Source organism: Pseudomonas sp. Irchel s3f10, from assembly GCF_900187515.1.
GTDB lineage: Bacteria > Pseudomonadota > Gammaproteobacteria > Pseudomonadales > Pseudomonadaceae > Aquipseudomonas > Aquipseudomonas tensinigenes.
This window is the reverse complement of the sequence record NZ_FYDZ01000002.1, coordinates 455,825-569,626: the sequence shown is the minus strand read 5'-3', so window position 1 is coordinate 569,626 and position 113,802 is coordinate 455,825. Positions and strand designations below refer to the sequence as shown.

General features: G+C 59.2%; 106 protein-coding genes (2 of these 106 only partly in view). 57 read left to right on the top strand and 49 right to left on the bottom strand.

All coding sequences use genetic code 11. From position 1 onward, the window contains the following. On the top strand, positions 1-109 hold the 3' end of the coding sequence (locus CKW17_RS07800; RefSeq protein WP_095119409.1) for a TonB-dependent receptor. It extends 2,321 nt beyond the left edge of the window; the window shows 109 of its 2,430 coding nt (coding positions 2,322-2,430); its start codon lies off the left edge, out of view; it ends in the stop codon at positions 107-109. A 331-nt stretch (positions 110-440) separates the two neighbouring features. Here CKW17_RS07800 and CKW17_RS07795 read toward each other — a convergent pair whose 3' ends face one another. Further along, positions 441-1,316 (bottom strand): AraC family transcriptional regulator, encoded by an 876-nt coding sequence (locus CKW17_RS07795; protein WP_095119408.1) that lies wholly within the window; start codon positions 1,314-1,316, stop codon positions 441-443. A gap of 138 nt (positions 1,317-1,454) precedes the next feature. Here CKW17_RS07795 and CKW17_RS07790 point away from each other — a divergent pair, with 138 nt between their 5' ends. Continuing rightward, the gene (locus tag CKW17_RS07790) at positions 1,455-2,357 is read left to right on the top strand and encodes a DMT family transporter (RefSeq protein WP_095119407.1); all 903 of its coding nucleotides are present in this window, start codon (positions 1,455-1,457) and stop codon (positions 2,355-2,357) included. A 19-nt stretch (positions 2,358-2,376) separates the two neighbouring features. Here the strand turns inward: CKW17_RS07790 and CKW17_RS07785 are convergent, their stop codons facing one another. Beyond that, positions 2,377-2,886, bottom strand: coding sequence for a DUF2165 family protein (locus tag CKW17_RS07785; RefSeq protein ID WP_095119406.1), 510 nt, complete (start codon positions 2,884-2,886; stop codon positions 2,377-2,379). A gap of 146 nt (positions 2,887-3,032) precedes the next feature. After that, entirely contained in the window at positions 3,033-4,007 is a 975-nt protein-coding gene (locus tag CKW17_RS07780; protein ID WP_095119405.1) for a D-glycerate dehydrogenase, read from the bottom strand. 345 nt (positions 4,008-4,352) lie between these two features. Here CKW17_RS07780 and CKW17_RS07775 point away from each other — a divergent pair, with 345 nt between their 5' ends. Beyond that, positions 4,353-4,814, top strand: a complete 462-nt coding sequence (locus tag CKW17_RS07775; protein WP_095119404.1) for a hypothetical protein — start codon at positions 4,353-4,355, stop codon at positions 4,812-4,814. A 115-nt stretch (positions 4,815-4,929) separates the two neighbouring features. Here the strand turns inward: CKW17_RS07775 and CKW17_RS07770 are convergent, their stop codons facing one another. The 3 genes from CKW17_RS07770 to CKW17_RS07760 form a co-directional block, all read right to left on the bottom strand. Then, positions 4,930-5,304 (bottom strand): DUF6124 family protein, encoded by a 375-nt coding sequence (locus tag CKW17_RS07770; protein ID WP_095119403.1) that lies wholly within the window; start codon positions 5,302-5,304, stop codon positions 4,930-4,932. A 468-nt stretch (positions 5,305-5,772) separates the two neighbouring features. After that, positions 5,773-6,147, bottom strand: coding sequence for a DUF6124 family protein (locus CKW17_RS07765; protein WP_095119402.1), 375 nt, complete (start codon positions 6,145-6,147; stop codon positions 5,773-5,775). A gap of 401 nt (positions 6,148-6,548) precedes the next feature. Next, positions 6,549-7,517, bottom strand: a complete 969-nt coding sequence (locus CKW17_RS07760; RefSeq protein ID WP_007914118.1) for a LysR family transcriptional regulator — start codon at positions 7,515-7,517, stop codon at positions 6,549-6,551. A 275-nt stretch (positions 7,518-7,792) separates the two neighbouring features. Between CKW17_RS07760 and CKW17_RS07755 the strand changes: the two genes are divergently transcribed. The 5 genes from CKW17_RS07755 to CKW17_RS07735 all read left to right on the top strand — a co-directional run bounded on the left by CKW17_RS07755 (position 7,793) and on the right by CKW17_RS07735 (position 13,659). Further along, positions 7,793-9,292 (top strand): efflux transporter outer membrane subunit, encoded by a 1,500-nt coding sequence (locus tag CKW17_RS07755; RefSeq protein WP_095119401.1) that lies wholly within the window; start codon positions 7,793-7,795, stop codon positions 9,290-9,292. Between the two features lie 141 nt (positions 9,293-9,433). Then, entirely contained in the window at positions 9,434-11,626 is a 2,193-nt protein-coding gene (locus CKW17_RS07750; RefSeq protein ID WP_095119400.1) for an FUSC family protein, read from the top strand. Further along, a complete protein-coding gene (locus tag CKW17_RS07745) occupies positions 11,616-11,816 on the top strand; it encodes a DUF1656 domain-containing protein (RefSeq protein ID WP_007914106.1) in 201 nt (66 codons plus the stop codon). The genes CKW17_RS07750 and CKW17_RS07745 overlap by 11 nt, the downstream gene beginning before the upstream one ends. A 10-nt stretch (positions 11,817-11,826) precedes the next feature. Then, a complete protein-coding gene (locus CKW17_RS07740) occupies positions 11,827-12,684 on the top strand; it encodes an HlyD family secretion protein (protein ID WP_095119399.1) in 858 nt (285 codons plus the stop codon). 237 nt (positions 12,685-12,921) lie between these two features. Then, a complete protein-coding gene (locus CKW17_RS07735) occupies positions 12,922-13,659 on the top strand; it encodes a hypothetical protein (RefSeq protein WP_095119398.1) in 738 nt (245 codons plus the stop codon). A gap of 61 nt (positions 13,660-13,720) precedes the next feature. Here the strand turns inward: CKW17_RS07735 and CKW17_RS07730 are convergent, their stop codons facing one another. From CKW17_RS07730 to yaaA, 15 genes are all read right to left on the bottom strand, one after another. Beyond that, complete coding sequence (locus CKW17_RS07730; RefSeq protein ID WP_095119397.1) at positions 13,721-14,545, bottom strand: SDR family oxidoreductase; 825 nt, start codon at positions 14,543-14,545, stop codon at positions 13,721-13,723. Between the two features lie 36 nt (positions 14,546-14,581). Then, positions 14,582-15,046, bottom strand: coding sequence for a multidrug transporter (locus tag CKW17_RS07725; protein WP_077571208.1), 465 nt, complete (start codon positions 15,044-15,046; stop codon positions 14,582-14,584). Positions 15,047-15,282: 236 nt separating this feature from the next. Next, complete coding sequence (locus CKW17_RS07720) at positions 15,283-16,734, bottom strand: mannose-1-phosphate guanylyltransferase/mannose-6-phosphate isomerase (protein ID WP_007914094.1); 1,452 nt, start codon at positions 16,732-16,734, stop codon at positions 15,283-15,285. Positions 16,735-16,836: 102 nt separating this feature from the next. Further along, a complete protein-coding gene (locus tag CKW17_RS07715; RefSeq protein ID WP_038357614.1) occupies positions 16,837-17,493 on the bottom strand; it encodes an alginate O-acetyltransferase AlgF in 657 nt (218 codons plus the stop codon). 14 nt (positions 17,494-17,507) lie between these two features. Then, entirely contained in the window at positions 17,508-18,683 is a 1,176-nt protein-coding gene (locus CKW17_RS07710) for an alginate O-acetyltransferase (RefSeq protein ID WP_095119396.1), read from the bottom strand. Positions 18,684-18,693: 10 nt separating this feature from the next. Further along, a complete protein-coding gene (locus CKW17_RS07705) occupies positions 18,694-20,259 on the bottom strand; it encodes an MBOAT family protein (RefSeq protein WP_016985188.1) in 1,566 nt (521 codons plus the stop codon). A gap of 381 nt (positions 20,260-20,640) precedes the next feature. Continuing rightward, a complete protein-coding gene (locus CKW17_RS07700; protein WP_095119395.1) occupies positions 20,641-21,765 on the bottom strand; it encodes a mannuronate-specific alginate lyase in 1,125 nt (374 codons plus the stop codon). A gap of 8 nt (positions 21,766-21,773) precedes the next feature. Further along, complete coding sequence (locus CKW17_RS07695) at positions 21,774-23,234, bottom strand: alginate O-acetyltransferase (protein WP_077571213.1); 1,461 nt, start codon at positions 23,232-23,234, stop codon at positions 21,774-21,776. 10 nt (positions 23,235-23,244) lie between these two features. Then, entirely contained in the window at positions 23,245-24,816 is a 1,572-nt protein-coding gene (gene algG / locus CKW17_RS07690; protein WP_095119602.1) for a mannuronan 5-epimerase AlgG, read from the bottom strand. A 26-nt stretch (positions 24,817-24,842) separates the two neighbouring features. Continuing rightward, positions 24,843-26,324: an alginate export family protein gene (locus CKW17_RS07685; RefSeq protein WP_095119394.1), complete on the bottom strand. Its 1,482-nt coding sequence runs from the start codon at positions 26,322-26,324 to the stop codon at positions 24,843-24,845. After that, a complete protein-coding gene (gene algK / locus CKW17_RS07680; RefSeq protein ID WP_371850951.1) occupies positions 26,321-27,829 on the bottom strand; it encodes an alginate biosynthesis TPR repeat lipoprotein AlgK in 1,509 nt (502 codons plus the stop codon). The genes CKW17_RS07685 and algK overlap by 4 nt, the downstream gene beginning before the upstream one ends. 9 nt (positions 27,830-27,838) lie before the next feature. After that, positions 27,839-29,008, bottom strand: a complete 1,170-nt coding sequence (locus tag CKW17_RS07675) for an alginate biosynthesis protein Alg44 (protein WP_095119392.1) — start codon at positions 29,006-29,008, stop codon at positions 27,839-27,841. A 35-nt stretch (positions 29,009-29,043) separates the two neighbouring features. Further along, the gene (gene alg8 / locus CKW17_RS07670; protein WP_163004737.1) at positions 29,044-30,525 is read right to left on the bottom strand and encodes a mannuronan synthase; all 1,482 of its coding nucleotides are present in this window, start codon (positions 30,523-30,525) and stop codon (positions 29,044-29,046) included. Between the two features lie 98 nt (positions 30,526-30,623). After that, entirely contained in the window at positions 30,624-31,940 is a 1,317-nt protein-coding gene (locus tag CKW17_RS07665) for a nucleotide sugar dehydrogenase (RefSeq protein WP_095119390.1), read from the bottom strand. A gap of 810 nt (positions 31,941-32,750) precedes the next feature. Next, a complete protein-coding gene (yaaA, locus tag CKW17_RS07660; RefSeq protein ID WP_064118402.1) occupies positions 32,751-33,530 on the bottom strand; it encodes a peroxide stress protein YaaA in 780 nt (259 codons plus the stop codon). A 259-nt stretch (positions 33,531-33,789) separates the two neighbouring features. Here yaaA and CKW17_RS07655 point away from each other — a divergent pair, with 259 nt between their 5' ends. The 6 genes from CKW17_RS07655 (at position 33,790) to CKW17_RS07630 (ending at position 39,032) form a co-directional block, all read left to right on the top strand. Further along, positions 33,790-34,914, top strand: coding sequence for a polysaccharide deacetylase family protein (locus tag CKW17_RS07655; RefSeq protein ID WP_095119389.1), 1,125 nt, complete (start codon positions 33,790-33,792; stop codon positions 34,912-34,914). 337 nt (positions 34,915-35,251) lie between these two features. Next, positions 35,252-36,646: a PhoH family protein gene (locus CKW17_RS07650; RefSeq protein ID WP_095119388.1), complete on the top strand. Its 1,395-nt coding sequence runs from the start codon at positions 35,252-35,254 to the stop codon at positions 36,644-36,646. 187 nt (positions 36,647-36,833) lie between these two features. Next, positions 36,834-37,307, top strand: coding sequence for a cyclic pyranopterin monophosphate synthase MoaC (gene moaC / locus CKW17_RS07645; protein WP_007914310.1), 474 nt, complete (start codon positions 36,834-36,836; stop codon positions 37,305-37,307). Continuing rightward, positions 37,304-37,558 carry a MoaD/ThiS family protein gene (locus CKW17_RS07640; RefSeq protein ID WP_095119387.1) on the top strand — a complete coding sequence of 85 codons (255 nt, stop codon included), beginning with the start codon at positions 37,304-37,306 and terminating at the stop codon, positions 37,556-37,558. Before moaC ends, CKW17_RS07640 begins: the two co-directional genes overlap by 4 nt. Before the next feature lie 3 nt (positions 37,559-37,561). Next, entirely contained in the window at positions 37,562-38,014 is a 453-nt protein-coding gene (gene moaE / locus CKW17_RS07635) for a molybdopterin synthase catalytic subunit MoaE (protein WP_034154569.1), read from the top strand. A 241-nt stretch (positions 38,015-38,255) separates the two neighbouring features. Next, a complete protein-coding gene (locus CKW17_RS07630; protein ID WP_095119386.1) occupies positions 38,256-39,032 on the top strand; it encodes an ABC transporter substrate-binding protein in 777 nt (258 codons plus the stop codon). Positions 39,033-39,132: 100 nt separating this feature from the next. On the opposite strand, the gene CKW17_RS07625 is transcribed toward CKW17_RS07630, so the two are convergent. The 5 genes from CKW17_RS07625 to CKW17_RS07605 form a co-directional block, all read right to left on the bottom strand. Beyond that, the gene (locus tag CKW17_RS07625; RefSeq protein WP_007914317.1) at positions 39,133-39,759 is read right to left on the bottom strand and encodes a transcriptional regulator; all 627 of its coding nucleotides are present in this window, start codon (positions 39,757-39,759) and stop codon (positions 39,133-39,135) included. Between the two features lie 93 nt (positions 39,760-39,852). Further along, positions 39,853-40,980, bottom strand: coding sequence for an FAD-binding oxidoreductase (locus CKW17_RS07620; protein WP_095119385.1), 1,128 nt, complete (start codon positions 40,978-40,980; stop codon positions 39,853-39,855). A 151-nt stretch (positions 40,981-41,131) separates the two neighbouring features. Then, complete coding sequence (locus CKW17_RS07615) at positions 41,132-42,076, bottom strand: ornithine cyclodeaminase family protein (RefSeq protein ID WP_095119384.1); 945 nt, start codon at positions 42,074-42,076, stop codon at positions 41,132-41,134. A 136-nt stretch (positions 42,077-42,212) separates the two neighbouring features. Continuing rightward, positions 42,213-43,691: an ATP-dependent RNA helicase RhlB gene (gene rhlB, locus CKW17_RS07610; protein ID WP_095119383.1), complete on the bottom strand. Its 1,479-nt coding sequence runs from the start codon at positions 43,689-43,691 to the stop codon at positions 42,213-42,215. Between the two features lie 97 nt (positions 43,692-43,788). After that, positions 43,789-44,445 (bottom strand): alpha/beta hydrolase, encoded by a 657-nt coding sequence (locus tag CKW17_RS07605; protein WP_095119382.1) that lies wholly within the window; start codon positions 44,443-44,445, stop codon positions 43,789-43,791. 468 nt (positions 44,446-44,913) lie between these two features. On the opposite strand from CKW17_RS07605, the gene CKW17_RS07600 reads away from it, so the two are divergent. From CKW17_RS07600 to CKW17_RS07585, 4 genes are all read left to right on the top strand, one after another. Continuing rightward, complete coding sequence (locus CKW17_RS07600; protein WP_007914328.1) at positions 44,914-45,945, top strand: amino acid ABC transporter substrate-binding protein; 1,032 nt, start codon at positions 44,914-44,916, stop codon at positions 45,943-45,945. A 66-nt stretch (positions 45,946-46,011) separates the two neighbouring features. Further along, a complete protein-coding gene (locus CKW17_RS07595) occupies positions 46,012-47,193 on the top strand; it encodes an amino acid ABC transporter permease (RefSeq protein WP_095119381.1) in 1,182 nt (393 codons plus the stop codon). A gap of 10 nt (positions 47,194-47,203) precedes the next feature. Then, positions 47,204-48,298: an amino acid ABC transporter permease gene (locus CKW17_RS07590; RefSeq protein ID WP_007949911.1), complete on the top strand. Its 1,095-nt coding sequence runs from the start codon at positions 47,204-47,206 to the stop codon at positions 48,296-48,298. 13 nt (positions 48,299-48,311) lie between these two features. Beyond that, entirely contained in the window at positions 48,312-49,076 is a 765-nt protein-coding gene (locus CKW17_RS07585; protein ID WP_038357653.1) for an amino acid ABC transporter ATP-binding protein, read from the top strand. Between the two features lie 53 nt (positions 49,077-49,129). Here CKW17_RS07585 and CKW17_RS07580 read toward each other — a convergent pair whose 3' ends face one another. Both CKW17_RS07580 and CKW17_RS07575 read right to left on the bottom strand, forming a co-directional pair. Beyond that, complete coding sequence (locus CKW17_RS07580) at positions 49,130-49,621, bottom strand: type II TA system antitoxin MqsA family protein (protein WP_095119380.1); 492 nt, start codon at positions 49,619-49,621, stop codon at positions 49,130-49,132. Further along, entirely contained in the window at positions 49,618-49,929 is a 312-nt protein-coding gene (locus CKW17_RS07575; protein WP_095119379.1) for a type II toxin-antitoxin system MqsR family toxin, read from the bottom strand. Before CKW17_RS07575 ends, CKW17_RS07580 begins: the two co-directional genes overlap by 4 nt. Before the next feature lie 166 nt (positions 49,930-50,095). On the opposite strand from CKW17_RS07575, the gene CKW17_RS07570 reads away from it, so the two are divergent. The 5 genes from CKW17_RS07570 to CKW17_RS07550 all read left to right on the top strand — a co-directional run bounded on the left by CKW17_RS07570 (position 50,096) and on the right by CKW17_RS07550 (position 54,086). Beyond that, on the top strand, positions 50,096-50,755 hold the full coding sequence (locus CKW17_RS07570; protein WP_095119378.1) for a FadR/GntR family transcriptional regulator: 660 nt from the start codon (positions 50,096-50,098) through the stop codon (positions 50,753-50,755). Further along, entirely contained in the window at positions 50,745-52,049 is a 1,305-nt protein-coding gene (locus CKW17_RS07565; RefSeq protein WP_095119377.1) for a CynX/NimT family MFS transporter, read from the top strand. The genes CKW17_RS07570 and CKW17_RS07565 overlap by 11 nt, the downstream gene beginning before the upstream one ends. Before the next feature lie 204 nt (positions 52,050-52,253). After that, positions 52,254-52,724 (top strand): nuclear transport factor 2 family protein, encoded by a 471-nt coding sequence (locus tag CKW17_RS07560; RefSeq protein ID WP_095119376.1) that lies wholly within the window; start codon positions 52,254-52,256, stop codon positions 52,722-52,724. A 39-nt stretch (positions 52,725-52,763) separates the two neighbouring features. Next, positions 52,764-53,066, top strand: a complete 303-nt coding sequence (locus CKW17_RS07555) for a GIY-YIG nuclease family protein (RefSeq protein ID WP_008083651.1) — start codon at positions 52,764-52,766, stop codon at positions 53,064-53,066. 84 nt (positions 53,067-53,150) lie between these two features. Further along, positions 53,151-54,086: a glutathione S-transferase family protein gene (locus CKW17_RS07550; protein WP_095119375.1), complete on the top strand. Its 936-nt coding sequence runs from the start codon at positions 53,151-53,153 to the stop codon at positions 54,084-54,086. An 83-nt stretch (positions 54,087-54,169) separates the two neighbouring features. Here the strand turns inward: CKW17_RS07550 and CKW17_RS07545 are convergent, their stop codons facing one another. After that, complete coding sequence (locus tag CKW17_RS07545) at positions 54,170-54,520, bottom strand: glutaredoxin family protein (RefSeq protein WP_095119374.1); 351 nt, start codon at positions 54,518-54,520, stop codon at positions 54,170-54,172. Next, a complete protein-coding gene (yejK, locus tag CKW17_RS07540) occupies positions 54,520-55,524 on the bottom strand; it encodes a nucleoid-associated protein YejK (protein ID WP_007909053.1) in 1,005 nt (334 codons plus the stop codon). The genes CKW17_RS07545 and yejK overlap by 1 nt, the downstream gene beginning before the upstream one ends. A 395-nt stretch (positions 55,525-55,919) precedes the next feature. Between yejK and CKW17_RS07535 the strand changes: the two genes are divergently transcribed. Continuing rightward, the gene (locus tag CKW17_RS07535; protein ID WP_003221909.1) at positions 55,920-56,201 is read left to right on the top strand and encodes an HU family DNA-binding protein; all 282 of its coding nucleotides are present in this window, start codon (positions 55,920-55,922) and stop codon (positions 56,199-56,201) included. Positions 56,202-56,394: 193 nt separating this feature from the next. Here CKW17_RS07535 and rlmF read toward each other — a convergent pair whose 3' ends face one another. After that, positions 56,395-57,414 carry a 23S rRNA (adenine(1618)-N(6))-methyltransferase RlmF gene (rlmF, locus tag CKW17_RS07530; RefSeq protein ID WP_095119373.1) on the bottom strand — a complete coding sequence of 340 codons (1,020 nt, stop codon included), beginning with the start codon at positions 57,412-57,414 and terminating at the stop codon, positions 56,395-56,397. A gap of 214 nt (positions 57,415-57,628) precedes the next feature. Between rlmF and CKW17_RS07525 the strand changes: the two genes are divergently transcribed. Next, positions 57,629-58,048 (top strand): hypothetical protein, encoded by a 420-nt coding sequence (locus tag CKW17_RS07525; RefSeq protein WP_141234557.1) that lies wholly within the window; start codon positions 57,629-57,631, stop codon positions 58,046-58,048. 58 nt (positions 58,049-58,106) lie between these two features. Here the strand turns inward: CKW17_RS07525 and CKW17_RS07520 are convergent, their stop codons facing one another. The 4 genes from CKW17_RS07520 to CKW17_RS07505 all read right to left on the bottom strand — a co-directional run bounded on the left by CKW17_RS07520 (position 58,107) and on the right by CKW17_RS07505 (position 63,528). Then, positions 58,107-60,953 (bottom strand): valine--tRNA ligase, encoded by a 2,847-nt coding sequence (locus tag CKW17_RS07520; protein WP_095119371.1) that lies wholly within the window; start codon positions 60,951-60,953, stop codon positions 58,107-58,109. Positions 60,954-61,147: 194 nt separating this feature from the next. Beyond that, the gene (locus CKW17_RS07515; protein WP_095119370.1) at positions 61,148-61,543 is read right to left on the bottom strand and encodes a DNA polymerase III subunit chi; all 396 of its coding nucleotides are present in this window, start codon (positions 61,541-61,543) and stop codon (positions 61,148-61,150) included. Between the two features lie 8 nt (positions 61,544-61,551). Then, on the bottom strand, positions 61,552-61,980 hold the full coding sequence (locus CKW17_RS07510; RefSeq protein WP_007909049.1) for a DNA polymerase III subunit chi: 429 nt from the start codon (positions 61,978-61,980) through the stop codon (positions 61,552-61,554). Between the two features lie 57 nt (positions 61,981-62,037). Continuing rightward, positions 62,038-63,528, bottom strand: coding sequence for a leucyl aminopeptidase (locus CKW17_RS07505; RefSeq protein ID WP_077571238.1), 1,491 nt, complete (start codon positions 63,526-63,528; stop codon positions 62,038-62,040). A 576-nt stretch (positions 63,529-64,104) separates the two neighbouring features. Between CKW17_RS07505 and lptF the strand changes: the two genes are divergently transcribed. The 8 genes from lptF (at position 64,105) to pdxJ (ending at position 72,509) form a co-directional block, all read left to right on the top strand. After that, a complete protein-coding gene (lptF, locus tag CKW17_RS07500; RefSeq protein ID WP_095050952.1) occupies positions 64,105-65,226 on the top strand; it encodes an LPS export ABC transporter permease LptF in 1,122 nt (373 codons plus the stop codon). After that, entirely contained in the window at positions 65,219-66,280 is a 1,062-nt protein-coding gene (gene lptG / locus CKW17_RS07495) for an LPS export ABC transporter permease LptG (RefSeq protein ID WP_095119369.1), read from the top strand. The genes lptF and lptG overlap by 8 nt, the downstream gene beginning before the upstream one ends. 173 nt (positions 66,281-66,453) lie before the next feature. After that, positions 66,454-68,253, top strand: a complete 1,800-nt coding sequence (gene lepA, locus CKW17_RS07490) for a translation elongation factor 4 (protein WP_038357686.1) — start codon at positions 66,454-66,456, stop codon at positions 68,251-68,253. A gap of 5 nt (positions 68,254-68,258) precedes the next feature. Then, positions 68,259-69,113, top strand: coding sequence for a signal peptidase I (lepB, locus tag CKW17_RS07485; protein ID WP_095119368.1), 855 nt, complete (start codon positions 68,259-68,261; stop codon positions 69,111-69,113). 169 nt (positions 69,114-69,282) lie between these two features. Next, complete coding sequence (rnc, locus tag CKW17_RS07480) at positions 69,283-69,972, top strand: ribonuclease III (protein ID WP_016986099.1); 690 nt, start codon at positions 69,283-69,285, stop codon at positions 69,970-69,972. Beyond that, a complete protein-coding gene (gene era, locus CKW17_RS07475; protein ID WP_016771562.1) occupies positions 69,965-70,867 on the top strand; it encodes a GTPase Era in 903 nt (300 codons plus the stop codon). The genes rnc and era overlap by 8 nt, the downstream gene beginning before the upstream one ends. 166 nt (positions 70,868-71,033) lie before the next feature. Continuing rightward, a complete protein-coding gene (gene recO, locus CKW17_RS07470; RefSeq protein ID WP_095119367.1) occupies positions 71,034-71,723 on the top strand; it encodes a DNA repair protein RecO in 690 nt (229 codons plus the stop codon). A gap of 39 nt (positions 71,724-71,762) precedes the next feature. Further along, complete coding sequence (gene pdxJ / locus CKW17_RS07465; RefSeq protein WP_047292711.1) at positions 71,763-72,509, top strand: pyridoxine 5'-phosphate synthase; 747 nt, start codon at positions 71,763-71,765, stop codon at positions 72,507-72,509. Positions 72,510-72,592: 83 nt separating this feature from the next. Here pdxJ and mltF read toward each other — a convergent pair whose 3' ends face one another. Beyond that, on the bottom strand, positions 72,593-74,053 hold the full coding sequence (gene mltF / locus CKW17_RS07460) for a membrane-bound lytic murein transglycosylase MltF (RefSeq protein WP_095119366.1): 1,461 nt from the start codon (positions 74,051-74,053) through the stop codon (positions 72,593-72,595). Positions 74,054-74,338: 285 nt separating this feature from the next. Between mltF and purL the strand changes: the two genes are divergently transcribed. The 4 genes from purL to CKW17_RS07440 all read left to right on the top strand — a co-directional run bounded on the left by purL (position 74,339) and on the right by CKW17_RS07440 (position 80,476). Next, entirely contained in the window at positions 74,339-78,235 is a 3,897-nt protein-coding gene (gene purL, locus CKW17_RS07455) for a phosphoribosylformylglycinamidine synthase (RefSeq protein ID WP_095119365.1), read from the top strand. A gap of 20 nt (positions 78,236-78,255) precedes the next feature. Then, positions 78,256-78,567 (top strand): YqfO family protein, encoded by a 312-nt coding sequence (locus CKW17_RS07450; RefSeq protein WP_095119364.1) that lies wholly within the window; start codon positions 78,256-78,258, stop codon positions 78,565-78,567. Between the two features lie 1,025 nt (positions 78,568-79,592). Beyond that, on the top strand, positions 79,593-79,955 hold the full coding sequence (locus CKW17_RS07445; protein ID WP_095119363.1) for a DUF6124 family protein: 363 nt from the start codon (positions 79,593-79,595) through the stop codon (positions 79,953-79,955). Positions 79,956-80,179: 224 nt separating this feature from the next. Beyond that, the gene (locus tag CKW17_RS07440; protein WP_095119362.1) at positions 80,180-80,476 is read left to right on the top strand and encodes a hypothetical protein; all 297 of its coding nucleotides are present in this window, start codon (positions 80,180-80,182) and stop codon (positions 80,474-80,476) included. Positions 80,477-80,525: 49 nt separating this feature from the next. Here the strand turns inward: CKW17_RS07440 and nagE are convergent, their stop codons facing one another. The 7 genes from nagE to CKW17_RS07405 all read right to left on the bottom strand — a co-directional run bounded on the left by nagE (position 80,526) and on the right by CKW17_RS07405 (position 89,281). Beyond that, entirely contained in the window at positions 80,526-82,271 is a 1,746-nt protein-coding gene (gene nagE / locus CKW17_RS07435; RefSeq protein ID WP_095119361.1) for an N-acetylglucosamine-specific PTS transporter subunit IIBC, read from the bottom strand. A gap of 23 nt (positions 82,272-82,294) precedes the next feature. Continuing rightward, positions 82,295-84,808, bottom strand: coding sequence for a phosphoenolpyruvate--protein phosphotransferase (gene ptsP / locus CKW17_RS07430; protein WP_095119360.1), 2,514 nt, complete (start codon positions 84,806-84,808; stop codon positions 82,295-82,297). A gap of 137 nt (positions 84,809-84,945) precedes the next feature. Further along, the gene (locus tag CKW17_RS07425; RefSeq protein WP_095119359.1) at positions 84,946-85,968 is read right to left on the bottom strand and encodes an SIS domain-containing protein; all 1,023 of its coding nucleotides are present in this window, start codon (positions 85,966-85,968) and stop codon (positions 84,946-84,948) included. Next, positions 85,949-87,055: an N-acetylglucosamine-6-phosphate deacetylase gene (nagA, locus tag CKW17_RS07420; RefSeq protein ID WP_095119358.1), complete on the bottom strand. Its 1,107-nt coding sequence runs from the start codon at positions 87,053-87,055 to the stop codon at positions 85,949-85,951. The genes CKW17_RS07425 and nagA overlap by 20 nt, the downstream gene beginning before the upstream one ends. Positions 87,056-87,111: 56 nt before the next feature. Continuing rightward, complete coding sequence (locus tag CKW17_RS07415) at positions 87,112-87,843, bottom strand: GntR family transcriptional regulator (RefSeq protein ID WP_077571250.1); 732 nt, start codon at positions 87,841-87,843, stop codon at positions 87,112-87,114. Between the two features lie 283 nt (positions 87,844-88,126). Then, positions 88,127-88,642, bottom strand: a complete 516-nt coding sequence (locus CKW17_RS07410) for a murein L,D-transpeptidase family protein (protein ID WP_077571251.1) — start codon at positions 88,640-88,642, stop codon at positions 88,127-88,129. Positions 88,643-88,729: 87 nt separating this feature from the next. Next, complete coding sequence (locus CKW17_RS07405; RefSeq protein ID WP_095119357.1) at positions 88,730-89,281, bottom strand: NUDIX hydrolase; 552 nt, start codon at positions 89,279-89,281, stop codon at positions 88,730-88,732. A gap of 147 nt (positions 89,282-89,428) precedes the next feature. Here CKW17_RS07405 and CKW17_RS07400 point away from each other — a divergent pair, with 147 nt between their 5' ends. The 5 genes from CKW17_RS07400 (at position 89,429) to purT (ending at position 92,904) form a co-directional block, all read left to right on the top strand. Further along, a complete protein-coding gene (locus tag CKW17_RS07400; RefSeq protein WP_095119356.1) occupies positions 89,429-90,028 on the top strand; it encodes a CoA pyrophosphatase in 600 nt (199 codons plus the stop codon). Positions 90,029-90,073: 45 nt separating this feature from the next. After that, positions 90,074-90,598 carry a gamma carbonic anhydrase family protein gene (locus CKW17_RS07395; protein ID WP_046048198.1) on the top strand — a complete coding sequence of 175 codons (525 nt, stop codon included), beginning with the start codon at positions 90,074-90,076 and terminating at the stop codon, positions 90,596-90,598. Continuing rightward, positions 90,595-90,804 (top strand): DUF1289 domain-containing protein, encoded by a 210-nt coding sequence (locus CKW17_RS07390; protein ID WP_095112570.1) that lies wholly within the window; start codon positions 90,595-90,597, stop codon positions 90,802-90,804. The genes CKW17_RS07395 and CKW17_RS07390 overlap by 4 nt, the downstream gene beginning before the upstream one ends. Before the next feature lie 350 nt (positions 90,805-91,154). Beyond that, positions 91,155-91,622 (top strand): VUT family protein, encoded by a 468-nt coding sequence (locus CKW17_RS07380; protein WP_016986366.1) that lies wholly within the window; start codon positions 91,155-91,157, stop codon positions 91,620-91,622. 100 nt (positions 91,623-91,722) lie between these two features. After that, positions 91,723-92,904: a formate-dependent phosphoribosylglycinamide formyltransferase gene (gene purT / locus CKW17_RS07375; protein ID WP_095119354.1), complete on the top strand. Its 1,182-nt coding sequence runs from the start codon at positions 91,723-91,725 to the stop codon at positions 92,902-92,904. Between the two features lie 121 nt (positions 92,905-93,025). Here purT and CKW17_RS07370 read toward each other — a convergent pair whose 3' ends face one another. The 3 genes from CKW17_RS07370 to CKW17_RS07360 all read right to left on the bottom strand — a co-directional run bounded on the left by CKW17_RS07370 (position 93,026) and on the right by CKW17_RS07360 (position 96,713). After that, positions 93,026-94,342: an MFS transporter gene (locus tag CKW17_RS07370; protein WP_095119353.1), complete on the bottom strand. Its 1,317-nt coding sequence runs from the start codon at positions 94,340-94,342 to the stop codon at positions 93,026-93,028. A 304-nt stretch (positions 94,343-94,646) separates the two neighbouring features. Next, a complete protein-coding gene (locus tag CKW17_RS07365) occupies positions 94,647-95,888 on the bottom strand; it encodes a transporter associated domain-containing protein (protein WP_095119352.1) in 1,242 nt (413 codons plus the stop codon). Positions 95,889-95,900: 12 nt separating this feature from the next. Beyond that, on the bottom strand, positions 95,901-96,713 hold the full coding sequence (locus CKW17_RS07360; protein WP_038357737.1) for an inner membrane protein YpjD: 813 nt from the start codon (positions 96,711-96,713) through the stop codon (positions 95,901-95,903). A 210-nt stretch (positions 96,714-96,923) separates the two neighbouring features. Here CKW17_RS07360 and ffh point away from each other — a divergent pair, with 210 nt between their 5' ends. The 6 genes from ffh to CKW17_RS07330 all read left to right on the top strand — a co-directional run bounded on the left by ffh (position 96,924) and on the right by CKW17_RS07330 (position 101,116). Beyond that, positions 96,924-98,300, top strand: coding sequence for a signal recognition particle protein (gene ffh, locus CKW17_RS07355; RefSeq protein ID WP_007908988.1), 1,377 nt, complete (start codon positions 96,924-96,926; stop codon positions 98,298-98,300). A gap of 311 nt (positions 98,301-98,611) precedes the next feature. Continuing rightward, a complete protein-coding gene (gene rpsP, locus CKW17_RS07350; protein WP_016986371.1) occupies positions 98,612-98,863 on the top strand; it encodes a 30S ribosomal protein S16 in 252 nt (83 codons plus the stop codon). A 5-nt stretch (positions 98,864-98,868) separates the two neighbouring features. After that, a complete protein-coding gene (rimM, locus tag CKW17_RS07345) occupies positions 98,869-99,405 on the top strand; it encodes a ribosome maturation factor RimM (protein ID WP_095119351.1) in 537 nt (178 codons plus the stop codon). A gap of 2 nt (positions 99,406-99,407) precedes the next feature. Continuing rightward, on the top strand, positions 99,408-100,160 hold the full coding sequence (trmD, locus tag CKW17_RS07340) for a tRNA (guanosine(37)-N1)-methyltransferase TrmD (RefSeq protein ID WP_095119350.1): 753 nt from the start codon (positions 99,408-99,410) through the stop codon (positions 100,158-100,160). Positions 100,161-100,205: 45 nt separating this feature from the next. Continuing rightward, positions 100,206-100,556 (top strand): 50S ribosomal protein L19, encoded by a 351-nt coding sequence (gene rplS, locus CKW17_RS07335; protein WP_003175895.1) that lies wholly within the window; start codon positions 100,206-100,208, stop codon positions 100,554-100,556. Positions 100,557-100,702: 146 nt separating this feature from the next. Further along, positions 100,703-101,116 (top strand): acyl-CoA thioesterase, encoded by a 414-nt coding sequence (locus tag CKW17_RS07330; protein ID WP_095119349.1) that lies wholly within the window; start codon positions 100,703-100,705, stop codon positions 101,114-101,116. 117 nt (positions 101,117-101,233) lie between these two features. Here the strand turns inward: CKW17_RS07330 and CKW17_RS07325 are convergent, their stop codons facing one another. Continuing rightward, positions 101,234-103,042: a sodium:proton antiporter gene (locus CKW17_RS07325; protein WP_095119348.1), complete on the bottom strand. Its 1,809-nt coding sequence runs from the start codon at positions 103,040-103,042 to the stop codon at positions 101,234-101,236. Positions 103,043-103,150: 108 nt separating this feature from the next. On the opposite strand from CKW17_RS07325, the gene xerD reads away from it, so the two are divergent. The 7 genes from xerD to CKW17_RS07290 all read left to right on the top strand — a co-directional run bounded on the left by xerD (position 103,151) and on the right by CKW17_RS07290 (position 110,450). After that, positions 103,151-104,047 carry a site-specific tyrosine recombinase XerD gene (gene xerD, locus CKW17_RS07320; RefSeq protein ID WP_016986376.1) on the top strand — a complete coding sequence of 299 codons (897 nt, stop codon included), beginning with the start codon at positions 103,151-103,153 and terminating at the stop codon, positions 104,045-104,047. A gap of 241 nt (positions 104,048-104,288) precedes the next feature. Next, on the top strand, positions 104,289-105,020 hold the full coding sequence (gene dsbC / locus CKW17_RS07315; RefSeq protein ID WP_095119347.1) for a bifunctional protein-disulfide isomerase/oxidoreductase DsbC: 732 nt from the start codon (positions 104,289-104,291) through the stop codon (positions 105,018-105,020). Between the two features lie 131 nt (positions 105,021-105,151). Further along, positions 105,152-106,456, top strand: coding sequence for a homoserine dehydrogenase (locus CKW17_RS07310; RefSeq protein ID WP_007908972.1), 1,305 nt, complete (start codon positions 105,152-105,154; stop codon positions 106,454-106,456). A gap of 109 nt (positions 106,457-106,565) precedes the next feature. Then, positions 106,566-107,975, top strand: coding sequence for a threonine synthase (gene thrC, locus CKW17_RS07305; RefSeq protein ID WP_095119346.1), 1,410 nt, complete (start codon positions 106,566-106,568; stop codon positions 107,973-107,975). Positions 107,976-108,095: 120 nt separating this feature from the next. Then, positions 108,096-109,469: a transporter substrate-binding domain-containing protein gene (locus CKW17_RS07300; RefSeq protein ID WP_095119345.1), complete on the top strand. Its 1,374-nt coding sequence runs from the start codon at positions 108,096-108,098 to the stop codon at positions 109,467-109,469. A 117-nt stretch (positions 109,470-109,586) separates the two neighbouring features. After that, positions 109,587-109,994, top strand: a complete 408-nt coding sequence (locus tag CKW17_RS07295; protein WP_095119344.1) for a response regulator — start codon at positions 109,587-109,589, stop codon at positions 109,992-109,994. Positions 109,995-110,168: 174 nt separating this feature from the next. Next, a complete protein-coding gene (locus CKW17_RS07290) occupies positions 110,169-110,450 on the top strand; it encodes a DUF3509 domain-containing protein (protein WP_095119343.1) in 282 nt (93 codons plus the stop codon). A 176-nt stretch (positions 110,451-110,626) separates the two neighbouring features. On the opposite strand, the gene CKW17_RS07285 is transcribed toward CKW17_RS07290, so the two are convergent. Further along, positions 110,627-111,586, bottom strand: coding sequence for a TIGR02285 family protein (locus tag CKW17_RS07285; RefSeq protein ID WP_256586198.1), 960 nt, complete (start codon positions 111,584-111,586; stop codon positions 110,627-110,629). Further along, the gene (locus CKW17_RS07280) at positions 111,534-112,733 is read right to left on the bottom strand and encodes a CaiB/BaiF CoA-transferase family protein (RefSeq protein WP_095119342.1); all 1,200 of its coding nucleotides are present in this window, start codon (positions 112,731-112,733) and stop codon (positions 111,534-111,536) included. Before CKW17_RS07280 ends, CKW17_RS07285 begins: the two co-directional genes overlap by 53 nt. A gap of 146 nt (positions 112,734-112,879) precedes the next feature. Here CKW17_RS07280 and CKW17_RS07275 point away from each other — a divergent pair, with 146 nt between their 5' ends. Then, entirely contained in the window at positions 112,880-113,422 is a 543-nt protein-coding gene (locus tag CKW17_RS07275) for a YaeQ family protein (RefSeq protein ID WP_007908961.1), read from the top strand. A 55-nt stretch (positions 113,423-113,477) separates the two neighbouring features. Continuing rightward, positions 113,478-113,802: the 5' end (the start) of a single-stranded-DNA-specific exonuclease RecJ gene (gene recJ, locus CKW17_RS07270; RefSeq protein ID WP_095119341.1), read on the top strand. 1,385 nt of this gene lie beyond the right edge of the window; the window shows 325 of its 1,710 coding nt (coding positions 1-325); its start codon is at positions 113,478-113,480; the stop codon falls past the right edge of the window.

Genomic DNA, 113,802 nt, shown 5'->3' with positions numbered 1-113,802 from the left:
TGTGAAGAACCTGTTTGACCGCACGTATTACACCTCGGCGGCGAGCCGATTCTTTGTGTCGATGGGGGATTCGCGGCAGGTATCGCTGTCGAGCACTTTGGAGTTTTAAGGCAAGATCAAAAGCCCCTCACCCTAACCCTCTCCCGGGGGGAGAGGGGACTGACCGTGGGATATTCGAGAGATACACCGACCTGAAAGTAATGCTTGGAATCCATAATCGACTCGATCATTCAGGTCGATGTACAACGCCAGACACCTCGGTCGGCCCCCTCTCTTTGGGGGAGAGGGGACTGACCGGGGGATATTCCAGAGGTACACCGACTTGAACGTGATGCTTTGAATCCATAATCGATTCGGTGTTTCAGGTCGACGTACAGCGCCAGACACCTCGGTCAGCCCCCTCTCCCTCTGGGAGAGGGCTGGGGTGAGGGAAAAAGGGCTCAACGCAAAAACGCCTGCCGATACTCCCCCGGCGTCCCGCCCAAAACCTGCTTGAACCGATTGGTGAAATGACTCGCGCTGGCAAACCCGCACGCCAGCGCAATCTCGCCCAACGGCAACGCCGTCCCGCGCAACAACTCTCGTGCCCGGCTCAAGCGCCGCGCCAGCACGTATTGATGCGGCGGCAGGCCGAAACTCGTCCGGAACATCCGCGCAAAGTGGTATTCCGACAGCGCGCACAACCCGGCCAGTTGCCCCAGGCTGATCGGCTCGGCCAACTGAGTGTCGATGAACTCCACCAATTGCCGCCGCTGGTGTGGCGCCAATCCACCCTTCAACCGCAAATCCTGACGCGCATCCACTTGGCTGAGCAAGGTGTGGCTGATCAATTCATGGGCGAGGCTGCTGGTCAGCAAACGTTCGGCGGGTTCGTCCCAATTCAGCGTCAGCAACCGCCGGAAGCGTTGCGCCTGTTGTGGGTCTTCGAGGAAGGTCTGCTCGCGCAATTGCATCTCACGGGGTTCGCGATCAAGCAGCGTGACGCAACCGAGGGCAAATTGTTCGGCGCTGAAATACAGGTGCGCCAGGCGGATATCGCCGTTGATCACCCAGCCTGACTCATGATCGGCCGGCAGGATGCACAGCTTGTCCGGCCCGCCTTTCTGACCGGGTTGATCGCGACGGAATGTGCCGGTACCACCGGCGATGTAGCAGGACAGCGTGTGGTGGCTCGGCGCTTCATAATCCTGCGCATCGTGGTGGTTGGTCCACAAAGCGGCAGACAAGCCGTCGCCGAGCTCGGCGCTGTGCACAAGGCGTGCGTTGGGCGAGCTGTTTAACGCTTGAAAGACTTGCAGGGTATCGATGGCGGCCATGGTCGGTTCTCTTCAACGCCTTGCATCCTACTCCGTAGGGGCCGCGCTGCCAGCCTGCCGCCCGACAAAAGCGCAAGAATCTGCAAGCGCACAAGCCTGACCGGACGGACACTCAAGGCCTTTCGAGGAGTGTGTGCCATGAACCTGTCGTTGTATTTGTTGACCGTGCTGATTTGGGGCACCACCTGGATTGCCTTGAAATGGCAACTGGGCGTGGTGGCTATTCCGGTGTCGATCGTCTATCGCTTCGGCCTCGCCGCGCTGGTTCTGTTTGCGTTGTTGCTGCTCAGCCGACGGCTGCAACCGATGAACCGCCGTGGGCATTTGATCTGCGTGGCTCAAGGGTTGTGTTTATTCTGCGTCAACTTCATGTGCTTCCTGACCGCCAGTCAGTGGATCCCCAGTGGTCTGGTCGCGGTGGTGTTCTCAACTGCGACGCTGTGGAACGCGCTGAATGCGCGAGTGTTCTTCGGTCAACGTATCGCGCGCAATGTGCTGATGGGCGGTGCGCTGGGGCTGTTCGGGTTGGGCATGTTGTTCTGGCCGGAATTGGCCGGACATCAGGCCAGCCCGCAAACCTTGCTCGGTCTCGGCCTGGCGTTGTGCGGCACGTTGTGTTTCTCGGCGGGCAACATGCTCTCGAGTCTGCAGCAGAAGGCCGGTCTCAAGCCGCTGACCACCAACGCCTGGGGCATGGCCTATGGTGCGGCGATGCTGTCGGTGTGGTGCCTGGTCAAGGGCATTGCGTTCGACATGGATTGGAGTCCGCGTTATGTCGGTGCGCTGCTGTATCTGGTCATCCCGGGTTCAGTGATCGGTTTCACCGCGTATCTGACGCTGGTCGGACGCATGGGCCCGGAGCGGGCGGCTTACTGCACCGTCCTGTTCCCGATCGTGGCGCTGAACGTCTCGGCATTTGCTGAAGGTTACCAATGGACAGCGCCGGCGCTGGTCGGTCTGGTGTTAGTGATGCTGGGCAACGTACTGGTGTTTCGTAAACCGAAATCGGTGGTGGCGCCGGTACAGGGAAAGTTGGCTTGAAATAAACGAGCGCTGAACTTCAGCGCTCGACTTTCAATGTGATGTAAATCATTACCGGGAAAATGAAATCAACGATATGTCGCGCCCAGTCCTTGGCATTCCATGATTGCGAAGTGTCCATGTCAAACCATTCCACTCCAACGGTTTGCAGGCAGACGTAATAAATGAAAATGGCCGCCAGTATGCCCATGATCGAAAACTTCTTCGCCTCGTGGAATATTTCTGCAGGGGCGTTGATGTTGCGATACAGCTGATAGGTGCCGATCAGGCACAACACTGTATACGTGACCTCCAGGGTGATGATGAACCAGTAGATCCGATGATGAATCATTGGCGAATCAATAGCTCGATACTTGATTGTTTCACTGGCAGTGGTGGTGTCCATGCTCAGGATGTGCGCCACGTAAGTGTAGTTTGAATCATAGTCGGTGAAGTTGTGGATCATCACCAGCAGGCCAAAGAAGCTGATATAGGCCATTAATATAACTTTGCTGTAGCGAATAAGTTTGTCAGTGGTCAGGGCGTTCAAGGTTTAGCTCTCCATAGCGAGTGTCGATAATTCGGCAGCCGGGCAGAGCTTATAATGCTGATATATATTTGGCTTTGATGTTCAATTTCAAGTTGTGTATGGGGTAACTAACGGGCAAGTGCGGTTTGGCACTTGCCCGTACTTTTTTATCCGCGCCAGACTTGCGGGTTGACCAGATCCTGCGGGCGTTCGCCGAGCAGGGCGCTGCGCAGATTGGCCAGTGCACGATTGGCCATGGCTTCGCGGGTTTCATTTGTCGCCGAGCCGATGTGCGGCAGGGTCACGGCGTTACTCAACTGGAACAGCGGCGATTCGGCCAGCGGTTCTTTTTCGTAAACGTCGAGGCCGGCACCACGAATGCGCTTGGTTTGCAGGGCTTCGATCAGGGCCGGTTCATCGACCACCGGGCCACGCGATATGTTCACCAAAATGGCGTCGGGTTTCATCAGGGCCAGTTCGCGATGGCTGATCAGGTGGCGGGTCTTGTCGCTGAGCGGCACCACCAGGCAGACGAAATCGGCTTCGGCGAGCAGTTGATCGAGGCTGCGAAATTGTGCGCCGAGTTCTTGTTCCAGGTCGGTCTTGCGGCTGTTGCCGCTGTAGATGATCGGCATGTTGAAACCGAAGCGGCCACGGCGGGCGACGGCGGCGCCGATGTTGCCCATGCCGACGATGCCGAGGGTTTTGCCGTGGACGTCGCAGCCGAACAGCGGGGCGCCGACGCTGGCTTGCCATTGGCCGGCCTTGGTCCAGGCGTCGAGTTCGGCGACGCGGCGGGCGCTGCTCATGATCAGGGCGAAGGCGAGGTCGGCGGTGCTTTCGGTGAGCACATCCGGGGTGTTGGTGAGCATGATGCCGCGTTGGTTGAAGTAGTCGAGGTCGTAGTTGTCGTAGCCGACGGAGACGCTGGAGACTACTTCGAGTTTTGTCGCGGTTTCGAGTTGGGCCTGGCCGAGTTTGCGGCCGACGCCGATGAGGCCGTGGGCGTGGGGCAGGGCTTCGTTGAATTGGGCGTTGATGTCGCCGGCTTTTGGGTTGGGGACGATGACGTCGAATTCTTGCTGGAGGCGTTCGATCATGGGCGGGGTGATGCGGCTGAAGGCCAGGACAGTCTTTTTCATCGTTTTTGGCTCTTGTTCGGGCTTGATACCAAGCACGCTAACATTTCTGGCTTGGGGTTGTCTTGGCGGCTTGTGCGCCGATCTGCCTCTCGGGCTTTTGGGCCAATCTACGGTTTTTCGGGGGGCGGCTCCGTGTTCATCCCGAGTCTCTCCTAGTGTTGCTGTTCTAAACGTGCGCTGAACTTTTGATGACTTCGCTTATAACAAAAAAAGATCGTCGATAAAGGCTTTTATTGCGAATAAGTCTCTAAGACTGTCATTTCTGACAGGTGCGGGTAAAACATAATAATGGCAGTCTTTTATTTCGTATTTCCGCGACAGTCAACTTTGATAAAAGGACTTCTCATGAAAAATGAATTTTTTCTGTTTTCAAACCAACAGAAAAATGTGAGCGGTACGGCCAATGTTCTCATTGATAGTCTTGCACCTTTCAACGGCGTGGTTGAAACCTTCGCAACGAATGGTGAGGAAGTTTACGTTAATGCACGTCAGCAATTTGATGCCACGCGATCAGGGTCTCTGACGTTCAGGTTTAAGGCTGATATCACTAATGGTAAGCATGATTATGAGGCTGATTCAGGGCTGTCTATTTTTTATAGTTTGGTCGAAAAGTCCGATGACTGGACAAAAATCACGCCGTATCCGGCTGTTTATGGCAGTGGAGCTGTAACTGTGAGTTTCGACTATGCTAAAGGTACATTGGCAGTGGGGTTTGACTTGGAAGTTCAAAACCATTCAACAGAGCCAAAGTTAAAAGCGATTGGTGCATTCAGAGATGTTTCAGGTCTTGAGCATGTTAAGAAATAACACGACTCTATTTTTATTCAATCAATGTTTTTTTGAGCGATCGCCGTCCATCGGGACGTCCACGTTTATCGATAGATGTGGACGTCCCGCGCTGGACTCAGGCTGCTCCTAAGGATTAGCGATGCGTGGTGGGCAGTGTCACTTCCACATTATCCAGCACGCGATTCACCGCCAGTTCGGCGAGCATGATGATCTGCTGAATCGCCAGAATCGTGCGCCGTTGCGGCAGGTCGATGTAGGCGGCGATGTCGCTGGTCATGAGGCTGGCCTGGGCCAGGGATTCGCAGGCGTGAACCAGCAGGCTTTCGCTGTCCTGTTCCGGGGCGACCTGGAACATGGTGCTGGGTTTGTGAAAGCGCAGGGTGAGGGCGTTGGGTTTGAGGTAGTGGTCGAGGGCGCGTTCGGCGGCTTCGTGGAATTTCTTTGAGCCGGGGAATTCGTAGGGGGTAGTGTCGTCGGTTTCGGGGGGATTTTGAGGGGGATTGAGCACGGTGGAACTCCTTGAAGTGCTCCATTCATAAGCCGAGCGACCAAGCCCGGTTGCTGACTCGTCAGCGACACCCAAATCCTAGCCACCACACTTCCGACGGACAACCGTCAAAACCTGTCGGAAACATCCGCAGATTCCTGGTTTTCGTAGGAGTTGTCGTAGGTGTGGATTGCTTGATTTTTAAACGGGAAGTCCGGCGACCGCAGGCTGTGGCTGATCTGCGCGAAGATGATTTTCCGTTTAAGGTTTGGTCATGGCAGCAGCCGAAGGTGAAAGGGGAAGACACGCGCTCGGCCTTTGTTTCGCGGTGAATTTACCCCTCACCCCAGCCCTCTCCCGAGGGAGAGGGAGCCGATTTTTGGGCATTTCAAAATCTGAGTTCGACTCGGTATCGCACGTCGGTGTAACTCGTCCAAACACCTCGGTCAGTCCCCTCTCCCTTTGGGAGAGGGTTAGGGTGAGGGGCTTTTAGTTGTGTGCCGGGGATTGCGGGATTTCGTGGTTATCCAGCACCCGGTTCACCGCCAGTTCGGCGAGCATGATGATCTGCTGAATCGCCAAGATCGTCCGTCGTTGCGGCAGGTCGATGTAGGCGGCGATGTCGCTGGTCATGAGGCTGGCCTGGGCCAGGGATTCGCAGGCGTGGACCAGCAGGCTTTCGCTGTCCTGTTCCGGGGCGACCTGGAACATGGTGCTGGGTTTGTGGAAGCGCAGGGTGAGTGCGTTGGGTTTGAGGTAGTGGTCGAGGGCGCGCTCGGCGGCTTCGTGGAATTTCTTTGAGCCGGGAAATTCGTAAGGAGTGGTGTTCTCCGCTTCGGGCGGATTGGGCGTTGGTTTGAACATAGGAAACATACTCGTGGCAAGTTGAGTTGAAGCTGCCACTTTTCGTTTTCCAGGCGAAAGGGTGGCAGCTGTACGCAGACTGGAAAAACCGGTCAACTTGCCAAAACCGGCAGGCCCAAGGGCCTCCCGCGTACAGCCGCCATAACATTGCGAGCAGAAAAAGCGCCGCAGTATGCCATGAGCTTTGGTAGTTGAAATCGGGTTTTCCAGACCCGGTCGCTGATGCGTCAGCGACACCCAAATCCTAGCCACCGCACTTCCGACGGACAACCGTCAAAACCTGTCGGAAAGATCCGTGAAATACCCGTTTCTGTAGGCTCGGCCGTAGGCTGCGATTAAACATCAAGATCAAAAGATCGCAGCCTGCGGCAGCTCCTACAGGTTTCGTGGTGTGTTGAAAATCAGTTGGCGACACGCGCGCCGGCGAGGCTGCCACTTAATTCGTAAGCGGCCAGTTCCGCCTGATGCGCCGCGAGAATTTCCGGCAACGACCCACGCAAATACTCAACCCACGTCTTGATCTTCGCATCCAGATATTGCCGTGACGGGTAGATCGCATACAGGTTCAGCTCTTGCGAGCGGTAGTTCGGCATGACCCGCACCAATGTGCCGTTGCGCAAGCCTTCGATCGCCGCATACACCGGCAACACGCCCACCCCCATGCCACTGGTGATCGCAGTTTTCATCGCGTCGGCGGAGTTCACCAAAAATGGCGAGCTGTTGATGGTGACCATTTCCTGGCCTTCCGGGCCGTCGAAGGCCCACTTCTCCAACGGAATCACCGGGCTGACCAGGCGCAGGCAGGCGTGGTTGAGCAGGTCGCTGGGCTTTTGCGCGGCACCGTTGGCTTTCACGTAGGCCGGCGAGGCGCAGACGATGCTGTAAGTGATGCCCAGGCGTTGCGAGACGAAGCCGGAATCCGGCAGTTCGCTGGCGAGCACGATGGACACGTCGTAGCCCTCGTCGAGCAGGTCCGGCACTCGGTTGGCCAGGGTCAGGTCGAAAGTCACGTCGGGGTGGGTCTTGCGGTAGCGGGCGATGGCGTCGATGACGAAGTGCTGGCCGATGCCGGTCATGGTGTGCACTTTCAATTGCCCGGCCGGGCGCGCGTGGGCGTCGCTGGCTTCGGCTTCGGCCTCTTCGACGTAGGCCAGAATCTGCTCACAGCGCAGCAGGTAACGCTTGCCCGCTTCGGTCAGGGCAATGCGCCGCGTGGTGCGGTTGAGCAAGCGGGTTTGCAGGTGGGCTTCCAGGTTGGAGACCGCGCGCGAGACGTTGGCGGTGGTGGTGTCGAGTTGCACGGCGGCGGCGGTGAAGCTGCCGGCTTCGGCGACACAACTGAAGGCGCGCATGTTTTGCAAAGTGTCCATGGGGTGCTCTCAAGGGAGATGGCAAATTGTGACACGAAGTTTCCGGGGCGAGACCCCCGACTTAGGGATTATCTCGTTAACCGTAACAAAGATTCACAGAAATCCCAGCTTATCGCCGTACAGGGCGTTCCATAGAATTGCGCCGATCCCTGTAGGAGCTGCCGCAGGCTGCGATCTTTTGATTTTGTTTTAAGGGAATCAAGATCAAAAGATCGCAGCCTGCGGCAGCTCCTGCATGGGTCCTCGATCTACCCCTTTCTCAGGAATTCGCAGCTGTGCCGCGTCGCATCAACAGAGCGCTTTTGCCGCTCAGTGTTCTGGCTTTTACCCTGGGTCTTGGCGGCTGCATCTCAACGGACGGAATTGCTCCACAGGGCAAGGCGCTGGAGGCCAATTCACTGGCCACCGACGACGCCATCGCGCATGCCGCCCGTGACGCTAACTGGCCCACCGCGCAATGGTGGCAAGCCTACGGCGACCCGCAACTCAATCGCTGGATTGACCTCGCCGTGCAGGGCAGCCCGAGCATGGCCATGGCCGCCGCGCGTGTACGGCAGGCCAAAGCCATGGCCGGCGTCGCCGAGGCGGCCGAGTCGTTGCAGATCAATGGCGAGTCGACGCTCAAGCGGCACAACTGGCCGACCGATCAGTTCTACGGTCCGGGCGAGCTGGCCAACACCACGACCTGGGACAACAACGCCGCGCTCGGTTTCAGCTACGCGCTCGACCTCTGGGGCCGTGAAAGCAATGCCAGCGAACGGGCTGTGGATCTGGCGCACATGAGCGCCGCCGAGGCGCGATTGGCGCAGCTCGAATTGCAGAACAACATCGTCCGCGCCTACATCGAACTGTCGCTGCATTACGCCCAGCGCGACATCGTCGCGGCGACGCTCAAGCAGCAACAGCAGATTCTCGATCTGGCACAGAAGCGTTTGAACGGCGGGATCGGCACCCACTTCGAAGTCAGCCAGGCGGAAACGCCGCTGCCGGAAACCCATCGGCAAATCGATGCGCTGGATGAAGAAATTGCCCTGAGCCGCAATCAGCTTGCCGCTCTGGCGGGTAAAGGGCCAGGCGAGGGCGCACAGTTGCAGCGCCCGACATTGTCCCTCGGTGCTGCGCTGAAACTGCCGTCGGCATTGCCCGCCGAACTGCTCGGCCAGCGTCCGGATGTGGTTGCCAGTCGCTGGCAAGTGGCGGCGCAGGCGCGCGGTATCGATGTCGCGCATGCCGGTTTTTATCCCAACGTAGATTTGGTCGGCAGCCTCGGCTACATGGCCACCGGTGGTGGCGCGCTGGAGTTTTTGACCGGCAAGAAACTCAACTACAACGTCGGCCCGGCGATCTCGTTGCCGATCTTTGACGGAGGGCGTTTGCGCTCCGAATTGGGCGAGGCTTCCGCCGGTTACGACATCGCCGTGGCGCATTACAACCAGACGCTGGTGAATGCGCTGAAGAACATTTCCGACCAGTTGATCCGCCGCGAGTCGATGGACAAGCAGCAAGGCTTTGCCGCCGAGTCGGTGGCCACGGCGCAGAAGACTTACGACATCGCGATGATCGCGTATCAGCGCGGCCTCACCGATTACCTCAACGTGCTCAATGCGCAGACGTTGCTGTTCAAGCAGCAGCAAGTGCAGCAGCAGGTGCAGGCGGCGCGGTTGAGTGCGCATGCGGAACTGGTCACTGCGCTCGGCGGTGGCCTCGGTGCCGGCAACGACGTGCCGACTGCCGAGAAAACCCAAGCGCCGAAAACCCCGACACTGCTGCGTTGAACACACAACCCATTGTAGGAGTGAGCCTGCTCGCGATAGCGGTGCATCAGTCGACAGAAATGTTGAATGTGAAATCGCCATCGCGAGCAGGCTCACTCCTACAGGGACCGCGTTTTACCTGAATATTCTTGAGTACATTGAATGACTCCCTTGCCCGCACCTTTGCGCTGGCTCTACTCCCTGGAATGGCGCCGTGGTTTTTTCGACTGGGCGCGCAGCGATGGCGTGACCTGGGTCTACATCTTCAAGGTGCTGATCGCCGCATTCCTCACGCTGTGGCTGGCCATGCGCCTGGAATTGCCGCAACCACGCACGGCGATGATCACCGTGTTCATCGTCATGCAGCCGCAGAGCGGCCAGGTGTTTGCCAAAAGTTTTTATCGCTTCCTCGGCACGTTGGCCGGGTCGGCGATGATGGTCACGCTGATTGCGTTATTTGCGCAGAACACTGAGCTGTTCCTCGGCTCGCTGGCGATCTGGGTCGGCATCTGCTCGGCCGGTGCCGCGCGTTGCCGTAACTTTCGCGCTTACGGTTTTGTGCTGGCAGGCTACACCGCGGCGATGGTCGGGCTGCCGGCACTGGCGCACCCGGACGGCGCATTTATGGCGGCGGTGTGGCGGGTGCTGGAGATCTCGCTGGGGATTCTCTGCTCGACTCTGATCAGCGCCGCAATCTTGCCGCAAACCGCCAGCGCCGCCATGCGCAATGCCTTGTATCAGCGTTTCGGCGTGTTCGCATTATTCGTCACCGATGGCCTGCGCGGGCGCAGCAAAGCAGAGTCTTTCGAAGCGAGCAACGTGCGCTTCATCGCTGAAGCCGTGGGCCTCGAAGGCTTGCGCAGCGTGACTGTTTTCGAAGACCCGCACATGCGTCGGCGCAACGGTCGACTGAGCCGTTTGAACAGCGAGTTCATGGGCATCACCACCCGGTTCAACGCCCTGCATCAATTACTCGAACGCTTGCGCGGCAATGGCGAAGAACATGTGGTCGCGGCGATCAGACCGGGTCTGCAGGATCTCGCCGAAGTGCTCGACGGCTTCAGTGGCCGCGCCCTGACTAGCCCCGATGCAGCGCGCTTGGCGACAGCGCTCGCGAGCTACAAGGAAGGCCTGTCGGCTCGTGTGCGCAGCCTGCGCGCTATCTTCCAGGAAACCGAGCCGAGCGACGCCGAGCAACTGGATTTCCACACCGCTTACGAACTGCTCTATCGCTTCGTCGATGATTTGCACAGTTATGCACAGACCCACGCATCCTTGGCCGATCACCGCCACGAACGCGAGCGCTGGGACGAGCCGTTCACCCCGCAGACCAATTGGTGGGCAGCCGCTGCGTCGGGCATTCGCGCTTCGTTCATTCTCATCGTGCTGGGCAGTTACTGGGTCGCCACTGCATGGCCAAGCGGCGCGACGATGACCCTGATTGCGGCCGCCACCGTGGGCCTTTCGGCCGCTACGCCGAACCCGAAGCGCATGGCATTCCAAATGGCTTGCGGCACTTTTCTCGGTGCCCTGATCGGCTTCGTCGAGATGTTTTTCATCTTCCCGTGGATCGACGGTTTCCCGCTGCTGTGCGTGATGCTCGCACCGGTGATCGTCCTCGGCTCGTTCCTCACATCACGTCCGCAATTCGCCGGTGTCGGCCTCGGTTTGTTGATCTTCTTCAGTACCGGTTCGGTGCCGGACAACCTGACCATTTACAACCCTTACACCTTCATCAACGACTACATTGCCATGGTCATGGGCATGCTGGTCTGTGCCGCTGCCGGGGCGATTATTTTGCCGCCGAACAGTCGCTGGTTATGGAAGCGTCTGGAGCAGGATCTGCGCGGCCAAGTGGTCTACGCGATCAGCGGTAAACTCAAAGGCCTGGCGTCGAGTTTCGAGAGCCGTACCCGCGATCTGCTGCACCAGGCCTACGGTCTCGCGGCCGGCCAGCCGAAGGTGCAGAAGAACCTGCTGCGCTGGATGTTCGTGGTCCTGGAAGTCGGCCACGCGATCATCGAGTTGCGCAAAGAGCAGGCGATCCTGCCGGTGCACCCGGCCTATGCCGAATCGCAGCCGTGGCGGCAGGCAATCCGCGTGATGGGCCGCGCGCTGGTGCGACTGTTTCTGCAACCGAACTCCAGCAATCTCGAACGCGCACTGGTCGCGGTCGACCATGCGATCAGTCGCGTAGCGGCCACTGACGAACCGTTCGCCCCACACTTCGACACCTCGGCGTTGCGCCGGGTGAAGAGCTATCTGCACTTCATCCGTACCTCGCTGCTCGACCCGCAATCACCGCTCGCTGCCTACGCCATCGCCAAGCCCGAAGGACTTGCCCATGCCTCGTGAAATCGCCTTCCACGGCGTGTACATGCCGACCATGACTTTGATGTTTTTCATCGCTGCGGCGCTGGCCTGGGCGGTGGACCGGTTCTTGTCCGGGTTCGACCTGTACCGCTTTTTCTGGCACCCGGCGCTGCTGCGTCTGAGTCTGTTTACCTGTCTGTTCGGCGCCATGGCGCTGACTGTCTACCGTTGAGACTATCTTGATGAAAAAGTTTTTCAGCCTGCTCGCGACCCTGCTGGTGCTGGCCCTGGCGTTGTGGATCGGCCGCACGTTGTGGGAGCACTACATGAATACGCCGTGGACCCGCGATGGCCGCGTGCGCGCCGACATTATCAACGTTGCCGCCGATGTTACCGGTGAAGTGATCGACGTGCCGGTGCGTGACAACCAACTGGTCAAGAAAGGCGATTTGCTCATGCAGATCGACCCCGAGCACTACCGCATCGCAGTGAAACAGGCGCAGTCGCTGGTTGCCTCGCGCAAGTCGACCTGGGAGATGCGCAAGGTCAACGCCCATCGCCGCGCCGATCTGGACAACCTGGTGATCTCCAAGGAAAACCGCGACGACGCCAGCAACATCGCCGACGCCGCGCTCGCCGATTATCAACACGCGCAAGCGCAACTGGAAGCCGCTGAACTCAATCTCAAACGCACCGAAGTGCGTGCGGCCGTCGACGGCTACGTGACCAACCTCAACGTGCATCGCGGTGATTACGCGCGCATCGGCGAGGCGAAAATGGCCGTGGTCGACATGAATTCGTTCTGGGTTTACGGCTTCTTCGAGGAGACCAAACTGCCTCACGTGAAAGTCGGTGACAAAGCCGACATGCAGTTGATGAGCGGCGAAGTCTTGAAGGGCCATGTGGAAAGCATTTCCCGCGGTATCTATGACCGCGATAACCCGGAAAGTCGCGAGTTGATCGCCGATGTGAACCCGACGTTCAACTGGGTGCGGCTGGCGCAGCGAGTGCCGGTGCGGATTCACATTGATGAAGTGCCGGAAGGCGTGCTGCTGGCGGCGGGGATTACTTGCACGGTAGTTGTTGATGGTTTGAACTAATAGCAAGCATGTCGCGAGAGGTAAGTACTTTCGCGATTTGTGCTTTTAGTTGTGCTTGTTAGTGGCTTGTTTGATGTTTTTTTGAATTGTAAGTATCCGTTGTTTTTTGGTTCCTGACTTTATTCCCGTGTTAGTGTTTTTCCGTCGTCTGGAAAAGGCGCTATCTCGTTAATTTTAATATTGCCGATTGCAATCAGGCATTGGCAGCTATTGCTTTTTAAAAGGAAGTTTTAAGTTATGGAGCTGATTGATATCAGTATGGATGATTTTGTCAGTCATATAGTCAGCGGGGAACCGGTGACATTGGGCTTTACAATGTTGACCGATGGTACGCCACCCCCCGTGGGCTCGCGTATGCAGTTTCGGGCCTACAACGGCGCGGCATTTGTGCACGCTTCGATGCCCGCCAGCGGTGCGCAGATGAGCTATTCCGAAGCGTCAAACTCCGCCACTTTGACCATTACCGAAGATCAACTTGAAGGGTGGAATCCACGGCGCACGCTGACGTTTACAACACCTGCAAACATGAATCCTTCAGAAGTGCGCGAGATGTTAGGTATTGTTTATTATCAGCCCCGATATGAGGCTGGGTACTTTTCCGTACTCGTTCAGTCGGATGGAGAACAGGCCATTTCGTCCCGACAGGTATTAGCTGCAAAATGGCAGGACACTGTGACCGGCGGCTGGATATACAGTTACGACGTTATGGTTAAAGCAAATAATCAATCGTTTGCCCAATGGAAGTTTTCAAGTGCAGGGTTGCCGGTGGGAACGAAAATTCACACCAATCCGTGGCTTGACGTCGTTCATGATGCAAAAGAAGGCATTGTCGAACTGGCTACACCACCGGGAGACAGGTATTTGCTGACCCCGGGCCAGGAAGTCGCCATTTCGATCCAGCTCTTATACCCAGCCGCATCGGGACAATCTCCAGCGTTTGAATCCTTGCCTAATCTGATGGCCTTCCCGCGCTGAAGCTAAGGGCAACCAGGTTGTGATGGTTTGAGCTCGCTGATGGCGAGCTCAAATCTCTGGATCAGAGCTTCCCGCGCAGCCCGAAGCGCTTCATTAACGTCGACTCCAGCAAGCCCTTGGGCAACAACGCCGCCAGCAACGGCAATGCGCGGCTGCCGTTACCAATGCGGATCAACCGCGGCGGTTTGTTCTGCTGCACAGCCTTCAACAGTTCAGCAGCAAACTCCCTGGCCGGCGTCGGCTTGTCCTGCGACGCCTTGGCCCGCGCGCGAATGCCCTCACGCAGCGGAAACCATGGCGATTGTTCATTGATCAATTGCTCGGCTTCATGCCCGGCATTTTTGGCAAAACTCGATTGAATCGCCCCCGGCTGCACTTCCATCACGCGAATACCGAACGGTGCCAGTTCCATACGCAAGGCATCGCTCAACGCATGCACTGCCGCCTTCGATGCGCAATAGGCACCAGCGAACGGCGTGACCAAAACCCCGGACACACTGCCGATATTCACCACCAGTCCCTTGGCCCGGCGCAATACAGGAAACAGTGCGCGCGTAACGCCGACGATCGAAAACACATTGGTTTCGAACTGCCGTTGCATCGCCGCCACACCGCCATCGAGCAGCGGCCCCATGGCGCCATACCCTGCATTGTTGATGAGAACATCGAGGCCGCCGTGTTGCTGGTTGATCCGCTCGCCAAGCTGCTCCAGCGCCACATTGTCATTGACGTCGAGTTGCACGGCGGTGAACCCGGCCGACGCCAGCAGCGCCACGTCTTCAGCCTTGCGCGCACTGGCCCAGACTTCGAAACCGGCGGCTTTGAACGCATCGGCGAGGGCACGGCCGATGCCGCTGGAACAACCGGTAATCAACGCAACGGGCATGGCGCATTCCTTGTGCAAATAGAGTGGGGAAGGGGATCAGTCGGAGAAACTACCCTGCAAGCGCTCGGCGCGAAACTCCAGGGTTTGCGGGCGATAACCGGGGCGCAGCGGCGGCATCGGCAGACAGTCTTCCCATTCGCCGCCGGCTTGCAGTTCGCCGGGGCCGCGATAGCGTGGCGCGGTGTATTGGTTGTCGGCCAGATTGACCGTGTCGCCCGGTGCATAGGCGGCTATGCGCCAGCGCAGTTCGGTCAGGGGCACGTCGTTGGCGTTTTTCATTTTCAGTTGCAGCGGACGATCAGCCGGGCATTGCTCCGGGGCGTAAGCGATACGCATCTCAAGGCGCGCCAATTGCTTGATCTCGCGGTTGTCCAGCCACACCACCCACATGGCGACAAAACCCAGACCAATCGCCGCCGCCACCGAGACCGGCAAGGCCTTGGCCGGGTAGCGCAACAGCAGGATCAACCAGGTGATGACCAGCAGAATGCCGATGAACATGCGCACAACCTCGACGAGAGAGAGGGTCATCCTACCTAAGCGTAGGTGAGGTTGGCGATGGGCAGGGCAAAGTCAAAAGATCGCAGCCTGCGGCAGCTCCTACAGTTGGAACGCGTTTGTCCTGTAGGAGCTGCCGCAGGCTGCGATCTTCTGATTCTAAAAAAAAGCCCCCGCCCAACCCGCTGCGGATAGGGGACGCAGCGGGCTGGACGAGGGCTTCTTGTTTTATCGATCAGTTATTGCGCGATGGTTTTCACCGACACGCCGCGTTCGATCGGGGTGGAGCGACCGTAGATATCTTCGAAGCGCTCGATATCGTCTTCACCCAAGTACGAACCCGACTGAACTTCGATGATTTCCAGCGGGATCTTGCCCGGGTTGCGCAGGCGGTGCACCGAAGCGATCGGGATGTAGGTCGACTGGTTTTCGCAGAGCAGGAACACGTTTTCATCGCAGGTCACTTCGGCAGTGCCACTGACCACGATCCAGTGTTCGGCGCGGTGGTGGTGCATCTGCAGCGAAAGGCACGCGCCCGGTTTCACCGAGATGTGCTTGACCTGGAAACGCCCGCCCATGTCCACCGAGTCATACGAGCCCCACGGACGATAGACCTCGCAGTGGTTCTGGGTTTCGCTGCGACCCTGCTCGTTGAGCGTGTTGACCATCTGCTTGACGCCCTGAACCTTGTCTTTGTGCGCAATCATCATGGCGTCTTTGGTCTCGACCACGACGATGTTTTCCAGGCCGATCACCGACACCAGTTTGCCGTTGCCGTGGATCATGCAGTTCTTGCTGTCCTGAATCACCACGTCGCCTTTGGTGACGTTGCCGTTGGCGTCTTTCTCGTTGACTTCCCACAGCGACGACCAGCAACCGACATCGCTCCAGCCAGCGGTCAGCGGCACGACGCAGGCGCGCTGGGTTTTTTCCATGACGGAGTAGTCGATGGAGTTGTCCGGGCAGCAGGCGAAGGTGGCTTCGTCGAAGGTGATGGTGTCGGCGTCCTGCTGGCTGCGTTCGAGGGTCAGCAGGCAGGTGTCGTAGATGTCCGGATCGTGTTTTTTCAGTTCTTCGAGGAAGCGGCTGGCGCGGAACAGGAACATGCCGCTGTTCCAGTAGTAACCGCCGGATTCGACGTATTCGGTGGCACGTTTGACGTCAGGTTTTTCGACGAAGTGCGAAACGCGGCTGACGCCTTCGGGCAGCAGCGAATCGCCGGTGGATTTGATGTAGCCATAACCGGTTTCCGGTTTGGTTGCCGGCACGCCGAACAGGACCATTTCGCCATTTTCGGCAGCGACGGTGGCCAGGGCGAGGGCGCGTTGCAGGGCTTTCTGGTCTTCCAGTACGTGGTCGGCCGGCAGCACCAGCATCAACTCGTCACGACCTTCATTGACCAGCATCATCGCGGTCAGCGCCACGGCCGGCGCGGTGTTGCGGCCGAACGGTTCCATGAGGATGCGCTGGCATTCCAGCTTACGGTTGGCCAACTGCTCGTTGACGATGAAGCGGTGATCCTTGTTGCAGACCACGATCGGGGTGTCCATGCCTTCGAACACCAGACGCTCGAGGGTCTGCTGGAACAGAGTGTGTTCGCCGGTCAGGGCGAGGAACTGTTTAGGGAACTGCTTACGCGAAAGCGGCCAGAGACGCGAACCGCTACCACCTGACAAGATCACCGGAATCATATTGTTTACTCCATAAAATGCAGTTGAGAGCTGCAAGCTGCAAGTGGCGAGTTAGAAGCACTTCACTTGCAGCTTGAGGCTTGTAGCTGATAGCTCGAGCGATTAGCGAGTCGATACCGGGCGTTTCACCCAGACTGGCGACAGGCTGCTGCCGCTGCCGGTGACGTACAGCACCGCAGCTTCACCGCGCTCAAGGGCGACCGGTTTCACGTCGCCGACTTTCTTGTCACCTTCGTACAGCGCCAGGCTGACTTTCACCGGGTTGATTTCACGCTCGCCACGGCCCTTGGCGGCGACGTTCGGCACCACGTCGGTCTTGCCGTCGGCGGTCTTCAGGGTCAGCGGCTTGTCGCTGAGGTTCTGCACGCGCACCAGGGATTTCTGCTTGTTCTTGAACGGCGGCTCTTCGATCAGTTGCGGCGCGCCGGAAGCGTTGTTGACCAGGGTGTAGTAGTGGTCACCGGCGAGTTTCACCGGCAGGGTCTGGCTGCCGACCTTGGCGCTGTAATCACCGCCCGGCATGAAGCTGAAGTCGCTGCTGGCCAGTGGCGCAACGTCGCTCAGGTTGGTGCTGCCAACGGTGGCGCTGACTTCTGCATTGCTGGCGTTGTAGATACGCACGAAGGTCGAGCCTTTCGGTGCGGTCGGGCCGTACAGTGCGGCGTCGCCACCGGCAAAGGCAGGCACGGAAAGCACGCTGAGGCCAGCAACCAGTGCGAAGCTTTTAGCGAGACGACGAGGAGTAGTAGTGAAAGTCATGGTGTACCTCTCTTTCAGTTTTGCGCCCGATCGGGCGTCTCGGATTTAGTGTTGATTGCTACGTTTTGTTGGCGCGCGCCGGCTTGTTTAAGCTCTGCGACCCACTGCGGGTCGGCGTCGCCGATTTCGTTGTTCACAGGCAGATAACGTTCAGGAAACTCCCAGATCAGCACCTGCGGCGGGCTGTTCTTGAAGTCATCGCTTTTCAGGTAGCTGAGCATCGGCAGGATCGGGCCGTGGCCGTCTTCGGCGTAGCTCACCACGTCGCTGTGCAGCGCTTGTTTCAGTGCCCCGACGAAGTTCCAGTTAGGGTTGGCGCTGTAGCTGGTGCCGACCAGTGCCACCGGCACTTCATTGCTGGCGAACAGCGCGTCGTCACCGGCAGGCTGATCGCCGGCCGCGACGGTGTTGCGCTTTTGCAGCGGCTCTTGCGCCGGCATCAGGTTTTCAAACAGCGGATCGAGCGGCAGGAACAGACGCAGGTCGCCCTTGTGCGTGACCTTCTCTGCTGGTGTGGTAACGAAGCGCTGCGGCTCGCCGCTAAGCGGGAACTTGTCGGCGATGGTTTTCGCCAGGGTGTTCGCGGCAATTTCGGCACCTTCCGGCGTCCAGTGGGTGTCGGTGCGCAGGAACACTTGCTGACCGTTTTGCTTGGCCTGTTGCAATGGCTTGAGCAGGTCAGGGGCGAGGATCTTGTCGGCCGCAACACGGGCGTGGAAATCCTCATAAAGGTTTTCGTGAATGCTCGCCGGTTTCACTTCACCCAGATGTTCCGGGTACAAACGAACCTTGGCCGGCACGATCGCCATCACCAGTTTCACGCCTTTCTCTTTGAGGGTCTGGCGCACGCCTTCGACCAGCGCGTAGTTGCCTTGCAGGTTCAGCTCTTCGTTGACGATCGGGTTGAATTCCTCATCGCTGTACAACCACTGATCGCGACCGAGCACCACGCCCGGACGACCTTCGTTGAACAGTTTGAAATCCAGTGCGGCCCAGAGATTGGTGCCCAGACGCTTGATCGGGAATTCTTCGTCGTAATGAGTTTCCACAGCCTTGGTCCAGCGGCCGTTGAGCACCGTCGCATCGGCGTTGGTGCTGAAGCCGAAGAAGCTGCGAACCGACCACAGACCGAGGACCAACAGGGTCACCAGGAACAGGGCGATGTAGAAGATGCGTAATGAGCGGGTCATGTCAGATCCCTCAGAACTGGAAGTAAAGGAACGGCGAGAAGCTTTGCGCCGAGAGTTTGAGAATCGAGGCGATGAACAGCAGCAGGATCAGACCGCGCATCACGTAGCGCGACCAGTCCGCGCTCCAGTAGGCCGGTTGCACCTGGGCTTCGACGCCGACGGTGTAGCCGGGCTCATGGATGCTTGCCGGGTTTTCGCCTGGAGCGGCTTTGATCATTCCCGGGGTCGCGGTGGCAGGGCCGTTAGCCTCGACGTTGACTTCAGGTTTGCTCTTGGCCGGCGGCTGATTGGTGTACAGATCGCGCAGGCCGAAGAAGGCCAGCGTCACGTACGCCACGACCAGAGTTGCCACTTGCAGACCGGTGAGGCTGGCCTGATTGAGTTCCGACAGCGACCAGTCGCCGAAGCTGAACATTGCGCCGTACATGCGCCCGGCAACGTGCAGGTTCTCCGCGCGGAAGATCACCCAGCCCATGACCACGAGCAGGAAGGTCAGTGCCCAGCGGATCGGGTTGAGGCTGCGCGGCGAAGTGTTCAGGCCCAGCGCTTTTTCAATTGCCAGCCACATGCCGTGCCAGGCGCCCCAGACGATGTAAGTGATGTTCGCGCCGTGCCACAGACCACCGAGGAGCATGGTGAGGAACAGGTTGCGATAGGTCATCAGCGTGCCTTTACGGTTACCGCCGAGGGTGATGTACAGATAGTCGCGCAGCCAGGTCGACAGGCTGATGTGCCAGCGGCGCCAGAACTCGGTGATCGACTGGCTGATGTACGGCTGTTTGAAGTTTTCCATGAAACGGAAACCCATCATCAAGCCCAGACCGATGGCCATGTCGCTGTAACCGGAGAAGTCGAAATACAGCTGCGCGGTGTAGGCCAGCGCGCCGAGCCAGGCATCACCGGTAGTCGGGTTTTGCAGGGCGAAGCAATGGTCAGCGACCACCGCGAGGGTGTCGGCGATAAAGACCTTCTTGATGAAACCCTGCATGAACCGCGTGCAGCCCTCGGAGAACTTGTCGAGGGTATGCGTACGGTTGTTGAACTGGTCGGCGAGGTCGCGGAAACGCAACACCGGGCCGGCAATCAAGTGCGGGAAGATCGCCACGAATGCAGCAAAGTCGATCAGGTTGCGCGTGGCCGGGGTGTCGCCGCGATACACGTCGATGATGTAGCTGATCGACTCGAAGATGTAGAACGAGATACCGATCGGCAGCAGCACGTGGGTGAGGATGAACGGCTCAAGACCGACCGACGTCATCATCGCGTTGATGCTGTCGACGCCGAAGTTGGCGTACTTGAAGTAGCCGAGGATGCACAGGTCGACCGCCACGCCGAGCAACAGCCAGCGCTGCGCCGGTTTGGTCCGCACGCCGGCGGCACCGACTTTGAGGCCGATCCAGTAGTTCCACAGCGTGACGGCGGCGAACAGCGCGAGGAAGTCCACGCGCCACCAGGCATAGAACACGTAGCTGGCGATCAGCAGCAGCAGGTTGCGATAGCGTTGCCCGCTCAAGTAGTACAAGCCGAGAAAGATCGGCAAGAACAGAAACAGGAACACGTTGGATGAAAATACCATCCCGATCTCTCCATGTTTGAACCAACAGTCAAGGGCCAAAGCCCCCCCAAACCCCCCGTGGTAGTGGAGGGGTGAAACGGTGTTTCTGTCAGGGTTGTGCAGGGCCTTGAAATCTTCCCCTCACCCCCCGCCCTCTCCCGGAGGGAGAGGGAGCCTGATCTCCATGGTTTTCAGAAAAGGAGATCGGCCCGGTATTTCCTCGCAGCCTGATCTCAGATGTTTTTCAAAGCCTGAGATCGACCCGGTATTTCTGTGCAGCCTGATCTCGGTTTTTTAAAAGCCTGAGATCAACTCGGTATTTCATTTCGGCGTAACTCGTACAGCCACCTCGGTCAGTCCCCTCTCCCTTTGGGAGAGGGTTAGGGTGAGGGGCTTTTTGCTTTATGAGCCTTTGTTGCCCTTTTCATGGGACGGGTCGTAGACCTTGGTCAGATCCCCACCCAGGCGGAAGGTCTTGAACGGCTGCATGCCGTGCTTCTTCTCGATCACATCAGGCGCACAGGTGTAGAGCGTGCAGAACGGTTCGAGCCAGGCGAATTTCATGTCCTCTTTCAAGTCGGTCATGTCCTGCTCTTTGCCGTTCTTCTTCTCGAACTCATCCGGGTCTTTCACCCCCGCCAACACCCGATCACCCAGACGCTTCAGCGCACCGTTGTTTTCCTGACGCAAATCAACCCCGTTGACCTGGGCAAAACTGGCGATCATCGCCAGCGGCGGCAGGGCGTAGTTGTGATAGGCGAGAGCGCGTTGCTGGCGCTTGAGTTCGTTCGGCAGGAAGCCGTCGGCATCGACTTGATTGACGCCAACCTTGTATTCCTTCACCGCCCAGTCAAACAGGTCGCGGCGGTTGGTCGCGACCGACGTCGCCATCACCGACCAAGCGGCCCAGTACGAGTGGTTGTTGGTTTTTTCCAGCGGCAGGTTGTCCCAGTCGCTGACCACCTGATCGGCCATTTTGCTGAACCACGCCTCGATCAACTGCGCTTCCTGCTGATGCTGCGCCAGCGGATGCGAGTCGGAGAACTTCAGGCGAATGTACGAAGAGGCCATGCTGCCCAGCGCCCATTTGCGCATCGATTTGCCGGTGTGGTTGAAGTCTTTCGACATCAACGCATCGGCCTTGGCCCACGCGGTCAGCCAGTTCAGCGTGCATTCGAGCTGTTCCGGACGACCGTCGCGCATGAACTGCATCACCCGTTTGGCGGTGCCGCGTTCCAGCGTGGTGATGTCTTTGGTGGTGTCGCGAAAGGCTTTTTCCGACTGCACGTTCAGCGTCGCGCGGGCCTTGTCCGAACCTTCGTATTTGCTGCGAAATTGCAGCGGCCCGGTGTACGGCGTCGGCATCGCGTCGCAGCCTTCGCTTTTGTCACCGGTCTTGAATTTATCCACAGGCGCGAAATAGCCCTGAGGTGGACGCAGTGGCGCGGCGGCCTGCGCGGTGCCGGCGAAGATCGCCAGCCCGAGCAGCGTCGGCGCTAAAAGAGTTTTCAGTTTCGAGTTTCGCATAGCAGACCTCATTGCCCGACCTGAGCGGTTTGTTGCCCAGCGCCCGGGAATACGTTGCGTTTGCAGATTTTCGCTTCGACTTTCTGTGGCGCGGTGCCCGCTTCCGGGCCCTGGACTTCGACCGCCAGCAGGTTTTGCGAGGCCCAGTCTTCGTCCGTGCGCAACTCAAAGGCGAAACGACCGTCGGTGTCGGAGGTTTCCGGTTTCTCGATCTTGATGTCCTCGTGGCGACCGTTCATGTACCAGAGGGTGGCTTGCAGGGTTTTCACCGAAGGGTCGGCGAAGCGGATGTCGACCTGATGGCTGCTGTTCTGCAGGTTCAGGTTCTTGCTGTTGACCAGCAGTTCTTGTTTGCTGCCCGGCTTGAGCGTGGTGCTCGCGGACATTTGCGCGTCTTTGCCTTCGCAGCCGTTGTCGAGAAGGGACATCATTTGGCGATAGATGGTCTCCTGGTCGAGGCGATACAGCGGTGAGAATTCCCAGATGAGAATTTTCGGCGGGGTCTTCTGGAATTCGTCGCTGCCCAGGTACTGCAACATCGAACCTTCCAGACCGCCGCCAGGGAAGGCGACGTTGAGAATGTCGGCGCCGATGGCCTCTTCGAGGAAACCGGCGAAGTTGTAGTTCTTGCCGCTGTGCGAAGTACCGACGAGGGTGATTTGCGGATTGCCGGAATCACCGAACAGATCGCCGTCACCGGCCTCGCCTTTCGGCTCGGTGGTGAACTGATCCATGTACTGGATCGCGTAACTGGTACCGCACAGTTGCCCGGCCATGTTGTGCAGGGTACCGGTCTTGCCCATGCGCCCGGAGCGCTTGGTTTCGAATTCACGCTTGGGCACGTCGGCGAAGGCCGGGATCTGCTTGACCTTTTCGGCGACGATTTTTGCCGTGCGCTGTGCACCGTATGGCGTCCAGTGCTGGTCGCCGCGGAAGTAGAAATCGTGGGCGGGCAGGGTGTCCGGCAGCGATTCGTTGGTCAGCGGCGACAGGTCCGGCACCACATAACCCATCTTGGCGAAACGGCCGAGCATGGTCTTGTAGTTGCCCAGCGCTTTCTCGTAATCGAACGCGGCTTTTTCCTGCGGGTTGAGCTTGTTGCGGTTCACCAGGCCACGGGTTGGCTGGTAAACGATCACCAGCTCGACGCCTTTGGCTTTGAACGCATCGTGCAGTTGTTGCAGACGTTTGTAGCCGGCCGGGGTGGTGTTGAACTCGGTACGCAGATCTTCCTGAGTCCGGAACAACCAGTCGCCTTGTGCCTGCACCAGGGTGGTGAAGTTCTGCTGATAACGCGTGGTGTAGTTCTTCGCGTCATGGGCGGCCGGGCACAGGTTGCAGCACGGTTCGGCGCTGAATTTTGGCGGCGTGGCAGCGGCGCCTTCATCGGCGCGGGCGCCGTTGCTGGCCGCGAGAATGCCCACGGTCAGGGCCGACAGGCTGAGTAATCTGATCAAGTGTGGGTGCATAAAATTATCCTCAGTCCCGCATTTCGGTCTGGCGTTCGACAGGGTCGATCAGCACGGCTTTCTGCTGGCGCACCAGCAGGTCGAGAATTTCATCCTGGCGCTCGCCGAGGATGCCGTTGAAGCTGATGCCGCTGGATTTGGTCGGCGCCAGCATCGACACGCGATACAGCTCGACACTCAACGGTGAATCGATCGACAGCGGGCCGCTGCCATTGGCCGCCAGCTCACCGCCGACGACGATCAGCGACACCTGCGCATCGAACGGGTCGAGCTTGATGTCACGGTCGGTGTCGGTGAGGTCTTTGATGTGGCCGTAGACGCCGGTCAAACCGTTGGCCATGGCGACGTTTTCGTAGAGGCGAATGTTCACGCTGTTACGAATGCGGATGCCGTGGCGCTTGTTGCTGATGACCTTGTTGCCCCACAGCAGGTTGTCGGCGGACTCGTAGAGCGTGATGCCGTCGGTGTGGTTCTTGTAGATCTCGTTGTAGGCAATGATGTTGTTGACGCTGTTACGGTCGATCACCAGGCCCGAGAGTTTGTTGTCGTAGCTTTTGTTGTTGAAGATGAAGCTGTCGTTCACTTCACGGGAAATAATGATCCCGTGCTTCTTCTTCGTACCGTAAACGGTGTTCTCGGCAATGATCAGGCCGTGGGAACGGTCGTGTGGGTCGATGCCGTAGACGATGTTGTCTTTGTAGGTGTTGCCCTTGACCACGAAGTCGCGGGTCTCGTAGCAGTAGAAGCCGTACCACATGTCGGAGAACTCGGAGCCGACGATCCAGCCGGTCGGTTCAGGACGCTTGAGGACCTTGGCCATGTTCGGCGTGTACTGGGAAATACTCACCCCGTACGACTTACTGTTGGCATAGCCGAAACTGGCCATTTTGCTGTTGACGATGTAGGTCTCGGTGCCACCCCAGGCGAGCAGGAACGGACGGAATTCCTTCGGCGAACGGAAGGTTGCCGGGCCGTTTTCCTTTTCGCGCCAGCCGGTGACTTTGGTGTCGCGCACGAACAGTTGGCCGTCGTTGACCATGAACGCACCGGCCTCTTGCGACAGGCGCAGTTCCTGGGTCTGGCCATCGATTTCGAGGATGCCTTTACGGCCCACGACGATCGGCAGCTTCGACAGGTACACGCCCGGCGAAGTCTCGCTGAAATACTGCTTGGGCAGTTTCTGCGCCAGATCCTTGAGGTTCATGTAACCGTCGTCGACGAAGATCGCCTGCGGGATGCCGTGCTGACGCACCACCCATTCGGCCATCTTGTTGTCGCCGCCGATGAAGTCCTTCAGCGCGTCTTCCTGCATCATCCGGCGCACGCTGATCTTGCCTGCTTTGCTGCGGTTGACCTTCGCGGCGGCGGCTTCGGCTGTGTAGCCGGAAATGTCCGGCAGTTTCGGCGCCGCCAGATTCAGCGCTTCGGTCGGCGCGCTGCTGACGGTGTAGGTCTTGGCTTGTTGCAGCTCTTTCGCGGTGGTCACCGGCTTAACCGGCTCCACAGTCGCGAAGGCGCTGGCGCTGGCCAGCAGCATCGCGCCGGCCAGCAGGCTGAGTGAGCCTGTCCTGGTGCTGATCATGTCGGGCACTCCCTTGGCGGTTTGCATCAGAAGCGCCAGATCACGTCGATGAACGCGCGGTGCATGTACGAATCAACCTGCTTGCCGTAGGCATCGCCCGGTTTGAACACACCGCCACGGAAGCGCACGAGGGCCGAAGGCTCGTCGATCGACTGGCTCAGCGCCGCCGGCAACAGGCCTTGCTTGAAGTACTTGGTGACGACCAGGTCCATCTCCTGACCGAGGTCCTTGTTGCCGTCTTCAAGCGGCAGCGAGGTGCTGGAAAGGATCGCGCCGGTGGCGTCGTCGGTGTTGTTTTCCACGGCGTTGATACCGTTGCTGCCGACTGGCTTGTTGCCGTCGACACGCCAGAACTTGTGGTAGATCAGGCTGGCGTCGTACTCGTCGTTGACCATCCACGAACCGAACAGGGTCGCGGTCTGCATGTTGTTCATTTCGCCACGGAACGCTTCGCCGAAACGGTGAACACGCGAGCGGGTACCGGTGTAGTTGGAGCGGTTGCTCTCCAGACCGGTCTGCTCGTAATCGGCGCTGGCGCGGGCATAGGCACCGCCGACTTGCCATTGCGGATCGAGGCGCAGACGCACACCGATGTCGGTGGCCCAGCCGTTGACGTCATCGCTGCGCTTGGCTTGTGCCGGGCGCGAACCATCGGCGTTCAGCGCGTTGACCGTGTCGCGGTCGCCGCTCATGCCGGTGATGCTGCCCCAGTAGTTGACGGTGTTGGTGTTGCGCCAGTTGTAGGCGTCGCTGTCAGCGGTCAGGCCGATCCAGCTGATGTCGCCGTTCTCGGTCTTGTCCAGCGAGTCGCGCGGGACGCCCGGTTCGGCGTAATCGAGTTTGCCGTCATCGTGGGTGTGATGACCGCGAATGCCGACCCAGTTGCCCGGCGTCCACTGATAGGCCGCATCGGCGTAGGCGTGCAGGCGATCCTTGTCTTTCGGCGCCAGCTCTTTGAGGTCGGTGCGGTATTCGCTGAAGCGTTCGGCGACACCGGCGTTGGCGCGCAACAGAGTGGTGTCGAAGGTCCAGTTCAGCGCTTCGATGTTGGTGTCGCGCCACTGGCCGTCGTCATTGCGCAGGCGCTGGCGACCGAACTTGAGCATCTCGCCCGGGTACGGGGTGAGGCCGCTGTAGCCGACCCAGAACTCGCGCATCGCCAAGTAGTTTTTCTTGGTTTTACGATCACTGTTGTCGGTGGCTTGTTCACCGTCGGATTGTTGCAGGGTGTCGGTTTCGATGATGTCGGTCGAGGTCACGGCCTGGCCCATGGCGTAGGCGCTCCACGCGCCGCTTTCGCCGTAGATCCACGGACGCAGGTCGAGGCCGACGCCGTTGACGTCGCCGCCGCTGGCGGTGCCGAGGTCACGGTCGTCTTCGGACTGGCCGGTGACTTTCACTTCCAGGCCGAAGTTCTTGGTTTCAGTCATCGCGGCCAGTGTCGGGCAAGACCAGATCAGCGCGAACGAAAGGCCAATGCCGGCCTTCACGAATGGATTGAGCTTCATAGTTTTTCCTCGCCGTCTTCTTCTTGCAGGGCGTGCAGTTGCAGCGTGTTCGGGTTCAGAGCGCCACGGCTGGCTTGCTCTTGTTGCAGCAGACGTTGCGCTTCGGCGAGACGCTCGGGCGGCAGTTGCGCGGCGAGGGTGGTCGCCAGCTCATCGGCTTGCGGAGTGTTTTGCGCCTTGGCCAGTTGGCTGAACACGTAGGCGTTGACCGGGTCGGGTTTGGTGCCCTTGCCTTGGGAGAACAGTTGGGCGATGGCGAAGTCGGCGCTGTTCTGGCCGTTGCGCGCAGCGGTCAGCAAGTGGTCGAGGGCTTTCTGCGGATAGACCTTGCCGAGGTAGCCACGGCGATAAATCTGGCCGAGGTAGTAGTCGGCGGCGACTTCGCGGCCAACGGCTTTCTGGAAATGTTCTTCGGCGACTTTGGCGTCGGCCGGGACCATTTTGCCTTCGTAGTAGAGCTTGCCCAGCAACAGTTCGGCGCGCGGCTGGTCGGCGGCGCGGCCGTTGTCGAGGTACTTCATCATCTGATCGACGTCGCCCAGTTCCGGGTAGTCGTAGAGCAATTGCGCGAGGGTCACCCACGACGCCGGGTAGCCCGGAGCGATCGGCTCGAGCAGCGACTGCGCGGTTTTTTCGTCGGGCTTGCCCAGGGTCGAATCGGCCAGGACACGGGCGACGGAATCGACTCGCTGTGCGGTGACAGTGCCACGGCTGTAACCGGCCTGCATCTGCTTGATCAACTCGGCTTGCTGTTCTGGCTGGGCACGTTTCTGATAGACCGTGGCCAGTTCGACGTAGCAGATGTCGGTGGTGTTGAGCGCGGCTTTGCAGATCTTTTCCACGTCATCCAGGTGCTGGTCGTAAGTGCCCTGAGTGCGATACAGCAGCACCTGCGCCAGACCCGCTTCCGGGTAGCCGGATTTGCGCCACTGATCGATCTGCTGCTGCGCGTTGATGTTCGGGAAACTGTGCGGGTATTGCAGGTACAGCATCGCCAGCGGGATCAACGTATTGCCTTCGCCATTGGCGGCGGCTTTTTTCAGCAGGCTTTCGGCTTCGTGGTGTTCGGCTTCGGTAGAACCCGGTTTGGCCACCAGCAGGCGACCAAGACGCGCCTGAGCACGCGGCGAAACACTGGCGGCGGCGCGGTAAGTCGCTTCGGCCTGTTTCATTTGCGCAGGGTCGCGGCTGTCGACCTGGATATCGGCGAGGCCGACTTGCGCTTCGCTGTAACCCAGATCGGCCAGTTGCTGATAATTCTGCGCGGCGGTGGCGGTGTCGCCACGCTTGAGCGCTTCGTTGGCGAGGCGCTGATCGGGCAGGCCGGCACAACCGGCCAGACTCACCGCCAATGCCAAGGCACACACCGTCCCCATGTAGGAGTGAGCCTGCTCGCGATGCAGGCGATGCGGTACATCAGACACACCGCGCTGATCCAATCGCTGGCAGGCCAGCTCCCACAGGGATCGCGGTGTTTTCAGGATGGGTGGAGTAGTCACAGGCATGTCCTCGACTTAAAGACCGGCAGCCATGGCTTTGTCGATCAGCCAGTTCAGGTTCGGGCCACGGTCACTGTTCACTTCCACCGGGCGGCCGGCGAGGCTGCTGTCGAGCGGCTCGTCAGGCTGGATCTGTACGCGGATATCGGAGGACAGGTCGGCGCTTTTCAGGCTGGTGCTGCTGACGATCTTGCCGGTGCGGGTCTTGTCTTCGCCGGCGATCTGGAAGCTCACCGGAGTACCCGGACGCACGTCGCCGAACTGGCGATAGGAGAAGCGTGCATCGACGGTGGCCTGGGTGTTGCGCGGCACCAGTTGGAAGATCACATCGCCTTTGCTTGCGTACTGACCGTCCGCCACCAGTTGCTGGGCCACGGTGCAATCGCACGGCGAAGTCAGGGTGCCGGTCATTTGCTTGCCGAACAGTTCTTCAACCTTGGCCGGCGACAGTTGATCTTCTTCCAGATGGCCCTTGAGCACGTCGAGCATGCTGGTGCTGAAGGTCGCCAGTGGCGCGCCTTTCGCCGCAACGCCGTCGGACTTGACCAGGCTCTGCACGGTGCCGTCGCGCGGCATGGTGATGTTCATCCCCGGCACGCTGACCAGACCGGCCTGCGCGTGACTGACGAAGTACATGCCATACACCGATTTGAAAATGAAACCCGCCGCGACCAGACCGACCGCGAAGATACCGGCGCTGAAGGTCACTGCTTTCAGTCGGCCGAACGGGGTCATGCCGGAGCCGCCGTCCTTGACCTTGCGTGCCTTGGTGAAGTTGTCGCGCTGCAGGGTTGCCAGCACTTCGCCGATGCTGACGATGTCGCCAGCCAGGTGCGAAGTGATCAGGTGGCGCAGGGTGGAAATGTCCTGCTGCTCAAGGTTCTGGAACTGGCAACCGACGCGACCGGTCGGGCGGTCGTAGGAACGCACTTGCAGTTCAACGTCCATCGCCAGGCCAAGGTTGTCGATGACAAATTGCAGACGCGCCTTGTACACCTCGCCGATGGTCAGCGGCATCTGCCCGGCGTTGAACGCCAGACCACCGGCGGACAGGTCAAGCACCCGCGCTTCTACCGGGGTCCGGTCGGGACCGAAGAAGCGCAGTTTGGCCGGGATTTTCACACGGGCGTGTTGGCGCTGGGCTTCGGATTCATGCACTACGTTGGCGTTGACGGCGGTATTCATAGGGGCGATTTCCTTGTTAATTCAATAGGGGCGGGTCAGACCATCATCAGCAGCACGGCGACGAAAATGCTGCCGGCGGAGAAGGTCATGGTCCGAGACGACCAGGTGTTGAACCAACGTTGAAAGCTGGCGAGATCACGGGTCAGGGATGTGGGTTGGCGAGTCCAGGATTGTTGGTCGAGGCGGAAGAACACGTAGATCTTCACCAGCGCGCCGACGATCTGGTTGTAATAAAGAATTGCCGGGTAAGCCGGGCCGATGCGGTGACCGGAGCACGACAACAGCAGGGTCAGGATCAGGCGGGTGATGCCGATCCACAGCAGGTAAACGAGGATGAACGCGGTGCCGTATTTGAAGCTGGCGATGATCGCCACGGTCAGGCCGAGCAAGGACGTCCACATCGATACACGCTGATCGAACAGCACCACCGAGGTGAAGGCGCCGAGACGTTTCACACCCAGGCCCAGCGCTCGCGAGTTCTGCCGCAGATTGTTGCCGTACCAACGGAACATCAGTTTGCGGCTGGCTTTGATAAAGCTTTTTTCCGGCGGGTGTTCAACAGTGTTGATCGCCGCGTCAGGCACGTAAAAGGTGTCGTAACCGAGGCGCATCAGGCTGAACCAGCTCGACTTGTCGTCGCCGGTCAAAAACTTGAAACGGCCCAGACGCCAGTGTTGCAGCGAGTCGCTTTCAACGTCGGCGATGAATTCCGGGTTGGTCACCACAGTGGCGCGGAACACCGACATACGACCGGTCATGGTCAGCACGCGTTTGGACAGGGCCATCGAGCACATGTTGATGTGGCGCTGGGCGAAACGCAGCTTGTGCCATTCGCTCATGATGTAGCCGCCGCGCACTTCGCAGAATTCGTTGGTGGTCAGGCCGCCGACGTTGCCGAACAGCTGGAACCACGGCACGGTCTTGCGCACGGTGCCTTCGCCGAGCACGGTGTCGCCGTCGATCACGGCGACCACGGCGCGGTCGTCCGGCAGGTGACGGGAGATCGCGCGGAAACCATAGGCCAGGCCATCACGTTTGCCGGTGCCGGGAATGCGTACGAAGTCGAGTTTCACGCGGTCTGGCGGATTCATCCGCGCCCACAGTGCCTTGACCAGCAGCTCATCGGACATTTCGACGATCGAGCAAACCACGGTGGTCGGCAGCTCGCAGTCGATGGCTTCGCGGATCACCGAGCTGTAGACCTGCGCGGTGGTGAGCGCGTCGATCCGGAAACTGGTGACCATCAGGAACACATGCGACGGGTCCGCCGCTTTACCCAGCTTGCGCACTTTGCGGCGCAGATGCGGGTAAACGATGTAGAGAAAAATCATGCCGCGCACAAAGTGCGTTGCACCCATCGAGTAGCGCCAGATACCCACGGCGCCAATCAGGAAAATGAAGTCCTTCGACTCGGAGTCGAATGTGGACGTGGGCAGCATCAAGGCCAGGCCCATCAGCAGACTGAGATAAAAAAGCCAGCCGGCTGATTGCAGAAAAAAATGTTTGAGCTTGGTCATCAACGTCATCCGAAGGTGAGAAGGCTTCAAGCCGCAAGCTTCGAGCTGCAAGCGGAACGCTTTGGCTTGCAGCTCGAGGCTTGTCGCTTAGGGCTGCTTTACCAGCAGATACCTTCGGTGCGAGTACCGGCGTCGGTGGCTTTGGCCATGAAGCCCACCAGGTCGATGACCTGTTTGCCGTGCGGCGCTTGCTGCGCCAACGGGCGGAACTTCTCGTCGCGGTTGCCGAGGATGATCACGTCGGAGTTGTCGATCACCGAATCGAAGTCCGCGTTGAGCAGGGACGAAACGTGCGGGATCTTCGACTCGATGTAGTCCTTGTTCGCGCCGTGAACACGGGCGTACTCGACGTTGCTGTCGTAGATGCTCAGGTCGTAACCCTTGCCGATCAGCATCTCGGCCAGCTCTACCAGCGGGCTTTCGCGCAGGTCGTCGGTGCCGGCCTTGAAGCTCAGACCGAGCAGGGCGACTTTGCGTTTGTCGTGGCTTTCAACGATGTCGAAGGCGTTCTGCACTTGCGATTCGTTGCTGCGCATCAGCGAGTTGAGCAGCGGCGCTTCGACGTCCAGCGAACCGGCGCGGTAGGTCAGGGCACGCACGTCTTTCGGCAGGCACGAGCCGCCGAAGGCGAAGCCTGGGCGCATGTAGTACTGGGACAGGTTGAGGGTCTTGTCCTGGCAGACCACGTCCATCACTTCACGGCCATCGACGCCGACGGCTTTGGCGATGTTGCCGATCTCGTTGGCGAAGGTCACTTTGGTCGCGTGCCAGACGTTGCAGGTGTACTTGATCATCTCGGCAACGGCGATGTCCTTGCGGATGATCGGTGCGTCGAGTTCTTCGTACAGCGATTGCAGAACGTCGCCCGAGGCCTTGTCGAACTCGCCGATGACGGTCATCGGTGGCAGGTCGTAATCGGCAATGGCGGTGGATTCACGCAGGAACTCAGGGTTGACCGCAACGCCGAAGTCGACACCGGCCTTCTTGCCCGAGCAGTCTTCGAGAATCGGGATCACCACGTTGGCAACAGTGCCCGGCAGCACGGTGCTGCGCACGACGATGGTGTGGCGAGTGGTTTTTTCACGCAGAACAAAACCGATCTCGCGGCATACCGCTTCGATGTAGTTCAGTTCGAGGTCGCCGTTCTTTTTGCTCGGCGTGCCAACGCAGATCATCGACAGGTCGGTGTCACGAATCGCTTCGGCGAAGTTGGTCGTGCCACGCAGACGACCGGTCTGGATACCCTGTTGCAGAAGTTCGCCCAGGCCCGGTTCAACAATTGGCGACTTGCCGGCGTTGATCATGTCGATCTTGTCTTTGGCAACATCGACGCCAACTACGTCATGGCCCCGTGCAGACAGGCAACCGGCACATACTGCGCCAACGTAACCCAAACCAAATATGCTGATGCGCATCGCAATTACCTCTGTATATATCAGGCCTTAGAAGGCCGGAGTTAATGGTGTTCAGCGTTCATTAGTGCACTCGAAAGTGCGGAATACAGGCGCCACAATGCCGTGTGCAGGCATACTAAGTTCCGAGTGTCTAAATAAGTGCACTCAAGATGTGCGCAACCAGGCCTTGTTGTTATGACTTGCCCTGTTATGCAGCCGATCTTCTTTGGAGAAGACTCTTGTGCAATCGTCTTGCGCGCTCGATGTCAGGATTAAAGTCCCGTGAATCAAGCGGTTGGGTGCTCAGGCGAGCACGTTTATAAGGGCGCGGCCATGGCCTTTGTAGGGGATATAAATGGTGCGTATCTCCTGTCCATCGTCTGTTTTGAGACTAGTTAGTCATCTAGGCAAGTTGCTGTGACAACTTGGTTACATGGCTATCTGCTCTGCGTAAGTTATCTCGTACAAACTCGGCGAGAATCGTTACCGGTGGTATGAGCTATGCATTCGGACGAAGTTCCTGCCCGCTCATCGCGAAAACTGAAATTTCTTGAAATATTGTCAGAGATGGCACTAGTCTCAATTTGATAGCACTTTCGTTTTCGACCTTTAATAACAGGCGAAAAATCACGTTAGATAGTTTTGTGCCACTACGGTGAAAAAATTTAGGTGCCACTACTGAAAAAAATGATCAGTGTCGAGTGAAACTAATCTTAGAAAAGACAGGGAGGATTTTTTGGCGCCAGTAAAGTGGCGAAATAAGGCGAGGGATTTTTGACAGCGTGCAGGCTGCACGACTCTTTATGGAAAGAGTCGTGCAATAGGCATGCTTTATTCGGGGGCGTGGTCGCGTAAAAACACCAGATTGTCGGGTTTCGACTGTTCGGCGCTGTAGCGATAACCCTGCACATCGAACTGCTTGAGCAGGGCCGGATCGTTGATCTTTTCCTGAATCACGAAACGGCTCATCAGGCCCCGCGCTTTCTTCGCGTAGAAGCTGATGATCTTGTACTGGCCGTTCTTCTGGTCCTTGAACTCGGTGTTGATGATCCGCGCGTTCAACGCCGTGCGTTTGACTGCCGAGAAGTACTCGTTGGAAGCGAGGTTGAGCAGCACGTCATCGCCCTGATCGGCCAGTGCTTCGTTCAACCACTCGCTGATGCGCGTGCCCCAGAAGGCGTACAGATCTTTGCCACGGGCGTTGGCCAGTTTGGTGCCCATTTCCAGACGGTACGGCTGCATCAGGTCGAGCGGGCGCAGCAGGCCGTAGAGGCCGGAGAGCATACGCAAGTGTTTTTGCGCGTAGTCGAAGTTGGCTTCGCTGAAGGATTGCGCGTCGAGACCGGTATAGACGTCGCCCTTGAACGCGAGCAGCGCCTGCTTGGCGTTCTCCGGGGTGAACGCGGGTGTCCAGCTGCCGAAACGCGCGGCGTTGAGCCCGCCGATCTTGTCTGACACGTGCATCAGTTCGCTGATCTGCGCCGGCGTCAGGTCGCGCAGTTGCTGGATCAGTTCCTGGGAATGGTCGAGGTACTGCGGCTGAGTGAAGCGCTGGGTCGCCGGCGGTGTTTCGTAATCGAGGGTCTTGGCGGGGGAAATCACCATCAGCATGAAGTCGTCTCCTTTAATCGTGGGGGCGATTCTAGGGGGTTGTCCGAGTTGACTCCAGCTATGAGCGTGATAGGTGATCGGCGGTGTCATGGAACAAGATCGCAGCCTTCGGCAGCTCCTACAGATTGTGCTCGACATGAAATCGCAATGATTCAATGGAGGCACAGGTAGGAGCTGCCGAAGGCTGCGATCTTTTGATCTTTCTTTTGATCCACCCGCGATATAGTGCCGCGCGGGTTTTGTTATGGAGACATCCCTTTTGCGCATTGTTCTTTTATTCACCGCGTGGCTGTTGAGCTTTGGTGCTGTCGCGGCGCCGGGTGATGTGGCGACGCTGGATCGCAGCACCTGGCCGGAGCAGCTCAGCAATCCGACGCTGTTTGATGTGGCTTCACGGGCAGAAATCCTCATGTTCGCCCGTGGTCTGCTCGGTACCGAATCGATGGACGAAGCCGCTTTGGCTCAGCGTCTGGGCCTGCGCACGATCAACATCGACGCGATCAACAGCCTGCGCCAGCGTCTCTGGCAGCGCTTGTTGGCCAACTACAACTACGCCCAGCAAAGCTGCGATCAGGACGCCTCGTTCTGTTTCCTCGTCGAAGACCTGCCGACCCTGCGTGAGCAAGCCGCCAAGTTCGTGGTCAGTGACGACAGCTATTACACCAAGTGGGCCGAACCGAGCCGGATCTTCCATTTGCAGTATCTGGATGAGTTGATGCGCAAGGCTGCGTTGTCGCCGCAGACCAGCAACGAATTCGATCGTTTCGGTGACTACGAGCGTAATGGCGACGAGATGCACGACCGGTTGTTTCTGCTGACGTTCGACAGCGCCGCCAACGTGCAACCGGACAACACCGAGTGGCTCACCGAGTACCTGCGCAAGGCAAACCTGAGCGGCACGTTCTTTGTGTTGGGCAAGGATATCCAGGCGCGGCTGGCCGATCGTTCAGTCAGCAGTCTGCAGGCGGGCTTTTCGAAACAGTGCGTCGGCGTGCAGGGTTGGGAGTTCCGTTCCCACAGCCACTGGCAGGACTGGCAGGACTCGGTGCGGCGCAGCGCCGATCTGGTGAAGAACAAATTGCCGGAAAACTACGTACCGCTGTTCCGTCCGCCAGAAGGGCAACGCCGCAGCGATGCGCAAGGTTTCTTCAACACCCAGGGCTTGCAAGTGGCGCTGTGGGACATCGACGCCCAGGACGGCGCCGGCAAACTCAAGGGCTCAGCGAGCGCGCAGCGGGTACTGACCCTGATGCTGTTGTGGCGCCATGGGGTGATCAATTTCAACATGAAACAGGACGCGGTGAGGACCTCGTTGCCGTGGCTGATCACGCAAACCGCGCAGAGCGGCATCGGTTGGGAAGATTGTCAGGACGCGTTTCGCTGAGAAACGGCAAAAGCCCGGAAACATTGGGCTTGGGGTGATTTTTTACGGGATTTCGGTGCAGGCGGACTTCCGACTTTAGCGGGGTCTGGGCAGTCCGCCAAGGGCTTTTCGTCACTCTGCAAAATAAACTTAAAAAAACCGTCAAAGTACTTTTTTATGTCATCGGTTTTGGAGTATTACGAAGACAGACCGCCGAAACCTGCAACACAGGTGGCGTCTTCCAAGACCCGTTTGTTTGCAGTCACTTGAATCTCCGCAGGTGAGATTTCGGCAGTCACTTCGAGGCGCAGCACCGCTCAGGTATTGCGTCTACTGGCTCTGACAAAGGTGACCGAGTATGGATGATCACGGACGTAGCCCTTCCTCCAACCAGCCAATCCTTTATGTACTCGATACCAACGTATTGATTCACGATCCAAACGCCCTGCTGAATTTCGAAGAACACCACGTCGCGATCCCGATGACCGTGCTTGAAGAGCTGGACAAGCTCAAGAGCGGGCATCACAGCGTGGCCGCTGAATGCCGTCAGGCCATCCGGCTGATCGACAAGACCCTGGGCGATGCGTCCCCGGAAGACGTCGAACTGGGTGTGCCGATCCAGCGCGGCAAGGGCGGGCCGAAGGGCTTGCTGTCGATTCTGATGAGCAAACAGGCCGAATCGAATCTGATTCTGCCGGAGCATCTGAACGACAACAAAATCATCAACCAGCTGATCGACCTGCACACCCGCGACCCGAAAAAACCGGTGGTGCTGGTCACCAAAGACATCAACATGCGCCTGAAGGCGCGCGCCTGCGGTATCGCCTCCGAGGACTACAGCACCGACCAACTGGTCGACGACGTGTCCCTGCTGCCCAACGGCTACCACAACATGACCGGCTCTTTCTGGGACCGCGTGAGCAAGGTCGACACCCGCCAGGATCACGGCCGCACCTGGCATCAAGTGCAACTGATCGACAACCTGCCGGCGGTGCACATCAACGAGTTCATCATTGATGAACAGGGCTTTGTCGGCTGGATCAAGGAGATCGAAGAGGACAAGCTGCTGATCCTCGACCTGCATCAGGAACCGCTGCTGCATCAAGAAGCCTGGGGTCTCAAGCCTCGCGACATCTATCAAAGTCTGGCGCTGTACGCGCTGCTGGATCCGGACATTCATCTGGTCAACCTGTCGGGTGCCGCCGGTTCCGGTAAAACCATTCTGGCGCTGGCCGCTGCGATCGAGCAGACCATGGTCAGCAAACGTTATCGCCGAATCATCGCCACTCGCAGCGTGCAGGGCCTGGATCAGGAAATCGGCTTCCTGCCCGGCACCGAAGCGGAAAAAATGGAGCCTTGGCTGGGCGCCATCACCGACAACCTCGAAGCCTTGCACATGGATGACGAAAACACCCATGGCAGCGTCGACTACATCCTCAGCAAAGTGCCGTTGCAGTTCAAATCGCTCAACTACATTCGCGGGCGCAGCTTCCAGCAGAGCCTGATCCTGATCGACGAATGCCAGAACCTCACGCCGCACCAGATGAAAACCATCATCACCCGTGCCGGCGCCGGTTCCAAAGTGGTGTGCCTGGGCAACCTCGCACAGATCGACACCCCTTACCTGTCCGCGACCAGCTCCGGGCTGACCTACCTGACCGAACGCTTCAAGGATTTCCCCAACGGTGTGCACATCACCCTGCAAGGGGTGCCTCGCTCGATTCTGGCTGAATACGCCGAAACCCACCTGTAAAACAGCTGCAAGATTCAAGCTGCAAGCGGCAAGATACAAGCGTAGAGAGTGTTTCTCTCATACCCTTGTAGCTTGCCGCTTAATGCTTGCAACTGCTTAAATGCTGCCATTCCATACCCTGCAGACTACTGCGCTTTTCACTTGCCGCTTGTAGCTTGCCGCTCGCAGCTGCCTCAAGGAGGCCCCCGTGCTGACTCATCTCGATTCCCAAGGTCGCGCCAACATGGTCGACGTCACCGAAAAAGCCGTGACGTTCCGTGAAGCGACGGCCCAAGCGCTGGTGCGCATGCTCCCCGCAACGCTGCAGATGATCGTCAGCGGCGGCCATCCCAAGGGTGACGTGTTCGCCGTGGCGCGCATTGCCGGCATTCAAGCGGCGAAGAAAACCAGCGATCTGATTCCCCTGTGCCATCCGTTGATGCTCACCGGCGTCAAAGTCGAACTCAGTGCCGACGGCGAAGACACTGTGCGCATCGTCGCCCGTTGCAAACTGTCCGGGCAGACCGGTGTGGAAATGGAAGCACTGACTGCCGCCAGCGTCGCAGCGCTGACCATCTACGACATGTGCAAAGCCGTCGATCGCGGCATGACCATCGAAAGCGTGCGCCTGCTGGAGAAGGTCGGCGGCAAGAGCGGGCACTTCCAGGCGGAGCAGCCATGAACCTGACCGTGAGGTTTTTTGCCCGTTACCGTGAAGCGCTGGGCGTGGATTCGGTAAAGGTCGAAGGTGATTTCGCCACTGTCGATGATGTGCGTGCACATGTTCTTCAAATGCAGACGCAACGGGACGGCGCCGAGGTGCTGAGCGAGCAGAACCTGATGTGCGCGCGCAACGAAGACCTCTGCCAGCTCGACGAGCCAGTGGTCGACGGCGACGAAGTGGCGTTTTTCCCCACTGTGACCGGAGGCTGAGCCATGGCGATTCGCGTGCAGGCCACGCCGTTCGATCCGGGCGTTGAAGTCAACGCGATGCACGCGGCCAACGTCGGCGTCGGCGCGGTGGTGAGTTTTGTCGGCTACGTGCGCGACTTCAATGACGGCCTGGATGTGGCGGGGATGTTCCTCGAGCACTATCCGGGCATGACCGAAAAAGCCCTTGGCAAGATCGCCATCGAAGCCGAGCAGCGCTGGCCGCTGCTGAAACTGGAAGTGCTGCACCGCATCGGCGCGCTGGAACCGGGCGAACCGATCGTCTTCGTCGGCGCCGCCAGCGCCCATCGCCAGGCCGCGTTCGATGCCTGTGCCTTCGTCATGGACTACCTGAAAACCCGCGCACCGTTCTGGAAGAAAGAAAACACCAGCGACGGGCCGCGTTGGGTTGAAGGGCGCGACAGCGATCATGCTGCCGCCGATCGCTGGAAGAAATAAACCCTGAGTCGCCCTCTAGTCAGCCATCGCGAGCAGGCTCACTCCTACAATTGGAATGCGTTCCCCCTGTAGGAGTGAGCCTGCTCGCGATGACGTCATCTGCAACACCAAAAACCTCTGTCTTTGCCTGATTGACTGCCTATACATATAAGTCCAATATGGATTTATAAGTACAAAGAAGTGTCTCCCTCCGTTTCAGCTCTTTCTTGCCAAACCAACAACAACCCGCGAGAGAACGAACATGAAGAAACTCCCCCTTATCACCGGTCTGGCCCTCAGCCTGTTGGCCTCAGCCAGCGTGTTCGCCGCTGAGCAAACCCTGCGCATAGGCATCGAAGCCGCTTACCCGCCGTTCGCCTCGAAAACCGACAAAGGCGAAATCGTCGGTTTCGACTACGACATCGGCAATGCCCTGTGTGCGCAGATGAAGGTCAAGTGCGTGTGGGTCGAAGGTGAGTTCGACGGTCTGATTCCTTCGCTGAAAGTGAAGAAGATCGACATGGCGCTGTCCTCAATGACCATCAACGAAGACCGCAAGAAGTCGGTGGATTTCAGCCACAAGTACTACTTCACCTCGTCGCGGCTGGTGATGAAAGAAGGCGCCAGCGTTGACGATCAATACGCCAGCCTGAAGGGCAAGAATGTCGGCGTGCAGCGCGCGACCACCACTGATCGCTACGCCACCGAGGTGTTCGAGCCGAAGGGCATCAACGTCAAGCGCTACAGCAACAACGAAGAGATCTACATGGATCTGGCGGCAGGGCGGCTGGATGCGATTTTTGCCGACACCATTCCATTGAATGACTTTCTGTCGATGCCGCGTGGCAAGGGTTATGCGTTTGTCGGGCCTGAGTTGAAGGATCCGAAGTACGTGGGCGAGGGGGCGGGGATTGCAGTGCGCAAAGGCAATGCCGAACTGGTCAGCCAGTTGAATGGCGCCATCGATGGCATTCGCGCGAGTGGCGAGTATCAGAAGATTTCCGAGAAGTATTTCAAGTCTGATATTTACGGCGACTGATAGTCCGCTATCGCGAGCAGGCTCACTCCTACATTTGGAATGCGTTCCCCTGTAGGAGTGAGCCTGCTCGCGATGGCGTCAGAGAAATCACTGCAAATCTCTAGCCCTTCAATTCCTTCAAATGCTTGTACACCGTCGCCCGCCCCATGTTCAGCACATTGGCCACATAGTTCGAGGCGCTCTTGCCTTTGAACGCGCCTTCGGCGTGCAGCGCCAGCACCAGTTCACGCTTGTGATCGCGGGTCAGCACATTCAGGCTCAGTTGCCGTTCGCGCAGCCAGGCGTGGAGGAAGGTGTTGATGCGCTCCTGCCAGTCATCACGAAACAGTGAGTCCGGTTGTGGAATCAGCTTGCTCGGCGAGAGGAACAGGTCCAGCGCCGCCTTGGCATTTTCGAACAGCGAAATATTCAAGTTGATGCACAGCACCGCCAGTGGCAGGCCTTCACTGTCGCGCAGGACGCTGCTCAGGCTGCGAATCTTCTGGCCGTCCCAATTGAGCTTTTCGTACGGACCGATATTGCGGTCACTGACATCCTCACTGAGCATGTCTTCCAGCGATGAGTCGTCACCGATCTCGCGTTTGGACAGGTTGTTGGCGATGTAATCGACCTTCTGTGTGCGCAGGTCGTGCAGCACCACTTCGGCGTGCGGAAAGAACAGTGTGGCGATGGCATCGGCGATGGCACGGAAGTTATCCAGCGCCGGGTCGAATTCAGGGGCGGTCATGACAGTGGAGCTCCAGGCAGCGTCAACGCCCCCTTGATCAGGAGGCGTTGCGAGTGTGCCGCAATCCGTTGGGCGCGTCATCCGGATGGACGATCAGGCGAGGCGGGCAGGGGAGAGCATGGCGCTGCTCAGGCCGAAGTTGCGCAAGTGCTCGGGCAGTGGCTCGCCGCGCACCAACGCCGCGCTGGCCTGGCCCATTGCTGGCGAAGTCTGAATGCCGTAGCCACCTTGCGCGGCGACCCAGAACAATCCCGGCACTTGCGAATCGAAACCGCTGAGCAGATCACCGTCGCCGACGAAACTGCGCAGCCCGGCCCACGTGCGGGTCGGGCGGCGGATGGTCAGCGTCGTGGCTTCTTCGATCTGGTAAATGCCCATGGCGATGTCCAGTTCTTCCGGCTGCACATCGTGAGGTTCGACCGGGTCGGCGTTGGCGGGCGAGCCGAGGAACATGCCGGCGTCAGGCTTCATATAGAAGGATTCGTCGAGGCTGACCAGCATCGGCCAGTGATGAATGTCGACGCCTTCGGGGCCGGCGAAAATGAACGCGGCGCGGCGTTTCGGTTGCAGGCCCAGCGGCTTGGCACCTGCCAGTGCGCCGACCTTGTCGGCCCAGGCGCCGGCGGCGTTGATGATCACTGGTGCGCTGAAGGTCTGGCCGTTGGTTTGTACGTGCCAGAGGCCGTCGGCGTCGCGGTTCAGGCCGAGTACTTCGCAATCGGTGTGCACTTCGCCGTTATTGCGACGAATGCCACGCAGGTAGCCCTGATGCAGGGCGTCGGTGTCGATGTCGCTGGCACTTGGATCGTAGATCGCGCCGTGGACTTTTTCTCGGCGCAGGATCGGCAGGCGCGCGCAGGCTTCGTCGGCAGTGAGCGACTGCATCTCAGGGACTGTGGCTTTGGCGCTGAGGTATTGGTTGTTGAGTTCTGCGGGGTCACCGGTGAAATCGACGGTCATTTCGCCGCGTGGGGTCAGCAGTGGATGTTCGCAGAAACCGGCCGGTGGATGATCGAAAAACTCACGGCTGGCCTGGGTCAGTGCGCGCACTTGCGGTGTGCCGTAGGCAGCAGTGAACAGCGCGGCGGAGCGGCCGGTGGAGTGATAGGCCGGGTGCGATTCACGTTCGAGCACGATCACTTTGCCGTGGGGCGACAGCCAGAAACCGCTGGAAGCGCCGGCAATCCCGCCGCCGATGATGATGAAATCTGCCTGGCTCATGAGGTTCTCCATTGAGTACGCAATATCGAGGCGTTCGCGATCTCCTGTAGGAGTGAGCCTGCTCGCGATAGCGGTGTACCAGTCAACAATAATGCTGATTGTAAGACCGCTATCGCGAGCAGGCTCACTCCTACAGGGGGGATTTGTGGTGTTAGTGAGTTAAGTGATAAATCGCATTGGCGAGGGCTATGTCTTCCAGGCCCAGGCCGATTGAACGGAAGAACACGTGACGATCGTAATCCGGGCGCTGGACTTTCTCGCTGAGCAAGTCGGCGAGATCGCCGACAATCAAATCCTTGCTCCAGCCATGCTGTTCACTGGCAATCAGCATCTCACCCGCCGACCCCGGCGTGGTCAGACGATAGTCGCAGAACACCTGCATGTCGTTGAGACTCTGCGGCGGCACTTCGTGGGCGCGCGGGGCGTTGGTGCTGATCGAGGTGATCAGGGCCGGTTTGCTCAGCGCGGCAGGATCGATCACCGGGCCGGGGGACGAGGTGCACAGCATGATCACATCAGCCTCGGCAATGGACGCTTCACGGCTATCGGCAATTTTCAGATTGGGCGTGATGGCTTTCAACAGGGATTGGGTTTGAGCGTCGGCGGACAAGCTCGGCGAGTACAAACTGATGCTCTGCCAGTCACGCAGCGACCTGACGTAATGCAAATGCGCCTGAGCAACCTTGCCGCTACCAATGATTGCCAGTCGCGTGGCATTCACCGGAGCGAGGGCGTCGACCGCCACGGCCGTGGTCGCGGCGGTGCGCGCGGTGGTCAGTTCACCGGCATCGCAGAGCAGCAGCGGTTGACCGGTTTTCATCGACATCAACAAAGTCCATGCCGTGACCAACGGGCCTTGCTCGCGAACGATGTACGGCGAGGTCTTCACGCCGTACACGCCGTCCTCAGCCAGCACTCCCAGATAGTTGATGAAGTCGCCGGCACCTTGAGGAAACTCCACCAGTTGTTGCGCCGGTTGCACGGCATTACCCGCCGCAAGATCGCGAAACAGTTTGCGCAGAATCTGCGGCACGTCGATGCGCACCAGAAGCTCGCGGGCCTGATGCTGGTCGATCACGTAGGGCGTACTGGACATGTCAGGCTACGGAGTCTGTATTTAAACTAATTTGTCCATTATGGACATTTAGTTTTCTCTCGCAAGCACCTGATCAAACCCCGGGCGAAAAAAAAGCGCAGTCCGTTGCCGGCTGCGCTTCTTTTATTCGTATCGCTTACTGCGGACGCTTGCGCTCAACCGCACGCAGTAGGTGCGTCGGTGGCGTTTCGCAGCTGATCTTGCGACCGAGCTTTTCTTCGATGGACGGCAACTGATAGGAGTCGTCCTCACCGGCGAAGCTGATCGACACGCCATCGGCGCCAGCACGACCGGTCCGGCCGATGCGGTGCACGTAGTCGTCCGGGACTTCCGGCAGGGTGAAGTTGATCACGTGGCTGATGCCGTCGATGTGGATGCCGCGACCGGCTACATCGGTGGCGACCAGTACGCGAATCTTGCCTTCGCGGAAACCTTCCAGAGTCTTGATGCGCTTGTGCTGCGGCACGTCGCCGGACAACTGCGCAGCATTCACACCGTCGCGCACCAGACGTTCTTCGATGCGGCGGACTTCGTCCTTGCGGTTGGCGAAGACCATCACCCGCTCCCAGCCATTATCGTTGACCAGGTTGTAGAGCAATTTGTACTTGTCGGCACCGGCCACGGCGTAGATGTGTTGCTCGACGTTTTCGCTGGCGACGTTGGTGACTTCGATTTCGACGATGGACGGATCGGTCGTCCACTGCTTTGCGAGGTTCATCACGTCTTCGGTGAAGGTCGCGGAGAACAGCAGGGTCTGACGCTCGGACTTCGGCGGCGTCTGGCGAATGATCTGGCGTACTTGCGGGATGAAGCCCATGTCGAGCATGCGGTCGGCTTCGTCCAGCACCATCACTTCGACCATGTCCAGATGCACGTCGCCACGCTGGTTGAAGTCGAGCAGGCGGCCCGGGGTCGCGACGAGAATGTCGCAGTGTCGCGCTTCGAGGTGCTTGAGCTGCTTGTCGAAGTCCATGCCGCCAACAAACGTCATGACGTTGAGGCCGGTGTATTTGGTCAGGTCGGCGGCGTCCTTGGCGATCTGCACCACCAGCTCACGGGTCGGCGCGATGATCAGCGCACGGGGTTCGCCCATGTAGCGTTCTTTCGGCGGCGGCGTTTGCAACAGTTGGGTGATGATCGAAATCAGAAACGCGGCGGTTTTACCGGTGCCGGTCTGTGCGCGACCAATGGCGTCTTTGCCGGCGAGGGTGAAGCCCAGCACCTGCGCCTGGATCGGCGTGCAATACGGGAAGCCCAGATCCTGAATGGCGTGCATCAGTTCTGGCGACAGTTTGAAATCATGGAAGCGGGTTTTGCCTTCCTGTGGCTCGACGACGAAATCTTCGAGTTTCCACGGAATAACCGGTGCCTTGGGCTTCGGTTCGCGGCGCGGTCTGGCCGGTTTCGGCGCTTCGCTGCGGGCAGGTTCGGCGGCGATTGACGCGGCCGGTGCAGGTTGCGGTTCTGCCTTCGGTGCCGCTACGTGAGCGGGGCGGTCGGCCTGTGGGGCATCGCTGCGATGACCGGGGGCGTGCGACGGCGCACTGGGAACTGGTGCGAGCTGCTCAGCCTCGCTTTTACCGAACATCTTCTTGAGTGCTTTGAGCACGGTCATCTCATCAATTGGTTAAGGAATGTACGCCGGCCAGTGTAATGCAAGAAACGGGCGCGGCGTAGGGGGAGGGATCAAAGGGCGATTTTAATCTCGACGCTTAGCGCAGACGTTCGCTCAACCAGACGCCGATGTCGCGAATTTCCTCGGGTAACACTTCGTGCTCCATTGGGTATTCCTGCCATGTCACGGTGACACCATGCTTCACCAAATGCTCGTAGGCACTGCGGCCCATCGAGTTCTGCACCACGCCATCGAACTGACCGTGCAGACACAGCGCGGGAATCCGCTGCTGACTGGCTGAAAGCTGCATGTCATCGCTGAACGTCGGCGCATAAGTCGACAGAGCAAGTACACCACCCAGTGCGCCTTGCCATTTCACAAAAGCGGTGTGCAAAACGACAGCGCCACCCTGGGAAAAACCGGCAAGGAAAATCCGCGAGGCGTCTATTCCGCTGGCGCGCTCGTTTTCGATCAATTCGATGATGCGATCCGCCGATGCTTCCAACTGGTCACGGTCAATCGCCCGCGCCGGGCTCATGGCTTTAATGTCGTACCAGCTCGGCATGGCATATCCGCCATTTATCGTCACTGGAAGTGTGGGCGCCTGCGGCAGCACGAAGCGTGTGCTCAGCAAGCTTTCTTGCAGCGCTTCGGCCACTGGCAAAAAGTCATAGCGATCGGCGCCGAGGCCGTGCAGCCAGATCACGCAGGCGTCTGCGGGCTTAACAGGCTGAAGAATCAAGGGCTCGGTCATGTCTGCTCCAAATATGTGCGGGCGCTCTCATTGAGTGCGTGATTCGAGTGCGCGTCCGGTTGATCCGTTAAGAAGATGTCGCAAGGTTACAAGTTTTGCTATTGACCTGTCGCCGAATCGATTCGGTGAGCGGTGTGGTACGGGCTTTGCTATGGAAGGTTCTGTACGAAGCATCCTACGCGTGGCGGTAACACTATCAGTGTACGACCCGCGACGGGATGGCAAAGAATCCGGTGATGGATGTTCGCCAATGGCCGCTACGGGCTTAGCGAACGTGAAAGGGCTACAGCCCGTTCGGCCGATTGGTGAGAAGTGAGTTGTCCATGATGTGGATTTTCTCCTACTAGACTCATAGCGAAGGTCTTACGTCGGTTGACCCCAAAAAAAGCCAACACGGGTCAACAACGCCTCAAAAGGGTGCGACTGGACTCAAGCTCCGACACAACAAGAGCAAAACTGGAGGTTTGAATGAAGATGTTGAAATCCACCCTGGCCATCGTGACTGCAGCAACAGTACTCGGTGTCAGCGGGTTCGCTCAGGCGGGTGCAACCCTGGATGCAGTGCAGAAGAAAGGTTTCGTGCAGTGTGGCGTGAGCGACGGTCTGCCGGGCTTCTCGGTACCGGACGCGACCGGCAAGATCCTCGGGATCGACGCTGACGTCTGCCGCGCTGTGGCCGCTGCCGTATTCGGCGACGCGACCAAGGTCAAGTTCAGTCAGTTGAACGCCAAGGAGCGCTTCACCGCGCTGCAATCGGGCGAGATCGACATCCTGTCGCGCAACACCACCATGACCAGTTCGCGTGACGCGGGCATGGGCCTGAAATTCCCGGGCTTCATTACCTACTACGACGGCATCGGCTTCCTGGTGAACAACAAGCTGGGCGTGAAAAGTGCCAAAGAGCTGGACGGTGCAACCATCTGCATCCAGGCCGGTACCACCACCGAGCTGAACGTTTCCGACTACTTCCGTGGCAACGGTCTGAAATACACCCCGATCACTTTCGACACCTCCGATGAAAGCGCCAAGTCGCTGGAATCCGGTCGTTGCGACGTGCTGACCTCCGACAAGTCCCAGCTGTTCGCCCAGCGCTCCAAGCTGGCGTCTCCGAAGGACTACGTGGTTCTGCCGGAAACCATTTCCAAAGAACCGCTGGGCCCGGTCGTGCGTAACGGCGACGACGAGTGGCTGGCCATCGTCCGTTGGGTTGGCTACGCGCTGCTCAACACCGAAGAAGCCGGCATCACTTCGAAAAACGTCGAAGCTGAAGCCAAGTCGACCAAGAACCCGGACGTTGCCCGTATGCTCGGCGCTGACGGCGAGTACGGCAAAGACCTGAAACTGCCGAAAGACTGGGTTGTGCAGATCGTCAAACAAGTCGGCAACTACGGTGAAATCTTCGAGAAAAACCTCGGCAAGAGCACTCCGCTGGAAATCGACCGCGGCTTGAACGCCCTGTGGAACAACGGCGGCATTCAGTACGCACCACCAGTGCGCTAATGGTTCTATCACCCGGCGGGCCAACCGCCGGGTGATGTTCTTGTTCCATTTTTTCCGGGGCACTTCATGCAAAATTCAATCGGCGCACCAAAGCAGAGGCTCAGCCTCAGCGATCCACGAGTGCGTGCGTGGCTATTCCAGATCATCACCGTTGTGGCGGTGGTCTCGCTGGGCTGGTACTTGTTCGACAACACGCAAACCAACCTTCAGCACCGGGGCATTACCTCCGGTTTCGGCTTTCTGGAGCGCAGTGCCGGGTTCGGCATCGCTCAACACCTGATCGACTACACCGAAGCGGACAGCTATGCCCGCGTCTTTGTCATCGGTCTGCTTAACACTTTGTTGGTGACGGTGATCGGCGTGGTTCTGGCGACGATCCTCGGTTTCATCATCGGTGTGGCGCGGCTGTCGCAGAACTGGATCATCAGCAAACTGGCGACGGTGTATGTGGAAGTGTTCCGCAACATTCCACCGCTGCTGCAGATCCTGTTCTGGTACTTCGCGGTATTCCTGACCATGCCGGGGCCGCGCAACAGCCATAACTTCGGCGACACCTTTTTCGTCAGCAGCCGTGGCCTGAACATGCCGGCCGCGCTAGCGGCTGACGGTTTCTGGGCGTTCGTGATCAGCATCGTGGTGTCCATCGTCGGCATCGTGCTGATGACGCGCTGGGCCAACAAACGCTTTGAAGAAACCGGCGTGCCGTTCCACAAGTTCTGGGTAGGCCTGGCGATTCTGCTGGTGATCCCGACCTTGTGCGCACTGATCTTCGGCGCTCCGCTGCATTGGGAAATGCCCGAGCTCAAAGGCTTCAATTTTGTTGGCGGCTGGGTGCTGATCCCGGAGCTGCTTGCCTTGACCCTGGCCCTGACCGTGTACACCGCGGCGTTCATCGCCGAGATCGTGCGTTCCGGGATCAAGTCGGTCAGCCATGGCCAGACCGAAGCGGCGCGTTCCCTCGGCCTGCGCAACGGTCCGACCCTGCGCAAGGTGATCATTCCGCAAGCCCTGCGCGTGATCATTCCGCCGCTGACCAGCCAATACCTCAACCTGGCGAAAAACTCTTCGCTGGCGGCCGGTATCGGTTACCCGGAAATGGTGTCGCTGTTCGCCGGCACCGTGCTCAACCAGACCGGTCAAGCCATCGAGGTGATTGCCATCACCATGAGCGTGTACCTGGCGATCAGTATCAGCATTTCCCTGCTGATGAACTGGTACAACAAGCGCATTGCGCTGATCGAGCGGTAAGGAAAAGCGCATGAGTACTCATACTTTCAAACCCGACATGCCCCCACCGAACAGCAGTATCGGCGTGGTGGCGTGGATGCGCGCGAACATGTTCTCCAGCTGGCTCAACACCCTGCTGACCCTGTTTGCGTTCTACCTGATCTATCTCGTGGTGCCACCGATCCTCAGCTGGGCGATTGTCGATGCCAACTGGGTCGGCACCACCCGCGCCGACTGCACCAAGGAGGGCGCCTGCTGGGTGTTCATTCAGCAGCGTTTCGGCCAGTTCATGTACGGCTACTACCCGACGGAACTGCGCTGGCGCGTCGACCTGACCGTGTGGCTGGCGGTGATCGGCGCGGCGCCATTGTTCATCTCGCGTGTGCCGCGTAAAGCGATCTACGGGCTGAGCTTCCTGGTGTTGTACCCGATCATTGCGTTCACCCTGCTGCACGGCGGTTTCGGTCTGACCCCGGTGGCAACCAGCCAGTGGGGCGGCCTGATGCTGACCCTGGTGATCGCCACTGTCGGTATTGCCGGTGCTTTGCCGCTGGGGATTGTGCTGGCGCTGGGTCGACGTTCGAACATGCCGGCGATTCGTGTGGTCTGCGTGACCTTCATCGAGTTCTGGCGCGGCGTGCCGTTGATTACCGTGCTGTTCATGTCTTCGGTGATGCTGCCGCTGTTCCTGCCAGAAGGCATGAACTTCGACAAACTGCTGCGGGCACTGATCGGCGTGATCCTGTTCCAGTCGGCCTATGTCGCCGAAGTGGTGCGCGGTGGTCTGCAAGCGATCCCCAAAGGTCAGTACGAAGCGGCTGCAGCGATGGGCCTCGGTTACTGGCGCTCGATGGGCCTGGTGATTTTGCCGCAAGCCCTGAAGCTGGTGATTCCCGGCATCGTCAACACCTTCATTGCGCTGTTCAAGGACACCAGCCTTGTGATCATCATCGGCCTGTTTGACCTGCTCAACAGCGTCAAGCAAGCCGCTGCCGATCCGAAATGGCTGGGCATGGCCACCGAAGGCTACGTGTTCGCCGCCCTGGTGTTCTGGATTTTCTGTTTTGGTATGTCGCGCTATTCCATGCATCTGGAACGCAAGCTCGACACTGGCCACAAGCGTTAGGAGTTCTCTGTAAATGAGCGAAGCAATCAAAAAGCCTGCAGGTCCTGAAGGCATTATTCAGATGCAGGGCGTCAACAAGTGGTACGGCCAGTTCCACGTGCTGAAAGACATCAACCTCAACGTCAAACAGGGCGAGCGTATCGTCCTGTGCGGCCCGTCGGGTTCCGGCAAATCGACGACGATTCGTTGCCTCAATCGTCTGGAAGAACACCAGCAGGGCCGCATCGTCGTCGACGGCGTAGAACTGACCAACGACCTCAAGCAGATCGAAGCGATCCGCCGCGAAGTCGGCATGGTGTTCCAGCACTTCAACCTGTTCCCGCACCTGACCATTTTGCAGAACTGCACCCTGGCGCCGATGTGGGTACGCAAGATGCCCAAGCGCAAGGCCGAGGAAATCGCCATGCATTACCTCGAGCGCGTACGCATTCCGGAGCAGGCGCACAAATTCCCGGGGCAACTGTCCGGCGGTCAGCAGCAGCGTGTGGCGATCGCCCGCGCCCTGTGCATGAAGCCGAAAATCATGCTGTTCGACGAACCGACTTCAGCGCTCGATCCGGAGATGGTGAAGGAAGTACTCGACACCATGATCGGTCTGGCTGAAGACGGCATGACCATGCTGTGCGTGACTCACGAAATGGGCTTTGCCCGTACCGTGGCCAACCGCGTGATCTTCATGGACAAGGGTGAGATCGTTGAACAGGCGGCGCCAAATGACTTCTTCGATAACCCGCAGAATGAGCGGACGAAGTTGTTCTTGAGTCAGATTTTGCATTGATGGTTTGTGTGTAAATCAAACCCGGCCTTGTGCCGGGTTTGTTTTTTTGTGGGTCAGGATACGGTCAGGGTTTCGTGTTCTTTGTGGATGGTGTACTTGAACGCACCTCTCAAGTCAGCCCCTTCGGCCAAGACTTTCGCATCGGCAAGCAGGTGCGGGTAACGATCCAGCAACCGCATCAAAAGCATCAACGCCTTTGGCGGCAGCAATTCGCCTCGTTCGTACCTTGAAAATGCGTTGTGGCCTCCACCTGACAGCAGTCGCACCGTCTCTTTTTGCGTTAGGTGCAATTTGCGCCGGATGCGCTTCATCTCGGAACCGATCATTTGCCGGGCAGCGATGACCAGTTCATCGCCCGCTTCCGTGTAACGATCAGCGCTATCGGTGCTGTCATCCCACTCGACTTCCCCGCACTGCCGGCATTCCCAGCCAGCAAGATCATCTACGCGGCGCTCCATGCCTTTGACACTCAGGGTCTCACCGCGGCCCTCGAAATGCCTCATTCCCTCACGGGCACCACAGCTGAAACATTGCCGGGTTTTCATGGGTTTTTCTCCTTGAAGGAGATTACCGGTGCGCCGCCGGCAGGGCGGTATGTCACCTTGATGTAAATCTCCAGGCCTTTTGAGTTGATGTGATACACGTCCTGCCAGACTCGATGATCGTCATAGGTGGTCATCGATTTGTACAACATCCAGTTCTGCAACTCGAAAACGATCTCCTGCATTTCTGTGAAGCTAAAACCGAGATCGAGACCGGTTTTTTCCGCGGTCTTGGTGAAAGCTTGTCTGCCAAGTCGTCTGACTTCTGCCTTGATCACCGCCAGCTCGTAATGGGGTGTGTTCTTCTCCATAAGAAACCAAAACCCTGTCCCTGAAATTACCCTTAAAGGGTAATTTTGACCAATCGAAAATGCCGCTCCATGTGTCTCCGATTGACCCTAGGTGGTTGCCGTCCTACACGGGTCTGACTAACATGTCAGAAAATTCATCCTATGATTGGATGAAAGGGCGAATCCTATGTCAGACATTTCTCCACTCGTTAAGCGATCCCTGGTCGATCAGGCCTTGGATCAACTCCGTCAGCGCATCAACAGCGGTGCCTGGCAGGTCGGCGAGCGATTGCCGACCGAACCCGAGCTGTGCGCCGAACTGGGCATCAGCCGCAACACCGTGCGCGAAGCCATGCGCGTGCTGGCGTTTTCAGGGCTGATCGAGATTCGTCAGGGCGATGGCAGTTACTTGCGTGCGGTGGTCGATCCGCTCGATACGCTAAAGGCGTTGTCACGCTGCTCGCTGGAGCAGGCGCGGGAAACCCGGCACATCCTCGAGGTCGAGGCCATCGGCTTGGCAGCGTTGCGCCGCACCGACGAAGACCTCGTCGCATTGCGTGAGGCGCTCGGCACCAGCGGCAGCCACTACCACGGCGACCTCGACACCTACATCGCCTGCGATCTGGTGTTCCACCGTCGCTTGGTCGATGCCGCGCACAACCCGACCCTCAGCGAGTTGTATCGCTATTTCTCCAGCATCGTCGGCGCGCAGTTGCGCCAGACCCTGAACATCGTCCCGCGCCGTCAGGAAGTGTTCGATCTGCACATCGAGTTGCTCGATGCGGTCGAGCAACGCGACCCGGAACGGGCCAAAGCCTTGTCGAGGCAATTGATCAATGAACCTTGAAACCGAGAAATCCATGTCCCGCAGTGAGATATCCACAACCCCAAAACGTACGGCAGAGCTTGAAGAGCTGCTGATCGATGCCGAGGCCGATGACGAGCAAGTGCAACAAAGCCATCCGCTGGTGCGCCGGCCGTGGCTGTTGCTGCTCGGCTTGATTCTGGTGGCGCTGAACCTGCGCCCGGCGTTGTCGAGCATGGCGCCGCTGCTCAGCGACGTTTCCAAAAGCCTCGGTTTGTCGGCGGCTCAGGCCGGTTTGCTGACCACGCTGCCGGTGCTCTGCCTCGGATTGTTTGCACCGCTGGCACCGATTCTGGCGCGGCGTTTCGGCGCTGAACGGGTTGTGCTGGGGATTCTGCTGACACTGGCTGGCGGGATCATTTTGCGCAGCAACTTTGGCGAGATCGGCTTGTTCGCCGGCAGCGTATTGGGCGGCGCCAGCATCGGCATCATCGGCGTTCTGTTGCCGGGTATCGTCAAGCGCGACTTTGCCAAACACGCCGGCACCATGACCGGCGTCTACACCATGGCGCTGTGCCTGGGCGCGGCGATGGCAGCGGGTTCCAGCGTGCCGCTCAGTGAGCATTTCGGTGGTAGCTGGGCGATGGGCCTGGGTTTCTGGGTGATTCCGGCGCTGGTTGCGGCGGTGTTCTGGTTGCCGCAAGTCGGGCAAAAGCATGGCGCGCACAATGTCGCTTATCGTGTGCGCGGTCTGCTGCGTGATCCGCTGGCCTGGCAAGTGACCTTGTACATGGGCCTGCAATCGTCGCTGGCCTACATCGTCTTTGGCTGGTTGCCGTCGATCCTGATTGGTCGCGGCCTGACGCCAACCCAGGCCGGCCTGGTGTTGTCCGGTTCGGTGATCATTCAACTTGCCAGCTCGTTGGCCGCACCATGGCTGGCCACTCGCGGCAAGGATCAGCGTCTGGCCATCGTCGTGGTCATGGCGCTGACCCTCGGCGGTCTGTTCGGCTGCCTGTACGCGCCGATCGAAGGCCTGTGGGGCTGGGCGATTTTGCTGGGTCTGGGGCAGGGCGGTACGTTCAGTCTGGCGTTGACGTTGATTGTGCTGCGTTCGCGCGATTCCCATGTCGCGGCGAACCTGTCGAGCATGTCTCAGGGCTTCGGCTACACGCTGGCGTCGATGGGGCCGTTCGCGGTCGGCGTGGTGCATGACTGGACCGGCGGCTGGAATGCGGTGGGCTGGATCTTCGGCATCATTGGCACCGGCGCGATCATCGCCGGGCTTGGCGCCGGGCGGGCGCTGTACGTGCAAGTGCAAAGCGAAAGAATCTGACACCGCTCAAACTGTAGGAGTGAGCCTGCTCGCGATAGCGGTGTGTCCGTTTGCGCATTGTGGGCTGGAAGAACGCAATCGCGAGCAGGCTCACTCCTACAGTGGTTTTGTGTACTTCGGGAATTCGGTTTACGAATGCCGATAGTGTTTCTGCGCATTGCGGATTATCGTGCTGGCACTCTGTACCTATTTTGGAGTTTGCCCATGAGTGAAGCCCACGCCGCGTTGATCACCCGTTTCTATCAGGCCTTCCAGCGCCTCGATGCCGAAGCCATGGCCGTCTGCTACACCGACGACGTAGTATTCAGCGATCCGGCCTTCGGTGAACTGCGCGGGCGCGATGCCGGCGACATGTGGCGCATGCTCACCACACGCGCCAAGGACTTCTCCCTGACCTTCGACAACGTCCGCGCCGATGAGCGCAGCGGCGGCGCGCATTGGGTCGCAACCTACCTGTTCAGCCAGACCGGCAACATCGTCATCAACGATATCCAGGCCCGTTTCGTGTTTCGTGACGGCAAGATCTGCGAGCACCACGACCATTTCGATCTGTGGCGCTGGTCGCGTCAGGCACTCGGTTTCAAAGGCCTGCTGCTGGGCTGGACACCGCTGGTGCGCAACGCCGTACGCGCTCAGGCGCTGAAGGGACTGAAGGCATTCCAGGCCGGTCGCTGATAAGATCGCCGCCTGTTTCCTACACGTCTTGATCCCGAAGTGACCAGCCTTAGCGAAAAATCTGTCGATGTTGCCGAACCGGTGAGCAAATCCTGGTTCGTCTACCTCGTTCGCGCCGCCAATGGCTCGTTGTACTGCGGGATCAGCGATGATCCGGTGCGTCGCTTCGCCAAGCATCAAAGCGGCAAAGGCGCGCGGTTCTTCCTTTCCAGCCCGGCCATGGCGCTGGTTTATACCGAACTGTGCCGCGATAAAAGCGATGCGTTGCGCCAGGAACGGTTAATCAAAAAACTCAGGAAGAGCGCGAAGGAGTGTCTGGTCGCGTCTTATCAATCTGACTGATCAGTTCCCATCAGGCAGATCTGTAGGCTGCTAAGCAAATGCGCGCTAAGCTGCTGGCTCACTATCTGAGCGGCGGAGCCGAGCATGTCCGAGTTGATTCTCCATCATTACCCGACCTCTCCATTTGCCGAGAAGGCCCGCTTGCTGCTGGGCTTCAAAGGCTTGTCGTGGCGCTCGGTGCATATCTCGCCGGTGATGCCGAAACCGGATCTGACCGCCCTGACTGGCGGCTATCGCAAAACCCCGGTGTTGCAGATTGGCGCTGATATCTATTGCGACACATCGCTGATCGCCCGTCGCCTGGAGCAGGAAAAGGCCTTGCCGGCGTTCTTTCCCGAGGGCCAGGAGTTCACCTCCGCGAGTTTTGCCACATGGGCTGACTCGGTGGTGTTTCAACATGCGGTGAGCCTGGTGTTTCAACCGGAATCGGTGGCCGTGCGTTTCGCCAAGTTGCCGCCGGAAGCGATCAAGGCTTTTATCGCCGATCGCGCCGGTCTGTTCTCGGGTGGCAGTGCCACACGTCTGTCCGCTGAGCAGGCCAAACATCAATGGCCGACGATCATGGCGCGACTGGAGCAGCAGTTGCAGCGCGAGCAGGGCGACTTCCTCTTTGGTGAACCGTCGATTGCCGACTTCGCGCTGGCACATCCGCTGTGGTTCCTCAAGGCCACTCACGTCACTGCACCGCTGGTGGATGAGTATCCGGCAGTTGCGGCCTGGTTGGGCCGAGTGCTGGGCTTTGGCCATGGAGCAGCCAGTGCGATGACGTCGGAAGAGGCGCTTGAGGTTGCACGCAACGCGGCACCGGCGGCATTGCCTGGCGAGCAGTTTGTAGATCCGAACGGCTTCAAGGCCGGGCAGCAGGTGGCGATCTCGGCGACGGATTACGGGGTTGATCCGGTGGTGGGGGAGTTGCTGTTTGCCGGTAGCGAAGAGCTGATCATTCGTCGCGAAGACGAACGTGGCGGCGTGGTGCATGTGCACTTCCCGCGTTTCGGTTTTCGTATCGAAGCCCGCTAAAAGCAAAAGATCGCAGCCTTCGGCAGCTCCTACACCGATCTCATGTAGGAGCTGCCGCAGGCTGCGATCTTTTGATCTTGTGTTTACTTCAGGGCGGCGAGGATTTCGTCCGGGTCGAATCCGCGAATCAACGTGCCGTTCACATCAATCAGCGGAATCCCGCGCCCACCCAATGCCTCATACGCCTTGCGCGCTTCGGCATCCTTCTCGATATCGAACTCCTTGAACGCAATCCCCTTGCTGTCGAGAAAACGTTTGGTCTGCTTGCAGTAGCCGCACCAGTCGGTGGCGTAGAGCACGACGTTGGCTTGCGCGCGCGTCTGCTCTGCAACCATCTGCGACGGATTGAACACCCGCTCGATCTTGCCCCAGTTCTGATAGACCACGACCACCAGCAGAACCAGCGCAACCTTCTTCAGCACTTTACCGAGCATCAGTTACGGCGCTTCAGCTGATCGGTGAGCGACGTTGGCAGGCCTTTGATCACCAGCGTGCCAGCCTCTTCGTCATACTCGATCTTCGAGCCCAGCAGGTGCGCTTCGAAGCTGATCGACAGGCCTTCGGCGCGTCCGGTGAAGCGACGGAATTGATTCAAGGTGCGTTTGTCCGCCGGAATCTCTGGCGACAGACCGTAATCCTTGTTGCGGATGTGATCGTAAAAGGCTTTCGGCCGTTCTTCGTCAATCAGCTCGGACAGCTCTTCCAGGCCCATCGGCTCGCCGAGCTTGGCCTGGCTGCTGGCATAGTCCACCAACGTCTTGGTCTTCTCGCGGGCGGATTCTTCCGGCAGGTCTTCGCTTTCTACGAAGTCGCTGAAAGCCTTGAGCAGCGTGCGCGTCTCGCCCGGGCCGTCGACGCCCTCCTGGCAGCCGATGAAGTCGCGGAAGTATTCCGAAACCTTTTTGCCGTTCTTGCCCTTGATGAACGAGATGTACTGCTTGGACTGCTTGTTGTTCTGCCACTCGGAGACGTTGATCCGCGCTGCGAGGTGCAGTTGGCCGAGGTCGAGGTGGCGCGACGGGGTCACGTCCAGCTCGTCGGTCACCGCCACGCCTTCGCTGTGGTGCAGCAGGGCGATCGCAAGGTAATCGGTCATGCCTTGCTGATAGTGAGCGAACAGCACGTGGCCACCCACGGACAGGTTCGATTCTTCCATCAGCTTTTGCAGGTGCTCGACCGCGACTTTGCTGAACGCGGTGAAGTCCTTGCCGCCTTCCATGTATTCCTTCAGCCAGCCGCTGAAGGGGAATGCGCCGGACTCCGGATGGAACAGACCCCAGGCTTTGCCCTGTTTGGCGTTATAGCTCTCGTTGAGGTCGGCGAGCATGTTCTCGATGGCTGCAGACTCGGCCAGTTCCGTGTCACGGGCGTGCAGAACTGCGGGTGTGCCGTCGGGTTTTTTGTCGATCAGGTGGACGATGCAATGACGGATCGGCATGGGCTTCTCGGCTGTTGGAAGGGAGGAGGGCAGGCTCCCCCGAAAAAGCGCTAAGTGTACCGCAACCACTGGTTTTGGCGCGGGTTGTAGGGCGAAACCGGGGCGCACGACCGGCCTTATGCAGTTTTTTACCGATTTAGAGCAATAAAGCTGACCAAATGGGTAGCTAGAGGCGGATATTTCCCCGTCTCTGTGCTAGTTTTGCCCGGTCTTACGCGAAGTCACTGCGTTAAGCGTGCAATCAGCATTTGTCAGGTCGAACCAAACCCTGATTTCGGTATCTATAACCCGACTCGTCGTGGTTATCGCCGAGGGTGCCAGATCCAGAAGATCGGGCTCGATGGCTGACACTGCACTCTGCAATCCATATGAATTTGATAGGGAAGGAACACTACATGGCTCTTACTAAAGACCAACTGATCGCCGACATCGCTGAAGCTATCGACGCGCCGAAAACCACCGCGCGTAACGCTCTGGACCAACTGGGCCAAATCGTTGCCGATCAGCTGGAAAACGGCGGCGAAATCACCTTGCCAGGTATCGGCAAGCTGAAAGTGACCGAGCGTCCTGCCCGCACTGGCCGTAACCCTTCGACTGGCGCTGCCATCGAAATCCCTGCGAAGAAAGTGATCAAGCTGGTTGTGGCCAAAGGCCTGACCGACGCTGTGAACAAGTAAGACGCGGCGATAAAAAAACCGTGCTCCGGAGTGATCCGGGCACGGTTTTTTTGTGTCTGCGATTTGGTGGCTGAATCGCAGGGCCAATGTGGGAGCGAGCCTGCTCGCGAATGCGGTGGATCAGTCGATATTGAAGCTAACTGACACGCCGCCTTCGCGAGCAGGCTCGCTCCCACAGGGGATCTTCGGTGTATTAGCGTACCCAGCGCTCGCGGCGCCAGATCTGCTGCTCGGACTTGGTCTGGAAAGTCCAGGCCACAAAGCGGCTCTGCTTCTGGCCCTGAGACATCTCGACGACCTGGCTTTCCAGCACGCCAGCTTTTTTCAGTGCGGTTTCGATGGCTGGCAGGTTCGACGCTTTCGACACCAAGGTGCTGAACCACAGCACCTTATGCTGGAAGTTCGCGCTTTCGGCGATCAGTTGCGTCACGAAACGTGCTTCGCCACCTTCACACCACAGCTCGGCTGACTGGCCGCCGAAGTTCAGCACCGGCAGTTTGCGTTTCGGGTCAGCCTTGCCCAGCGCACGCCATTTGCGCTCGCTGCCCTTGGTCGCTTCGTCCATCGAGGCGTGGAACGGCGGGTTGCACATGGTCAGGTCAAAGCGCTCGCCCGGTTCCAGCAAGCCGATCAGGATGTGCTTGCGGTTTTCCTGCTGGCGCAGCTGGATCACCTTGTTCAGATCGTTGGACTGAACGATGGCTCGCGCGGCAGCCACGGCGGTCGGATCGATCTCCGAACCAAGGAAGTGCCAGCGGTATTCGCTGTTGCCGATCAGCGGATACACGCAGTTGGCGCCCATGCCGATATCCAGCACGTTGACGATCGCGCCGCGCGGGACCTTGCCGTCGTTCATGCTTGCCAGCAGGTCGGCGAGGAAGTGCACGTAATCGGCACGGCCTGGTACGGGTGGGCAGAGGTAGTCCGCCGGGATGTCCCAATGCTGGATGCCATAAAACGACTTGAGCAGCGCCCGGTTGAACACGCGCACCGCATCGGGGCTGGCGAAGTCGATGCTTTCCTTGCCGTATGGGTTGGTGATCACAAACTTCGCCAGTTCCGGCGTGGTTTTGATCAGCGCCGGGAAGTCGTAACGACCCTGATGGCGATTGCGCGGGTGCAGGCTGGCTTTTTCACGCGGCTCAACGGTCTTGGCCGGGGTCGCGGAGTCAGGCTTCTTGCGCGCAGGTTTGGGTGTGCGGGGGGCGTTCATGGGCGTGATCGATTCGGGTATGGCTGAAAGTGGCGGGTATTGTCCCACATCTCAACGGTACCCGAGTAAACGAGTGAAAAAGGTATAACGATCGCAACTACCGATTCCAAATCGGTCTTGGATACCTGTCATATATGACAGTAGGCGCACTTGTGGAATGCGGCTTTACTGGCAGCGTCTTCTCCAGCCGGAGATTCTTCAGCGAGTGATTGAGATGATTCAACTAAGTGAAGCGACCTTTCCAAGTGCCAACCCGTCAGGAATTATCAATTGTGGAAGTGATCCGAGTCCCGTTAAAGGCATTCTCGTTGATATCAAAATCCCTCCGGAAGTGATGGTGGGCGACATAGTTGCCCTGACATCCCAAGCCTGTTCAGCTGTCAACGGCACGGGGCCCATTGCAGGGACGAAAGCCACTTTCACCCAACCCGTAAAACAGAGCACGAAAAAACTACAATTCAACGTTGAACCTTACGAAACATTGATCAAACCAATCCTTGGCCATGCCCAGGGGAACGGGTCGCTGCTTGTGAGCTATGTCGTAACACGAGATAACTCTGTTATCGGTACCTCACCACTGTCATTCGTCATTGTCGGACTCATGCTGCCGGATGGCGAATCATGCCCGGAGTAATACACCTGTCATAAAAAAGGGAGGCCATTGTGGCCTCCCTTTTCATTGCGATTTGCTGTTACAGGCTGGCAATCCGCGCGTGTTGCTCGGCCAGTTTGCCCAGGGCTTGTTCAGCCTCGGCCAGTTTGGCGCGTTCCTTCTCGATGACTTCGGCCGGGGCCTTGTCGACGAAACCGGCGTTGGACAGTTTGCCGCCAACCCGCTGGACTTCGCCCTGCAGACGCAGGATTTCCTTGTCCAGGCGTGCCAGCTCAGCGCCCTTGTCGATCAGGCCGGCCATTGGCACCAGCACTTCCATCTCTCCAACCAGTGCGGTGGCGGACAGCGGTGCTTCTTCGCCAGCCTGCAGAACAGTGATCGATTCCAGACGTGCCAGCTTCTTCAGCAGCGCTTCGTTCTCGGTCAGACGGCGCTGGTCTTCAGCGCTGACGTTCTTCAGGTAGATCGGCAATGGCTTGCCCGGGCCGATGTTCATTTCGCCACGGATGTTACGCGTGCCGAGCATCAGTTCCTTGAGCCATTCGATATCGTCTTCGGCGGCCGGATCAATGCGCTCTTCGTTGGCCACTGGCCACGCTTGCAGCATGATCGTCTTGCCCTGAATGCCGGCCAGCGGCGCGATGCGCTGCCAGATTTCTTCAGTGATGAACGGCATGAACGGATGCGCCAGACGCAGCGCCACTTCCAGTACGCGAACCAGCGTACGACGGGTGCCGCGCTGACGTTCAACCGGCGCGTTCTCGTCCCACAGCACAGGCTTGGACAGTTCCAGGTACCAGTCGCAGTAATGGTTCCAGATGAACTCGTACAGCGCTTGTGCCGCCAGGTCGAAACGGAACTGATCGAGTTGACGGGTCACTTCGGCTTCGGTGCGTTGCAGCTGCGAGATGATCCAGCGATCCGCCAGCGACAGCTCGTAAGCTTCGCCGTTCTGGCCGCAGTCTTCGCCTTTGTCCAGAACATAGCGCGCGGCGTTCCAGATCTTGTTGCAGAAGTTGCGATAGCCTTCAACACGGCCCATGTCGAATTTGATGTCGCGACCGGTCGAGGCCAGCGAGCAGAAGGTGAAGCGCAGGGCGTCGGTGCCGTAGCTGGCGATGCCATCGGCGAACTCGTCGCGGGTCTGCTTCTCGATCTTCTTCGCCAGTTTCGGCTGCATCATGCCGGAGGTGCGCTTCTGCACCAGGTCTTCCAGCTCGATACCGTCGATGATGTCCAGCGGGTCCAGGACGTTGCCCTTGGACTTGGACATCTTCTGGCCCTGGCCATCACGCACCAGACCGTGCACATAAACGGTCTTGAACGGAACTTGCGGCGTGCCGTCTTCGTTCTTGATCAGGTGCATGGTCAGCATGATCATCCGGGCAACCCAGAAGAAAATGATGTCGAAACCGGTGACCAGTACGTCGGTGGAGTGGAATTTCTTCAGGAATTCAGTCTGCTCAGGCCAGCCCAGGGTGGAGAAGGTCCACAGGCCGGAACTGAACCAGGTGTCGAGTACGTCGTTGTCCTGTTGCAGCGCAACGTCCGGGCCGAGGTTGTGCTTGGCACGCACTTCGGCTTCGTCGCGACCGACGTAGACCTTGCCCGACTCGTCGTACCAGGCCGGAATCCGGTGGCCCCACCACAGCTGACGGCTGATGCACCAGTCCTGGATGTCGCGCATCCACGAGAAGTACATGTTTTCGTACTGCTTCGGCACGAACTGGATACGGCCGTCTTCAACGGCAGCAATCGCAGGCTCGGCCAGCGGTTTGGTCGACACGTACCACTGGTCGGTCAGCCACGGCTCGATGATGGTGCCGGAGCGGTCGCCTTTCGGTACTTTCAGGCCGTGGTCGTTGACGCTGACCAACAGACCGGCGGCATCGAATGCAGCGACGATTTGCTTGCGCGCTTCGAAGCGGTCGAGGCCGACGTATTCTGCCGGGATCTTGCCGTCGATGCTGTCGTTCAGCGTGCCGTCGAGGTTGAACACCTGACAGGCCGGCAGTACGGCGGCGTTCTTGTCGAAGATGTTCAGCAACGGCAGGTTGTGGCGCTTGCCGACTTCGTAGTCGTTGAAATCGTGGGCCGGGGTGATTTTCACGCAGCCGGTGCCGAATTCAGGATCGCAGTAATCGTCGGCGATGATCGGGATGCGGCGGCCAACCAGTGGCAGCTCGACAAACTTGCCGATCAGGGCCTGGTAGCGCTCATCGTTCGGGTTCACCGCAACGGCGGAGTCGCCGAGCATGGTTTCCGGACGGGTGGTCGCGACGATCAGGAAGTCGTTGCCGTCAGCGGTTTTTGCGCCGTCAGCCAGTGGGTACTTCAGGTTCCACAGGAAACCTTTCTCGTCGTGGTTTTCCACTTCGAGGTCGGAAATCGCCGTGTGCAACTTGGTGTCCCAGTTGACCAGACGCTTGCCGCGGTAGATCAGGCCGTCTTCGTGCAGGCGCACGAACGCTTCTTTAACCGCTTCCGAGAGGCCGTCGTCCATGGTGAAGCGCTCGCGGCTCCAGTCAACGGACGAGCCGAGGCGGCGGATCTGACGGCTGATGTTGCCGCCGGACTGATCCTTCCATTCCCAGACTTTCTCGAGGAATTTTTCTCGGCCCAGATCATGGCGATTCTGGCCCTGGGCTTCGAGTTGACGCTCCACCAGCATCTGCGTGGCGATACCGGCGTGGTCGGTGCCCGGCTGCCACAGGGTGTTGCGACCCTGCATGCGGCGGAAACGGATCAGCGCGTCCATGATCGCGTTGTTGAAACCGTGACCCATGTGCAGGCTGCCGGTGACGTTCGGCGGCGGGATCATGATGGTGTAGGAGTCGCCCGCGCCTTGCGGGGCGAAGTAGTTCTCGGACTCCCAGGTGTTGTACCAGGAAGTTTCAATGGCGTGCGGCTGGTAGGTCTTATCCATGCGCGGCGGGACCCTATTGGCATTAATTCAGGAAAAGCCGACGAGTATAGCGGGGCATGGGGCCGAGGGCGAGCGGGGCGGGCCGGATGGAGATCTAAATGTAGGAGCTGCCGAAGGCTGCGATCTTTTGATCTTGTCTTTAAAAAACAAAGGTCAAAAGATCGCAGCCTGCGGCAGCTCCTACACGGGGCGGTTTATTCGTACTGGCTGAGCAGTCGTTCCATCCGTGCATCGAGGCGGCGTTTGATTTCGGTTTCGATGTGCGGCGCGAAATCGTCAATCACGTCCTGCATAATCAATTGCGCGGCGGCGCGCAGCTCGCTGTCCAGGTGGAGCAGGGCGTCCGGGCCTTTATCCACAGGTGCCGCCGGTTGTACGGCGGGTGTCGGAGCTGGCGCGGGAGGCGGTTCGACGGCAGCCGGCTCGTTGCCGACCGAATCGAACAACATCGGAATCTGTTCCTGTTCGCCATCATCGACCGTATCGGTCAACAGAGGCGGTTGCAGGTTGTCATCGCCGAGCAACTGGCGGATCGACTCGAGATCGTCCAGCAGGTGTGTCGGCTTTTGCTGCGGTTTCGGAGTGTCCATTGGAATGCTCAGAGTCGCTGTAAACGGTGATCTTGCAGAGGATAGCCCTGTTCGCGGTAGAAACGGAAACTCTCCCGCGCGGCTGCCCGAATCGTCGGATCTTCGACCACCACTTCCGCCACGCGGGCGAATTTGCTGGCGAAGGCCGGGACTTTCAGGTCGAGATTGACCAGTAAATCCTGATGCTGACCGCAGTCGTCACCCAGGCCCAAAACGATCAAACCGTCCGGTTCGCTATCAGCCGGGCCGTGCGGTACAAACGTTTCGCCCTTGAATGCCCACAGTCGCGCATCGAGATCATCGCGTTGAGCCGCATCGCTGCAATGCAGATAGATGCGATGCCCCATGCGCCAGGCTTTCTCGGTGAGCTTGCAGGCAAAGTCCAGGCGAGCCGAAGGGTCGGCGCTGGGCAGGATATAGAAGTCGACTTTGGTCATTGCGGTTCCAGAGCGGCAAGCGGCGTCACCTGAAGGTAACGCCGCCCGTCAGCGGGTTCAGGCTTTGGCGCGATCCAGCAGGTACTGGGTCAACAGAGGCACCGGACGGCCGGTTGCGCCCTTGTCCTTGCCGCCGCTGGTCCATGCGGTACCGGCGATGTCCAGGTGCGCCCAGTTGAGGTTCTTGGTGAAGCGCGACAGGAAGCATGCAGCCGTGATGGTCCCGGCTTTCGGCCCGCCAATGTTGGCGATGTCGGCGAAGGGGCTGTCCAGTTGCTCCTGGTATTCGTCGAACAGCGGCAATTGCCAGGCGCGGTCGTCAGCGGCTTTACCGGCGCTGAGCAGTTGGTCGATCAGTTCGTCGTTGTTGCCCAGCAGGCCCGAAGTGTGGGCGCCCAAGGCAACGACGCAAGCGCCGGTCAGGGTGGCGATGTCGATCACTGCTTGCGGCTTGAAGCGCTCGGAGTAGGTCAGCGCATCGCACAGCACCAGACGGCCTTCGGCGTCGGTGTTGAGGATTTCCACAGTCTGGCCGCTCATGGTGGTGACGATGTCGCCCGGACGGGTCGCGTTGCCGCTCGGCATGTTTTCCGCGCAAGCGAGGATGCACACCAGGTTGATCGGCAGTTTCAGTTCAAGCACGGCACGCAGGGTGCCGAACACGGAGGCCGCGCCGCCCATGTCGTACTTCATTTCGTCCATGCCGGCGCCTGGCTTCAGGCTGATACCGCCGGTGTCGAAGGTGATGCCTTTACCGACCAGTGCGTACGGCTTCTCGGATTTCTTGCCGCCGTTGTATTGCATGACGATCAGGCGCGGCGGTTGCTCGCTGCCCTGGCCAACGGCGTAGAACGAGCCCATGCCCAGGGATTTGATCTTCTTCTCGTCGAGGACTTCGACTTTCAGATCCTTGAACTCTTTGCCCAGATTCTTCGCTTGTTCGCCGAGGAAGGTCGGGTGGCAGATGTTCGGCGGCAGGTTGCCCAGATCGCGGGTGAACGCCATGCCGTTGGCGATTGCAGTGGCGTGGTTCACCGCGCGCTGCACTTCAGCTTGTGCAGCCTTGATGGTCAGCAGGGTGATTTTTTTCAGAGCGCGCGGCTCGGCTTTCTGGCTCTTGAACTGGTCGAAGGTGTATTCGCCGTCCACCAGGGTTTCCGCCAGCAGACGGGTTTTGCCGTAGCTGTCGCGGTTTTTGACAATGACTTCATCCAGCGCCAGCACGGCGTCGCTGCCGCCCAGACCCTTGAGGGTGTTGAGGATGCCGGCAACGATTTTACGGAACGGACGGTCGCCCAGTTCTTCATCCTTGCCCACGCCGACCAGCAGCACGCGCTCGGCTTTCAGGTTCGGCAGGCTGTGCAACAGCAGGCTTTGACCGACTTTACCAGCCAGATCGCCACGCTTGAGCACGGCGCTGATCGCGCCACCGCTCAGTTCGTCGACCTGTTTGGCGGCGACGCCGAGTTTGCGGCCTTCGCCGACGGCAACCACCAGGGTGGCGGTTTTCAACGTTTCTGGGCTAACGCTTTTTACAACCAGTTCCATGTCCGGATCCCTGAATGAATGGTCAACACGCAGGCGTTCGACGGTGTCCGCAGTCGCCTGCTTATAGATAGAAGAGGCGCAGGCCAAAGCCTGCGACAAGGGCCGCAGTTTGAACCTCGCTCCCCGCGCCTGACAACCCTAGGGGGCGTTCTCAATTAGTTTTCACACCGCGTTGTCGCCTTAAAGCCAGCCAGGCAAGGCGCAGGCCGCTGGGAATGGTTGTTCCCTTTCCAAGGTCTGCAACGCAGACTGGCCGGCTTTAAGGCACAACCCGAAGGGCCGGGCCTGCTGTTGTGCAGGGCTGCGTTGCTCGAAGCTTATTTGGAATGACCAAACCACGCTTCTCGCGCCTTGCCCTGCACAACAGCAGACCCGGCGCGGTGTGAAAACTAATTGAGAACGCCCCCTAGGTTGTACGATCTGCAAAGGATTACAACGATGGATGAGTGTGCGCAGTGACAGGCGCCCCCAATCACAGGATAATGCCGCATCTTTTTTCGACGGCTCTGCGTTGCGGGCCGGTCGATGTGTTTGCTTGTTTGGCCGCCTTAGCCTGACAACCCTGGAGTGTCTGGTTTGATCGTCTTCCGTTATCTGTCCCGCGAAGTCCTGTTGACCCTAAGCGCCGTGAGTGCCGTGCTGTTGGTCATCATCATGAGCGGTCGCTTCATCAAATATCTGGCTCAGGCCGCTGCCGGCCAGCTCGATCCGGGCTCGTTGTTCCTGATCATGGGCTTTCGTCTGCCGGGTTTCCTGCAACTGATTCTGCCGCTGGGCCTGTTTCTCGGGATCCTGCTGGCGTACGGTCGCCTGTATCTTGAAAGCGAAATGACCGTGCTCTCGGCCACCGGCATGAGCCAGCAGAAGCTGTTTCGCATGACCCTGTTTCCGGCGACGCTGGTTGCACTGGTGGTGGCATGGCTGAGCCTGGGCCTGGCCCCGCAAGGCGCCAATCAATTCCAGTTGCTGCTGAACAAGCAGGACGCGCTGACTGAATTCGACACCCTCGAACCGGGACGCTTCCAGGCTCTGCGTGACGGTACTCGGGTGACCTACACCGAAACCCTGAGTGATGATCGCGTCAATCTGGGCAGCGTATTCATTTCGCAGAAAAACCTCGGTGCCGATCAAAAGGATCGCGGGATTTCCGTGCTGGTGGCCGAAAGCGGTCGCCAGGAAGTGCGGCCCGACGGCAATCGCTATCTGATCCTCGATAACGGCTATCGCTATGACGGCAGCCCGGGGCAGGCCGATTACCGCGCCATTCATTACGAAACCTACGGCGTGCTGTTACCCAAGCCGGACGTCAGTGAAGAAGTCACTGATCGCGACGCCATGCCGACCTCGTCTCTGCTGGGCAGCGATGACATCCGCTCGAAAACCGAACTGCAATGGCGTTTGTCCCTGCCGCTGCTGGTATTTATCGTGACCCTGATGGCGGTGCCGCTGTCGCGAGTCAATCCGCGTCAAGGGCGTTTCCTCAAGTTGCTGCCGGCGATTCTTCTTTATATGGCTTACCTGACCATCCTGATTGCCGCCCGCGGCGCCCTCGAGAAGGGCAAGATCCCGCCGGCCCTAGGTCTGTGGTGGGTACATGCGATCTTCTTGTTCATCGGCCTTGGCCTGCTCTATTGGGAGCCGCTACGCCTGAAGATGGCCAGCCGTCGCGCTGCAGCGCTGGAGGTGGCCCGTGGTTAAACTCGACCGCTACATCGGCAGCAGCGTGTTCATGGCGATTATTGCCGTTCTGGCAATCATTCTCGGTCTGGCGACCTTGTTTGCCTTCATCGATGAGATGGGCGACGTCAGCGACACCTATACCCTCGTCGATGTCCTCAGCTTCGTGTTGCTGACCGCGCCACGCCGTCTCTACGAAATGCTGCCAATGGCCGCATTGATCGGCTGCCTGATCGGTCTCGGCAGTCTGGCCAGCAGCAGTGAACTGACGGTCATGCGCGCTGCGGGCGTGTCCATCGGCCGTATCGTCTGGGCTGTCATGAAGCCAATGCTGGTGCTGATGCTGGCTGGCGTGCTGATCGGCGAATACGTTGCTCCGGCGACCGAAAGCATGGCCCAGGCCAACCGCTCGCTGGCGCAGGGCAGCGGCGACGCGCAAAGTGCCAAGCACGGTATGTGGCACCGTCAGGGTGAAGAGTTCATCCACATCAACGCCGTGCAACCGAACGGCCTGTTGTATGGCGTGACTCGCTACCACTTCGATAAGGAGCGCCACCTGCTGAGTTCGAGCTTCGCCAAAAAGGCTGAGTTCGACGGCAATAAATGGCAGCTCACCGACGTTGCCACCACGCTGTTCCACGAGCGCAGTACTGAAGTCGTCAATACCCCGAGCGAGCCATGGGACGTGGCGTTGAGCCCGCAACTGCTCAGCACCGTGGTCATGGCCCCGGAATCGCTGTCGATCAGTGGCCTGTGGGGTTACATCCACTATCTGTCCGAGCAAGGCCTGAGCAACGGCCGTTACTGGCTGGCATTTTGGGTCAAGGTGTTGCAACCGCTGGTCACCGCCGCTCTGGTGTTGATGGCCATCTCCTTCATCTTCGGCCCGCTGCGCTCGGTGACCCTCGGCCAGCGGGTGTTCACCGGTGTGCTGGTGGGCTTCACCTTCCGTATCGTCCAGGATTTGCTCGGCCCGTCGAGCCTGGTGTTCGGTTTCTCGCCGCTGTTCGCGGTGCTGGTACCGGCCGGTGTCTGTGCGCTGGCGGGTGTCTGGCTGCTGCGAAGAGCCGGTTGATGACAGGCGATTGACCTGTGCTTCAAACCTTGAAAACGCCTCGGTCGCCAGATCGGGGCGTTTTTGCATGCAATCCGGGTGACAGGTGAGCGTGACGCTTGCGCCGTGTATCAGGTACAATTCCCGGCTATTTTTCGGCGGGCTATGCCTGCAGCCTTTTTGAGTGTTGATCCGTGAGTGATTTGAGTCATATCCGCAATTTCTCCATCATCGCCCACATTGACCATGGCAAGTCGACGCTGGCCGATCGCTTCATCCAGATGTGCGGCGGCCTGGCCGAGCGTGAAATGGAAGCCCAGGTACTGGACTCCATGGATCTGGAGCGTGAACGCGGGATCACCATCAAGGCCCACAGCGTCACCCTTTATTACACGGCCAAAGATGGCATCAAGTATCAGCTGAACTTCATTGACACCCCGGGCCACGTCGACTTCACCTACGAAGTCAGCCGTTCCCTGGCTGCTTGTGAAGGCGCTTTGCTGGTGGTCGACGCCGGTCAAGGCGTAGAAGCCCAGTCCGTAGCCAACTGCTACACCGCCATCGAGCAGGGCCTTGAGGTCATGCCGGTGCTGAACAAGATCGACCTGCCGCAGGCCGATCCTGATCGCGTCAAGGACGAGATCGAGAAGATCATCGGCATCGACGCCACCGACGCCGTCACCTGCAGCGCCAAGACCGGCCTGGGTGTCGACGAGGTGCTCGAGCGTCTGGTGCACACCATTCCTGCGCCGACCGGCAACATCGAAGATCCGCTGCAAGCGTTGATCATCGACTCCTGGTTCGACAACTACCTGGGCGTTGTCTCCCTGGTGCGCGTGCGTCATGGCCGTGTGAAGAAGGGCGACAAGATCCTCGTCAAGTCCACCGGCAAGATCCATCTGGTCGACAGCGTTGGCGTGTTCAACCCGAAGCACACCGCTACTTCAGATCTGAAGGCCGGCGAAGTGGGCTTCATCATCGCCAGTATCAAGGACATTCACGGTGCACCGGTCGGTGACACCCTGACCCTGAGTTCGACCCCGGACGTTGAAGTGCTGCCAGGCTTCAAACGCATCCAGCCACAGGTTTACGCCGGTCTGTTCCCGGTCAGCTCCGACGACTTCGAGGATTTCCGCGAAGCGCTGCAGAAGCTGACCCTCAACGACTCGTCGCTGCAATACACCCCGGAAAGCTCCGACGCGCTGGGCTTCGGCTTCCGTTGCGGCTTCCTCGGCATGCTGCACATGGAGATCATCCAGGAGCGCCTCGAGCGCGAGTACGACCTGGACCTGATCACCACGGCGCCTACGGTGATTTTCGAGCTGGTGCTGAAAACCGGTGAAACGATTTACGTCGACAACCCATCCAAGCTTCCGGATGTGTCGTCGATCGAAGACATGCGCGAGCCGATCGTGCGCGCCAACATTCTGGTGCCGCAGGAACACTTGGGCAACGTCATCACCCTGTGCATCGAGAAGCGCGGCGTTCAAGTCGACATGCTGTTCCTCGGCAATCAGGTGCAAGTCACTTACGACCTGCCGATGAACGAAGTGGTCCTGGACTTCTTCGATCGTCTCAAATCCACCAGCCGCGGCTATGCTTCGCTGGATTACCATTTCGACCGTTACCAATCGGCTAATCTGGTGAAACTGGACGTGCTGATCAACGGCGACAAGGTCGATGCCCTCGCATTGATCGTGCACCGTGACAACTCGCACTACAAAGGTCGCCAGTTGACCGAGAAGATGAAAGAACTGATTCCTCGTCAGATGTTCGACGTAGCCATCCAGGCCGCCATTGGTGGTCAGATTGTTGCCCGGACAACCGTCAAGGCGCTCAGAAAGAACGTATTGGCCAAATGCTACGGTGGTGACGTCAGCCGTAAGAAGAAACTGCTCGAGAAGCAAAAGGCCGGTAAGAAACGCATGAAGCAGGTCGGCAACGTGGAAATTCCACAAGAAGCCTTCCTTGCAGTGCTCAGGTTGGATAGTTAGGTCCTATGTCACTAAATTTCCCGCTGTTGCTGGTCATCGCCGTGTTCGTCTGCGGCCTGTTGGCGTTGCTTGATCTGTTGATTCTGGCGCCGCGTCGCCGGGCGGCCATTGCCTCTTATCAAGGCAGTGTCAGCCAGCCCGATGTCGTGGTAGTCGAGAAACTCAACAAAGAGCCGCTGCTGGTTGAATATGGCAAGTCGTTCTTCCCGGTGTTGTTCATCGTACTGGTGCTGCGTTCGTTCCTCGTGGAGCCGTTCCAGATTCCGTCCGGCTCGATGAAACCGACCTTGGACGTCGGCGACTTCATTCTGGTGAGCAAGTTTTCTTACGGGATCCGCCTGCCGGTGATCGACAAGAAAATCATCGAAGTCGGTGACCCCCAGCGTGGCGATGTAATGGTGTTCCGTTACCCGAGCGACCCGAGCGTCAACTACATCAAACGTGTGGTCGGCCTGCCGGGCGACACGGTGCGTTATACCGCTGACAAACGTCTGTTTGTGAATGGCGAATCGATTGCCGAGCAGATGGTCGGTGCCGAACCGGGCACGCTCGGCAGCGCCGAGCTGTACAAAGAGAAACTGGGCGCCGCCGAGCATCTGATCCGCAAGGAAATGAGCCGCTACCGCGCCACGCCGGACCGCTCGTGGACAGTCCCCGCCGGGCACTACTTCATGATGGGCGACAACCGCGACAACTCGAACGACAGTCGCTACTGGGATGATCCGAACATTCCCAAGGATCTGCTGGGCATGGTTCCCGACCAGAATATCGTCGGCAAGGCCTTCGCGGTCTGGATGAGCTGGCCGGAACCGAAACTCAGTCACCTGCCGAATTTTTCGCGGGTTGGCCTGATCAAGTAATCACACACGGCGCTGTTGACCACAGCGCCGAATGCATTTCTGGAGCCGGCACAATCGGCTTCGCAATCGCCAGGATTTAATTTTTGAACACAGCGTTAATTGTCCCAGGCCTGCGCCGCATCCCGGCGATGGCAGTGGAATCCAGCCACGAACTCAGCGTGGGTAAACCGTGAGCGTTTCTCTAAGCCGTCTCGAGCGCCAGCTCGGTTACACCTTCAAGGATCAGGAGCTGATGCTGCTGGCCCTGACGCACCGCAGTTTTGCCGGGCGCAACAACGAACGCCTGGAATTCCTCGGTGATGCCATCCTCAACTTCGTTGCTGGCGAGGCGCTGTTCGACCGCTTCCCGCTGGCCCGCGAAGGCCAGTTGTCGCGTTTGCGCGCACGTTTGGTAAAAGGTGAGACGCTGGCCGTACTGGCGCGCGGTTTTGACCTTGGCGATTACCTGCGACTGGGCTCCGGCGAGTTGAAAAGCGGCGGTTTCCGTCGCGAATCGATTCTGGCCGATGCCCTCGAAGCGTTGATCGGTGCGATCTATCTCGATGCCGGCATGGACATGGCGCGCGAACGCGTGCTGGCCTGGCTGGCGGGCGAGTTCGAAGGCCTGACCCTGGTCGACACCAACAAGGATCCGAAAACCCGTTTGCAGGAACACTTGCAATCGCGCGGTTGCGATCTGCCACGCTATGAAGTGGTGGATATCCAGGGCGAGCCGCACTGCCGAACCTTCTTCGTCGAGTGCGAAGTTGTCTTACTGAATGAAAAAAGCCGAGGTCAGGGTGTGAGCCGTCGTATTGCCGAACAGGTAGCGGCCGCCGCAGCACTGATTGCCCTGGGCGTGGAGAATGGCAATGACTGATACAAACGCAACTCGCTGTGGCTATGTTGCCATCGTCGGCCGTCCCAACGTCGGTAAGTCGACGTTGCTCAACCACATCCTTGGCCAGAAGCTCGCGATCACCTCGCGCAAGCCGCAGACCACTCGCCACAACATGCTCGGGATCAAAACCGAAGGTGACGTGCAAGCGATCTACGTCGACACCCCCGGCATGCACAAGGGTGGCGAAAAGGCCCTGAACCGTTACATGAACAAAACCGCTTCGGCGGCGTTGAAAGACGTCGATGTGGTGATCTTCGTGGTCGACCGCACCAAGTGGACCGACGAAGACCAGATGGTTCTCGAGCGCGTGCAGTACGTGACCGGCCCGCTGATCGTCGCGCTGAACAAGACCGACCGCATCGAAGACAAAGCCGAGCTGATGCCGCACCTCAGCTGGTTGCAGGAACAACTGCCGAACGCGCAGATCATTCCGATTTCCGCGCAGCACGGGCACAACCTCGAAGCGTTGGAAAAGGTTATCGCTGATCATCTGCCGGAGAACGATCACTTCTTCCCGGAAGACCAGATCACCGACCGCAGCAGCCGTTTCCTCGCCGCTGAACTGGTGCGCGAGAAAATCATGCGCCAAATGGGCGCCGAGCTGCCGTACCAGATCACCGTCGAAATCGAAGAGTTCAAGCAGCAGGGCAAAACCCTGCACATCCACGCCTTGATCCTCGTTGAACGTGACGGCCAGAAGAAGATCATCATTGGCGACAAGGGCGAGCGCATCAAGCGCATTGGCACCGAAGCGCGCAAGGATATGGAGCTGCTGTTCGACTCCAAGATCATGCTCAACCTGTGGGTCAAGGTGAAGGGCGGCTGGTCCGACGACGAGCGTGCGCTGCGTTCGCTGGGATACGGCGACCTGTAATCACCGTTCCAGAGAACACCGCCACCCACTGTGGGAGCGAGCCTGCTCGCGAAGAGGATGTAACATTCAGCCTTGATGTTGACTGTCACTCCGCTTTCGCGAGCAGGCTCGCTCCCACAGTGGTTTTGGGTTGTGTGTAAATCTGCGTTTCTTCATCGAGAACTCAATGTCGCAAAACCCGCCTCCCGCCCAACCTGCCTACGTTCTGCACAGTCGCGCCTACCGCGAAACCAGCGCGCTGGTCGACTTCCTCACGCCGCAAGGGCGGCTGCGGGCGGTGTTGCGCAGTGCGCGGGGCAAGGCCGGGACATTGGCGCGGCCGTTCGTGTCGCTGGAAGTCGAGTTCCGCGGCAAGGGTGAGTTGAAGAATGTCGGGCGCATGGAGAGTTCTGGCACTTCGGCTTGGCTCAATGGTGAAGCGCTGTTCAGCGGTCTCTATCTCAATGAGTTGCTGATCCGTTTGCTGCCCGCTGAAGATCCGCACCCGGGTGTATTCGATCACTACGCCGCGACCTTGCTGGCACTGGCTGAAGGCCGTCCGTTGGAGCCGTTGCTACGTTCGTTCGAATGGCGACTGCTGGACGATCTCGGTTATGGCTTCTCGCTGAACACCGATATCCACGGCGAGCCCGTCGAGGCAGATGGTCTCTATCGTCTGCAAGTGGATGCCGGTCTTGAGCGGGTCTTTCTACTGCAACCCGGCCTGTTCAACGGCGTCGAATTGCTGGCCATGGCCGAAGCCGACTGGTCAGCCCCCGGCGCGTTGTCCGCGGCCAAGCGTCTGATGCGTCAGGCACTGGCTGTTCACTTGGGCGGTCGGCCTCTCGTCAGTCGCGAGCTGTTTCGCAAGCCCTGATATGCTGTGCGCCGAATCTCTCAATTCAGGAGCGCATCCGTGACCACCAGCAATCGCATTCTTCTTGGCGTGAACATCGACCACGTCGCCACCCTGCGTCAGGCCCGTGGCACGCGCTATCCGGATCCGGTCAAGGCGGCGCTGGACGCGGAAGAGGCGGGCGCCGATGGCATCACCGTGCACCTGCGTGAAGACCGCCGGCACATTCAGGAGCGCGATGTTCTGTTGCTCAAGGATGTGCTGCAGACCCGCATGAACTTCGAAATGGGCGTCACCGAAGAAATGATGGCGTTCGCCGAGCGTATCCGCCCGGCACACATTTGCCTGGTCCCGGAAACCCGTCAGGAGCTGACCACTGAAGGCGGTCTGGATGTAGCGGGTCAGGAAGAGCGCATCAAGGCAGCGGTCGAGCGTCTGTCGAAGATCGGCAGCGAAGTGTCGCTGTTCATCGATGCTGATGAGCGGCAGATTGCTGCGTCGAAGCGTGTTGGTGCGCCAGCCATCGAGTTGCACACCGGTCGTTATGCCGATGCCGAAACCCCGACCGAAGTGGCTGAAGAATTGAAGCGTGTGGCGGACGGTGTGGCGTTTGGTCTGGCCCAAGGTCTGATCGTTAACGCGGGTCATGGCTTGCACTATCACAACGTTGAAGCTGTAGCGGCGATCAAAGGCATCAACGAACTGAACATCGGCCATGCGCTGGTGGCGCATGCGTTGTTCGTCGGCTTCAAGTCTGCGGTATCGGAAATGAAGGCGCTGATTCTGGCGGCTGCTCTCAAGGGTTAAGATCAAGAGATCGCAGCCTTCGGCAGCTCCTACATTGGAATGTGTATCCCTGTAGGAGCTGCCGAAGGCTGCGATCTTTTGCTTTAAAGCGGGGCAGGTTCTTGAGCGGGTTTTGACTTGTCGATGGCCGGCACATGCAAATTGCCTTCAGCCACCTGGTCGCCCTCAAGCTGCGGCTGCGTCACCCAGGTCAAAATGTCGTAGTAGCGACGAATGTTCGCCACAAAATGCACCGGCTCGCCGCCCCGGGCGTAGCCATAACGCGTCTTGCTGTACCACTGCTTCTGCGACAGACGCGGCAGAATCTTTTTCACGTCCAGCCATTTGTCCGGGTTCAACCCTTCCTTGGCCGTCAGTTTGCGCGCGTCATCCAGGTGACCGCTGCCGACGTTATAGGCTGCCAGGGCAAACCAGGTGCGATCCGGTTCCTTGATCGAGTCGTCGAGCTGATCCTTCATATAAGCCAGGTATTTCGCCCCGCCCATGATGCTTTGCTTCGGATCGAGACGGTTGGATACGCCCATCGCTTGCGCAGTGTTCTGGGTCAGCATCATCAACCCGCGCACGCCGGTTTTCGAGGTGACAGTCGGTTGCCACAGCGATTCCTGATAACCAATGGCCGCGAGCAGGCGCCAGTCGACTTTCTCTTTCTTCGCGTAGTTCTTGAAGTGCTGTTCGTATTTCGGCAGGCGCTGCTGCAAATGCTGGGCGAAGGTCGTGGCGCCCATGTAACCGAGGACATCGACGTGGCCGTAATAACGATCCTTCAAGCGTTGCAGGGTGCCGTTTTTCTGCACCTTGTCCAGATACGCGTTGATCTCGTTGAGCAGACTGTTGTCTTCGCCCGGGCCGACTGCCCAGCTCTGGCTGCGCGCATCACCGAGGTCGAAGGCCACACGAATGTTGGTGAAGTACACCTGATTCATCGCCACTTCGTTGGAGTCGACCAGTGTCAGGTCAATCTGCCCTTCATCGACCATGCGCAACAGATCGACGACCTCAACCGCGTCGGACTCTTCGTATTCGATGCCGGGAAATTTCTTTTTCAGCTCCGCCAGTTGTTCAGCGTGGGTGCTGCCTTTAAGCACCATGATCTTCTTGCCGACCAGATCACCCGGATCGGTCGGCCGCGACTGGCCGTTGCGATAGATGATCTGCGGGGTGACTTCAAGGTAGGAGTGCGAGAAGCGCACCTGCTGCTTGCGCTGATCGCTGCTGACCAGACCGGCGGCGGCCAGCACCGGGCCGTTCGGCTTGCCGATCTGGTTGAAGAGGTCGTCGAGGTTGTCGGCGGTCTCGATCTTCAGCTCGACACCCAAATCGTCGGCGAAGCGCTTCACCAGCTCGTATTCGAAGCCGGTTTCACCGCTGCGATCCTGAAAGTAGGTGGCGGGGCTGTTACGGGTAATCACCCGCAGCACACCATCCTCCTTTACGCGCTCGAGTGTGTTGGGTTTATCAACACAGCCACCGAGCATCAGGAAGAGTCCGGTTGCGATCAGCCATTTGGCGTACCGCGGACGCAAAGCCGTTGGGAAAAACATCTGCGCAGTATACGCAAACGGCCGCGGGCGCCATATCTCGACAGTGCAGGGCGAGTCTGCTAGCGATCACAAAACCGAGCGAAACCCCATAGAAACGGGCCTTTACGGCATTTTGTTACAGTAAAAATAAGCGGCATCTGAATAGCTGATTTACCTGACTCTGAAGTCGGAAACACAGATTGATATCCGAGTGCAACCGTGCGTAGCGTTTCGGGTGATGTTGAGGGCGGTTTAGGCTAGAATGCACGGCCTCAAAGCACACCCCTTCCCGAGGCTGTCCCGAAGATGTTGATCCTGCGCGGCGCTCCTGCCCTTTCTGCCTTTCGCCACAGCAAACTCCTTGAGCAACTGAGCCAGAAGGTTCCGGCTGTCAGTGGCTTGTATGCTGAATTCGCTCACTTCGCCGAAGTCACCGGCGTCCTGACCGGCGACGAACAGCAGGTGCTAGCGCGCCTTCTGAAGTACGGTCCAAGTGTTCCGGTTCAAGAGCCGACCGGCCGTCTGTTTCTGGTGTTGCCGCGTTTCGGCACCATCTCGCCATGGTCGAGCAAGGCCAGCGACATCGCCCGCAACTGCGGCCTGAGCAAGATCCAGCGTCTGGAGCGCGGTATCGCCTTCTACGTGGCCGGTCAGTTCAGCGAAGCCGAAGCCCAGCAGATTGCCGACGTGCTGCATGACCGCATGACCCAGATCGTGCTGGCCAACCTCGAGCAGGCCGCGGGTCTGTTCAGCCACGCCGAGCCGAAGCCGCTGACCGCGATCGACATCCTCGGTGGCGGTCGCGGCGCGCTGGAAAAAGCCAACACCGAGCTGGGCCTGGCTCTGGCTGAAGACGAGATCGACTATCTGGTCAACGCCTTCAACGGCCTCAAGCGCAACCCGCACGACATCGAACTGATGATGTTCGCCCAGGCCAACTCCGAGCACTGCCGCCACAAGATCTTCAACGCCAGTTGGGATATTGATGGCGAGAACCAGGAAAAAAGCCTGTTCGGCATGATCAAGAACACCTACGTGATGCACAGCGAAGGCGTTCTTTCGGCTTATAAGGACAACGCCTCGGTGATCGTCGGCAACGTTGCCGGCCGTTTCTTCCCGAACCCTGAAACCCGCCAGTACGGCGCGGTGCAGGAGCCGGTGCACATCCTGATGAAGGTTGAAACCCACAACCACCCGACCGCGATCGCCCCGTTCCCGGGCGCGTCGACCGGTTCCGGCGGCGAGATCCGTGACGAAGGTGCCACCGGCCGTGGCGCCAAGCCAAAGGCTGGCCTGACCGGTTTCACCGTATCCAACCTGCAGATCCCTGGCTTCGAACAGCCGTGGGAAGTGCCGTACGGCAAGCCTGAGCGCATCGTTACTGCGCTGGACATCATGATCGAAGGCCCGCTCGGCGGCGCCGCGTTCAACAACGAATTCGGTCGTCCGGCCCTGACTGGCTACTTCCGTACCTTCGAACAATCGATCACCACCCCGCACGGTGACGAAGTTCGTGGTTACCACAAGCCGATCATGCTCGCTGGCGGCATGGGCAACATCCGCGAAGAGCACGTCAAGAAAGGCGAAATCGTCGTTGGTTCCAAGCTGATCGTGCTCGGCGGCCCGGCGATGTTGATCGGTCTGGGCGGTGGCGCTGCTTCCTCGATGGCCACCGGCACCAGCTCGGCGGATCTCGACTTCGCTTCCGTACAGCGTGAAAACCCTGAAATGGAGCGTCGTTGCCAGGAAGTCATCGACCGTTGCTGGCAACTGGGTGACAAAAACCCGATCAGCTTCATCCACGACGTCGGCGCGGGCGGTCTGTCCAACGCCTTCCCGGAACTGGTCAACGACGGCGACCGCGGTGGCCGTTTTGAACTGCGCAACATTCCCAACGACGAGCCGGGCATGGCCCCGCACGAAATCTGGTCCAACGAATCCCAGGAGCGTTACGTTCTGGCGGTCGGCCCGGAAGATTTCGAGCGCTTCCAGGCGATCTGCGAACGTGAGCGTTGCCCGTTTGCCGTCGTCGGTGAGGCGACTGCCGAGCCGCAACTGACCGTGACCGACAGCCACTTCGGCAACAACCCGGTGGACATGCCACTGGAAGTGTTGCTGGGCAAAGCCCCGCGCATGCACCGTTCGGTGGTTCGCGAAGCGGAACTGGGCGATGACTTCGATCCGTCGAACCTCGATATCAGCGAATCCATCGAGCGTGTCCTGCATCACCCGGCCGTGGCCAGCAAGAGCTTCCTGATCACCATCGGCGACCGTACCATCACCGGCCTCGTGGCCCGTGACCAAATGGTCGGCCCGTGGCAGGTCCCAGTGGCCGACGTTGCCGTCACCGCCACCAGTTTCGATGTCTACACCGGTGAAGCGATGGCGATGGGCGAGCGCACTCCGCTGGCATTGCTGGACGCTCCGGCGTCGGGCCGCATGGCCATCGGCGAAACCCTGACCAACATCGCTGCTTCGCGCATCAACAAGATCTCCGACATCAAACTGTCGGCGAACTGGATGTCCGCTGCCGGCCACCCGGGCGAAGACGCGCGTCTGTACGACACCGTGAAAGCGGTCGGTATGGAGCTGTGTCCTGAGCTGGGCATCACCATTCCGGTGGGCAAGGACTCGATGTCCATGGCCACCCGTTGGAGCGATAACGGCGAAGAAAAAACCGTGACCTCGCCGATGTCGCTGATCGTGACCGGTTTCGCGCCAGTGGCTGACATCCGTCAGACCCTGACCCCGGAACTGCGCATGGACAAGGGCACCACCGATCTGATCCTGATCGACCTCGGTCGCGGGCAGAACCGTATGGGCGCTTCGATCCTTGCGCAGACACACGGCAAGCTCGGCAAACACGCGCCGGACGTCGATGACGCCGAAGACCTGAAAGCCTTCTTCGCCGTGATCCAGGGCTTGAACGCCGATGGTCATCTGCTGGCTTACCACGACCGTTCCGACGGTGGTTTGCTGACCTCCGTGGTGGAAATGGCCTTCGCCGGCCACTGCGGTCTGAGCCTGAACCTCGACAGCGTTGCCGAGTCCTCGGCAGAAATCGCTGCGATCCTGTTCAACGAAGAACTGGGCGCAGTGATCCAGGTTCGTCAGGACGCCACGCCAGACATCCTCGCGCAATTCAGCGCGGCCGGTCTGGGCGACTGCGTGTCGGTGATCGGTCAGCCGATCAACAATGGCCAGATCAACATCACCTTCAACGGTGACACCGTGTTCGAAGGCCAGCGTCGTCTGCTGCAACGTACCTGGGCTGAAACCAGCTACCAGATCCAGCGTCTGCGCGACAACGCCGACTGCGCCGAACAAGAGTTCGACGTGCTGCTGGAAGAAGACAACCCGGGCCTGAGCGTCAAGCTCAGCTACGACGTCAACCAGGACATCGCTGCGCCTTACATCAAGAAAGGCATCCGCCCACAGGTTGCCGTGCTGCGTGAGCAGGGCGTCAACGGTCAGGTGGAAATGGCCGCTGCGTTCGACCGCGCCGGTTTCAACGCGATCGACGTGCACATGAGCGACATTCTCGCTGGCCGTGTCGACCTGAACGAGTTCAAAGGTCTGGTGGCGTGCGGTGGTTTCTCCTACGGCGACGTGCTCGGCGCCGGTGAGGGCTGGGCCAAGTCGGCGCTGTTCAACAGCCGCGCCCGCGATGCGTTCCAGGGTTTCTTCGAGCGTAACGACAGCTTCACTCTCGGCGTGTGCAACGGTTGCCAGATGATGTCCAACCTGCACGAGCTGATCCCGGGCAGCGAGTTCTGGCCGCACTTCGTGCGCAACCGCTCCGAGCAGTTCGAAGCGCGCGTGGCGATGGTTCAGGTTCAGGAGTCGAACTCGATCTTCCTGCAGGGCATGGCCGGTTCGCGCATGCCGATCGCGATTGCTCACGGTGAAGGTCATGCCGAGTTCTCCAGCGAAGAAGCACTGCTGGAAGCGGATCTGTCGGGTTGCGTGGCGATGCGTTTCGTCGACAACCACGGCAAGGTCACCGAGAAGTATCCGGCTAACCCGAACGGTTCGCCGCGCGGGATTACCGGTCTCACCAGTCGTGATGGCCGTGTGACGATCATGATGCCGCACCCGGAGCGGGTGTTCCGTGCCGTGCAGAACTCGTGGCGTTCGGAAGACTGGAACGAAGATGCACCTTGGATGCGCATGTTCCGTAATGCGCGGGTCTGGGTAAACTAAAAGCGGGTGAACTAAGGCCTGTGTACAAGCTGGCGTTTTTTGTTCCTGACAGTCATGTCGAGGTGGTCAAAGGGGCTGTGTTCGCTGCCGGTGGTGGGCGGATCGGTGACTATGATCACTGTGCTTGGCAGGTGCTTGGTCTGGGCCAGTTTCGACCTTTGTGCGGCAGTCAGCCGTTCATTGGTGAGGCGGGGCAGGTCGAGCGGGTTGAGGAATGGAAGGTTGAGCTTGTAGTGGCTGATGAGTTGATCGTGGCTGTGGTGGCGGCGTTGAAGCTCAGTCATCCGTACGAGACGCCGGCTTATGAGGTGTGGCGGCTGGAAGATTTCTGATAGCCGCTTAAACAGGAAACCCGCAGATGAGAAATCGTCTGCGGGTTTTTTGTTGCCTGCGATTTTTCGGGTGATGGCGTTTTTTTAATGTGGGAGTGAGCCTGCTCGCGAAGGCGTCGGATCAGGCAATGATGTTCTGACTGATCGGGTACATATCCGTTGCTGTGGTAACGGCTGCTTAGGGTTCCGCCCTTACGGCGGGTCACTTTTTACAAACGCCTAAAAAGTAACCAAAAACGCTTGCCCCAACGTTCGGCCCACTCGCTAAAGCTCGGGGTTCCTTCGCTCCGGGATCCATCCGGGCGCATCGCCTACGGTTTGCTTCGCTGCACCTCCTCTCGATGCATTTGGCTGCGCCAAACGGTCGCTGCGCTCCCACCCCCGGATAAATCCCTCCACTCAGCCTGCCGACGGGGCCGGTGGATCAAGATCAAAAGCAGGCGAGCTGACACTCGGCCTATTGAGTGGTGAAGAGCGGGTGTTCGGCTTTGGTTTTGTGGTGGATTTGCCCCTCATCGGAACGCCGCTTGCCCAGCCCTCTGCCGAGGGAGAGGGAGAGGGAGAGGGAGAGGGAGTCGATTTTTGGGCTTTTCAGGATATGAATTCGACTCGGTCTTTCACGTCGGCGTACATCCACCAGACACCTCGGTCAGTCCCCTCTCCCTCTGGGAGAGGGCTAGGGTGAGGGTTTGCTTTTGACTGTTTAAAGCAGTGTCGAAATAGCAGAACCTTCCCACAAGGTTTTCAGGTTGTCCGTCGGACGCCCGCTCTCTAGGCTTTGCCTGTCGCTGCCAATTCAGCGACCGGGCGTGAGATCCCCGGAATGCTTGCAACTAGCGCCAACACTACGATAATTGGCGCCAGCTCAATCTGCTGCCTGTTTTATGGCGGCTGTGTGCGGGCAGACTTCGGTCTGGCCGGTTGCCTGCTCCGGTGGATCTCACCCTGCACATAGCTGCCACCTCTTCGCCGCGTGAGATCCTGCGAACGATGGCATCCCCACTTGCAGTAGCAGGAGTTGAACTTTGGACAAGCTGATCCCCGACCCACCCCACGAAACCAAAACCCCACTCGAAGAAGCCCTCCGCGCCGAAGACCAGGCCCGAAACCGCGAAGCCATCAAGCGTGCCCTCGACTTCTACCTGTGCCCCGAGCCCGCAAAGCCACGCCGGCCTAGCACCATGTTCATGGTCTGTCCGCAGGTCGACACCGAAAGCCTGCTCGCACACGCTTGCGAGTCATTAGCCTCGGCAAGTACCGCGGCCGGCAACTTCGCCAATGAGCTAAACGGTTCTCAGCGCAGCACCGTATTAGGTATCCAGCAAATCGTCATGCTCGCCGAACTGGCGGTAAATCGCGCACTGGATCGGGTAGACCCGCAAACCTGATCCATACGGGTACATCGCAAACAGGCTGGCCCCATTGGGATAGGGGCGAGCCTGCTCAAGCGCATGACTTTGGAGATTGACGTTCGCGGCTCAACTCAGTGGCAGATGTGGCATTAACCGTTCATCGGAAACACACCTTAACCTGTAATTTCTGACAGTGGCGCGATACCTCCAACTCCTGTCAGATAAGCCTTCCATCCAAACGGGTAAGAAGGAACTTGACTATGTCTGCTGAAAAAAATGTTGTGCCAGTCATCACTTCTGTGAGAGACGATAAGGGAGAGATTGACAACGGTGGTACCACCTCGGCAACTTCTGTGCAATTGAGAGGGGTTGCAGATGCTGGAGAAAAAGTTGAAATTTTCGACGGTGCTGTTTTGAGGGGGCAAGTAGTCGTCGGCGCTGCAGGACTCTGGGATTCGCACCTAACGAGTCTGATGGTGGGTGCTCATTCGGTTACGGCCAGAGGAAGCGCTGGTACGTCACCGGTTCGCACGTTTATCGTTGTTCCAGCGAAGTAACACGATATAAAAAGCCGCAGCGCTTCCTGGCACGGCGGCTTTTCATGGGTCAGTAAGGCTGTTGGACTTTTATTGCGGTTAAAACCTTCGCACTTGGCTCACTGCGATTGAGCAGAGCTTCAAGTGCTCCACTCAAACTCGCAGCTTTGTCACCCACCAACAAGTGCCAAACCCCACCCTCCAACTGGCTGACACCCTGGCAACCCAGCTCTTTCAACTGCGCGTCGGACAGAGCCTTGCCATCTGCCAGCAACAAGCGAATCCGGCTCATGGCAATGCAATCCAGTTGCAGCACGTTGTCGCCGCCACCCAGTGCATTCAGCCATTGCTGCGCTTCCGAACTCGCGACCACAAAAGCTTTCGGCTCATCAGCAACAACAGCGGTTTCAACCAGAACCGCACGCCCCAGTGAAGGCATGGCGAGGCGAATCTCATCCGCAATGCTGTCCGCCATCGGCCCCACCACCACCTGCAAACTACCGCCCTTGCCCGGACGCACAACCGCCATCGCACCCAACGCTTTCAAATCAGCATCGGACGCCTTGTTGCGATCGACCATTTCCAAGCGCAACCGCGTAGTGCAGGCGCCGACCGTCAGTAGATTTTCAGCGCCACCCAATGCCTTGATATAAGCGCTGGCGCGTTCGTTCTCGGTCAGAACCACTTTCTCTGCCGTTGCGACATCCTCACGCCCCGGCGTCTTCAAGTTGAAGCGACGAATACAGAAATCAAACACCGCGTAATACACCACGGCGTACGCCAGCCCGACCGGAATCACCAGCCAGCCATTGGTCGAGCGCCCCCAGCCCAGCACCATGTCGATGAAACCGCCGGAGAAGGTGAAGCCGAGGTGAATGTTCAGCGCATTGGTAATCGCCATCGACAACCCGGTCAGCAACGCATGCAGCAGATACAACAGCGGCGCCAAAAACATGAAGGCGAATTCGATCGGCTCGGTCACCCCGGTCAAAAACGACGTCAGCGCCATCGACAGGAAAATCCCGCCCATGACCTTGCGGCGTTCCGGCAGTGCATTGCGGTACATCGCCAGACACGCGGCGGGCAGGCCGAAGATCATCATCGGGAACATGCCGGTCATGAACTGGCCACCCTTCGGATCGCCAGCGAAGTAGCGCGACAGGTCGCCAGTCACCAATGCACCGGTAGTCGGGTCGGTGAAATTGCCGAACACAAACCACGCCATATTGTTGAGGATATGGTGCAGGCCGGTGACGATCAGCAGGCGGTTGAACACGCCAAACACGAACGCACCGATACTGCCACTTTCCATCATCAGCGCACCAAAAGCGTTGATGCCGTGCTGGATCGGCGGCCAGATATAGCCGAACACTACGCCGAGTCCGACCGCTGCAAACCCGGTGACAATCGGCACAAAGCGTCGCCCACCAAAGAACGCCAGATACTCCGGCAGCTTGATGTCCTTGAAACGGTTGTACAGCGCGCCGGCCATCAGGCCGCTGACGATCCCGGCGAGCATGCCCATGTTGATGCTCGCATCGAGCACCTTGAGCGTGGAGATCATCACCAGATAACCGATCACCCCGGCGAGGCCGGCGGTGCCGTTGTTGTCCTTGGCGAAACCGACGGCGATGCCGATGGCGAAGATCATCGCCAGGTTGGCGAAGATCACTTGGCCGGCGTCGTGGATGATCGCGATGTTCAAAAGGTCAGTGTCACCCAGCCGCAGCAGCAGGCCGGCAATCGGCAGGATCGCGATCGGCAGCATCAGCGCGCGGCCGAGGCGTTGCAGGCCTTCGATGAAGAGTTGGTACATGGCGTTTGTCCTTGTTGTTTTTGTTAGCGCAGAGGCCAATGTTGATGACAGGCGTGGCGCACGGCGGCGGCGCTGCTCAGCTTGAGCAGGTCGCGGCTGAGGCGCTGGCATTCGGCTTCGTGGACCTGGCGCACGCGATCCTTGATTTCCCCGATCTGCACCGGGCTGACCGACAGTTCGGTAACGCCCAGACCAATCAACACTGGCGTCGCCAGCGGGTCGGAGGCGAGGGCGCCGCAGACGCCGACCCAACGCTTGTGCACCGCCGCGCCTTCGCAGGTCATGGCGATCAGGCGCAACAGCGCCGGGTGCAGGGCGTCGACACGGGCGGCCAAACCTGCGTGGTCGCGATCCATGGCCAAGGTGTATTGCGACAAATCGTTGGTGCCGATCGAGAGGAAGTCGGCGTGTTCGGCGAGTTGTTCGGCCTGCAGCGCGGCGGCGGGGACTTCGATCATCACGCCGATTTCCGGGCGTTGCGTGATGCCCATCTCCAGGCACAGCGCATCGACGCGTTGGCGAATGTGCAGCAGCTCATCGACTTCGGTGACCATCGGCAACAGGATCCGGCAACGGTGCAGCGGGCTGACTTGCAGCAGCGCGCGCAGTTGCTGATCGAGGATTTCCGGGCGCGCCTGAGCCAGACGAATGCCGCGCAGGCCGAGTACCGGGTTGGCTTCGATCGGCAGCGGCAGGTAGTCGAGTTGTTTGTCGCCGCCGACGTCGATGGTGCGGATGATCACTGACTTGTCGCCCATCGCATCGATCACGGCTTGATAGGCGCTGCGTTGCTCTTCGACGTCCGGAGCGGTCTGACGATCAACGAATAAAAACTCGGTGCGCAGCAGGCCGACACCATCGGCACCGTTGGCAAAGGCATCTGCCGCTTCACCGCTGGAAGCGACATTGGCGACGACTTCGATGTGCACGCCATTTCGCGTTTCGGCTGGCAGGTGAGCTTTGGCCTGCTGCGCGTCGCGACGTTGCTGGCGATCAATTTGCATCTGTTGAACTTCAGCCAGACGATCGGCATTCGGTGTCAGTTCGAGACGTCCACCGTCAGCATCGAGCACCACCGAATGACCTTGCGGCTGATCAAGCAATGCCGAACCCAGCGCCACCATGCACGGCAGCCCTTTGCCGCGCGCCAGAATCGCCACATGCGAAGTCGCGCCACCCGCGGCCATGCACAACCCGGCGACACCTTGCGCGCTGAGTTGCAGCAAATCCGAGGGCGTCAGTTCATGTGCGGCAACAATGGCGCCTGCCGGCACGTCGTAATTCCACGCCTCACCGAGCAACGCACGTAGTACGCGTTGTTTGAGGTCGCGCAGATCGTTGGCGCGTTCGGCCAGCAGCGCGCTGCCGGTGTGTTGCAAGACTTCGCATTGCACATCTATAGACTGGCTCCAGGCGTGAGTCGCCGCAGTGCCTTGTTCGATGGATTGCTGTGCAGCGTCGAGCAGCGCCGGGTCTTCGAGCAGTGCCAGATGCGCGGCGAAGATCGCTTCTTCATCGGCATTCTTGTGTTTTTTCGCTTGAACCAGGGTGCCGTCGATTTCATTGCGTACCTGAGTCAGTGCAGCGTCGAGCACCTGCTGTTGCTGCAGCGGATCATGGTTGCCCGTATCCACTGGCAAACTGATCGCGTTCAAACGAAACAGCGGCCCGCCGACCAGTCCTGGCGCAGCGCAGACACCGTGTAATACGCCAGCTTCGGCCGGGCGTTTAATAGCGGCAACATTGACCGGCGCCGCAGCGTGATGATCATCCGGGAGCGCCGTGGCCAATGCTGTGAGCAATGCTTGCAACGCCGCTTCGGCATCCGGCCCCTGACAGCTGACCTGCACTTCATCCTGCTCGCCAACCGCCAGGCCCATCAGGCCGATCAGGCTGTTGCACGGCGCCGATTTACCGGCGAAGTGCAGCTGAGACTGGCTCTTGAAACCTTGCGCAGTCTGCCGAATCAACGCGGCCGGGCGTGCATGCAATCCACCGCGATGAGCCACCAGCACATGACCATGAACCTCCGGCCCGCCGACGACTTCAGCGCTCGCCGCCGAACCGTTGCGCGCCACAATGTGCAGCAACGGCTCTCCGACCTTCACCGCTTTGAGGGTGATCGGCCGTACCTGGAAATCCTGGCTGTTGGTCAGGATCAACAAGCTGACGAGGCTTTTGCACTGTTGGCCGACCTTGTCGAGGTCATAGCGCAACAACGGCTGGCCCTTGCTGACACGCGTGCCATCCTTGACCAGCATCGAGAAGCCTTCGCCGTTCAACTCAACGGTGTCGAGCCCCAGGTGCAGGAGGATTTCCGCGCCGTTGTCGGCACGCACAGTGAGTGCATGGCTGGTGCGCGCGACGTGAATGATCACTCCGGCGCACGGCGAGTACAGGGTGTCGTTGATCGGGTCGATGGCAATGCCGTCGCCCATCGCGCCGCTGGCGAACACCGCGTCCGGGACTTTGGCGAGCGTGAGCACCGGGCCGCTGAGCGGGGCGCTGAGGGTCAGCTCTTTATTGTTGTTGTGCATGGCTCGGTCTCATCGGTTAAATCTCGGGTTCGATGTCCCCTGTAGGCGCTGCCGAAGGCTGCGATCTTTTGATCTTGTTTTTTTGGATCAAAATCAAAAGATCGCAGCCTTCGGCAGCTCCTGCAGGTTTGCTTCAATTAGTGCGTGCGGGTCACTTTGCTCAGGTGGCGCGGCTGATCCGGGTCCATGCCACGGGCCACGGCCAGACCTGCGGCCATCACGTAGAAGCTCTGGATCGCCAGGATTGGATCGAGGGCCGGATGTTCGGCGCGGGTCAGGGTCAGATCGCGTTCGCTGACGTCATCCGGCGCGGCCAGCAACACACGGGCGCCGCGCTGACGCATTTCTGCCGCGAGACTCAGAAGGCCAGCCTGCTCTGCGCCGCGTGGGGCGAAAACCAGCAACGGATAATGTTCATCGATCAGGGCCATCGGGCCGTGACGCACTTCGGCGCTGCTGAACGCTTCGGCCTGAATCGCCGAGGTTTCCTTGAATTTCAGCGCCGCTTCCTGAGCGATGGCGAAACCGGCACCACGACCAATGACCATCAAGCGCTCGCAATCGCGCAGGGCTTCAATGGCCACGCCCCAGTCCTGTTTCGCCGCTTCGCGCAGGCCTTCGGGCAAGCCGTTACCGGCCTCAAGCAATTCGCTGTCCTCTTTCCAGTGCGCGATCAAACGAGCGCTGGCGCTGAGGGTGGCGATAAAACTCTTGGTCGCGGCGACGCTGCTTTCAGTGCCGGCGAGCAGCGGCACGCTGAATTCACACGCCGCTTCCAGTGGCGAATCGGCGGCGTTGACCATCGACACGCTCAGCGCGCCACGCTTGCGCAACAGGCGCAGGCTGTTGACCAGATCCGGGCTCTGCCCCGATTGCGAAAACGCGAACGCGACCTGACCGCTGACCTTCAATGGCGCCTGCTGCATGGTCACCACCGACATCGGCAACGACGCCACCGGCACGCCCAGTTGCTGCATGGTCAGGTAGGCGAAGTAGCTCGCCGCGTGGTCGGAGCTGCCGCGCGCAACGGTCATCGCCACTTGCGGTGGCTGACGGCGCAGACGCCCGGCGATCTCGATCATTTGCGGGTCGAGCTGTTGCAGTTGGGCTTGCACAGCCTCGAACGAGGACAGCGCCTCCTCAAGCATTTTTGAAGTCAATGTCTTCTCCTTCGACCATGACGGCGGTCAGTGTGAGTGAGCGATCCAGCCGCACGCAGTCGGCCCAGGCACCCGGTTGCAAGCGCCCGCGTTCGGTGATGCCGAGGTAATCGGCGGGGAATTGCGACAGGCGCTGCGAGGCTTCGGCGATCGGCAAACCGATCTTCACCAGGTTGCGCAGGGCTTGATCCATGGTCAGCGTGCTGCCGGCCAAAGTGCCGTCCGGCAGGCGCACGCCGCCCAGGCATTTGGTCACGGTGTGGCTGCCGAGCTTGTATTCACCGTCGGGCATGCCGGCGGCAGCGGTCGAATCGGTCACGCAATACAGGCACGGGATCGAGCGCAGGGCCACGCGGATGGCGCCGGGGTGCACGTGCAGCAAATCCGGAATCAGCTCGGCGAATTTGGCGTGGGCCAGCGCAGCGCCGACGATGCCCGGTTCGCGGTGATGCAGCGGGCTCATGGCGTTGTAGAGGTGGGTGAAACTGGTCGCGCCGGCCTCCAGTGCGGCGACGCCTTCCTCGTAACTGCCGAGGGTGTGGCCGATCTGCATGCGCACGCCACGGCTGCTCAGCTCACGGATCAAACCGTCGTGGCCGGCGATTTCCGGGGCGATGGTGATCACCCGGATCGGCGCCAGTGCCAGGTATTCTTCGACTTCGGCCATCAATGCGGTGTGGGCGAAATTCGGTTGCGCGCCGAGTTTTCCCGGATTGATGTACGGACCTTCGAGGTGTACGCCGAGGACCCGCGCGGCACCTTTCGGACGCTGTTCGCAGAATTCTCCGACTTCTTTCAAGACACTGGAGATCTCGGCACTCGGCGCGGTCATGGTGGTGGCGAGCAGCGAGGTGGTGCCGAAGCGCACGTGGGTTCTGGTGATGGTCTCGAAGGCGCTGGCGCCTTCCATGATGTCTTTGCCACCACCGCCGTGGACGTGCAGATCGATGAAACCGGGCAGCAGATACGGCAGATCATTAGTTGCCGGATCGCAGGGTACGCCTTCGATCGACACGACTTTGCCGTGTTCGTGGATCAGCCGGCCGCGAATCCAGCCGCTGGCGGTGAGGATGTTGTCTTCGGACATTTTGGTTCTCGCTTGTGGCTGCGCTTATCGACGCAGCTCTTTATCGACGAAGCTCTTTATCTACGAAGCTCTGCAACAAAGTCGTAGTAGTCGTTGCGGCAATAGGTGTCGGTGACTTCGATCGGTGTGTTGTCTTCCAGATAACCGACCCGGGTCATCAGCAGCATCGCGGTGCCGGGGGCGATGCCGACCAGCGCGGCGAACTCGTCCGAGGCGTTGATCGCCTGGATGTGCTGCAGGGCGCGGACGATCGGCTTGCCGATGCCGTCGAGGTATTCGTAGAGCGAATCGCCGACCCGTTGCGGCTTGGGCATGATCGAGGCGGGCAGAGTGCTCATCTCGATGGCCATAACGGTGTCATCGGCTTTGCGCAGACGCTTCATGCGCGCGACCTTGTCGTTCGGCGACAGGCTGAGGCGGATCAGTTCTTCGTGAGTCGGCAGGGTGATTTCACGTTCCAGCCAGTGTGAGCTGGGTACGAAGCCCTTGAGGCGGAGCATTTCGCTGAAGCCCGAAAGGCGCGACAGCGGTTGTTCGAGGCGTGGGGTAATGAAGGTGCCGGAGCCTTGCAAGCGGCGGATCAAGCCTTGATCGAGGAGGACTTCCAGCGCCTTGCGCGCAGTCACTCGGGAGATGCCCAGTTGCTCGCTGAGGTTGCGTTCCGAGGGCATCGCCTGCTCGGACTTCCACTGCCCGGCATGAATCGCGGCTTCCAGATTGCGCGCCAGCTGCAGGTACAGCGGCGTCGGCTGGGAGTCGTCCGGGCGTAGGGTATGGAGGTCGTTCATGTAGGGCATTTCCGTCGCGAATATAGGATTGTTGTGGCTCGCTTGTGGGGCGGAAATTAATACCACTTGAATACCATGTCAACGCAGGCAATCGGCGGTTAATCCAATGAAATGGCGGGTTTTAGAGGGGGTGGTTTGAAGTGGTATTAAAGGTGGGCTGTAAAAAGCAAAAGATCGCAGCCTGCGGCAGCTCCTACAGTTGAGAGTGGTATCACCCTTGTAGGCGCTGCCGCAGGCTGCGATCTTTTGATTTATTTTTTTGCGGGTGACCAGCGGTCGCTGCTTAAGGGCGGATTTCGACCATCGTGCCGTCCGGCACCAGATTCCACACTTCACGCATGTCGACGTTACGCATGGCGACGCAGCCGTCAGTCCAGTCCAGGGTGTGGAACAGGTCTTCCGGGGTTTCTTCCGAATCCGGCGTGCCGTGGATCATGATCATCCCGCCAGGCTCGACGCCTTCGCGTCGGGCGCGGGCTGAATCGCTGATGTTCGGGTAGGAGATGTGCATCGACAGGTTGAATTTGTCGCTGGTCTTGCGCCAGTCGATCCAATAGAAACCTTCCGGCGTGCGTTTGTCGCCTTCAATCAGTTTCGGGCCTTTTTTCGCGCCCTTGCCCAAGGAAATGCGATAGGTCTTGAGCGGCTTGCCGTCGGCGATCAGCTGCAATTGATGCGCCGATTTGAGCACCAGGACTTTTTCGATAAGCGGGGTATTCGCGGGCGTCACGGTGGTCACGAAGGACGCTTGGGAGACGGTAACGAACGACAGGCAGAACAGGGCAAGCAACCAGCGCATTGAAACGATTCCCCAGGAATGACGCAGATACATGATTTATAGGTGTTGTGCAGACGTGCTCGGGTTATCGGCTGGCCGGCGACGAAATCAAGTAATGGCAGGTTGAGCAAGCGGCGGAATCGATTCCGAACGAACCGGATACACCTCAACACGCCGATCAGCAAAGAAGCATTCTAAGGTACGCCCCACCGTGCGGAAAGCCAGCTCGTCCCAGGGAATGTCGGCTTCGTCGAATAGTTGCACTTCGAGGCTCTCGGGGCCCGCAGCAAAGTCCAGATCGACCAGTTCGGCGCGGAAGAACACATGCACCTGACTGATGTGCGGCACGTCGATCAGCGTATAGATGCTCAAGTTACGCACCCGGGCGCAGGCTTCTTCGGCAGTTTCGCGCACGGCGGCCTGCTCGATGGTCTCGCCGTTCTCCATGAAACCGGCGGGCAAGGTCCAGTAACCGAGGCGCGGCTCGATGGCGCGGCGACAGAGCAACACTTTCGTGCCCCAGGTCGGCACGCAGCCGGCAACGATATTGGGATTTTGATAGTGAATGGTCTGACAGCTGTCACAGACAAATCGCAGCCGCGAGTCGCCTTCGGGAATGCGCTGGGTGACCGGGTTACCGCAGTGGCTGCAAAATTTCATGCTGGGCTTCCTGAATGCTGCGCCTATCTTGGCGTGCAGCGGTGCCGGTCGGCAAGTTGTCGTTTCGCGACACGGCGGGTTTCGGGGGCTTGGGCGGCTGCAATGATTGGTGCATGATGCAGGGTAAGGCACTGATCGAGAACACTCATGCTGGACGAGCTACTGCATAGGGTAAGCAACCACACACCGCGCACGCTGGAGACCGACACACGTTTCCCCGAGGCCGCCGTTCTGGTGCCGATCACCCGCAGTGATGAGCCGGAACTGGTGCTGACCTTGCGTGCCAGCGGGCTCTCGACGCACGGTGGCGAAGTCGCCTTCCCCGGTGGCCGCCGCGATCCGGAAGACCCGGACCTGATCTTTACCGCACTACGTGAGGCCGAAGAAGAAATCGGCCTGCCGCCGGGCCTGGTAGAAGTCATTGGTCCACTCAGCCCCCTGATTTCCCTGCACGGCATCAAGGTCACGCCTTATGTCGGCGTCATCCCCGATTTTGTCGAGTACCGCGCCAACGATGCCGAAATCGCTGCCGTCTTCAGCGTGCCGCTGGAGTTCTTCCGCAAAGACCCTCGCGAACACACTCACCGTATCGACTATCAGGGCCGCAGTTGGTACGTGCCGAGCTATCGGTTTGGCGAATACAAGATCTGGGGGCTGACCGCGATCATGATCGTCGAGTTGATCAATCTGCTCTATGACGCCAAGATCAGTCTGCACCAACCGCCGAAAAGCTTTATTGATACGTAAGCCATCGTTCGAATGGCCATCACCGTGAGCCCTGAGGAAAACAAGATGAAATACCGCTTGGGCGACGCCCGTGTCGAAACCCATCCACAAAGCTGGGTCGCCCCCAATGCCGTGCTGGTGGGCAAGGTCAAACTGGAAGAGGGCGCCAACGTCTGGTTCAACGCCGTGCTGCGCGGCGATAACGAACTGATCCTGATCGGCAAGAACAGCAATGTGCAGGATGGCACCGTGATGCACACTGACATGGGCTACCCGCTGACCATCGGCACCGGCGTGACCATTGGCCACAATGCCATGCTGCATGGTTGCACCGTCGGCGATTACAGCCTGATCGGCATCAATGCGGTGATTCTCAACGGCGCGAAGATCGGCAAGAACTGCATCATTGGCGCCAATTCGCTGATCGGCGAGGGCAAGGAAATTCCCGATGGTTCGCTGGTGATGGGCTCGCCGGGCAAGGTCGTGCGCGAGCTGACCGAGCCGCAGAAGAAGATGCTCGAGGCCAGCGCCGCGCACTATGTGCATAACTCCCAGCGTTATGCGCGCGATCTGATTGAGCAGGAAGAATGAACACGCCCGAAAGACCTGTAGCCTCGCCATGCGTGAATATTTGTGCGCTGGATGAGGCTGACATCTGCACTGGCTGCCAGCGTACGGTCGAGGAAATCACCCGCTGGGGCCGCATGAGCAATGACGAGCGCCGTGTGGTGTTGGGGTTGTGTCATGAGCGAGCGAAGGCGAGTGGGTTGGTGTGGATGATCCCTTCGAAATCGTGATCGGCTTGAGAGTGCCCTCACCCTAACCCTCTCCCAGGGGGAGAGGCGACTGACCGAGGTGTCTTTCGCTATACGCCGACCTGACATGTCGAGTCGGACTCAAGATTTGAAAGGCCCCCAACAGGCTCCCTTCCCTTCGTTTGAAGGGGGAGGGAATGACCGGGGTGATTGTTCGGTCCGTACCGGCCTGCGTTCTCCAGTCGAACTCGGGATTCGATTCAACGAAGATCTGCTCCCTTTCCCCCTCGCCCCCTTGGGGGCGGTCCGACGTTTCGGGAGGGCTGGGGTGAGGGGGTGGCTCTTGATCTGCGGGTCCAGTAATCTGTGCGCCAATCTGCCAGGTCGCCTCCATGATTTTCCTCATCGCCTACATCAGCAGCGTCGTGCTGATCAACTTCGCCTTCTCCACCGCGCCGCATCTGGACATCATCTGGTCGGCATGGGGTGGTCTGGTGTTCGTGCTGCGCGACATGGTGCAAACCCGCTTCGGCCACGGCGCCATCGTGGCAATGCTGGCGGCGCTGGTGCTGTCCTACGTCACCTCCGATCCCTCCATCGCGCTGGCCAGCGCCACGGCGTTCGCGGTTTCCGAGTGCATCGACTGGCTGGTGTTCAGCATCACCAAACGGCCATTGCGCGACCGCTTGTGGATAAGTTCGGCACTGAGCATCCCCCTCGACACCTTCATCTTTTTCGGCATGATCGACCTGCTGACGCCACCGGTGATCATCACCGCGCTGGCCTCGAAATTCGCCGGTGTCACCGCCGTCTGGCTGATCATGGCCTGGCGCGAGCGCAAACAGGCCGTCGCCGGCTGAAGCCAAACCCTCAGGTTCATGTAAAATGCCGCGCTTTCTCCCCATGGAAAGCGCGTCAGGCGTTGCTTTCCTCGATGATCCGCTTCTTTGAGGACCTGAGATGACCCGTATCGGAACTCCATTGTCGCCAACCGCGACCCGCGTATTGCTGTGTGGCTGTGGTGAGTTGGGCAAGGAAGTGGTGATCGAGCTGCAACGCCTGGGCGTTGAAGTGATTGCCGTCGACCGCTACGCCAACGCGCCGGCCATGCAAGTCGCCCATCGCAGCCACGTGATCAACATGCTCGACGGCGCCGCCCTGCGTGCGGTGATCGAAGCCGAGAAGCCGCACTTCATCGTGCCGGAAATCGAAGCCATCGCCACCGCCACCCTGGTCGAACTGGAAGCCGAAGGCTTCACCGTGATCCCGACCGCGCGCGCTGCGCAACTGACCATGAACCGCGAAGGTATCCGTCGTCTGGCCGCTGAAGAGCTGGACCTGCCGACCTCGCCTTACCACTTTGCCGACACCTTCGAGGACTACAGCAAAGCCGTCGAAGACCTGGGTTTCCCATGCGTCGTCAAACCGGTGATGAGCTCGTCGGGCAAAGGCCAGAGTCTGCTGCGCAGCACCGATGACGTGCAGAAAGCCTGGGATTACGCGCAAGAGGGCGGTCGTGCCGGTAAAGGTCGGGTGATCATCGAAGGCTTTATCGATTTCGACTACGAAATCACTCTGCTGACCGTTCGCCACATCGGCGGCACCACGTTCTGTGCGCCGGTCGGTCACCGTCAGGAGAAGGGCGACTATCAGGAGTCGTGGCAGCCACAAGCCATGAGCCCGATTGCTCTGGCTGAATCCGAGCGCGTTGCCAAAGCAGTGACTGAAGCGCTGGGCGGCCGTGGTCTGTTTGGCGTTGAGCTGTTCATCAAGGGTGATCAGGTGTGGTTCAGCGAAGTCTCGCCGCGTCCGCATGACACCGGTCTGGTGACGCTGATTTCGCAGGACCTGTCGCAGTTCGCCCTGCACGCTCGCGCGATTCTGGGCTTGCCGGTGCCATTGATCCGTCAGTTCGGGCCATCGGCTTCGGCGGTGATTCTGGTGGAAGGGCAGTCGGCTCAGACCGCGTTCGCCAACCTCGGCGCGGCGTTGAGCGAGCCGGACACGGCGCTGCGTCTGTTTGGCAAGCCGGAAGTGAATGGTCAGCGTCGCATGGGTGTGGCGCTGGCGCGGGATGAGTCGATCGAGGCTGCTCGTGCCAAGGCGACCCGCGCTGCTCAGGCTGTTGTTGTAGAACTCTAAAACGAGTCGTGACATTCGCGAGCAGGCTCGCTCTCATATGGGATTGGGTGAACACAGAATCTGTGACCAACCCCAAAAAACCTGTGGGAGCGAGCCTGCTCGCGAAGCTTTTGATCTTCTGTCAGGCAACCCGATTCAGATCGTTATCCCTCGTCTCTTTCAGGCACAGCACCGCAATCAAACTCAGCACCGCCGCCCCCGACACATACCCGCCGACATAATTCAGCCCCCCCATCGCCACCAGTTTCTGCGCAAAGAACGGCGCCGCCGAGGCCCCGACAATGCCGCCCAGGTTATACGCCGCCGAAGCACCGGTATAACGCACATGGGTCGGGAACAACTCAGGCAACAGCGCCCCCATCGGCGCGAACGTCACGCCCATCAAGAACAGTTCGATGCACAGGAACAGCGCCACGCCCCAGGTCGAGCCCTGAGTCAGCAACGGTTCCATCAGAAACCCGGAAAGAATCGCCAGCACGCCGCCGATGATCAGCACCGGTTTGCGCCCGTAACGGTCGCTGGCCCAGGCTGACAGCGGTGTCGCGGCCGCCATGAACAGCACGGCAAAGCACAGCAGGCCAAGGAACGTCTCACGGCTATAACCCAGCGTGGAAACCCCATAGCTCAGGGAAAACACCGTCGAGATATAGAACAGCGCATAGCAGACCACCATTGCCGCCGCGCCCAACAACGTCGGCGCCCAGTACTGGCTGAACAGCTCGACCAGCGGGATTTTTACACGCTCCTGACGAGCGATGGCGTTGGCGAATACCGGGGTTTCATGCAGTTTCAACCGTACATACAGGCCGACCATCACCAGCGCTGCGCTGAGCAGAAACGGGATCCGCCAGCCCCAGCTGCGGAACTGCTCGTCATTGAGGGTCATGGCCAGTGTCAGGAACAAGCCGTTGGCCGCGAGAAAACCAATCGAAGGCCCAAGCTGCGGGAACATGCCGAACCACGCACGTTTGCCTTTCGGCGCGTTTTCCGTGGCGAGCAGGGCGGCACCGCCCCATTCGCCGCCCAATCCAAGGCCCTGACCGAAACGCAGCACACACAGCAGAATCGGCGCCCATGCGCCGATGGTGGCGTACCCCGGCAGCACGCCAATCAGCGTTGTGCACACACCCATCAATAGCAAGGATGCGACCAGCGTCGACTTGCGCCCGATACGGTCACCAAAATGGCCGAACAACGCCGAGCCCAGCGGTCGGGCGAGGAAGGCAATGCCAAAGGTCAGAAACGCCGAAAGCATCTGTGCGGTGCCGGAGGTCTGTGGAAAGAACACTGGCCCGATCACCAGAGCGGCGGCGGTGGCGTAAACGTAGAAATCGTAGAACTCGATCGCGGTGCCGATAAAACTCGCCGTGGCCACGCGGGTCGCGGAGTTGGTCGGTTGGGCAGGGGTGGTGTCGCTGATAGCGGTACTGGTTGTCATGCGGTGATCCCTGACAGTCATGAGCTCCGTTGGAGCGAATTATTATGGTCGAGCACCCAGGGATGTGGGATGAGGCGCGGTCGCTGTTTCAGGTAGGAACAGTCGCCGGAGTACAGCGGAAATAGCCGAAACCTGTTGGGTGCGGGGTAAGCACGCGGTTCGGCGGGGCTTGGGTAAGCGCCTAGATTATAGGAAGGGGGCTAACGATTGAACAAGAGCAAAAAGATCGCAGCCTGCGGCAGCTCCTACATGGGAACGCATTTCAAATGTAGGAGCTGCCGCAGGCTGCGATCTTTTGATCTTTCTATCGGGCAGGCACCAAAGCAGGCACAGAAGAGGTATGCCAAATCAGCACTTTGCTAACCCGGTTCTCTTCAGTCTCAAGAATCTCCAGCCGATAACGCCCGATCTTTAGGCAAACCGAACTCTCGGGAATCGTCTCCAACGCTTCAGTCACCAGCCCATTCAGCGTTTTCGGCCCATCGCTCGGCAAATGCCAGCCCAAACACTTGTTCAATTCGCGGATCGACGCGGCACCGTCAATGACCATGCGGCCATCGCCCTGCGGATGAATATGCGGATTATCCAGGCTGTGCTCGCTTTCAAATTCGCCGACTATTTCTTCGAGAATGTCTTCCAGAGTGACGATGCCAAGCACTTCGCCGTACTCGTCGACCACCATGCCGAGGCGGCGTTGTTGCTTGTGGAAGTTCAGCAGTTGCAGTTGCAGCGGCGTGCTTTCCGGCACGAAGTACGGCTCGTAACTGGCGGCCAGCAAGGCTTCGAGCGTCAGATCTCCGTTGCTCAGCAGATGGCGGATCTGCCGGGTGTTGAGCACCGCTTCAACCTGATTGATGTCGCTGTGAAAAACCGGCAGGCGCGTACGTTTGTTGTGACGCAGTTGCTCAATGATCTCTTCGAGAGAATCGTCGAGGTTGATGCCGTCGACGTCACTGCGCGGCACCAGAATGTCGTTGACCGTGATGTTGTCCAGTGCATGAATGCCTGAAACCGGGTGCGCGCGCACTGGATGCTCTGGATCGTCGTAGCGATCGGCAGGCGAGTCATCTTCGCTTTGCTGCACGACCTGAACTTTGCGAGCAAACGGGCTCATCAGCAAACCGCTGATACGGCTGAACAGCCAGGCAAACGGATAAACAATCTTCAACGGCACGGCCAGCAAGGTATTGCCGAACGCCAGCACCGCATCGGGGTAGCGCTGGGCGACGGTACGCGGGAAGTAATCGGCAAACACCAGCAGGATGGCGCCGGCACCGAGGCATGCCGCCCACGGGCCGTTTTCTTCGCAGAGAAAAATCGCCAGCAGCGTCGCAATCACCACGGCGAGCGCACGGCACAACGTATTGCAGAGGATCAGGCTGTCGAGCGGGAAGCTCAGCTTCGCCAGCGGTTTGTCGCTGGCGCGCGAGGCGGTGCGTTGCGCGAGCAGGTGTTGCTGCGCGATTTCGACGGCGGTAAACAGCCCTGACCATAAAATCAGCAGGACAAATACCGCGAGCATCGGCCCTATGGGCAAAGCGTCCATTTATGCCGCCCGTCAGATGTGCAGGATGTATTCACGAACCAGTTTGCTGCCGAAATACGCCAACATCAGCAGACAGAAACCGGCGAGAGTCCAGCGAATCGCCTTGTGGCCGCGCCAGCCGAGGCGATTGCGGCCCCACAGCAGTACGCTGAACACGATCCAGGCCAGGCACGCCAGCAGGGTCTTGTGCACCAGATGCTGAGCGAACAGGTTCTCGACGAACAGCCAGCCGGAGATCAGTGACAGCGACAACAGCGTCCAGCCGGCCCAGAGGAAACCGAACAACAGGCTTTCCATGGTTTGCAGCGGCGGAAAGTTCTTGATCAGCCCGGACGGGTGCTTGTGCTTGAGCTGGTGGTCCTGCACCAGCAGCAGCAAGGCCTGGAACACCGCGATGGTGAACATGCCGTAGGCGAGGATCGACAACAGAATGTGCGCGAGGATACCCGGCTCTTCATCAATGATCTGCACAGTGCCGGTCGGCGCGAACTGCGCCAGCAGCACGGTGACCGCACCGAGCGGGAACAGCAGCACCAGCAGGTTTTCCACCGGAATGCGCGAGCAGGCGATCAGCGTCAGCGCGATCACCGCCGCCGCGATCAGGCTGGAGGCGCTGAAGAAATCCAGGCCCAGACCGATTGGCGTCAGCAGGTGAGTGAGCAGGCTGGCAGCGTGGGCCACCACGGCGAGCGCGCCGAGGCTAACCAGCAGGCGCTTGTTCGCCTTGGCGCCGGTGGCCAGACGGGTGCTCTGATAAAGGGTCGCAGCGGCATATAGAAGGGCGGCGGCGAGGGTGGTCAATAAACTGGGTGACAAGGGGAGCATAAATCCTGTTAGGCAAGCCCGAAAGGGGCTGAGTTTGGCATAGAACCGCCATGGCACGAAAGACTCAGGAAGCTGACAGCGAGGTGTCCGCCAGCCGCAGTCTTCGCTATAATCCGCGACCTGCCCACGCCGCAGGCTCGCCGAGCACATGTTGATTCCGGTCTGGGCCGCCATTATCCCGGTCTACACAGGGCCTGAAAGGATCGCGCAATGTTTGAAAACTTAACCGACCGTCTCTCGCAGACGCTGCGCCATGTCACCGGCAAGGCGAAGCTGACCGAGGACAATATCAAAGACACCCTGCGTGAAGTGCGCATGGCGTTGCTCGAAGCCGACGTCGCCCTGCCGGTGGTCAAGGACTTCGTCAATTCGGTCAAGGAGCGCGCTGTCGGCACCGAGGTGTCGCGCAGCCTGACGCCGGGCCAGGCGTTCGTGAAGATCGTCCAGGCTGAGCTCGAAAGCCTGATGGGCGCGGCCAACGAAGATTTGAACCTGAGCGCCGTACCGCCAGCCGTCATTCTGATGGCCGGTCTGCAGGGCGCCGGTAAAACCACCACCGCCGGCAAACTGGCGCGCTTCCTTAAAGAGCGCAAGAAGAAGTCGGTCATGGTCGTGTCGGCGGACGTTTACCGCCCGGCCGCTATTAAACAGCTGGAAACCCTGGCCAACGACATCGGCGTGACGTTCTTTCCGTCCGACCTGAGCCAGAAACCGGTGGACATCGCCACCGCCGCTATTAAAGAAGCAAAACTGAAATTCATCGACGTGGTCATCGTCGACACCGCCGGTCGTCTGCACATCGACGAAGAGATGATGGGCGAGATCAAGGCGCTGCACGCCGCGATCAACCCGGTCGAAACCCTGTTTGTGGTTGACGCCATGACCGGTCAGGACGCGGCCAACACGGCCAAGGCCTTCGGTGATGCGCTGCCGCTGACCGGTGTGATCCTGACCAAGGTCGACGGCGACGCCCGTGGCGGTGCCGCCCTGTCGGTACGCGCCATCACCGGCAAGCCGATCAAGTTCATCGGTATGGGCGAGAAGAGCGAAGCGCTTGACCCGTTCCACCCTGAGCGTATCGCCTCGCGCATTCTCGGCATGGGCGACGTGCTCAGCCTGATCGAACAGGCCGAAGCGACCCTCGATAAAGACAAGGCCGACAAACTGGCCAAGAAGCTGAAGAAGGGCAAGGGCTTCGACCTCGAAGACTTCCGTGATCAGCTGCAACAAATGAAGAACATGGGCGGCCTCGGCGGGCTCATGGACAAGCTGCCGAGCATCGGCGGCGTCAACCTGTCGCAAATGGGCAATGCCCAGAACGCTGCAGAAAAACAATTCAAACAGATGGAAGCCATCATCAATTCCATGACCCCGGCCGAGCGCCGCGACCCTGAGCTGATCAGCGGTTCGCGCAAACGTCGTATCGCCATGGGTTCCGGCACTCAGGTGCAGGACATCGGTCGCTTGATCAAGCAGCACAAGCAGATGCAGAAGATGATGAAGAAATTCTCCGCCAAGGGCGGAATGGCGAAAATGATGCGCGGCATGGGCGGTATGTTGCCCGGCGGCGGCATGCCGAAAATGTAAGGTGTCCCGTCTCGCCCATTCTGCTCGCCAAAAGTGAGCGAAATGGGTGAGACAGGACACTAAGACTTCGCCGGTCGTCGCACCGGCGCAGACCCTGCAAGGACGCAGGATCAACAGCAAACCCGCACTCGGCGGGAGCTGACTGGCCGTTTTCATCGACGGCTCTATATGCAAATCCGCACGGCATGCCATAGGCGCCGGAAAAAGTCATTTGCAAAAGTCCGGATATTCCTTAGAATATGCGGCCTTTCGGGCACCCATGCCCGCTGTGCATTTAGATTTGCAGCACCGACTACAGGAACGATGTTCACATGCTAACAATCCGTCTTGCCCTTGGCGGCTCCAAAAAGCGCCCGTTTTACCACCTGACCGTAACCGACTCGCGTAACCCGCGTGACGGCTCCCACAAAGAACAGGTTGGTTTCTTCAACCCTGTTGCCCGTGGTCAGGAAACCCGTCTGTCCGTGAACCAAGAGCGCGTAGCCTACTGGCTGAGCGTTGGTGCACAACCTTCTGAGCGCGTTGCTCAGTTGTTGAAGGAATCTGCCAAGGCTGCGGCCTGAGCAATATGAACGCGACGCCTGCTGTTGCCGATGATTTGATCGTTATTGGCAAAATTTATTCTGTTCATGGCGTTCGCGGCGAAGTGAAGGTTTATTCCTTTACTGATCCGACTGAAAACCTGTTGCAGTACAAAACCTGGACGCTCAAGCGCGAAGGCAATGTCAAACAGGTCGAGCTGGTCAGTGGACGCGGGAGCGACAAGTTCCTGGTCGCAAAGCTCAAGGGTCTTGATGATCGTGAAGAAGCTCGTCTTCTGGCCGGTTACGAGATCTGCGTGCCGCGCAATCTGTTCGCTGAATTGACCGACGGTGAGTACTACTGGTACCAGCTGGAAGGTCTGAAGGTAATCGAGACCCTTGGGCAATTGCTCGGGAAAATCGATCATCTTCTGGAAACCGGCGCCAATGATGTAATGGTCGTCAAGCCTTGCGCTGGCAGCCTGGATGATCGTGAACGCCTGTTGCCCTATACGGAGCAATGTGTGTTGGCCATCGACCTGGCAGCGGGCGAGATGAAGGTGGATTGGGACGCGGACTTCTAAACGTGGCTAATTTGCGCGTAGAAGTGATCAGTTTGTTTCCCGAGATGTTTTCCGCCATCAGCGACTACGGCATCACCAGTCGTGCGGTCAAACAGGGGCTCTTGCAGCTGACCTGTTGGAATCCGCGGAACTACACGACGGATCGGCATCACACTGTGGACGATCGCCCGTTTGGCGGTGGTCCGGGCATGGTGATGAAGATCAAGCCCCTGGAAGATGCTCTGGTTCAGGCCAAGGCAGCAGCCGGGGAGGCGGCGAAGGTGATTTACCTGTCCCCCCAAGGCCGTCAACTGACTCAGTCGGCGGTACGCGAGCTGGCACAATCGGATGCATTGATCCTGATTGCCGGCCGCTATGAAGGCATTGACGAGCGCTTTATTGAGGCTCATGTCGATGAAGAGTGGTCGATTGGTGACTATGTACTGTCTGGCGGCGAGCTGCCGGCGATGGTCCTGATCGATGCGGTTACACGACTGCTGCCTGGAGCTTTAGGGCATGCGGATTCCGCTGAGGAAGATTCCTTTACGGATGGTCTGCTGGATTGCCCGCACTACACCCGACCTGAGGTGTATGCGGATCAGCGTGTTCCCGACGTGTTGCTGAGTGGCAATCACGCGCATATCCGGCGTTGGCGTTTACAGCAGTCCCTTGGTAGGACCTTTGAACGACGCGCCGATCTTCTGGAAAGCCGCTCGCTTTCTGGAGAAGAGAAGAAGCTGCTCGAGGAATACATCCGCGAGCGGGACGATAGTTAACAACGTATCGATGGTAGATCGAACGATTTACCTTAGGAGCACAGCATGACCAACAAAATCATCCTTGCACTCGAAGCAGAGCAGATGACCAAAGAAATCCCTACCTTCGCCCCAGGCGACACTATTGTCGTTCAGGTGAAAGTGAAGGAAGGCGATCGTTCCCGTCTGCAAGCGTTCGAAGGCGTTGTAATCGCCAAGCGTAACCGCGGCGTGAACAGTGCGTTCACCGTTCGTAAAATCTCCAACGGTGTTGGCGTAGAACGTACTTTCCAGACCTACTCCCCGCAGATCGACAGCATGGCTGTTAAACGTCGCGGTGACGTACGTAAAGCCAAGCTGTACTACCTGCGCGACCTGTCGGGTAAAGCAGCTCGCATCAAGGAAAAACTGGCTTAAGTCCAGCTTCCGATGCAGAAAAAAGCAGCCTACGGGCTGCTTTTTTGTTGCCCGAAATTCCTCCCATTCCCCTGTAGGAGCTGCCGAAGGCTGCGATCTTTTGATCTTGCTTTGCTTGGCACCCGTATACACGAGCAGCAATTGCCATGACCCTCCGCGACCAGGAAATCCAGCGCCGTACCGAACTCTCGGTGACCCGCGTAACCAAAGCCGTCTTCCCGCCGACCACCAACCACCACAACACCCTGTTCGGCGGCACTACGCTGGCATGGATGGACGAAGTGTCGTTCATCACCGCCACACGCTTCTGCCGCTTGCCACTGGTGACCGTGTCCACTGATCGCATCGATTTCAATCACGCGATCCCGGCCGGTTCCATCGTCGAGTTGGTCGGGAAGGTGATCAAGGTCGGCAATACCAGCCTCAAGGTAGAGGTGGAAGTGTTTGTCGAGAGCATGAGCTGTGATGGCCGCGAGAAGGCTATTCATGGCCAGTTCAGCTTCGTTGCCATTGATGATGACAAGCGGCCGGTACCGGTGCTGCCAGGTTTTGCGGCTTGATCTGATACCGAGTCGCGCCATTCGCGAGCAGGCTCGCTCCCACAGTGATCGGGTGAACACAACATTTGTGTCCGTCACAGAACCTGTGGGAGCGAGCCTGCTCGCGAAGGCGTCAGCTCAGGCGCCGCTGGCCTCCGGCTGAATCAACGCCAGCAACGTCCACCCCGACCCAGGTTTCACGGTAGTCTCCGGCGTCACCACATGCACCCAACCGCTGTCATCGCGCATGAACAGCAAGGTCGCACGATTACCATGCAGCGCCCGGTAATCCTCCCAGCCAAAACCATCCGTCAACGTCGTGCTGTACAACTCGGCACCTTGTCCCATCTGGCTGGCCAGTTTCGCGTAGGTAAACGCCTCGCTGCCCAACTGATTGCCGCGATGCTCAAGGCTGGCGCGGTGTTTGTCGCTGCGCCGGCTCTCATGTCCGCTGGCCAGACCAAACAAGCGCTGATGGCCGAAATCATGACGAAAGCGCATCGCCGCCAAGGTGTTGAGTTCACCCGACGGCGACAGCGCCAGCAAATGCCCCAGCCCAACCAGATCCAGATGCGCATCGGCATGTTGCGAGGCCGGATTGCCAAAGTATGTCGGCAACCCTTCCATGCGCGCCGCACGAATATTCTCCCAGCTCGAGTCGGTCAGCAGCACCCGGCTGCCCAGTTGCTGCAGCGACTTGCCCAACTCCCGCGCAGGGCCGTTGGCGCCGACGATCAAGAATCCGCTTGGCGCCGGTTCTGCAACCTTCAACAGGCGAGCCAGCGGTCGTGCCGTGGCGCTCTGCAGCACAACGGTGCCGATAATCACCGCGAAGGTCAGCGGCACCAGCAGCAACGCGCCCTCGTGCCCGGCCTCATGCAGACGAATCGCAAAAATCGCCGACACCGCCGCCGCGACAATCCCGCGTGGCGCGATCCAGCACAGCAGAGCGCGCTCACGCCAGCTCAGGCTGGAACCGGCCGTGCTGAGCAGCACGTTCAACGGTCTGGCGATCAGTTGAATCACCAACAGCAGAATCAGCACCAGCGGCCCCAGTCCGATCAAGGCATATAAGTCCAGACGCGCCGCCAACAAAATGAACAGGCCGGAAATCAGCAGCACGCTGAGGTTTTCCTTGAAGTGCAGGATGTGCCGTACATCCACGCCCTTCATGTTGGCCAGCCACATGCCCATCAACGTCACCGCCAGCAGACCGGACTCGTGCATCACCTCATTGGAGGCAATGAAAATTCCCAGCACAGCCGCCAGCGAGGCGAGGTTATGCAGATATTCCGGCAGCCACTGCCGGCGGATCACGGTGCCTAGCAGCCAGCCGCCGGCAATCCCGAACACCGCGCCGCACACAATCACCCCGCCGAAGGTGAACAGGCTCTGCTTGAGGCCATGGCCTTCAGCGCTGGCAATGATGAAGCTGTAAACCACCACAGCGAGGAGAGCGCCGATCGGGTCGATGACGATGCCTTCCCAGCGCAGAATGTTGGCAATCGAGGCTTTCGGTCGCACCACTCGCAGCATCGGCACGATCACCGTCGGGCCGGTGACCAGCGTCAGGCTGCCGAAGAGGATGGCCAGCATCCAGTCGAAGCCCAGCAGAAAATGCGTGGCAACCGCGATGACAATCCAGGTCGAGATCGCACCAAGGGTCACCAAACGATGGACGACGCTGCCGATCTCCTTCCACTCCGACAGGTGCAGGGTCAGGCTGCCTTCGAACAGAATCAGCGCCACGGCCAGCGAAACCAGCGGCATCAGCAGCGGCCCGAACATTTCCCGCGGATCGAGCCAGCCCAGCACTGGGCCGACCAGAATCCCCGTCAGCAACAAAAACAGAATCGCCGGCAGCTTCAGGCGCCAGGCCAGCCATTGGCACCCCAGCGCCGCCGCGCCGATCCCGCCAAATGCCAGTAGAATTTGCTGCTCGTTCATTGATGCTCCCTGTTCCTTGAAATAGCGGGCTATGAAAGACTAGCGCCCATTCCTACAGTTCACTCTACATTTGCGCACAGTCCCTGAGGCTGTGTGTCTTGAGCGCCCATGCCTGCCATCGACCACCCTCTGATTGACCAATTCCTCGACGCTCTGTGGCTTGAGAAGGGCCTGTCCGATAACACCCGCGGCGCTTATCGCAGCGATCTGGCGCTGTTCAACGGCTGGTTGCAGGAGAAAAACCTGGAGCTGATCAATGCTGGCCGCGAGTTGATCCTTGATCACTTGTCCTGGCGTTTGGAGCAGAACTACAAACCACGTTCCACTGCCAGATTTCTCTCCGGTGTGCGTGGCTTTTATCGCTATCTGTTGCGGGAAAAGATGATCAGCGTTGACCCGACATTGCGCGTCGACATGCCGCAACTCGGTAGGCCACTGCCCAAGTCCTTGTCGGAAGCCGACGTCGAGGCGCTGCTCAAGGCGCCGGACCTGAGCGAAGCCATCGGCCAGCGTGACCGCGCCATGCTTGAAGTGCTTTACGCCTGCGGCCTACGGGTAACTGAACTGGTCAGCCTGACGCTGGAACAGGTCAACCTGCGCCAAGGTGTGTTGCGGGTGATGGGCAAGGGCAGCAAGGAGCGGCTGGTGCCGATGGGCGAGGAGGCGATTGTCTGGGTCGAGCGCTATATGCGTGACGGTCGCGGCGAACTGCTCGGTGGCCGGCCCAGTGATGTGCTGTTCCCCAGCCAGCGCGGTGAGCAGATGACCCGCCAGACCTTTTGGCACCGCATCAAGCATCAGGCCAAGGTTGCCGGGATCGGCAAGTCGCTGTCGCCGCACACCTTGCGTCATGCGTTTGCCACGCACTTGCTCAACCACGGCGCAGACTTGCGCGTGGTGCAGATGCTGCTCGGGCACAGCGACCTTTCCACTACGCAGATCTACACCCACGTCGCCCGCGCCCGATTGCAGGATCTGCACGCCAAACACCACCCGAGAGGTTAACTCCATACCTCCCCCTGTAGGAGCTGCCGAAGGCTGCGATCTTTTGATCTTAAAAACAAAATCAAAAGATCGCAGCCTTCGGCAGCTCCTACATAAAGCAGTGTGATCTATGGCGACAGGCGCATTCGGCCACCGTGGCCTTATGTGTTAGGCTTTGCCGGTTTGCACGATGGACGGTTATGACCCGGTGTTCCGGCACGGGCGTTCTGATCGATCCATTTGTCCGCCTTCAGGAGTTCTCATGCGTCTGACCCAGATTTTCGCCGCCGCAGCCATTGCGTTGGTCAGCACCTTTGCCGTCGCCGATGACGCGGCCGACAAAGCGATTCGTCAAAGCCTGGAAAAACTCGAACTCGAGGTTCCGGTAGAAAGCATCAGCGCCAGCCCGTTGCCGGGCATGTACGAAGTCAAGCTCAAGGGCAGCCGCGTGCTCTACGCCAGCGCCGATGGCCAGTACATCGTTCAGGGCTACCTGTTCCAGCTCAAGGACGGCAAACCGGTCAACCTGACCGAGAAGACCGAACGCCTGGGCATCTCCAAACTGGTCAATGCCATCCCGGTCGCCGAAACCGTGGTTTATCCTGCCGTGGGCGAGACCAAATCGCACATCACCGTGTTCACCGACACCACCTGCCCGTACTGCCACAAGCTGCACGCCGAAGTGCCGGAGCTGAACAAGCGCGGCATCGAAGTACGCTATGTAGCCTTCCCGCGCCAGGGTTTGAACTCGCCGGGTGACGAGCAGCTGCAAGCCGTGTGGTGCTCGAAAGACAAGAAAGCCGCCATGGACAAAATGGTCGATGGCAAGGAAATCAAGGCCGCCAAGTGCGATAACCCGGTTTCCAAGCAGTTCGCCCTCGGTCAGTCGATCGGCGTGAACGGTACACCGGCCATCGTTTTGGCTGACGGACAAGTCATTCCGGGCTACCAGCCTGCGCCACAAGTCGCCAAACTGGCGCTGGGCGCGAAGTAAATTCGCATCGTCACGGTCAGCCGTGACGATCATGGTCCGGCAGCCACATCGCCGGGCCATTAATAGAGAGCCGCGAGCACGCGGTTGTTTTCCGGCCGACCCCGCGTCGGCCGTTTTATGGGGAGTTCACAGTGAATCCGGTCAAAGTAGGCATCTGTGGGTTAGGGACCGTCGGTGGCGGTACCTTCAACGTACTTCAGCGCAACGCCGAGGAAATTGCTCGTCGTGCCGGGCGTGGAATCGAAGTGGCACAAATTGCCATGCGCACGCCAAAGCCTCAGTTCCAGACGACCGGTATTGCGATTACCAACGATGTCTTCGAAGTGGCCACGAACCCTGAGATCGACATCGTCATAGAGCTGATGGGCGGCTACACCGTTGCCCGCGAGCTGGTACTCAAGGCCATCGAGAATGGCAAGCATGTGGTCACCGCGAACAAGGCTCTGATTGCCGTTCACGGTAATGAAATTTTCGCCAAGGCTCGTGAGAAAGGCGTGATCGTCGCGTTCGAAGCGGCCGTGGCCGGTGGCATTCCGGTGATCAAGGCGATCCGTGAAGGCCTGTCCGCCAACCGCATCAACTGGGTCGCCGGGATCATCAACGGCACCGGTAACTTTATCCTCACCGAAATGCGCGAGAAGGGCCGCACCTTCGAAGACGTGCTGGCCGAAGCGCAGGCACTGGGCTACGCCGAAGCCGATCCGACCTTCGACGTTGAAGGCATCGATGCCGCGCACAAGCTGACGATTCTGGCTTCCATCGCATTCGGCATTCCGCTGCAATTCGACAAGGCTTACACCGAAGGCATCACCAAACTGACCACCGCCGACGTCAACTACGCCGAAGCGCTGGGCTATCGCATCAAGCACCTCGGTGTAGCGCGCAGCACTGCCGCCGGCATCGAGTTGCGCGTACACCCGACGCTGATCCCGGCCGATCGTCTGATCGCCAACGTCAACGGCGTGATGAACGCAGTGATGGTCAACGGTGACGCCGCGGGCTCGACGCTGTTCTACGGCGCTGGCGCCGGCATGGAGCCAACCGCTTCGTCGGTGATCGCCGATCTGGTCGACGTGGTTCGCGCCATGACCTCCGATCCGGAGAACCGCGTGCCGCACCTGGCCTTCCAGCCGGATTCGCTGTCGGCCCATCCGATCCTGCCGATTGAAGCCTGCGAAAGCGCTTACTACCTGCGCATTCAGGCCAAGGACCATCCGGGCGTGTTGGCTCAGGTGGCGAGCATCCTCTCGGAGCGCGGCATCAACATCGAGTCGATCATGCAGAAGGAAGTCGAGGAACACGACGGTCTGGTGCCGATGATCCTGCTGACCCACCGCGTGGTCGAGCAGCGCATCAACGATGCCATCGCCGCCCTCGAAGCGCTGGCCGGCGTCAATGGTCCGGTTGTACGGATCCGCGTCGAGCACCTGAATTAAATAGAAGCAGCTGCAAGCTTCGAGCTGCAAGCGGCAAGAGAAAAGCGGTCTGGCTTTTACTTGCAGCTTGTAGCTCGTAGCTTGAGGCCCAAACCGAAGGTTTGCCCTTATGCGATATATCAGTACCCGCGGCCAGGCACCGGCCCTGAATTTCGAAGACGTCCTGCTGGCTGGTCTGGCGACCGACGGCGGTCTGTACGTTCCGGAAAACCTGCCACGTTTCACCCAGGAAGAAATCGCTTCCTGGGCCGGCCTGCCGTATCACGAGCTGGCTTTCCGCGTCATGCGCCCGTTCGTCACCGGCAGCATTCCGGACGCCGATTTCAAAAAGATTCTCGAAGAAACCTACGGTGTGTTCTCGCACAGCGCCGTCGCGCCGCTGCGTCAGCTGAACGGCAACGAATGGGTGCTGGAGCTGTTCCACGGCCCGACCCTGGCGTTCAAGGACTTCGCCCTGCAACTGCTCGGTCGTCTGCTCGACTACGTGCTGGAAAAGCGCGGCGAGCGCGTTGTCATCGTCGGCGCTACTTCCGGTGATACCGGTTCGGCCGCCATCGAAGGCTGCAAGCACTGCGAAAACGTCGACATCTTCATCCTGCACCCGCACAACCGTGTGTCCGAAGTGCAGCGTCGCCAGATGACCACGATTTTCGGCGAGAACATCCACAACATCGCCATCGAAGGCAACTTCGATGACTGCCAGGAGATGGTCAAGAACAGCTTCGCCGACCAGAGCTTCCTCAAAGGCACGCGTCTGGTGGCGGTGAACTCGATCAACTGGGCGCGGATCATGGCCCAGATCGTTTACTACTTCCATGCAGCCCTGCAGTTGGGTGGTCCGGCGCGGTCGGTGTCGTTCTCGGTGCCAACCGGCAACTTCGGTGACATCTTCGCCGGTTACCTGGCGCGCAACATGGGTCTGCCGATCAACCAGTTGATCGTCGCCACCAACCGCAACGACATCCTGCACCGCTTCATGAGCGGCAATCAGTACGTCAAGGAAACCCTGCACGCCACGCTGTCGCCGTCGATGGACATCATGGTCTCGTCGAACTTCGAACGCCTGCTGTTCGACCTGCACGGTCGCAACGGTGCGGCGATCGCCGGGCTGATGGACACGTTCAAGCAAGGTGGTGGCTTCAGCGTCGAACAAGAGCGCTGGACCGAAGCACGCAAACTGTTCGACTCGCTGGCTGTGGACGATGCGCAGACTTGCGAAACCATCGCCGAGGTCTACGAGCAGTGCGGTGAAGTGCTCGATCCGCACACCGCCATCGGCGTCAAGGCTGCGCGCGAATGCCGTCGCAGCCTGGACATTCCAATGGTAATTCTCGGCACCGCACATCCAGTTAAATTCCCGGATGCAGTGGAGAAAGCCGGTGTAGGAAAAGCACTCGAACTACCTGCACATCTTTCTGATTTGTTTGAGCGAAACGAGCGCTGCACCGTTCTGCCAAACGAGCTGAAAGCCGTGCAGGCCTTTGTCAGCCAGCATGGCAACCGCGGCAAGCCGCTTTAAGCCTGCAAAAGCTGTCACATTTTGAAGCCCGTCTCCTGACGGGCTTTTTTGTTTCTGCTGCCACACTGCTCGGGTTTTCACCCATGAAGGACGGGTGAGTCGATCACGAAGGAAGTGGCAATGCTGTTTTATAGAGGTTTGAAACCGGCACTGGGCTGGTTGTTCTTGTTCGGATTGCTTGGGTTGATGCGCTGCAGTGTGGCGGCGCAACTGGCGCTGAACGATGACGTTATGGCACTCAACGTCGAGCCTGTTGAACTGGACGCACACGAGCGCCAATGGATTCGCGACAATCCGCGGGTAACGGTAGCGTCGGTGCAATACCCGTTGTATCTGTTCCAGGATGAACATGGACAGTGGAGCGGTTTGAACAATGATGTGCTCAAGCGCGTCACTGCGATGACCGGGTTGAAGTTCATGCATCAGGAGTCGTTTTCCACCGATCACATGCTGGAGCGTCTCGAAAGTGGCCAGGCGGATATCAGTACGACCCTGGCGATGAGCGATGAACGCAAGGCGTTTCTGGATTTCAGCCACGCCTTCGGTGGGGCTGGCTGGGTGTTTGTCGGGCGCGCCGGTGCGCCGTCGGTAGAGTCACTGGAACAGCTGGCCAAACGGGTGCTGGTGTTGCCGGCCCGGCACGCCCTGGAGGATGTCATTCGCCGCGATTACCCGTCGATCGAGATCCGTTCGGTCAAGACTTACGCCGAAGCGCGGGCATTGGTCGAAAGCGGCGAGGCCTACGCGACGATCGAGAATGAAATCGGAGCGCAACTTTACCCGCTGGGGCTGCTTAAGGTGGGTGGCTTGGTGGAAGGCAAATGGGAGGCTGATCATCTGGCCGTGCGCAAGGGCATGCCAGAGCTATTAAGTATTCTCAACAAGGCACTGGAGGCCTTTCCCGCTCCCGAGTTACGCGCCATTCGCCTGAAGTGGCTGGAGGGGATCTCGCTCAAGCCCGTCCCCACGCTCTGGCAACGGATGATTGAGTGGGGCTGTTGGGCAGCCGTGATCCTCGGTGTGTTCGGCTCGCTGTCGCTGGTGTGGAACCGCCGCCTGACGGTGGTGATCAAGCAACGTCGTGCTGCCGAGAAAAGCCTCGGTGATCAACTGGCTTTCCAGCACGCACTGATCGACTCCATGCCTGATCCGATGTTTGTCCGTGATCTTCAGGGGCGGCTGATCATGTGCAACCGCAGCTATGAAGAAGCGCTTTCGGTACGTCAGGATCAGGTGCAGGGGCGGTTGTTGATGGAGGTCGATGCGCTGCCAGAAGCAACCGCGCGCATGCTTCACGACGAATTCATGGTGCAGTTGCGCACGCGTAAGTCACGTTTCAGCAAGCGGCAATTGTTGTTCAAGAACGGTACGCGGGAGGTCTATCAGTGGACGGTGCCGTTTTACAGTGTCGACGGCAAATTGCGCGGACTGCTGGGCGGCTGGACGGACATAACCCAGCGCCGGGCGGAGAGCGGGTGCCGATGTCTGCATTGAAAATGGGAAATGTCCTATAAGACGCGGCTACTTTTCCGATGGGAGGCTTCAAAGGGCTGCCCTACAGTGAGTGGCAACTGCGGTGAGAGTCCGCGATTGTCGCTTCAGAGGTCGCCCATGCGCTCGCTTAAAGTCCTGATTCTTGAACCCAATCCGTTCCAGCTGATGGCGTTGCACCAAATGCTCAATGCTATCGGCATTTATGATGTCCTGACCGCGTCATCGCTGGCATCGGCCTTATGTTCACTGGGGCATCGTGGCGTGGTCGATATCGCTATTTGCGATCCGCAGCTCAAGGGCGGTGATGGCCTGGCCCTGATCCGGCACGTAGCAGTGGAGCGCGAAGCGCGGGCGCTGATCCTGCTGGGCGCGGTGGCGCCAAGCGTGCTCAACGACCTCCAGCCGTTGCTGTGCGAGCATCGGTTGCGACTGCTGGGGCGTCTGCAAACACCTGTTTCGGCGGTACTGATGCGCAGTTTGCTGGACAGCTACCTGATTTCTCCTTCGCTGCCGGTCGAGGCCTGAAGCGGCCGGTTATTTTTTTGTCATCTTTGCCGTGCATGCTCTGACAGACCGGTGATACCTCCGTGACACGCCGTGCTGGCGAGCGGAATGCAGAACTTTCTTCTCGGGCCGGTGGTCATTTACTGTGGACACGCCCCAGACACAATGTTTTCGGACTATTGAGTGGAGATCGAGATGGAAAGTATCAGTCTATTGCTCGGTGAGGCTCTGAGCCCGTATCAGGTTTCTTTGTCTCCAAGCGGTGCCCACGGTGAATGCCTGGTGACCTTGAAGAACAGCAACGGCGCGATTGTAGTGGAGCGCCAATTCAACCAGACGCAGTTGACCGACAAGCGTCAGTTGACCGATGTCGTTGACGGCTTGCACCGCGACATTCTGATTGCCGAAGGACGCCTGGAGCCCTGTGTGATTGCGGCCTTGCGTAATGCAGCTCTGGACAAGCGTCCGGCGCTCTGAAAATCAAACATCTATTGTGGGAACCTTCCTGCATCCCTGTCAGTCAGACCCCATGACAGCAGGATCAAGCATTGTGCTCCGGTGCTTGTCGCTTGCTGTTACGGGCCTTATGCAGGCCACGTTTAACCCCGAGTCGTCTCCCCACTTCTCGGGGTTTCTTTTTGTCTGCAATTTGCTCAGGGCGCCGCTTGTTGCTCGAAGAACGATCGGGCCTGTTCGAGGTAATCGCTTCGCATCGCGGGGTCCAGCCAGTCGGCGTACAGCTGGTTCAGTTGGTCGTGGGGGAGGGTGCGCAGCAGTTGGTTTATTTCGCTGATCGCCTGACGGCCCTGGTGTGTGTCGGAGCAGCCGATGTAGCCCGACAGATATTTACCGGTGCCGCGGATCGGATAAAACAGCAACTCGTCTTCGGCGATTTGCGCCAGATGAGCCTGATAACGAATTTCTGGCCAATAGCCCAGCACCACCTGTAATCGTCCCAGGCGCTGCATCATCAGCAGACTGTTCAGGGCGTCATTGCCGTAATGAGGTGTCAGTGCGTTGCGAGGTGCCTGGCGCAGCAGGTCATCGACCATTTCACCGTAACTGCGCTCAGCCACGACACCGATTTTCTCGTTGCCATTGGCCAGGAGCGCAGCCAGATCGATTTCACCCTCCACGAGAAACGGCGCCAACACTTCGCGATCTTTCTGACGCACCACCAGCCCATTACTGACGGCGCGAAAGGCCGGGATGGAGTACGCGATCCATTGCGCCCGCTCTTTGCTCCAGATCAGCGACGGGTCGCAGGTGAAGGAGGCTTCGTGAAGCATCTGGATGCCTCGGGCTCGGTTGACCCGCATCAACTGGTGTTCGTATTGCGGCATGCCGGCGATCAGCATCGGCATGAGGTGATCAATGACGCCCTGGCCCTTTTTCGGGCCTTCGAAAATAGTCAGCGGTGGCAAGTCGCGCAATAACCAGGTCAATGTCGGTTTCGCTTGAGCCCAGGCTGGCAAGGTCAGTAGAAACACCAGGCCGAACAGCCGCCACGTCCACCACTGGTGGGCGCGGTTGGCGTCCGGTGTCGGCAGGCGTTTCAGCTCAAATGGCTCCGTCTTCGCGCAACCGCGCGATCTGCTTTTCGTCGTAGCCAAGCTCGTGGAGTACCTGCGCATTGTGTTCACCGAGCTGCGGCCCGACCCATTCGGAGGAGCCCGGTGTCTCTGAGAGTTTCGGCACGATCCCCGGCATCTTGAAGGGTTTGCCGTCCGGCAGTCTGGCGTGAAGGAACATTTCCCGGGCCAGATACTGCGGGTCGTTGAACATGTCTTCGGCGCTGAATATCCGGCTGACGGGTACCTCGGCCTGATTAAGCAGATCGAGCACGCTTTGCAGCGGCAGCGAGTTGACCCAGCGATCGATCACGCCATACAACTCGTCGCGGCGATTGTCGCGACCGTCGTTGCTCGCCAGTGTCGGATCGTTAGCCAGGTCTTCACGGCCGATGATCAGCATGAAGCGTTTGAAAATCGCGTCACCATTGGCGCCGATCTGCACGTGCTTGCCGTCCGCACTGGTGTGGATGGAGGAGGGCGTGATGCCGGGCATGATGTTGCCGGTGCGCTCGCGGATAAAACCGAACACGTCGAACTCCGGCACCATGCTTTCCATCATCGCGAAAATCGCTTCGTACAAGGCCACATCGACAACCTGACCGGTGCCACCGTTGACTTCGCGATGACGCAGCGCCATCAGTGCACCAATCACGCCCCACAGCGCGGCAATCGAATCGCCGATGGAAATCCCGGTACGCACCGGTGGGCGGTCCTCGAATCCAGTGATGTAGCGCAGACCGCCCATGGACTCGCCGACCGCGCCGAAGCCAGGCTGATCCTTCATCGGCCCGGTCTGGCCAAAACCGGACAGGCGCACCATCACCAGTTTAGGATTCAGCGCGTGCAAGGTGTCCCAACTCAGGCCGAGTTTTTCCAGCACGCCGGGGCGAAAGTTCTCGATCAGGATGTCGGCTTCGCTGAGCAATTTTTTCAGGATCGCCAAACCGTCAGGATGCTTGAGATTCAGCGTCAGAGATTTTTTGTTGCGCGCCTGGACGAACCACCACAGCGACGTGCCTTCGTACAGTTTTCGCCACTTGCGCAAAGGATCACCACCGTCGGGCGACTCAATCTTGATCACCTCGGCGCCGAACTCGCCGCAAATACGCGAGGCAAACGGCCCGGCAATCAATGTACCCAATTCAATGACTTTCACACCGCTGAGCGGTTTGTTGGCGAACGGCATACTGAATCCTGTAGGACAAGGCTAAGCAGATACAGCGTTTTAACATAGCCGGCTGTCAGACGCCGCAGGTTGATCGCCATCAATTCGATGATTGCCTACCGCATCGGTTAGACTTGCCGACTTTCCTCGTATCAAGAAGCCCGTTCATGGCCCAGCCGTCCACTACCTACAAATTTGAACTGAACCTCACCGACCTCGACCGCAGTGTCTACGAGAGCGTCAAGCAGACCATCGCCCGTCACCCTTCGGAAACCGAAGAGCGCATGACCGTGCGATTGCTGGCTTACGCGCTCTGGTACAACGAGCAGTTGTCGTTTGGTCGTGGTCTGTCAGACGTGGATGAACCTGCACTGTGGGAAAAGAGCCTGGACGACCGTGTTCTGCACTGGATCGAAGTCGGCCAGCCAGACGCCGATCGTCTGACCTGGTGCTCGCGTCGTACCGAACGCACCAGCCTGCTCGCCTACGGCAGCCTGCGCGTCTGGGAAACCAAAGTGATCCCGGCGATCAAGAATCTGAAGAACGTCAACATCGCAGCAGTCCCGCAAGAAGTGCTGGAAACCTTGGCCAAGGACATGCCCCGCGTTATCAAGTGGGACGTGATGATCAGCGAAGGGACGATCTTCGTCACCGACGACCGTGGTCAGCACGAAGTCCAGTTGCAATGGCTGCAAGGTGAGCGCGGCTGATCCTGCCCCCTCAACTGATTAATCCCACGTATTAAAGAGAAGTCTCCGTCACCCCATGCGTATCGAACCTCGTCAACTGCCCGAAACTCTGCCTTTTCTCGGTGATATTCCGCCGCTGCTGACCCGCCTGTATGCGGCGCGGGGCGTGCAATCCGAGGCAGAGCTGGACAAGAGTCTGGCGCGGTTGATCCCGTTTCAGCAACTCAAGGGCATCGACGCAGCGGTGGACCTGCTGGTGACGGCGCTGGAACAGCGCCAGCGCATCCTCATCGTTGGTGACTTCGATGCGGACGGCGCGACGGCCAGCACTGTTGGCATGCTCGGTTTGCGCTTGCTCGGTGCGGCGCACGTCGATTATCTGGTACCGAACCGCTTTGAAT

Excerpts from the sequence above, each read along its gene's own strand:
- CKW17_RS07330 (WP_095119349.1), top strand. The coding sequence starts at position 100,703 with ATGACCCTCCGCGACCAGGAAATCCAGCGCCGTACCGAACTCTCGGTG.
- dsbC (WP_095119347.1), top strand. The coding sequence starts at position 104,289 with ATGCGTCTGACCCAGATTTTCGCCGCCGCAGCCATTGCGTTGGTCAGC.
- CKW17_RS07605 (WP_095119382.1), bottom strand. The coding sequence starts at position 44,445 with ATGACCGAGCCCTTGATTCTTCAGCCTGTTAAGCCCGCAGACGCCTGC.
- CKW17_RS07795 (WP_095119408.1), bottom strand. The coding sequence starts at position 1,316 with ATGGCCGCCATCGATACCCTGCAAGTCTTTCAAGCGTTAAACAGCTCG.
- CKW17_RS07365 (WP_095119352.1), bottom strand. The coding sequence starts at position 95,888 with ATGGACGCTTTGCCCATAGGGCCGATGCTCGCGGTATTTGTCCTGCTG.
- CKW17_RS07720 (WP_007914094.1), bottom strand. The coding sequence starts at position 16,734 with ATGATTCCGGTGATCTTGTCAGGTGGTAGCGGTTCGCGTCTCTGGCCG.
- mltF (WP_095119366.1), bottom strand. The coding sequence starts at position 74,053 with ATGTTTTTCCCAACGGCTTTGCGTCCGCGGTACGCCAAATGGCTGATC.
- nagE (WP_095119361.1), bottom strand. The coding sequence starts at position 82,271 with ATGTACCAACTCTTCATCGAAGGCCTGCAACGCCTCGGCCGCGCGCTG.
- CKW17_RS07650 (WP_095119388.1), top strand. The coding sequence starts at position 35,252 with ATGGATGATCACGGACGTAGCCCTTCCTCCAACCAGCCAATCCTTTAT.
- ptsP (WP_095119360.1), bottom strand. The coding sequence starts at position 84,808 with ATGCACAACAACAATAAAGAGCTGACCCTCAGCGCCCCGCTCAGCGGC.
- CKW17_RS07715 (WP_038357614.1), bottom strand. The coding sequence starts at position 17,493 with ATGACTTTCACTACTACTCCTCGTCGTCTCGCTAAAAGCTTCGCACTG.
- era (WP_016771562.1), top strand. The coding sequence starts at position 69,965 with ATGACTGATACAAACGCAACTCGCTGTGGCTATGTTGCCATCGTCGGC.
- CKW17_RS07545 (WP_095119374.1), bottom strand. The coding sequence starts at position 54,520 with ATGCTCGGTAAAGTGCTGAAGAAGGTTGCGCTGGTTCTGCTGGTGGTC.
- CKW17_RS07525 (WP_141234557.1), top strand. The coding sequence starts at position 57,629 with ATGATTCAACTAAGTGAAGCGACCTTTCCAAGTGCCAACCCGTCAGGA.
- CKW17_RS07390 (WP_095112570.1), top strand. The coding sequence starts at position 90,595 with ATGAACACGCCCGAAAGACCTGTAGCCTCGCCATGCGTGAATATTTGT.
- CKW17_RS07790 (WP_095119407.1), top strand. The coding sequence starts at position 1,455 with ATGAACCTGTCGTTGTATTTGTTGACCGTGCTGATTTGGGGCACCACC.
- recO (WP_095119367.1), top strand. The coding sequence starts at position 71,034 with ATGTCGCAAAACCCGCCTCCCGCCCAACCTGCCTACGTTCTGCACAGT.
- CKW17_RS07760 (WP_007914118.1), bottom strand. The coding sequence starts at position 7,517 with ATGGACACTTTGCAAAACATGCGCGCCTTCAGTTGTGTCGCCGAAGCC.
- CKW17_RS07560 (WP_095119376.1), top strand. The coding sequence starts at position 52,254 with ATGAGTGAAGCCCACGCCGCGTTGATCACCCGTTTCTATCAGGCCTTC.
- CKW17_RS07750 (WP_095119400.1), top strand. The coding sequence starts at position 9,434 with ATGACTCCCTTGCCCGCACCTTTGCGCTGGCTCTACTCCCTGGAATGG.
- CKW17_RS07585 (WP_038357653.1), top strand. The coding sequence starts at position 48,312 with ATGAGCGAAGCAATCAAAAAGCCTGCAGGTCCTGAAGGCATTATTCAG.
- CKW17_RS07415 (WP_077571250.1), bottom strand. The coding sequence starts at position 87,843 with ATGAACGACCTCCATACCCTACGCCCGGACGACTCCCAGCCGACGCCG.
- CKW17_RS07370 (WP_095119353.1), bottom strand. The coding sequence starts at position 94,342 with ATGACAACCAGTACCGCTATCAGCGACACCACCCCTGCCCAACCGACC.
- lepB (WP_095119368.1), top strand. The coding sequence starts at position 68,259 with ATGTCACTAAATTTCCCGCTGTTGCTGGTCATCGCCGTGTTCGTCTGC.
- alg8 (WP_163004737.1), bottom strand. The coding sequence starts at position 30,525 with ATGACCAAGCTCAAACATTTTTTTCTGCAATCAGCCGGCTGGCTTTTT.
- CKW17_RS07710 (WP_095119396.1), bottom strand. The coding sequence starts at position 18,683 with ATGACCCGCTCATTACGCATCTTCTACATCGCCCTGTTCCTGGTGACC.
- xerD (WP_016986376.1), top strand. The coding sequence starts at position 103,151 with ATGCCTGCCATCGACCACCCTCTGATTGACCAATTCCTCGACGCTCTG.
- CKW17_RS07675 (WP_095119392.1), bottom strand. The coding sequence starts at position 29,008 with ATGAATACCGCCGTCAACGCCAACGTAGTGCATGAATCCGAAGCCCAG.
- CKW17_RS07685 (WP_095119394.1), bottom strand. The coding sequence starts at position 26,324 with ATGAAGCTCAATCCATTCGTGAAGGCCGGCATTGGCCTTTCGTTCGCG.
- CKW17_RS07440 (WP_095119362.1), top strand. The coding sequence starts at position 80,180 with ATGTCTGCTGAAAAAAATGTTGTGCCAGTCATCACTTCTGTGAGAGAC.
- yejK (WP_007909053.1), bottom strand. The coding sequence starts at position 55,524 with ATGCCGATCCGTCATTGCATCGTCCACCTGATCGACAAAAAACCCGAC.
- CKW17_RS07535 (WP_003221909.1), top strand. The coding sequence starts at position 55,920 with ATGGCTCTTACTAAAGACCAACTGATCGCCGACATCGCTGAAGCTATC.
- CKW17_RS07700 (WP_095119395.1), bottom strand. The coding sequence starts at position 21,765 with ATGCGAAACTCGAAACTGAAAACTCTTTTAGCGCCGACGCTGCTCGGG.
- CKW17_RS07570 (WP_095119378.1), top strand. The coding sequence starts at position 50,096 with ATGTCAGACATTTCTCCACTCGTTAAGCGATCCCTGGTCGATCAGGCC.
- purT (WP_095119354.1), top strand. The coding sequence starts at position 91,723 with ATGACCCGTATCGGAACTCCATTGTCGCCAACCGCGACCCGCGTATTG.
- rplS (WP_003175895.1), top strand. The coding sequence starts at position 100,206 with ATGACCAACAAAATCATCCTTGCACTCGAAGCAGAGCAGATGACCAAA.
- rhlB (WP_095119383.1), bottom strand. The coding sequence starts at position 43,691 with ATGACCGTGCTCAAAGCACTCAAGAAGATGTTCGGTAAAAGCGAGGCT.
- nagA (WP_095119358.1), bottom strand. The coding sequence starts at position 87,055 with ATGTCCGAAGACAACATCCTCACCGCCAGCGGCTGGATTCGCGGCCGG.
- yaaA (WP_064118402.1), bottom strand. The coding sequence starts at position 33,530 with ATGCTGATGGTGATTTCCCCCGCCAAGACCCTCGATTACGAAACACCG.
- ffh (WP_007908988.1), top strand. The coding sequence starts at position 96,924 with ATGTTTGAAAACTTAACCGACCGTCTCTCGCAGACGCTGCGCCATGTC.
- CKW17_RS07765 (WP_095119402.1), bottom strand. The coding sequence starts at position 6,147 with ATGTTCAAACCAACGCCCAATCCGCCCGAAGCGGAGAACACCACTCCT.
- CKW17_RS07565 (WP_095119377.1), top strand. The coding sequence starts at position 50,745 with ATGAACCTTGAAACCGAGAAATCCATGTCCCGCAGTGAGATATCCACA.
- CKW17_RS07630 (WP_095119386.1), top strand. The coding sequence starts at position 38,256 with ATGAAGAAACTCCCCCTTATCACCGGTCTGGCCCTCAGCCTGTTGGCC.
- CKW17_RS07275 (WP_007908961.1), top strand. The coding sequence starts at position 112,880 with ATGGCCCAGCCGTCCACTACCTACAAATTTGAACTGAACCTCACCGAC.
- CKW17_RS07625 (WP_007914317.1), bottom strand. The coding sequence starts at position 39,759 with ATGACCGCCCCTGAATTCGACCCGGCGCTGGATAACTTCCGTGCCATC.
- CKW17_RS07520 (WP_095119371.1), bottom strand. The coding sequence starts at position 60,953 with ATGGATAAGACCTACCAGCCGCACGCCATTGAAACTTCCTGGTACAAC.
- CKW17_RS07725 (WP_077571208.1), bottom strand. The coding sequence starts at position 15,046 with ATGTTCATCGGCATTCTGCTGGTCATCACCTGGTTGATCCTGCTGTTG.
- algG (WP_095119602.1), bottom strand. The coding sequence starts at position 24,816 with ATGATCAGCACCAGGACAGGCTCACTCAGCCTGCTGGCCGGCGCGATG.
- CKW17_RS07665 (WP_095119390.1), bottom strand. The coding sequence starts at position 31,940 with ATGCGCATCAGCATATTTGGTTTGGGTTACGTTGGCGCAGTATGTGCC.
- CKW17_RS07740 (WP_095119399.1), top strand. The coding sequence starts at position 11,827 with ATGAAAAAGTTTTTCAGCCTGCTCGCGACCCTGCTGGTGCTGGCCCTG.
- CKW17_RS07280 (WP_095119342.1), bottom strand. The coding sequence starts at position 112,733 with ATGCCGTTCGCCAACAAACCGCTCAGCGGTGTGAAAGTCATTGAATTG.
- rimM (WP_095119351.1), top strand. The coding sequence starts at position 98,869 with ATGAACGCGACGCCTGCTGTTGCCGATGATTTGATCGTTATTGGCAAA.
- CKW17_RS07395 (WP_046048198.1), top strand. The coding sequence starts at position 90,074 with ATGAAATACCGCTTGGGCGACGCCCGTGTCGAAACCCATCCACAAAGC.
- CKW17_RS07515 (WP_095119370.1), bottom strand. The coding sequence starts at position 61,543 with ATGGACACTCCGAAACCGCAGCAAAAGCCGACACACCTGCTGGACGAT.
- CKW17_RS07595 (WP_095119381.1), top strand. The coding sequence starts at position 46,012 with ATGCAAAATTCAATCGGCGCACCAAAGCAGAGGCTCAGCCTCAGCGAT.
- moaE (WP_034154569.1), top strand. The coding sequence starts at position 37,562 with ATGGCGATTCGCGTGCAGGCCACGCCGTTCGATCCGGGCGTTGAAGTC.
- CKW17_RS07290 (WP_095119343.1), top strand. The coding sequence starts at position 110,169 with ATGGAAAGTATCAGTCTATTGCTCGGTGAGGCTCTGAGCCCGTATCAG.
- CKW17_RS07780 (WP_095119405.1), bottom strand. The coding sequence starts at position 4,007 with ATGAAAAAGACTGTCCTGGCCTTCAGCCGCATCACCCCGCCCATGATC.
- CKW17_RS07615 (WP_095119384.1), bottom strand. The coding sequence starts at position 42,076 with ATGTCCAGTACGCCCTACGTGATCGACCAGCATCAGGCCCGCGAGCTT.
- CKW17_RS07400 (WP_095119356.1), top strand. The coding sequence starts at position 89,429 with ATGCTGGACGAGCTACTGCATAGGGTAAGCAACCACACACCGCGCACG.
- CKW17_RS07510 (WP_007909049.1), bottom strand. The coding sequence starts at position 61,980 with ATGACCAAAGTCGACTTCTATATCCTGCCCAGCGCCGACCCTTCGGCT.
- CKW17_RS07325 (WP_095119348.1), bottom strand. The coding sequence starts at position 103,042 with ATGAACGAGCAGCAAATTCTACTGGCATTTGGCGGGATCGGCGCGGCG.
- rpsP (WP_016986371.1), top strand. The coding sequence starts at position 98,612 with ATGCTAACAATCCGTCTTGCCCTTGGCGGCTCCAAAAAGCGCCCGTTT.
- algK (WP_371850951.1), bottom strand. The coding sequence starts at position 27,829 with ATGCCTGTGACTACTCCACCCATCCTGAAAACACCGCGATCCCTGTGG.
- CKW17_RS07695 (WP_077571213.1), bottom strand. The coding sequence starts at position 23,234 with ATGCACCCACACTTGATCAGATTACTCAGCCTGTCGGCCCTGACCGTG.
- CKW17_RS07640 (WP_095119387.1), top strand. The coding sequence starts at position 37,304 with ATGAACCTGACCGTGAGGTTTTTTGCCCGTTACCGTGAAGCGCTGGGC.
- CKW17_RS07380 (WP_016986366.1), top strand. The coding sequence starts at position 91,155 with ATGATTTTCCTCATCGCCTACATCAGCAGCGTCGTGCTGATCAACTTC.
- rlmF (WP_095119373.1), bottom strand. The coding sequence starts at position 57,414 with ATGAACGCCCCCCGCACACCCAAACCTGCGCGCAAGAAGCCTGACTCC.
- CKW17_RS07550 (WP_095119375.1), top strand. The coding sequence starts at position 53,151 with ATGTCCGAGTTGATTCTCCATCATTACCCGACCTCTCCATTTGCCGAG.
- CKW17_RS07735 (WP_095119398.1), top strand. The coding sequence starts at position 12,922 with ATGGAGCTGATTGATATCAGTATGGATGATTTTGTCAGTCATATAGTC.
- CKW17_RS07745 (WP_007914106.1), top strand. The coding sequence starts at position 11,616 with ATGCCTCGTGAAATCGCCTTCCACGGCGTGTACATGCCGACCATGACT.
- purL (WP_095119365.1), top strand. The coding sequence starts at position 74,339 with ATGTTGATCCTGCGCGGCGCTCCTGCCCTTTCTGCCTTTCGCCACAGC.
- CKW17_RS07600 (WP_007914328.1), top strand. The coding sequence starts at position 44,914 with ATGAAGATGTTGAAATCCACCCTGGCCATCGTGACTGCAGCAACAGTA.
- CKW17_RS07410 (WP_077571251.1), bottom strand. The coding sequence starts at position 88,642 with ATGCGCTGGTTGCTTGCCCTGTTCTGCCTGTCGTTCGTTACCGTCTCC.
- CKW17_RS07575 (WP_095119379.1), bottom strand. The coding sequence starts at position 49,929 with ATGGAGAAGAACACACCCCATTACGAGCTGGCGGTGATCAAGGCAGAA.
- CKW17_RS07405 (WP_095119357.1), bottom strand. The coding sequence starts at position 89,281 with ATGAAATTTTGCAGCCACTGCGGTAACCCGGTCACCCAGCGCATTCCC.
- CKW17_RS07360 (WP_038357737.1), bottom strand. The coding sequence starts at position 96,713 with ATGCTCCCCTTGTCACCCAGTTTATTGACCACCCTCGCCGCCGCCCTT.
- CKW17_RS07620 (WP_095119385.1), bottom strand. The coding sequence starts at position 40,980 with ATGAGCCAGGCAGATTTCATCATCATCGGCGGCGGGATTGCCGGCGCT.
- CKW17_RS07730 (WP_095119397.1), bottom strand. The coding sequence starts at position 14,545 with ATGCCCGTTGCGTTGATTACCGGTTGTTCCAGCGGCATCGGCCGTGCC.
- CKW17_RS07590 (WP_007949911.1), top strand. The coding sequence starts at position 47,204 with ATGAGTACTCATACTTTCAAACCCGACATGCCCCCACCGAACAGCAGT.
- CKW17_RS07300 (WP_095119345.1), top strand. The coding sequence starts at position 108,096 with ATGCTGTTTTATAGAGGTTTGAAACCGGCACTGGGCTGGTTGTTCTTG.
- CKW17_RS07705 (WP_016985188.1), bottom strand. The coding sequence starts at position 20,259 with ATGGTATTTTCATCCAACGTGTTCCTGTTTCTGTTCTTGCCGATCTTT.
- thrC (WP_095119346.1), top strand. The coding sequence starts at position 106,566 with ATGCGATATATCAGTACCCGCGGCCAGGCACCGGCCCTGAATTTCGAA.
- CKW17_RS07775 (WP_095119404.1), top strand. The coding sequence starts at position 4,353 with ATGAAAAATGAATTTTTTCTGTTTTCAAACCAACAGAAAAATGTGAGC.
- CKW17_RS07580 (WP_095119380.1), bottom strand. The coding sequence starts at position 49,621 with ATGAAAACCCGGCAATGTTTCAGCTGTGGTGCCCGTGAGGGAATGAGG.
- CKW17_RS07295 (WP_095119344.1), top strand. The coding sequence starts at position 109,587 with ATGCGCTCGCTTAAAGTCCTGATTCTTGAACCCAATCCGTTCCAGCTG.
- CKW17_RS07505 (WP_077571238.1), bottom strand. The coding sequence starts at position 63,528 with ATGGAACTGGTTGTAAAAAGCGTTAGCCCAGAAACGTTGAAAACCGCC.